Annotated in this window: 109 protein-coding genes, 1 tRNA gene, 3 pseudogenes and 1 other annotated feature (1 of these 114 running past the window's edge); of the genes and pseudogenes, 58 read left to right on the top strand and 55 right to left on the bottom strand. The window is 65.8% G+C overall.

Translation table 11 applies throughout. The annotated features are described in order from the left end of the window. The 3 genes from E0T84_RS14990 to E0T84_RS14980 all read left to right on the top strand — a co-directional run. Window positions 1-1,521: the 3' portion of a PE-PPE domain-containing protein gene (locus tag E0T84_RS14990; RefSeq protein WP_200806203.1), read on the top strand. Its footprint begins 534 nt before the window's first position; only the last 1,521 of its 2,055 coding nucleotides appear in the window; its start codon lies off the left edge, out of view; the stop codon is at window positions 1,519-1,521. Window positions 1,522-1,561: 40 nt separating this feature from the next. Next, a complete protein-coding gene (locus tag E0T84_RS14985) occupies window positions 1,562-2,323 on the top strand; it encodes an SDR family oxidoreductase (protein ID WP_070189156.1) in 762 nt (253 codons plus the stop codon). 97 nt (window positions 2,324-2,420) lie between these two features. Continuing rightward, window positions 2,421-3,002, top strand: a complete 582-nt coding sequence (locus tag E0T84_RS14980) for a DUF1707 domain-containing protein (protein WP_070189282.1) — start codon at window positions 2,421-2,423, stop codon at window positions 3,000-3,002. Between the two features lie 48 nt (window positions 3,003-3,050). On the opposite strand, the gene E0T84_RS14975 is transcribed toward E0T84_RS14980, so the two are convergent. The 8 genes from E0T84_RS14975 to E0T84_RS14940 all read right to left on the bottom strand — a co-directional run bounded on the left by E0T84_RS14975 (window position 3,051) and on the right by E0T84_RS14940 (window position 13,849). Then, the gene (locus E0T84_RS14975) at window positions 3,051-3,602 is read right to left on the bottom strand and encodes a hypothetical protein (protein WP_131823178.1); all 552 of its coding nucleotides are present in this window, start codon (window positions 3,600-3,602) and stop codon (window positions 3,051-3,053) included. Window positions 3,603-3,849: 247 nt separating this feature from the next. Further along, entirely contained in the window at window positions 3,850-5,595 is a 1,746-nt protein-coding gene (locus tag E0T84_RS14970) for a hypothetical protein (RefSeq protein ID WP_070189158.1), read from the bottom strand. 120 nt (window positions 5,596-5,715) lie between these two features. Beyond that, on the bottom strand, window positions 5,716-6,066 hold the full coding sequence (locus E0T84_RS32310) for a group II intron maturase-specific domain-containing protein (RefSeq protein ID WP_318263535.1): 351 nt from the start codon (window positions 6,064-6,066) through the stop codon (window positions 5,716-5,718). Window positions 6,067-6,175: 109 nt separating this feature from the next. Continuing rightward, a complete protein-coding gene (locus E0T84_RS14960; protein ID WP_070189159.1) occupies window positions 6,176-7,693 on the bottom strand; it encodes a hypothetical protein in 1,518 nt (505 codons plus the stop codon). Between the two features lie 713 nt (window positions 7,694-8,406). Then, on the bottom strand, window positions 8,407-9,666 hold the full coding sequence (locus E0T84_RS14955; protein ID WP_083284535.1) for a PE-PPE domain-containing protein: 1,260 nt from the start codon (window positions 9,664-9,666) through the stop codon (window positions 8,407-8,409). A 73-nt stretch (window positions 9,667-9,739) separates the two neighbouring features. Then, window positions 9,740-10,387 (bottom strand): hypothetical protein, encoded by a 648-nt coding sequence (locus E0T84_RS14950; RefSeq protein WP_131823179.1) that lies wholly within the window; start codon window positions 10,385-10,387, stop codon window positions 9,740-9,742. Window positions 10,388-10,485: 98 nt separating this feature from the next. Continuing rightward, window positions 10,486-12,474 (bottom strand): VWA domain-containing protein, encoded by a 1,989-nt coding sequence (locus E0T84_RS14945; RefSeq protein ID WP_070189162.1) that lies wholly within the window; start codon window positions 12,472-12,474, stop codon window positions 10,486-10,488. Next, complete coding sequence (locus tag E0T84_RS14940) at window positions 12,467-13,849, bottom strand: sigma 54-interacting transcriptional regulator (RefSeq protein ID WP_070189283.1); 1,383 nt, start codon at window positions 13,847-13,849, stop codon at window positions 12,467-12,469. Before E0T84_RS14940 ends, E0T84_RS14945 begins: the two co-directional genes overlap by 8 nt. Before the next feature lie 125 nt (window positions 13,850-13,974). Here E0T84_RS14940 and E0T84_RS14935 point away from each other — a divergent pair, with 125 nt between their 5' ends. The 3 genes from E0T84_RS14935 to E0T84_RS14925 all read left to right on the top strand — a co-directional run bounded on the left by E0T84_RS14935 (window position 13,975) and on the right by E0T84_RS14925 (window position 17,960). After that, window positions 13,975-15,834 (top strand): LpqN/LpqT family lipoprotein, encoded by a 1,860-nt coding sequence (locus E0T84_RS14935; protein ID WP_138744800.1) that lies wholly within the window; start codon window positions 13,975-13,977, stop codon window positions 15,832-15,834. A gap of 36 nt (window positions 15,835-15,870) precedes the next feature. Continuing rightward, on the top strand, window positions 15,871-16,884 hold the full coding sequence (locus E0T84_RS14930; protein ID WP_070189164.1) for an alpha/beta hydrolase: 1,014 nt from the start codon (window positions 15,871-15,873) through the stop codon (window positions 16,882-16,884). 215 nt (window positions 16,885-17,099) lie between these two features. Next, entirely contained in the window at window positions 17,100-17,960 is an 861-nt protein-coding gene (locus E0T84_RS14925) for a hypothetical protein (protein ID WP_070189165.1), read from the top strand. A gap of 145 nt (window positions 17,961-18,105) precedes the next feature. Here E0T84_RS14925 and purH read toward each other — a convergent pair whose 3' ends face one another. The 5 genes from purH to sfnG all read right to left on the bottom strand — a co-directional run bounded on the left by purH (window position 18,106) and on the right by sfnG (window position 24,034). Further along, window positions 18,106-19,674 (bottom strand): bifunctional phosphoribosylaminoimidazolecarboxamide formyltransferase/IMP cyclohydrolase, encoded by a 1,569-nt coding sequence (gene purH, locus E0T84_RS14920; protein ID WP_070189166.1) that lies wholly within the window; start codon window positions 19,672-19,674, stop codon window positions 18,106-18,108. Beyond that, window positions 19,671-20,300 carry a phosphoribosylglycinamide formyltransferase gene (gene purN / locus E0T84_RS14915; protein WP_070189167.1) on the bottom strand — a complete coding sequence of 210 codons (630 nt, stop codon included), beginning with the start codon at window positions 20,298-20,300 and terminating at the stop codon, window positions 19,671-19,673. The genes purH and purN overlap by 4 nt, the downstream gene beginning before the upstream one ends. 9 nt (window positions 20,301-20,309) lie before the next feature. Beyond that, window positions 20,310-21,821: a DUF6350 family protein gene (locus tag E0T84_RS14910; protein ID WP_070189168.1), complete on the bottom strand. Its 1,512-nt coding sequence runs from the start codon at window positions 21,819-21,821 to the stop codon at window positions 20,310-20,312. A 60-nt stretch (window positions 21,822-21,881) separates the two neighbouring features. After that, window positions 21,882-22,769 carry a DUF5336 domain-containing protein gene (locus E0T84_RS14905; protein ID WP_070189169.1) on the bottom strand — a complete coding sequence of 296 codons (888 nt, stop codon included), beginning with the start codon at window positions 22,767-22,769 and terminating at the stop codon, window positions 21,882-21,884. 134 nt (window positions 22,770-22,903) lie between these two features. After that, window positions 22,904-24,034 (bottom strand): dimethylsulfone monooxygenase SfnG, encoded by a 1,131-nt coding sequence (gene sfnG / locus E0T84_RS14900; protein WP_070189170.1) that lies wholly within the window; start codon window positions 24,032-24,034, stop codon window positions 22,904-22,906. Between the two features lie 141 nt (window positions 24,035-24,175). Between sfnG and E0T84_RS14895 the strand changes: the two genes are divergently transcribed. After that, window positions 24,176-25,024 carry an LLM class F420-dependent oxidoreductase gene (locus tag E0T84_RS14895; protein ID WP_070189171.1) on the top strand — a complete coding sequence of 283 codons (849 nt, stop codon included), beginning with the start codon at window positions 24,176-24,178 and terminating at the stop codon, window positions 25,022-25,024. Between the two features lie 51 nt (window positions 25,025-25,075). Here the strand turns inward: E0T84_RS14895 and E0T84_RS14890 are convergent, their stop codons facing one another. Then, entirely contained in the window at window positions 25,076-26,602 is a 1,527-nt protein-coding gene (locus E0T84_RS14890) for an acetyl-CoA acetyltransferase (RefSeq protein WP_070189172.1), read from the bottom strand. A gap of 78 nt (window positions 26,603-26,680) precedes the next feature. Between E0T84_RS14890 and E0T84_RS14885 the strand changes: the two are divergent. The 3 genes and pseudogenes from E0T84_RS14885 to E0T84_RS14875 all read left to right on the top strand — a co-directional run. Next, a pseudogene (locus E0T84_RS14885) lies at window positions 26,681-27,031 on the top strand (hypothetical protein); the annotation flags it as partial. 120 nt (window positions 27,032-27,151) lie between these two features. Beyond that, complete coding sequence (locus E0T84_RS14880) at window positions 27,152-27,766, top strand: TetR/AcrR family transcriptional regulator (RefSeq protein WP_070189284.1); 615 nt, start codon at window positions 27,152-27,154, stop codon at window positions 27,764-27,766. Between the two features lie 40 nt (window positions 27,767-27,806). After that, complete coding sequence (locus tag E0T84_RS14875) at window positions 27,807-29,675, top strand: S9 family peptidase (RefSeq protein ID WP_070189173.1); 1,869 nt, start codon at window positions 27,807-27,809, stop codon at window positions 29,673-29,675. Between the two features lie 70 nt (window positions 29,676-29,745). Here E0T84_RS14875 and sucD read toward each other — a convergent pair whose 3' ends face one another. Together sucD and sucC are read right to left on the bottom strand one after the other, a co-directional pair. Then, window positions 29,746-30,642 carry a succinate--CoA ligase subunit alpha gene (gene sucD / locus E0T84_RS14870; protein WP_070189174.1) on the bottom strand — a complete coding sequence of 299 codons (897 nt, stop codon included), beginning with the start codon at window positions 30,640-30,642 and terminating at the stop codon, window positions 29,746-29,748. 14 nt (window positions 30,643-30,656) lie between these two features. Continuing rightward, on the bottom strand, window positions 30,657-31,820 hold the full coding sequence (gene sucC / locus E0T84_RS14865; protein ID WP_070189175.1) for an ADP-forming succinate--CoA ligase subunit beta: 1,164 nt from the start codon (window positions 31,818-31,820) through the stop codon (window positions 30,657-30,659). A gap of 283 nt (window positions 31,821-32,103) precedes the next feature. On the opposite strand from sucC, the gene E0T84_RS14860 reads away from it, so the two are divergent. The 3 genes from E0T84_RS14860 to E0T84_RS14850 are packed head-to-tail and all read left to right on the top strand — an operon-like array spanning window position 32,104 to window position 34,804. After that, the gene (locus E0T84_RS14860; RefSeq protein WP_070189176.1) at window positions 32,104-33,171 is read left to right on the top strand and encodes a M23 family metallopeptidase; all 1,068 of its coding nucleotides are present in this window, start codon (window positions 32,104-32,106) and stop codon (window positions 33,169-33,171) included. Further along, the gene (locus E0T84_RS14855; protein ID WP_070189177.1) at window positions 33,172-33,855 is read left to right on the top strand and encodes a hypothetical protein; all 684 of its coding nucleotides are present in this window, start codon (window positions 33,172-33,174) and stop codon (window positions 33,853-33,855) included. A gap of 40 nt (window positions 33,856-33,895) precedes the next feature. Next, window positions 33,896-34,804: a hypothetical protein gene (locus E0T84_RS14850; protein WP_131823180.1), complete on the top strand. Its 909-nt coding sequence runs from the start codon at window positions 33,896-33,898 to the stop codon at window positions 34,802-34,804. 10 nt (window positions 34,805-34,814) lie between these two features. Here the strand turns inward: E0T84_RS14850 and pcrA are convergent, their stop codons facing one another. Further along, window positions 34,815-37,157 carry a DNA helicase PcrA gene (gene pcrA, locus E0T84_RS14845; protein ID WP_070189179.1) on the bottom strand — a complete coding sequence of 781 codons (2,343 nt, stop codon included), beginning with the start codon at window positions 37,155-37,157 and terminating at the stop codon, window positions 34,815-34,817. Here pcrA and E0T84_RS14840 point away from each other — a divergent pair. Beyond that, on the top strand, window positions 37,150-37,470 hold the full coding sequence (locus E0T84_RS14840) for a chorismate mutase (RefSeq protein ID WP_239252149.1): 321 nt from the start codon (window positions 37,150-37,152) through the stop codon (window positions 37,468-37,470). The two genes, pcrA and E0T84_RS14840, sit on opposite strands and share 8 nt — an antisense overlap. Window positions 37,471-37,472: 2 nt before the next feature. Here E0T84_RS14840 and E0T84_RS14835 read toward each other — a convergent pair whose 3' ends face one another. Further along, window positions 37,473-39,530: an acyltransferase family protein gene (locus tag E0T84_RS14835; protein WP_171055038.1), complete on the bottom strand. Its 2,058-nt coding sequence runs from the start codon at window positions 39,528-39,530 to the stop codon at window positions 37,473-37,475. 32 nt (window positions 39,531-39,562) lie between these two features. Continuing rightward, a complete protein-coding gene (locus E0T84_RS14830; RefSeq protein WP_138744798.1) occupies window positions 39,563-41,011 on the bottom strand; it encodes an NAD-dependent succinate-semialdehyde dehydrogenase in 1,449 nt (482 codons plus the stop codon). A 50-nt stretch (window positions 41,012-41,061) separates the two neighbouring features. Here E0T84_RS14830 and pgi point away from each other — a divergent pair, with 50 nt between their 5' ends. Next, window positions 41,062-42,720 carry a glucose-6-phosphate isomerase gene (gene pgi / locus E0T84_RS14825; protein WP_138744797.1) on the top strand — a complete coding sequence of 553 codons (1,659 nt, stop codon included), beginning with the start codon at window positions 41,062-41,064 and terminating at the stop codon, window positions 42,718-42,720. Here the strand turns inward: pgi and E0T84_RS32305 are convergent. The 5 genes and pseudogenes from E0T84_RS32305 to E0T84_RS32295 form a co-directional block, all read right to left on the bottom strand. Next, on the bottom strand, window positions 42,717-43,109 hold the full coding sequence (locus E0T84_RS32305; RefSeq protein ID WP_249383644.1) for a hypothetical protein: 393 nt from the start codon (window positions 43,107-43,109) through the stop codon (window positions 42,717-42,719). The two genes, pgi and E0T84_RS32305, sit on opposite strands and share 4 nt — an antisense overlap. A 192-nt stretch (window positions 43,110-43,301) precedes the next feature. Beyond that, window positions 43,302-44,051 (bottom strand): SDR family oxidoreductase, encoded by a 750-nt coding sequence (locus E0T84_RS14815; protein ID WP_003881816.1) that lies wholly within the window; start codon window positions 44,049-44,051, stop codon window positions 43,302-43,304. Between the two features lie 45 nt (window positions 44,052-44,096). Beyond that, a complete protein-coding gene (locus E0T84_RS14810) occupies window positions 44,097-45,344 on the bottom strand; it encodes a threonine/serine exporter ThrE family protein (RefSeq protein WP_138744796.1) in 1,248 nt (415 codons plus the stop codon). 245 nt (window positions 45,345-45,589) lie between these two features. Beyond that, on the bottom strand, window positions 45,590-46,063 hold the full coding sequence (locus E0T84_RS32300) for a zinc finger domain-containing protein (protein WP_239252154.1): 474 nt from the start codon (window positions 46,061-46,063) through the stop codon (window positions 45,590-45,592). A gap of 141 nt (window positions 46,064-46,204) precedes the next feature. After that, window positions 46,205-46,447, bottom strand: a pseudogene (locus E0T84_RS32295) (DNA-formamidopyrimidine glycosylase family protein); the annotation flags it as partial. A gap of 40 nt (window positions 46,448-46,487) precedes the next feature. On the opposite strand from E0T84_RS32295, the gene E0T84_RS14800 reads away from it, so the two are divergent. Continuing rightward, a complete protein-coding gene (locus E0T84_RS14800) occupies window positions 46,488-48,251 on the top strand; it encodes an FUSC family protein (RefSeq protein WP_083284537.1) in 1,764 nt (587 codons plus the stop codon). Here the strand turns inward: E0T84_RS14800 and E0T84_RS14795 are convergent. Together E0T84_RS14795 and cobF are read right to left on the bottom strand one after the other, a co-directional pair. Then, entirely contained in the window at window positions 48,222-48,605 is a 384-nt protein-coding gene (locus tag E0T84_RS14795; protein WP_070189186.1) for a phage holin family protein, read from the bottom strand. The two genes, E0T84_RS14800 and E0T84_RS14795, sit on opposite strands and share 30 nt — an antisense overlap. A 6-nt stretch (window positions 48,606-48,611) precedes the next feature. Further along, entirely contained in the window at window positions 48,612-49,382 is a 771-nt protein-coding gene (cobF, locus tag E0T84_RS14790; protein WP_070189187.1) for a precorrin-6A synthase (deacetylating), read from the bottom strand. A 124-nt stretch (window positions 49,383-49,506) separates the two neighbouring features. Between cobF and E0T84_RS14785 the strand changes: the two genes are divergently transcribed. Continuing rightward, window positions 49,507-50,787 carry a diiron oxygenase gene (locus E0T84_RS14785; RefSeq protein WP_070189188.1) on the top strand — a complete coding sequence of 427 codons (1,281 nt, stop codon included), beginning with the start codon at window positions 49,507-49,509 and terminating at the stop codon, window positions 50,785-50,787. On the opposite strand, the gene E0T84_RS14780 is transcribed toward E0T84_RS14785, so the two are convergent. Next, window positions 50,771-51,946, bottom strand: a complete 1,176-nt coding sequence (locus E0T84_RS14780; RefSeq protein WP_138744795.1) for an MFS transporter — start codon at window positions 51,944-51,946, stop codon at window positions 50,771-50,773. The two genes, E0T84_RS14785 and E0T84_RS14780, sit on opposite strands and share 17 nt — an antisense overlap. Window positions 51,947-52,007: 61 nt before the next feature. Between E0T84_RS14780 and E0T84_RS14775 the strand changes: the two genes are divergently transcribed. Next, entirely contained in the window at window positions 52,008-52,871 is an 864-nt protein-coding gene (locus tag E0T84_RS14775; protein WP_070189286.1) for an LLM class flavin-dependent oxidoreductase, read from the top strand. Between the two features lie 202 nt (window positions 52,872-53,073). Beyond that, window positions 53,074-54,309 (top strand): MFS transporter, encoded by a 1,236-nt coding sequence (locus E0T84_RS14770; protein ID WP_070189190.1) that lies wholly within the window; start codon window positions 53,074-53,076, stop codon window positions 54,307-54,309. On the opposite strand, the gene E0T84_RS14765 is transcribed toward E0T84_RS14770, so the two are convergent. Continuing rightward, window positions 54,283-54,687, bottom strand: a complete 405-nt coding sequence (locus E0T84_RS14765; protein ID WP_070189191.1) for a DUF5709 domain-containing protein — start codon at window positions 54,685-54,687, stop codon at window positions 54,283-54,285. The genes E0T84_RS14770 and E0T84_RS14765 overlap by 27 nt on opposite strands. Window positions 54,688-54,942: 255 nt before the next feature. Between E0T84_RS14765 and E0T84_RS14760 the strand changes: the two genes are divergently transcribed. The 5 genes from E0T84_RS14760 to rnhA all read left to right on the top strand — a co-directional run bounded on the left by E0T84_RS14760 (window position 54,943) and on the right by rnhA (window position 58,376). Beyond that, window positions 54,943-55,236 carry a hypothetical protein gene (locus E0T84_RS14760; protein ID WP_083284538.1) on the top strand — a complete coding sequence of 98 codons (294 nt, stop codon included), beginning with the start codon at window positions 54,943-54,945 and terminating at the stop codon, window positions 55,234-55,236. Between the two features lie 179 nt (window positions 55,237-55,415). Further along, entirely contained in the window at window positions 55,416-55,742 is a 327-nt protein-coding gene (locus E0T84_RS14755; protein ID WP_070189192.1) for a hypothetical protein, read from the top strand. A gap of 51 nt (window positions 55,743-55,793) precedes the next feature. Next, window positions 55,794-57,188 (top strand): acyl-CoA dehydrogenase family protein, encoded by a 1,395-nt coding sequence (locus E0T84_RS14750; protein WP_070189193.1) that lies wholly within the window; start codon window positions 55,794-55,796, stop codon window positions 57,186-57,188. 24 nt (window positions 57,189-57,212) lie between these two features. Continuing rightward, complete coding sequence (locus E0T84_RS14745) at window positions 57,213-57,851, top strand: glyoxalase (RefSeq protein ID WP_070189194.1); 639 nt, start codon at window positions 57,213-57,215, stop codon at window positions 57,849-57,851. A gap of 48 nt (window positions 57,852-57,899) precedes the next feature. Then, complete coding sequence (rnhA, locus tag E0T84_RS14740) at window positions 57,900-58,376, top strand: ribonuclease HI (protein ID WP_070189195.1); 477 nt, start codon at window positions 57,900-57,902, stop codon at window positions 58,374-58,376. Here rnhA and E0T84_RS14735 read toward each other — a convergent pair. Beyond that, complete coding sequence (locus E0T84_RS14735) at window positions 58,373-60,652, bottom strand: ATP-dependent DNA ligase (RefSeq protein WP_110765218.1); 2,280 nt, start codon at window positions 60,650-60,652, stop codon at window positions 58,373-58,375. The genes rnhA and E0T84_RS14735 overlap by 4 nt on opposite strands. 126 nt (window positions 60,653-60,778) lie before the next feature. On the opposite strand from E0T84_RS14735, the gene E0T84_RS14730 reads away from it, so the two are divergent. Together E0T84_RS14730 and E0T84_RS14725 are read left to right on the top strand one after the other, a co-directional pair. Continuing rightward, window positions 60,779-61,396, top strand: a complete 618-nt coding sequence (locus tag E0T84_RS14730; protein ID WP_083284543.1) for a cutinase family protein — start codon at window positions 60,779-60,781, stop codon at window positions 61,394-61,396. Window positions 61,397-61,419: 23 nt separating this feature from the next. Next, complete coding sequence (locus tag E0T84_RS14725; protein ID WP_070189196.1) at window positions 61,420-62,340, top strand: carbohydrate kinase; 921 nt, start codon at window positions 61,420-61,422, stop codon at window positions 62,338-62,340. Here the strand turns inward: E0T84_RS14725 and E0T84_RS14720 are convergent. Further along, window positions 62,331-63,758, bottom strand: a complete 1,428-nt coding sequence (locus E0T84_RS14720) for a PLP-dependent aminotransferase family protein (RefSeq protein WP_070189197.1) — start codon at window positions 63,756-63,758, stop codon at window positions 62,331-62,333. The genes E0T84_RS14725 and E0T84_RS14720 overlap by 10 nt on opposite strands. Window positions 63,759-63,837: 79 nt before the next feature. Between E0T84_RS14720 and E0T84_RS14715 the strand changes: the two genes are divergently transcribed. Together E0T84_RS14715 and E0T84_RS14710 are read left to right on the top strand one after the other, a co-directional pair. After that, entirely contained in the window at window positions 63,838-64,473 is a 636-nt protein-coding gene (locus E0T84_RS14715; protein ID WP_070189198.1) for a pyridoxamine 5'-phosphate oxidase family protein, read from the top strand. A gap of 60 nt (window positions 64,474-64,533) precedes the next feature. Continuing rightward, window positions 64,534-65,412: a Ku protein gene (locus E0T84_RS14710; RefSeq protein ID WP_070189199.1), complete on the top strand. Its 879-nt coding sequence runs from the start codon at window positions 64,534-64,536 to the stop codon at window positions 65,410-65,412. Between the two features lies 1 nt (window position 65,413). Here E0T84_RS14710 and E0T84_RS14705 read toward each other — a convergent pair whose 3' ends face one another. Then, window positions 65,414-65,725: a hypothetical protein gene (locus tag E0T84_RS14705; RefSeq protein ID WP_070189289.1), complete on the bottom strand. Its 312-nt coding sequence runs from the start codon at window positions 65,723-65,725 to the stop codon at window positions 65,414-65,416. 165 nt (window positions 65,726-65,890) lie between these two features. After that, window positions 65,891-66,367, bottom strand: coding sequence for a glucose-6-phosphate dehydrogenase (locus E0T84_RS14700; protein WP_070189200.1), 477 nt, complete (start codon window positions 66,365-66,367; stop codon window positions 65,891-65,893). 184 nt (window positions 66,368-66,551) lie between these two features. On the opposite strand from E0T84_RS14700, the gene E0T84_RS14695 reads away from it, so the two are divergent. From E0T84_RS14695 to E0T84_RS14675, 5 genes and pseudogenes are all read left to right on the top strand, one after another. Continuing rightward, entirely contained in the window at window positions 66,552-67,343 is a 792-nt protein-coding gene (locus E0T84_RS14695) for an SDR family oxidoreductase (RefSeq protein ID WP_070189290.1), read from the top strand. Between the two features lie 8 nt (window positions 67,344-67,351). Continuing rightward, window positions 67,352-68,431 (top strand): diacylglycerol kinase, encoded by a 1,080-nt coding sequence (locus E0T84_RS14690; protein WP_070189201.1) that lies wholly within the window; start codon window positions 67,352-67,354, stop codon window positions 68,429-68,431. Window positions 68,432-68,555: 124 nt separating this feature from the next. Then, window positions 68,556-68,780, top strand: a complete 225-nt coding sequence (locus tag E0T84_RS14685) for a hypothetical protein (RefSeq protein WP_070189202.1) — start codon at window positions 68,556-68,558, stop codon at window positions 68,778-68,780. 90 nt (window positions 68,781-68,870) lie between these two features. Beyond that, entirely contained in the window at window positions 68,871-70,097 is a 1,227-nt protein-coding gene (locus E0T84_RS14680) for an Nramp family divalent metal transporter (protein WP_138744794.1), read from the top strand. Beyond that, window positions 70,098-70,508 (top strand): annotated as a pseudogene (locus E0T84_RS14675) (gamma-glutamylcyclotransferase family protein); the annotation flags it as partial. 5 nt (window positions 70,509-70,513) lie between these two features. Here E0T84_RS14675 and E0T84_RS14670 read toward each other — a convergent pair. Further along, a complete protein-coding gene (locus tag E0T84_RS14670) occupies window positions 70,514-71,611 on the bottom strand; it encodes a glutamate--cysteine ligase (RefSeq protein WP_070189205.1) in 1,098 nt (365 codons plus the stop codon). 62 nt (window positions 71,612-71,673) lie between these two features. Between E0T84_RS14670 and E0T84_RS14665 the strand changes: the two genes are divergently transcribed. The 8 genes from E0T84_RS14665 to hchA all read left to right on the top strand — a co-directional run bounded on the left by E0T84_RS14665 (window position 71,674) and on the right by hchA (window position 78,857). Further along, window positions 71,674-72,489: an LLM class F420-dependent oxidoreductase gene (locus tag E0T84_RS14665; protein ID WP_171055036.1), complete on the top strand. Its 816-nt coding sequence runs from the start codon at window positions 71,674-71,676 to the stop codon at window positions 72,487-72,489. Window positions 72,490-72,532: 43 nt separating this feature from the next. Next, window positions 72,533-73,834: an NAD(P)/FAD-dependent oxidoreductase gene (locus E0T84_RS14660; RefSeq protein WP_070189207.1), complete on the top strand. Its 1,302-nt coding sequence runs from the start codon at window positions 72,533-72,535 to the stop codon at window positions 73,832-73,834. After that, on the top strand, window positions 73,828-74,574 hold the full coding sequence (locus tag E0T84_RS14655; RefSeq protein WP_070189208.1) for a DUF1365 domain-containing protein: 747 nt from the start codon (window positions 73,828-73,830) through the stop codon (window positions 74,572-74,574). The genes E0T84_RS14660 and E0T84_RS14655 overlap by 7 nt, the downstream gene beginning before the upstream one ends. After that, complete coding sequence (locus tag E0T84_RS14650; protein ID WP_070189209.1) at window positions 74,571-75,839, top strand: class I SAM-dependent methyltransferase; 1,269 nt, start codon at window positions 74,571-74,573, stop codon at window positions 75,837-75,839. The genes E0T84_RS14655 and E0T84_RS14650 overlap by 4 nt, the downstream gene beginning before the upstream one ends. Window positions 75,840-75,847: 8 nt before the next feature. Continuing rightward, on the top strand, window positions 75,848-76,615 hold the full coding sequence (locus tag E0T84_RS14645; protein ID WP_171055039.1) for a DUF1295 domain-containing protein: 768 nt from the start codon (window positions 75,848-75,850) through the stop codon (window positions 76,613-76,615). 2 nt (window positions 76,616-76,617) lie between these two features. Continuing rightward, window positions 76,618-77,199, top strand: a complete 582-nt coding sequence (locus tag E0T84_RS14640) for a sigma-70 family RNA polymerase sigma factor (protein WP_070189211.1) — start codon at window positions 76,618-76,620, stop codon at window positions 77,197-77,199. Further along, on the top strand, window positions 77,196-77,897 hold the full coding sequence (locus E0T84_RS14635; protein ID WP_070189212.1) for an anti-sigma factor: 702 nt from the start codon (window positions 77,196-77,198) through the stop codon (window positions 77,895-77,897). Before E0T84_RS14640 ends, E0T84_RS14635 begins: the two co-directional genes overlap by 4 nt. A 75-nt stretch (window positions 77,898-77,972) precedes the next feature. Then, a complete protein-coding gene (hchA, locus tag E0T84_RS14630) occupies window positions 77,973-78,857 on the top strand; it encodes a glyoxalase III HchA (protein WP_138744792.1) in 885 nt (294 codons plus the stop codon). 17 nt (window positions 78,858-78,874) lie between these two features. On the opposite strand, the gene E0T84_RS14625 is transcribed toward hchA, so the two are convergent. Genes E0T84_RS14625 through E0T84_RS14615 form a run of 3 tightly spaced genes read right to left on the bottom strand, consistent with a single transcriptional unit; the run spans window position 78,875 to window position 82,624 of the window. Continuing rightward, entirely contained in the window at window positions 78,875-79,294 is a 420-nt protein-coding gene (locus E0T84_RS14625) for a hypothetical protein (protein ID WP_138744791.1), read from the bottom strand. 1 nt (window position 79,295) lies between these two features. Beyond that, window positions 79,296-82,136, bottom strand: coding sequence for an RND family transporter (locus tag E0T84_RS14620; protein WP_371725936.1), 2,841 nt, complete (start codon window positions 82,134-82,136; stop codon window positions 79,296-79,298). Then, on the bottom strand, window positions 82,133-82,624 hold the full coding sequence (locus E0T84_RS14615) for an MmpS family transport accessory protein (protein ID WP_138744801.1): 492 nt from the start codon (window positions 82,622-82,624) through the stop codon (window positions 82,133-82,135). Before E0T84_RS14615 ends, E0T84_RS14620 begins: the two co-directional genes overlap by 4 nt. Window positions 82,625-82,781: 157 nt before the next feature. Between E0T84_RS14615 and E0T84_RS14610 the strand changes: the two genes are divergently transcribed. The 3 genes from E0T84_RS14610 (at window position 82,782) to E0T84_RS14600 (ending at window position 86,228) form a co-directional block, all read left to right on the top strand. Further along, window positions 82,782-83,252, top strand: a complete 471-nt coding sequence (locus tag E0T84_RS14610) for a MarR family winged helix-turn-helix transcriptional regulator (RefSeq protein ID WP_110765213.1) — start codon at window positions 82,782-82,784, stop codon at window positions 83,250-83,252. Window positions 83,253-83,380: 128 nt separating this feature from the next. After that, window positions 83,381-83,842, top strand: coding sequence for an SRPBCC family protein (locus E0T84_RS14605; RefSeq protein WP_070189294.1), 462 nt, complete (start codon window positions 83,381-83,383; stop codon window positions 83,840-83,842). A 229-nt stretch (window positions 83,843-84,071) separates the two neighbouring features. Then, entirely contained in the window at window positions 84,072-86,228 is a 2,157-nt protein-coding gene (locus E0T84_RS14600) for a hypothetical protein (RefSeq protein WP_138744789.1), read from the top strand. 755 nt (window positions 86,229-86,983) lie between these two features. On the opposite strand, the gene E0T84_RS14595 is transcribed toward E0T84_RS14600, so the two are convergent. The 3 genes from E0T84_RS14595 to E0T84_RS31835 form a co-directional block, all read right to left on the bottom strand. Further along, window positions 86,984-87,223, bottom strand: coding sequence for a hypothetical protein (locus E0T84_RS14595; RefSeq protein WP_138744788.1), 240 nt, complete (start codon window positions 87,221-87,223; stop codon window positions 86,984-86,986). Between the two features lie 32 nt (window positions 87,224-87,255). Continuing rightward, window positions 87,256-88,400 (bottom strand): IS3 family transposase gene (locus tag E0T84_RS14590; RefSeq protein ID WP_110765163.1). Its coding sequence is split into 2 segments (ribosomal slippage): window positions 87,256-88,133 and window positions 88,133-88,400, totalling 1,146 coding nucleotides; the frame shifts between segments, so codons are not numbered across the junction. 60 nt (window positions 88,401-88,460) lie between these two features. Beyond that, window positions 88,461-88,619: a hypothetical protein gene (locus E0T84_RS31835; RefSeq protein ID WP_171055035.1), complete on the bottom strand. Its 159-nt coding sequence runs from the start codon at window positions 88,617-88,619 to the stop codon at window positions 88,461-88,463. Between the two features lie 457 nt (window positions 88,620-89,076). Between E0T84_RS31835 and E0T84_RS14585 the strand changes: the two genes are divergently transcribed. From E0T84_RS14585 to E0T84_RS14565, 5 genes are all read left to right on the top strand, one after another. Beyond that, a protein-coding gene (locus tag E0T84_RS14585) for an IS3 family transposase (RefSeq protein WP_249383643.1) occupies window positions 89,077-90,278 on the top strand; the annotation gives its coding sequence in 2 pieces (ribosomal slippage) (window positions 89,077-89,308 and window positions 89,308-90,278; 1,203 coding nt in all). Then, window positions 89,307-89,435, top strand: a sequence feature (AL1L pseudoknot). Its footprint overlaps the gene before it by 129 nt. 511 nt (window positions 90,279-90,789) lie before the next feature. Beyond that, window positions 90,790-90,862 (top strand) — tRNA-Arg (locus E0T84_RS14575). Window positions 90,863-91,126: 264 nt separating this feature from the next. Continuing rightward, window positions 91,127-91,276, top strand: a complete 150-nt coding sequence (locus E0T84_RS31830) for a hypothetical protein (protein WP_171055034.1) — start codon at window positions 91,127-91,129, stop codon at window positions 91,274-91,276. Continuing rightward, window positions 91,260-91,517, top strand: coding sequence for a hypothetical protein (locus E0T84_RS14570; protein ID WP_131823182.1), 258 nt, complete (start codon window positions 91,260-91,262; stop codon window positions 91,515-91,517). Before E0T84_RS31830 ends, E0T84_RS14570 begins: the two co-directional genes overlap by 17 nt. Before the next feature lie 80 nt (window positions 91,518-91,597). Continuing rightward, on the top strand, window positions 91,598-92,350 hold the full coding sequence (locus E0T84_RS14565; protein ID WP_138744787.1) for a hypothetical protein: 753 nt from the start codon (window positions 91,598-91,600) through the stop codon (window positions 92,348-92,350). Between the two features lie 11 nt (window positions 92,351-92,361). Here the strand turns inward: E0T84_RS14565 and E0T84_RS14560 are convergent, their stop codons facing one another. Beyond that, complete coding sequence (locus tag E0T84_RS14560) at window positions 92,362-92,664, bottom strand: hypothetical protein (RefSeq protein ID WP_138744786.1); 303 nt, start codon at window positions 92,662-92,664, stop codon at window positions 92,362-92,364. A gap of 133 nt (window positions 92,665-92,797) precedes the next feature. Here E0T84_RS14560 and E0T84_RS14555 point away from each other — a divergent pair, with 133 nt between their 5' ends. Next, a complete protein-coding gene (locus tag E0T84_RS14555) occupies window positions 92,798-93,022 on the top strand; it encodes a hypothetical protein (RefSeq protein WP_138744785.1) in 225 nt (74 codons plus the stop codon). 14 nt (window positions 93,023-93,036) lie between these two features. Here the strand turns inward: E0T84_RS14555 and E0T84_RS14550 are convergent, their stop codons facing one another. After that, window positions 93,037-93,474 (bottom strand): rhodanese-like domain-containing protein, encoded by a 438-nt coding sequence (locus E0T84_RS14550; protein WP_138744784.1) that lies wholly within the window; start codon window positions 93,472-93,474, stop codon window positions 93,037-93,039. A 106-nt stretch (window positions 93,475-93,580) separates the two neighbouring features. Between E0T84_RS14550 and E0T84_RS14545 the strand changes: the two genes are divergently transcribed. From E0T84_RS14545 to E0T84_RS14520, 6 genes are all read left to right on the top strand, one after another. Further along, window positions 93,581-94,300 carry a DUF1326 domain-containing protein gene (locus E0T84_RS14545; RefSeq protein WP_138744783.1) on the top strand — a complete coding sequence of 240 codons (720 nt, stop codon included), beginning with the start codon at window positions 93,581-93,583 and terminating at the stop codon, window positions 94,298-94,300. Window positions 94,301-94,669: 369 nt separating this feature from the next. Further along, complete coding sequence (locus E0T84_RS14540; protein ID WP_070189223.1) at window positions 94,670-94,903, top strand: hypothetical protein; 234 nt, start codon at window positions 94,670-94,672, stop codon at window positions 94,901-94,903. Between the two features lie 114 nt (window positions 94,904-95,017). Then, the gene (locus E0T84_RS14535) at window positions 95,018-96,229 is read left to right on the top strand and encodes an acetyl-CoA acetyltransferase (RefSeq protein ID WP_138744782.1); all 1,212 of its coding nucleotides are present in this window, start codon (window positions 95,018-95,020) and stop codon (window positions 96,227-96,229) included. 2 nt (window positions 96,230-96,231) lie between these two features. Next, window positions 96,232-97,683, top strand: coding sequence for a carotenoid oxygenase family protein (locus tag E0T84_RS14530; RefSeq protein WP_138744781.1), 1,452 nt, complete (start codon window positions 96,232-96,234; stop codon window positions 97,681-97,683). Between the two features lie 34 nt (window positions 97,684-97,717). Further along, window positions 97,718-98,581: a helix-turn-helix domain-containing protein gene (locus E0T84_RS14525; protein ID WP_070189297.1), complete on the top strand. Its 864-nt coding sequence runs from the start codon at window positions 97,718-97,720 to the stop codon at window positions 98,579-98,581. Between the two features lie 320 nt (window positions 98,582-98,901). Then, window positions 98,902-99,351: an Hsp20/alpha crystallin family protein gene (locus tag E0T84_RS14520; protein WP_070189226.1), complete on the top strand. Its 450-nt coding sequence runs from the start codon at window positions 98,902-98,904 to the stop codon at window positions 99,349-99,351. On the opposite strand, the gene E0T84_RS14515 is transcribed toward E0T84_RS14520, so the two are convergent. Together E0T84_RS14515 and E0T84_RS14510 are read right to left on the bottom strand one after the other, a co-directional pair. After that, window positions 99,348-99,953 (bottom strand): GNAT family N-acetyltransferase, encoded by a 606-nt coding sequence (locus E0T84_RS14515; protein ID WP_070189227.1) that lies wholly within the window; start codon window positions 99,951-99,953, stop codon window positions 99,348-99,350. The two genes, E0T84_RS14520 and E0T84_RS14515, sit on opposite strands and share 4 nt — an antisense overlap. Beyond that, the gene (locus tag E0T84_RS14510; RefSeq protein ID WP_070189228.1) at window positions 99,950-100,387 is read right to left on the bottom strand and encodes a hypothetical protein; all 438 of its coding nucleotides are present in this window, start codon (window positions 100,385-100,387) and stop codon (window positions 99,950-99,952) included. Before E0T84_RS14510 ends, E0T84_RS14515 begins: the two co-directional genes overlap by 4 nt. Before the next feature lie 19 nt (window positions 100,388-100,406). Here E0T84_RS14510 and E0T84_RS14505 point away from each other — a divergent pair, with 19 nt between their 5' ends. Further along, window positions 100,407-100,859, top strand: coding sequence for a cupin domain-containing protein (locus E0T84_RS14505; protein WP_070189229.1), 453 nt, complete (start codon window positions 100,407-100,409; stop codon window positions 100,857-100,859). On the opposite strand, the gene E0T84_RS14500 is transcribed toward E0T84_RS14505, so the two are convergent. The 12 genes from E0T84_RS14500 to E0T84_RS14445 form a co-directional block, all read right to left on the bottom strand. Further along, window positions 100,834-101,607 carry a VOC family protein gene (locus E0T84_RS14500; RefSeq protein ID WP_070189230.1) on the bottom strand — a complete coding sequence of 258 codons (774 nt, stop codon included), beginning with the start codon at window positions 101,605-101,607 and terminating at the stop codon, window positions 100,834-100,836. The genes E0T84_RS14505 and E0T84_RS14500 overlap by 26 nt on opposite strands. A 137-nt stretch (window positions 101,608-101,744) precedes the next feature. Further along, window positions 101,745-102,779: an acyl-CoA dehydrogenase family protein gene (locus E0T84_RS14495; RefSeq protein WP_138744780.1), complete on the bottom strand. Its 1,035-nt coding sequence runs from the start codon at window positions 102,777-102,779 to the stop codon at window positions 101,745-101,747. Continuing rightward, a complete protein-coding gene (locus E0T84_RS14490) occupies window positions 102,779-103,942 on the bottom strand; it encodes an acyl-CoA dehydrogenase family protein (protein ID WP_138744779.1) in 1,164 nt (387 codons plus the stop codon). Before E0T84_RS14490 ends, E0T84_RS14495 begins: the two co-directional genes overlap by 1 nt. Next, complete coding sequence (locus tag E0T84_RS14485) at window positions 103,939-104,859, bottom strand: acyl-CoA dehydrogenase family protein (RefSeq protein ID WP_138744778.1); 921 nt, start codon at window positions 104,857-104,859, stop codon at window positions 103,939-103,941. The genes E0T84_RS14490 and E0T84_RS14485 overlap by 4 nt, the downstream gene beginning before the upstream one ends. Before the next feature lie 5 nt (window positions 104,860-104,864). Beyond that, complete coding sequence (locus E0T84_RS14480; RefSeq protein ID WP_070944799.1) at window positions 104,865-106,019, bottom strand: acyl-CoA dehydrogenase family protein; 1,155 nt, start codon at window positions 106,017-106,019, stop codon at window positions 104,865-104,867. Window positions 106,020-106,030: 11 nt separating this feature from the next. Beyond that, on the bottom strand, window positions 106,031-107,179 hold the full coding sequence (locus tag E0T84_RS14475) for a CaiB/BaiF CoA-transferase family protein (protein ID WP_070944798.1): 1,149 nt from the start codon (window positions 107,177-107,179) through the stop codon (window positions 106,031-106,033). Then, complete coding sequence (locus tag E0T84_RS14470) at window positions 107,176-108,096, bottom strand: SDR family NAD(P)-dependent oxidoreductase (protein WP_138744777.1); 921 nt, start codon at window positions 108,094-108,096, stop codon at window positions 107,176-107,178. Before E0T84_RS14470 ends, E0T84_RS14475 begins: the two co-directional genes overlap by 4 nt. Next, window positions 108,093-108,935, bottom strand: a complete 843-nt coding sequence (locus E0T84_RS14465) for a TauD/TfdA family dioxygenase (protein WP_138744776.1) — start codon at window positions 108,933-108,935, stop codon at window positions 108,093-108,095. Before E0T84_RS14465 ends, E0T84_RS14470 begins: the two co-directional genes overlap by 4 nt. Further along, a complete protein-coding gene (locus E0T84_RS14460; protein ID WP_138744775.1) occupies window positions 108,932-110,779 on the bottom strand; it encodes an NAD(P)/FAD-dependent oxidoreductase in 1,848 nt (615 codons plus the stop codon). Before E0T84_RS14460 ends, E0T84_RS14465 begins: the two co-directional genes overlap by 4 nt. After that, window positions 110,776-111,948 (bottom strand): LLM class flavin-dependent oxidoreductase, encoded by a 1,173-nt coding sequence (locus tag E0T84_RS14455; RefSeq protein ID WP_138744774.1) that lies wholly within the window; start codon window positions 111,946-111,948, stop codon window positions 110,776-110,778. The genes E0T84_RS14460 and E0T84_RS14455 overlap by 4 nt, the downstream gene beginning before the upstream one ends. A 65-nt stretch (window positions 111,949-112,013) precedes the next feature. Next, a complete protein-coding gene (locus E0T84_RS14450; protein WP_138744773.1) occupies window positions 112,014-113,429 on the bottom strand; it encodes an SRPBCC family protein in 1,416 nt (471 codons plus the stop codon). Next, window positions 113,429-114,274 carry an SDR family NAD(P)-dependent oxidoreductase gene (locus tag E0T84_RS14445; protein WP_138744772.1) on the bottom strand — a complete coding sequence of 282 codons (846 nt, stop codon included), beginning with the start codon at window positions 114,272-114,274 and terminating at the stop codon, window positions 113,429-113,431. The genes E0T84_RS14450 and E0T84_RS14445 overlap by 1 nt, the downstream gene beginning before the upstream one ends. A 153-nt stretch (window positions 114,275-114,427) precedes the next feature. On the opposite strand from E0T84_RS14445, the gene E0T84_RS14440 reads away from it, so the two are divergent. Beyond that, the coding region (locus E0T84_RS14440; RefSeq protein ID WP_171055033.1) for an SMP-30/gluconolactonase/LRE family protein at window positions 114,428-115,343 on the top strand (916 nt) is incomplete at its 3' end.

The raw sequence follows: 115,343 nt of genomic DNA, 5'->3' as shown, positions 1-115,343 counted from the left end.
ACGTCGCTGGCGTACCGGGACATGATCAACGCGGTGCAGTCGGACGACCCGAATTGGGGCGTCGGGGTCACCGGTCAGTGGTTGATCTTCGTCAACAACGTCAGCCGCCCTGGCGGTGGGTTATTCGCACTGGCAACACCTTTCACCAACCTCTTCGGCGTGGACCTCACAACGCCCGACGCAGGCAGCTACACCAACCCCGACAAGACCAAGGTCCTCAACACCTCGATCCTCGATATCACCTGGGCCTATAACCCACTGTCGGATGCACCCACTACACTCAATCCGCTGGCCTGGGCCAACGCCGCCGCGGCCGGGGTGTTTCTGACCTATCTTCTTCCAGACGAGGACAACAACATCGGCGACCATGTCTTGCCGAAGTTGATCGCCGGCATCGCCGATGGGGTGAAGGTAATGGTCGACCCCACCGGAGGCCAGGGGACTTCGCTCATTCCAGGCCTCGGCAAGTTGCTCGAAAGCCTCGGCATCCAGATTCTCGACTTCCCCGGCAACGCCACGTACATCACCTACGACTCGGGCAACCTCCCGCTACTCGAGCCGTTCCGGATGGCCCCGCACCTGCTGAACCTCGTTCCGGGCGTTGATATCCCGACTCCGTTGACCGACAGCGTCGAAGATGCGCTGCGCATGATGGTGAACATGGGCTACCAGGACGTCGACCCCACCACCCTGGAACGCAACTTCGACAAGGCCGGTGACCAGGCATACCTGTGGCACTCCCCGCTGACTCCGACGCAGCAGCTGGAAGCCGTTCAGACGGTGTTCAACGCGCTGGTCGACGGCATCCAGGACAACGCGCTCAACCCGGAGGCCTGGACGCCGGAACTTCCTGGCGCTGACTTCAAGCCGATCGTGCAGAACGCGGTGTCGATGGCCGTGTCCAAGGCGCTGAACGACGCTATCGACGCGATCCAGAAGAATGCCACCGACCCCATGTTCAACGCGGTCGAGCAGGGTCTGGCTCCCGTCACGCACGCACTCGATGACATCAACGCTCAGATGGAATCCGCCATCGACGACATGATGAAGGTCAACGGGTCTACAGCCAACAAGCAATCAACCAAGCAGGCCATCACCGCGGTCCCGTCAGACAACAGCCTGATGAAGACAGTAAGCCTCGAGGCACCCGACAGCGCCGCCACCGCAACTGAAGACGAAGACGCCGACGCGAAGGCCACGCCCGTCAAGGATGTCCTCAAAGGTCTTGGTGTGGACAAGGACTCGCTGCAGACCAAGGCGAAGGCGCGGACCAAGGCCCGCCACGCCGCCGACGCGAGCGACCCCATCAAGAAGTCGGTCAAGGAGACCGTCGCCAAGGTGCGCGGTGCCGTCGATGACGCAGCGAAGGACATCAAGGGCGCCGGCGACGATGCGGGGAAGAACGCCAAAGACGCCACCAGCGGTCTGAAGAAGGACGCGAAGAAAGCGAAGCCGGCGCAGACCAAGAAGGCCAAGAAGGCCAAGACCGAGAAGAAAGAGAAGTCCAAAGCAGCGGCGTAATCGCTGACAGCCCCGGTGACGCGTCGGTAGCGTGGCCAATATGCCACGCACAGTGCTCGTCACCGGGGCGACCGGCACTCTCGGCCATCATGTAGTTCCTGAGGCGACCGAGGCCGGCCACCATGTCAGGGCGTTGAGCCGTCGGGACCGGGTGGGCTACACGGGCGTGCATTGGCATCAGGCCGACTTGCTCAAGCCTGACTCTCTGGACGCCCCGCTCGACGGCGTCGACGTCGTCATCCACTGCGCCACCCAGGCCGCCGGCAGCAAGGACATCAAGGCGGCCCGGAACCTGATCGAGGCGGCGAGACGCAAGGGCGTCGGGCACCTCATCTACATCTCGATCGTCGGGATCGATGACATCCCGCTTCCTTATTACAAGACCAAGCTGCGCGTCGAGCAGTCGCTCGAAACGTCGGGCATCGGGTACACGATTCTGCGTGCCACGCAGTTCCACGAGCTAATCGAAAAGATGTTCTCGATCCAACGGTTCTCACCGGTTTTGTGGACTCTGCGCGACGTCCGATTCCAGCCGATCGACACGCGCGACGTGGCGACGCGGCTGGTCAATTTGATCGATTCAGAGCCGGCGAAACGGGTACCTGACATCGGCGGGCCCAGCGTCCACACTCACCCAGAATTGGGAAAGATGTATCTCGCAGCACACAACGGCGTGCGGCGCGTGGCCAGATTCACGATCCCCGGACGCATCGTCGCCGGTTACAGGTCAGGGGCCAACCTAACCCCGGAAAATGCGGTCGACGGCGTATCGTTCCAGGACTATTTGGGTAGCGGCCGATAGCCGGGTTGCGCCGAGAAGCATCGATTCTCGCAACCATGCCGACACAGTTTGGCCATCGGTCTTGCATGTGGCAGCGATCGTCGTAGGCTCGACATCGATGAGCACTTCAGCGCCGCAGGGCAGGTCGATGCGGGCTGCCGACACCGACCGTATCCAGGTGGCGCAGCTGCTCACCGATGCTGCCGCCGCGGGCCGGCTGCCGATGACCGAGTACGAGGACCGGCTAGCAAAGGCTTACGCGGCCGAGACGTACGACGATCTGGCGCGGCTGAGCCGCGACCTTCCCGGTGCGGTGAACTGTTCGGCCGGCCACTGTCGCCCGGCTCCCTCGACGCTGCTGCTGGCGATCATGAGCGGGTTCGAGCGCCGCGGCCGGTGGAACGTGCCGAAGAAATTGACGACGTTCGCACTCTTCGGCGGCGGGGTGGTCGACCTTCGCTACGCCGATTTCACCGCACCCGATGTCGACGTCCGCACCTATTCGATCTTCGGCGGGCAGACCATCCTGGTGCCACCCGAGGTGAATGTGGATGTTGACGGCGTCGGCGTGATGGGGAACTTCGATCAGAGCGTCGACGGCGACGGCACGGCCGGGGCTCCGCGTGTGCACATCCGCGGTTTCTCGCTCTGGGGCAGCGTCAGCGTCAAACGCAGGAAGCGCCGCAAGAAGACCGACTGAACGAAATGCGGGCGGGCCCGAAGGCCCGCCCGTCTGCGTCTCTTGAGGTCAGTGCTCGCAGCTTGTGGCGGCGACGCAGGTCATCGATTTGTTCGAGTTGGAAGGCTCGGCGCTCGACGCCTTGGCGGTGGGCCTGCCCGCGGCGATGGTCTTGGGCAGTGTGCCCGGCAGATCCTTCTCGTCGGGGAGGAACTTGTTACCCAGATACTGATTCGAGTACTTCTGCGTCTGGTTGTAGTAGTACTTGCCGGCGTTGACGTTCAGTTCGCCCTGAATGACCCCATTGGTGCCCTTGCTGGGATCGTCGTAGTTCGCCTTGCCGAAGTTGGTGTGGTAGACCTCGCCGAGCGGGCTGTCGTCGAGCGTCTTGTTGACCTCGGACGTCTGGTTGAAGACCTTGTCGCCGACGGCCTGAGTCGCCCGCACTCCCGGCGCCGGGTTGTCGAAGGCCGGCCGTCCCACCGCGTCGCCCGATGCGCTGGAGTCAGCGGACGCCAACCCCGTCGGCACGGCCACCGCCAACGCGCCGCCCGCGATGACACCCCCCACCAATGTCCGTGCCCGAACCGACCGCTCGGACATCTTCCGATGTTTTGCCATGCCCGCAACCTCTCGTGATTGGCGTTGTGCCACAGCTAAATTGGGCCTAACCGGCTGACATTGCCGCTGGCCCGCCAGCGAACCTAAGGCACTGTGAGCACCGGCGATAGGTGGTGGCGAGGTTGTTCATTTGCCGTTCGGCACATGCTCATGAGAATTCACAGCTCACTTGCAGGAGGGTTCCAAGTACATGAAAACGCAACGGCCCCCTCTGTTTTGGAGGGGGCCGTTGCGTCAGATCGGGCGGCTACTTGTCGCTCTTGTGCTTGTCAGCCTTCTTGGTCTTGTTGTCCTTCTTGTCCTTGTCCTTGTGACCGTTGCCTGTGTCACTGGAGCTGCTACTACTGGAGCTGGAGCTTCCGCCCGTCGAGCCAGCCGAGCTGCTGCTGGAACTGCCGCCCGTCGAGCTACTCGAGCTGCTGCTGGAACTGCCGCTGGAGGTGCTACCCGTGCCCGACGCGTCGGTACCGGTCCTGGCCGTGGACTGCCCGGCGGCTGAACTGCTCTGCCGGTTCGCATTCCGAGTGCTCGAGCCGCCAAACGCCTTCTTCAGATCCCGGGTGGCATTGTCGACGAACTTGTCGACGGGCGACTTCTTGACCTGAGTCGAGGACGATTCGTGCGTGGACGTGCTCGGCGTACCCCCGGTGGCGCCGGCGGCTGGCGTCCCGGCATCCGAGGCATCGTCGGCACCGGTGGTATCGGTGGAGCCAGCGGAATCCGTCGCCCCGGTAGCACCCTCGGATTCCTCGGAGTCCTCTTGAGTGGCAACCTTTTTGAGAGTGTCGGCGTTCGCGAGCTTCACACCCAGCTTCTCAGCCGCGAGATCAGCAATCCCGTCAGTCTTCTGCGCTTCGGAGGTCTGCTCCACGGCGGCCTCGACAGGCACGGCCTCGTCGGCCTTGACGTTGAGGTTGATCAGGTCTTTCAGGCTCGGCAATGCACTGGACGCCGATGCGAGTGTCGCGACGCTGCGCTTTGTCGACGCGATATCGGCGCCTTCCCCGCCTTCTCCGGCATCTTCAGGATCGGTCTCGGCGCCCGGCGCCTGCGCAGCGAGCACCCGGTCGACCACGTAGTTGATTACGCCGTCGATCCCCTGGTTGTACGACTTGCCGTCGTCCACCACCGGACCGCCGAAGAAGAAGATGCTCGTGGCAGCGGCCAGATCCGGACCCGCCAGCGGGACGCCCGCCGCGGCAAGGACTGCCAACTCCCCGACGATGGGAAGCCAGTTGTGCGACACGAGCTCCGCTGTTGCCAGCGCCTGCCCGACCGGGCCGTTGATGCCGCCGGTGAGCTCGGACGCGACAACCCGGAAAGTCTCCTCGATGCCGCCTTCGTAGAAGTAACTGGTGACGTTGTTGTACACAAATGCGGCGGCATCAGAGATCAGCGGCACATTGGTATCCATGACATCTTCGAGCGCCAGGTCACCCAGGTAGTACGCCAGGCCGACAAGTCCGTCGCGGTAGATCTCGCCCGAGATACCGTTACCCGACGCGTAGGTAGGCGGATTCTCCTCGTCCCCATTGACCTGGGTGAGGTTGCCATCTTCGTCCGCGACGTAGATGGCGGTGTCTCCGACCTGGGGATTGCCGTCTTCGTCCAGGTACGCGTAGAGCCGGTTACCCTTGGCGTCCAGCGCGGGCGAGTAAACCGGGTTTTCCTCTGTCCCGCCCGTCTGCACGTTGAGCTCGAACAGCCCGTAATTGTCGCCGCCGTAGTACGGGTCGTAGGAGCCGCCGATGTGGCCGCCGTAACCGTTTGTCCGGAAAAAGATGTCGGACATGAACTGCGGGTCGAGGTCCGCGAGCCCGAGCAGTTTCAACTCATTGACAGTTACGGCCCGCTTCTGCGGCGCGGCGGCCGAGGCCTCGCCGGCGACGATCGCGGTCGCGTCGCGGGGAACGAACAGCGCAGGGGTCCCGGCAACCAGCGCGCCGGCGCTGAGAAGTGCGACGCCAGTGGTGACGAGCGGACGAACTGCCATCTGGGTGGGACCCCTTAATCTCGAGCGTGAGCTGGGTCCCTGAGAACCCGTGCAGATACCTGCGCAGAACCTTAAAAGTCCTTGAGAAGGGTAATTCCCGGCCCACTTACCCGCAACCTCTTACCGCACGCAACGAGAGCCTGTGACGCTTCGCCGCGCCGCCTTTCCGGAGGCGAGTCGGACAGATGTTTTTGATGCAGAACGGGACATTTTCGTCAGGACCGGATCAGCTAAGTTCGGAAACCGTTGCTGCTGAGCCCACCGACCGCAACGTTGCGGGTCAGGGCAAGAGAAATTCGTTGCATGGCCACCCGCCACGCTGGTCGGGCACACTCGGATGTGCATCCGGGTCAGTTCGTCGCACGCAGCCCGTGCGGCCGCCGATATTCCATCCAAGTCCCGGAACTTCCGGGGTGTGTCCGCCAGGCGGAAATACCCCATCCAGCCCCGGACATATTGGTTCATCCGCATGGCGCGGTACTTCCAGAGGACTCACACCTCCTAGCGAATGCCCGTGCTGGGCGTACAACATCATCGCCCCTACCGGTGCGGTAGGGGCGATGAAGTGAGGTCGGGTTCGCTACTCGTCACCCCCGCCGTCTCCCGAGTCCTTGTCTCCGCCGGTTGCCTTGTCCACCGCGTCCTTCAGCTTGTTGAGGAACTTCTTGCCGTTGTAGTCGCCCTTCGGTTTGCCGTTCTCGAAGAGGATGGGCGGCGCGACCTTGTTGCCGGACTTGGGGTCCGTACTACCGGCATCCTGAGCATCGTCCTCCTCCTTGGCCGTAACCTCTTTGATCTTGGCCTTGGGTTTGGGCTTGAGGTCCAGATTCAGCTTCGGCGGGTCGAGCTCGGGCGCCTCGAACGTCGGCGCTTCAGGCAACTTGGGCGCCTCGAACGTCGGGGCCTCGATCTTGGGCAGCTCGAACTTCGGTGTCGTGACCTTCAGGGGTTCGGGCTTCGTTTCCTCTACTACCGGAGCGCCCTCGGTTCCGCCCTCGACGTTCTCGTCGACCGTGCCCAGGTCTTTCACCTCAACATCCTTGAGGAGTGTGGCCTCAGTGGGAGATTCCAACTTCTCCGACAGCTTCTCCCACGATGACTCCACGTCGAGCTTCGGCGTCGGCAGGCTCAGCAGCTTGTTGAAGTTCGGCAGCCCGGTAGAGGTGGGGGTGGTGGTTTCCGGCTCGGCGGTCTTGGCCAGCAGCACGGTGTCCTCGGAGATCGTGTCGAAAGTCTGAATCGGGTTACCGTCGAGGGGATTGAGGAAGTTCGGATCAGGCGTGGGCGTGCCCTGCGCAATGGCATCCACCACATAGGTGATCGCGGCAGTGATACCAGAATTCACGCCGTAACCGAAGAAGAATGAGTTGGTCAGGCCGTAGGCGTAGCCATCCTGCGGCAGGTTGTCGAGCAAGAGGTTGCCGACGAGTTGGGTTGCGCCGCCCTCGAAGAAGTCGTCCACGCGCCTGGTCAGATCCAGCCGACCGGTCGGGTCAACGCTGTCGATGGCTACGGCAACGGTACGGACGGCTTGATGCGCCAGCTCGGTGAAGCCGCCCTCGAAGAAGATGTTGTCGATATCGCCCAGGGGCAGGATGTTGTCGCTCAGGTAGTACGCCAGCCCGGTGAATCCGTCCTGACAGACCGCGCCGTCGGCGGTGCAGTTACCGGGATCGTCCTCCGTGACGATCCCGCCGTCCTCGTCGAGCTCGTAGACGGGCGCCCCCTGCAGGTTGTAGTACTGGGCGCCAGGCTCGAGATCGGCAGTCGTGGCACGGGTCCCATCTGCGTTGTAGAGCGGCGTACCGTTCGCGTCGACAAGGTCTCCCATGCCATCGTCGAATCCCGCGGCAGGTTTGGGGCTTTGGCCCGGGAACCAAAGGCCGCCATAACCCTGAGTAAACGACTGCCACGCACCTTGCAGCGACAGCGCGAGCAGATGGATCTGCTGCTGCGTCAACGTGTTGTGCGCTTCGACCGCAGCCGGAGAGGCAACGGCGACCGTTTTGTGCGGAACGAACAACGCCGGGGCCCCCGCAACGATCGCGCCGGCGCTGACGAGGGCGACGCCAGTGGTGACGAGCGGACGAACTGCCATACGCGTAGCCCCTTTTTTCTGAGCGTCAGCGGGTTCCGAAGACCCGTGCCGGCACCGGAGTACAACTTAGAAACTCCTGAGAATGCTAAGTCCGGCTATCGCCTCCCGCAACCTTTATCGACGCAGGACGTTATCCACTTTGCTGCCCTCGCGCAGGCAGTTGAACGAGGCCGTTCGGATGAATTTCTCAATTCAAATGAACTGCTCCAGGTCGGCCAATTTCAGCTACGCCCAACACGTCGCTGGCCATCGGCTTCCTGAGCCCAAATACGCGGGACACTGAGGCGACAGCTCGTGAAACCATCGCCAGATTGGTTGCTACAGCACACCTGAACCCAACCCCACCGAGGCATGCGCGCACCCCAGGCCAACCACATTGGAACTACACATAATCCAAGTTCACAACGGCGTGGCGCATCGCTGCCTCGCCACCCTTGTGCGGAGGATCCGCCCACAAATCCCCCGGCGCCCGGGCGCGGATCAGCGATTGCGCGCGGCGACGGCCATCACCGGTCCACTCCGCGAGTCTGACCCAACCATTGTTTGCGAAAATGAAACCGAGAATACTGCTTGCAATCGCAACCATTAAACGGTCCGACAGCACTCGGACAGGTCACGCCGCGTTAACCAAAGGTGAACAACACGTATCCGATAAGGTTCGACAAAAGGCCACGCCAGCAAATTTCGAATCTGGGAATCCGCTGAGCTCGCCCTCAGTCGCTGTCGGACGAATCGTCGGCGGCGTCCGGTGTATGCGTCGACGTCGTCGCGCCCGTGCCGCGCAGTTTCTTGACGAATGAACGCACACCGTCGACCACAGGCCCGCCCGCCCGTTGCGGACCCGAAGCTCGATCGCGCGCAAGCGTTTTCACGGAGAAATCCAGGCTCTTGCGCAACGACGGGCGCGGCGCCTGGACGCGCGCTCGCTCCGGCTGGCGCGGCGCCGCAGCCGCAGCCGCAGAGCCACCGTCGCGCAGGATGTCCGCACCCTCCTCGACCCCGCCGGTGAAGTCATGGACGAAGCGTTCGGTTTCCGTACGCGTCGGGATGAGCCGGGCCGGCTTGTACTCGTGCGGGTTGGCCAGCGGGTCGTTGTAGGGGTAGCCGTAATCGACGACTGCCCGCAGCGCGGGGGTGGCCGCGTCGGCCAGCAGGTTGCCCGGCTCCCCGAACGCCCGCAGCGGCGAGACCAGCGGCAGGTTCTCGGACTCGTAGCCGACGTAGGCGGTGTCGTCGACTTTGCTGATCCGCACGGTGCCGTCAGCCGTCTGCCGTACGACGGTGCCACCCGAATCCAGGGTCTCGTGGCACACGGCATCGCAATCACGGAAATTGCCCTGCGCGTCGATCGGGAAGTCCAGGCTGTCCTGATTCAGCCGACGGTCCAGGTACGCCATCAGCGAATTGGCCATCGCCGGCGCGTTCCACAAGTAGGCCGGGACGTTGGAGTTGATGTCGTACTCGTAAACCACGTTGATCACCGGCACGCCCGGGTCCGTCGGCGTCGGGATCGGATTGACACCGATCAGGGCGAAGAACGGCAGCCTCGTTCCGAATCCGCCGTTCGGGCTGGCCACGTTGTTGTCCAGGACATACAGCATGGGCTCGGTGACCACCGGATCGTGGGTCAGCTTGCCGTAGGTCAGCAGCAGGCTCGCATTGGCCGCGCCCCAGCCCGAGGACAGCACCACATTGTCGTCGTCATCGCTGTTACCCCGGATGGCCTGATAAATCCCGGACGGGCCGGTGAAGAAGTTCGCGACTACCGCCTCCTGCTGCCCCTGTCGGTACAGCCCGCCGTAGAAATCCGCGACGCCGTCGCCGCCGGGGTTCGTCGAGCTCGCACCGATGATGAGAGCCGACAGTTGCACCGCGGTCACCGGCTGCGTCGCCCCGAGGGCTGCCACCGTCGCCAACGCCGTCCCGCCCAGAAGAGTCGCCGGCAAAGCGCGTCCACCCCAGCGTCGTGTCATGGCGCCGCCTCTCAGCCCAGTTGGAATGAGCAGAAGCTACCCGACGGCAACCGGCAACGTCAGCAAATGCGGGCTAGCGAGGCATGGCGATACGCATCCCGGCCAGCATCACCTGAGCATCGGCCATATAAGTCCTGTTGTTGGGTGCGGTGCTCTGCGCGAGCGCCACCACGTTCCATACCTTCGACCCGAGCGGCACCATCACCGTCACCGCCGTCACGTATGCCGTGCTGCCACCGTCGGGGGTCAGGGCCGTGTAGTTCACCAGCAGCGCCGGGAATCCACAGATCTCGCTGGGAACCTGGGTGACGTTCTGCGCGCCGGCAGCCTGGAATCCCTTGACGGTCTCGTTCAGCAGATCCTGGGGCGGCCGGTCGCCATCGGTGGCATCCGCGGTCGACACCGACAGGGCCGGATTCGTCACGCCATCACTGAGCGACACATTGCGCAGGACCAATTTGACTGGCCCCTTTGCCAACTCGGGAACCGGAACCCAGCCCGCCGGCTGCGCGATGCGGACCCTCGGCTCACCCGGTGTCCCGGGCAGTTCGATCCAGGCATCCGAATGCAACTGCTCGCACGACTGGGCTTTGTACGCGGACGCGCCCTCCGAGCCCACCGATGGCTCAAAGCCGGCTTTCGCGGCGCCATCCGTCAACTGAGTGCATCCGGTGAGCAGCAGCCCGGCCGCCAACACCACCACACTGACAACGCGCTTCATCGCTCACAGAGACTACGCGAGCGCGCCTTGCGCGCTAATGCGACGCAGGGGTAGCTCCGCCGCGTTGCCAGCAACGTGTGCGCCGCACTCGACGCGAACTAGCGGCGCCGCGAGTGCAGATAATCGCCGACCACCGCGGCACCCAGGCCATCGAGATCAGGCACCACGACTCGGCCCTGCACCCGGCGGGCCACCTGGTCGATGAAGCGAGCGAGGCCGGGGTCGGAGCCCAGCCGGAAGATCGTCACCTGCGCGCCGAGCCGGGCCACCTCGTCGAAACCACGCACGGTGTGGGCGATGGTGCGCGGGTGTGGCGGGTAGTCGAAAAAGACAGACGACCCTTCGCCGTCACCGAAATCCTCCAGATGGGCGGTGGGCTCGCCGTCGGTCACCACGAGCACGACCGGCTGGGCATTGGGATGACGACGCAGATGCCGGGTCGCCAATGCCAGCGCGTGGTGCAGATTGGTGCCCTGCTCGTACACGCCTTCCAGGCCGGTCAGCTCGCCGGCGGTCACCGTGCGCGCATACCGGCCAAAGGCGATGATCTGCAACTCATCTGAGCGGAACCGCGTGCTCACCAGATGGTTGAGCGCCAGCGCCGTGCGCTTCATCGGCAGCCAGCGGTTCTCCATCACCATCGAAAACGACGTGTCCACCAGCAACGCGACACACGCCTGAGTGCGGGTTTCGGTCTCGGAAACCTCCACATCCTCGACCGCGAACCGGATCGGCCGCTCGGCAACCCCGGTCCCGGCCTGGCGCAGCACCGCGTTGGTCACCGTGCGGGTGACGTTCCACGGCTCGGTGTCGCCGAATTGCCAGGGCCGGGTCGCCCCGGTCAGCTCCCCGGCCGCGCCGGCCCGACGCGTGTCACGCTCGCCGTGACGACCCGAAAGCTGTTGTGCCACATCACGCAGCGCGGTCTGGCCGAGCTGACGCATCGCTTTAGGGGACAACCGCCATTGACCGTCGGAGCCACGGTCGATGAAACCCTGGTTCACCAGGGCCTTTTCGAGCTCGGACAGGGTGCGGGCGTCGATCGCGGCGTCGTCGCCGAGCTGGCGGGCCAGCGCTTCCAGGTCGACGTCATCCATCGATGCCCCGGAATAGCTCTGCGACAACGCGTCGGCGAGCTGCTCCAGCTCGCCGATGTCGGACAGCGCTTGGGCGCCCTCCCCCATACCCAGCGGATCGCCACCGGAGAACTGCTCCGAACCACTCCAATCCTCACCCGGGCGTGCGGCCTGCAGGTGGTCGTCGAGCCGGTTCAGCGCATTCATCAACGACGGCGAACCGAAAGCCTGCTGCGCCAACGAATCCAACTCGGCACGCTGCTCGGCCGACAGGCTGTTGCGGAACCGCTGCGCTGCGGCGGCCCGCTTGGCCAAGGAGTCCAGCAGCTCGTCGATGTTCTGCGGGCCCTCCGGGAAGAACTCGCCGTGTTTGTCCATGAAGTCTTGAAAATCCTGCGGGGTGTCCTCGCCGCGGGCGTGCTTGTCCAGCAGGTCGTTGAGGTCGTCGAGCATGTCGTTGACCCGCTGCCGGTCCTCGTCGGTGGCGTTCTCCAACGCCTCCTTCATGCCGGCGAAACGCTGATCCAACATCTCCCGGCCCAGCAGATCCTTGATCTGCTCGTACTTCTGCCGCGCCTCGGGGCTGCGCCAGTCGTAGTCGGCCAGTTCCTGAACCGCCTTGGCCGGTGACGGCGAGAGCGCCTCCATCTGCAGTTCGCCGAATCGCGCGTCGTCGTCGAGGGCGCGGGCCAGCTCCTTGCGTTCGGCCAGCACGGCCTCGTCGAGCAGCTTCTTGATCTCCTGCAACGTGCCGTCGAGATTGTGCCGCTGCAACAACTCCCGGCGCTTGCGGTTGGCCTCGGCAGCCAGCCGGTCGGTGCCGCGCATGCCTTCGGTGCCGCGACGCATCAACTCCGACAGCGCACGGCGCGGTGAGCTGCCCTCCATGACGCTCTGACCGATCTGCTCGAGCGCGTCGCGCAGATCGATCGGCGGTGCCAGCGGGTCGGGGCCTCCGGTGTACCGCGAATACCGCGAGGTGTGCCCGTGTCCCCGACCGGGATCAGCCATAGACCGTCTCGCCCTCCCCCGTCACCTTGTCCACCCGCTTGGCCAGATACAGCGCTTCCAAAGCCAATTCGATCGCCGCGGCACGCTCACCCACCGACACCGCATCCAACCGGGACGCGAGCGTGTCGACGACGGCGAGATCCGGCAGTGCGGCCAGGACGTCCTTGGCCGACACCCGCTCGCCCGTCGTCACCGGCGAACCCTCCTCGACCGCGGCCACCAGCGGGGCGACGTCGATGCCGCCCAGCAGCCGCTGCGCGGTGTCGGCGGTGGCACGTCGCAGCAGGTGCTCCAGCACCGCCTGCTCCCGACCTTCCTCGCCCGTCTCGAACTCCAATTTGCCGCGCAGCACGTCGATCACGGTGGCCAGGTCAACCACGCGAGCCACCGGGTCATCCTCACCCAGGATTGCCGAGCGGTGCCGTGCCGAGGCCGCCACCGTCTCGGCCGCGGCGATCGCGAACCGGGCCGACACACCCGACCGCTGGTCGATCGAACTCGATTCACGCAGATTGCGGGCGAATCGGGCCAACACACCGAGCAGGTAATCCGGAACCTCGGCGGCCAACTGGGCCTCCTGGCGGATCACCCCCACCTCGTCGTCGATCTCCAGCGGATAGTGCGTGCGGATCTCGGCGCCGAACCGGTCCTTGAGCGGGGTGATGATCCGGCCCCGGTTCGTGTAGTCCTCTGGGTTGGCGCTGGCCACCACCAGCACGTCCAGCGGCAGCCGCAGCGTGTAACCGCGGACCTGAATGTCGCGCTCCTCCATCACGTTGAGCATCGACACCTGGATCCGCTCGGCCAGATCAGGCAGCTCGTTGACAGCCACGATGCCGCGGTGCGCCCGTGGGATCAGCCCGTAGGCGATCGTTTCCGGGTCACCGAGGCTGCGGCCCTCGGCCACCTTGATCGGATCGATGTCGCCGACGAGGTCGGCCACGCTGGTGTCCGGGGTGGCCAGCTTCTCGGTGTACCGCTCACTACGGTGCCGCCACTCGATGGGCAGATCCTCACCGGAATCGGCGGCCCGGCGGATCGACTCCGGGGTGATCGGGCTGTACGGGTGCTCACCCAACTCGGACCCGGCGATCACCGGCGTCCACTCGTCGAGCAGCCCGGTCAACGCACGCAACAGGCGCGTCTTGCCCTGACCGCGCTCACCGAGCAGCACCACGTCGTGCCCGGCGATCAACGCCCGCTCCAGCTGCGGGATCACCGTGTCGTCAAATCCCAGGATGCCCGGCCACACGTCGCGACGGTCCGCGAGCGCGGCCAGCAGGTTCTCCCGGATTTCGGCTTTGACGCCCCGTTCACGATGGCCGGAGGCACGCAGCTCACCGACGGTACGGGGCACATCCTTGGGTTGGCTCACCACTCCAAGCTACGACTGAACCGGCCCGCGCACACCGCCACCCGTCAGAACTAGCACCCGGCACACGCGAGCCACTCCCCCGGCATAGTCGTTGTCCGAGCGTCGCGACCGGTAGTCTGCGCTCCATGCCGTTGGCTAGCGGTCAGGAATTCGCAGGGTTCACCATCGTGAAGTTGGTGGGCACTGGTGGCATGGGCGAGGTATATCTGGCGTCCCACCCGCGGTTGCCCCGTGAGGACGCGCTGAAAGTGCTGCCCATCAGCGTCAGCTCAGACAACGAATTCCGGCAGCGGTTCATCCGCGAGGCCGACATGGCCGCCACCCTCTGGCATCCGCACATCGTCGGCGTGCACGACCGCGGCGAGTTCGAGGGCCGGCTGTGGATCTCGATGGACTACGTCGACGGACACGACGCCGCCAAGCTGCTGCACGACCAGTACCCCAAGGGCATGCCGGCCGAAGACGTCATCGAGGTTGTCACCGCCGTCGGCGACGCACTGGACTACGCGCATCAGCGCAAGCTGCTGCACCGTGACGTCAAGCCCGCCAACATCCTGCTCACCAGCAAACAAGGTGCCAAGCGCCGCATCATGCTGACCGACTTCGGCATCGCGCGCCGCGCCGACGAGGTCAACGGACTCACCTCGACCAACATCACCGTGGGTTCGATGTCCTACACCGCGCCCGAGCAGCTGATGGGCCAGCCCCTCGACGGTCGCGCCGACCAGTACTCGCTGGCCGCCACCGCCTACCGGCTGTTCACCGGCACCCCACCGTTTGCCCACAGCAACCCGGCTGTGGTGATCAGCCACCACCTGAACTCACCGCCACCCAAGCTCGCCGACACGAAACCCGAACTGGCCGTGTTCGATTCGGTGATGGCCAAGGCGCTCTCGAAGGACGCCAAGGACCGGTACGACACCTGCCACGACTTCGCCGTCGCACTCGCCGAAGCAGCCACCGGCACCACGCCCGAGGTGCGCACCCCGGCACCGGCCCACGAGCCGGCTCCGCCGACCACTCCGCTGATCATCCCGAAGCCGGCGAACGCACCGGCCGCGCCTCCGCCGCCGTCGACCCCGCGGCCCGCGGCCCCGGCGGAGCCGCCGGTGTTCACCTCATCCTGGGCCGGCAACGAAATCTCCTCCCGCCAACCCGTTGCGGCGGGCAACCCCACCGGGATGCAGAACCTAGGTGGGCCGGCCGGGCCGGTCGGGCCGCCGCAGACCAACTTCGGGCCGCCCCCGCTGCCGCACAACCCGATCCCGAAGAAGCCGAACAACCGGCGCAACCTGCTCCTGGTGGCCGGCGTGATCGGCGCAGTGGTTCTGCTGGTCGGCGGCATCACGATGGCCGTGACCTCCGGGGGCGACAACGACACCGCGGGCGGCGGCGAGACCACCTCCGCGGTTGCCACGGACACGTCCGCCGCAGACACCTCGACCACGCCCAAGCCGCCAGGGCACGCTTTCACCATCGCCGACTACATCAAGCAGAGCGGCATCGTCGAAACACCGGTCCACCGCGGCGATCCGGGCGCACCGGTGTTCACCATGCCGACCCCGCCCGGATGGATCGACGCCGGTCCGCGGACCCCCGCCTGGGCGTATTCGGCGATCGTGAACGACCCGGTCAACCCGACCGAGCCGCCATCCGTCGTCTCTCTGATCTCCAAGCTGACCGGTGACGTCGACCCCGACAAGCTGCTCGAGTACGCCCCCAACGAGTTGCAGAACCTGGCCGACTACAAGCCGACCGGCGAAGTCACCCGCGGGAACATCAGCGGGTTCCCCACGGTGCACCTGGCCGGCACCTACGCCAAGGGCAACCAGCGTCGCGCGATCACCCAGACCACCGTCGTGATCCGGGCACCCGGCACCGCCTATGTGCTGCAGATCAACGCCGATGCCACCGAACGCGACAAGACGGCGTTGACCGACATCAACAAGGCGATCGAGGCCCAGGCCACCATCACCATGCCCTGAGTCAGGCAATTTCAGGTACCCAGTACCCTGAGTACCGTGAATTCGCTCGATTGGCGCAGCCGGCCAACCACCGTGCACTTCGGTCCCGCATCCCTGCAGTCCAGGGCACTCGGCTGGACCACCGCGATCTTCGTCCGCCCATTGCTGGGTCTGCTGACCCTGATCGGGCTGGGCATCAACCGCGTCGCTCCCGCGCTGCTGCAGCGCGCGCATCTCGACGTCATCGACCGGCCCCTGCGGGTCATCAAGCCGCTGCCCGGTACCGACGTGACGCCCGTGGCACTGCCCAACTGCCCGGCCGAATGGGTGGTCGCCCCCGAGGCCCGTGACTCCGATGTGGTGATCGTGTACCTGCACGGTTCGGCGTTGGTGACCCTCGGCCTGAACTCGCACCGCCGCTTCGTGTCGAAACTGTCCGCCAGCACCGGGGCGCGCGTGCTCAACGTCGGCTACCGACTGGCCCCACAGGCCGACATCGACGATGCCGTCGCCGACGGACTCGACGGCTACCGACTGGCATTGTCGCTCGGTTTCGAGCCCGGTCGGATTGTGCTGGCCGGTGATTCGGCCGGCGGACTCATGGCAGCCGGTACCGCACTGGCAGCGCGGGACGCCGGATTACCCGTTCCCGCCGGGCAGGTACTGCTCTCACCGTTGACCTCGTCCGACATGGACCTGAAATACCGTGCGCTGCAAGAACACAAAGACGTGATGTTCCCGTTCATGACGGTGAAATTCATCTACGACGTGTTCGCCACCGTCAACGGAACCCGGCCCGCACCGGTGATGCCACCCGAGGCAGACCTGCACGGCCTCGGCCCGTTTCTGCTCCAAGTCGGCACTCACGAGATGCTGCTCAACGACGCCTTCGCACTCGCCGACAAGCTCCACGCCAGTGGTGTTCCGGCGTGGGTTCAGGTGTGGGACAGGGCGATGCACATGTTCCAGCTGAGTTTCGACATCAACCCCGATGCGCGCCACGCGGTCGGCGAGATCACCTCGTTCATCGCATACGCGACCGCCGAGATCGAAGACGAGGTCAGTGCGTAGGAGTTAGTCGTCACCCGGGGGGTGTCGGCCTCACCCCTGCGCCGGTTTCTACCTGCGGGCTGTCGATCGCGAGGTGAAGCAACCGCCAGGTAGAAAACGGTGCGGACGGCGCAGCGTCAACAGTCGATCCACAGCATGCGGTTGATCCCCAACCTCAGCGAAAGCGTGGGTGGGCGTCGTCAACCCGTCAGCCGTGTTGTCGACCATCGGTGACCATGGACGCTCCATTCATCGGACCCGAGGCGATCGCGGCAGGAGTCCTCACCCGAGGGCAGCTGCGATGGCGTTACACCGCAGCACATCCACGCGTCTACCTGCCGAAGGACGCAGTTCGATCACTGGACGCCAACACCCTGGCTGCGTGGCTGTGGACTGGTCGTCGCGGGATCATCGCCGGTCGTGCAGCCGCAGCTCTGCACGGCGCGCAATGGGTCGATGACCACGCGCCCGTGGAATTGATCACCGAGCACGGCCGTCGGCGGCCCGGAGTCATCGTGCGCGAGGAACGCATCAAGGACGACGAGATTTGTCGCATGGGCGATTTCACCGTCACCACGCCCCTGCGCACAGCGCTCGACCTGGCCCGCTTTCTTCCCCGTGACGAGGCGGTCGCCCACCTCGACGCATTGGCCATCGCGACGGGTGTCGAATCCGAACAAGTACTCGAATTGGCGGCTCGCTATCGCGGGCTACGCGGAATCCGAAGTGCCCGAACAGCCCTCGACCTGATGGATCCCGGCGGACAATCACCGCGGGAGACCCGGTTGCGGCTACTCCTCATCGACGCAGGGTTCCGACGCCCGCGCACGCAGATCCGGGTGAGCGACGGATTCAACGAGGCCTTCATCGACATGGGCTATGACGACGTCAAGGTAGGCCTGGACTACGAAGGCAAGCACCATGCCACGGATCGACCGCGGTATGTGCATGACATCGGCCGCAGCGAACTCATCGAATGCGAAGGCTGGATCAACATCCGCGTCGTCGCTGAACACTCCAAGGCGTTCATCCTGCACCGGGTTCGCGAGGCATTCGCTCGGCGCGGCGCCTCACCGTTTTCCACCGCGGGGTCGTGATCGCAGGGTGGCGGCGGCCCACACGTAGAAAGCGCCGAAAACCTGGGACGCGGCTGCTCACCGCTTTCTACCCCAGGGTCGTCACACCTCGCGATCGACAACCCTCAGGTAGAAAACGGCGCAGCAGCACACGGCCCGGCGAAAACTAGTGCGCGAAATGCCTTGCACCCGTGAGGTACAACGTGATGCCCGCAGCCTCGGCGGCGGCCGTCACCTCGGCGTCACGCACCGATCCACCCGGGTGAACGATCGCCTTGACACCGGCATTGGTCAGCGTCTCCAGGCCGTCGGGGAATGGGAAGAACGCGTCGGAGGCGCCCACCGAGCCGGTCACGCGGTCACCCGCGCGCTGCACGGCCAGCCCGGCCGCGTCGACGCGATTCACCTGTCCCATACCGACACCCACGGTGGCGCCGTCCTTGGCGATCACGATCGCGTTGGACTTCACCGCACGGCAGGCCCGCCAGGCGAACACCAGATCGCTGAGCGTCTGCGGGTCAGCCGGGTCTCCGGTGGCCAGGGTCCAGTTGGCCGGATCGTCGCCCTCGGCATCCAGCGCATCGCGCTGCTGCAGCAGCATCCCGCCGCTGATCTGGCGCAACTCGATGCCACCGACCAGGGGCTCGGAGGCCACCAGGATGCGAATGTTCTTCTTGCGGGCCAGGATCTCGACTGCGCCGGCCTCATACGCGGGGGCGATGATGACCTCGGTGAAGATGTCGGCGACAGTCTCGGCCATCTCGACACTGACCTCGGTGTTGGAGGCGATGACGCCACCGAACGCGCTCAGCGGGTCACACTCGTGCGCCTTGCGGTGCGCGTCGGCTACCGATTCCGAGGAGATCGCGATGCCACACGGATTGGCGTGCTTGATGATCGCCACGCAGATCTCTTCGTGGTCGAACGCCGCCCGCCACGCCGCGTCGGCATCGGTGTAGTTGTTGTACGACATCTCCTTGCCGTGCAACTGCTCGGCCTGGGCCAGTCCGGGCCAGGCCGAGTCGTCGCGATACACCGCGGCCTGCTGGTGCGGATTCTCGCCGTAGCGCAACACCGCGCTGCGGTGCCAGGTCCCGCCGAACCACTGCGGCAAAGACGCGGGCACTGAATCGTCGGAGGGAGCCAGGGTCGAACCCATCCAGGACGCCACAGCGACGTCGTACTCGGCGGTGTGCCGGAATGCCAACGACGCCAACTTCTTCCGCTCGTCCAGGGTGAAGCCGCCGGCCCGGACCGCGGCCAGCACACCGTCATAACCCAGCGGATCCACCACCACGGCCACACTCGGATGGTTCTTGGCGGCCGCACGCACCATCGACGGCCCGCCGATGTCGATCTGCTCGACACACTCGTCCACCGACGCTCCGGACTCCACGGTCTCGGAGAACGGATACAGATTCACCACAACGAGTTCGAACGCCTCGACCTCGAGCTCGGCCAGCGCGGCGACGTGTTCGGGCTTGCGGGTATCGGCCAAGAGACCGGCATGCACCCGCGGGTGCAGGGTCTTGACCCGCCCGTCGAGCACCTCGGGGAACCCCGTCACATCTTCCACCGGGGTAACCGGAACACCTGCGGCAGCAATGGTTTTGGCGGTCGACCCGGTGGAGACGATGGCCACGCCCGCCTCGTGCAGGCCGCGGGCCAGATCGGCCAGGCCGGTCTTGTCGTAGACACTGATCAGCGCGCGCCGGATCGGTTTCTTCTCGCTCACCCTATGGTCGCCTTTCGTCCAGTCCAGGTCACGCCGCGGGTTGCCAGCGCGGCCAGCACATCCACCAGCAGTCGCCGTTCGACCACTTTGATGCGCTCATGCAATGTCTCTTCGGTGTCATCATCGAGCACCTCGACGGCCTGCTGGGCCAGAATCGGCCCGGTATCCATACCGGAGTCCACGAGGTGCACCGTGCAGCCCGTCACCCGCACGCCATACGCCAACGCCTCGGGCACCGCATGCGCCCCGGGGAACGCGGGCAGCAACGCCGGATGGGTGTTGACGACGCGGCCGGGGAAACGGGAAAGGAACTGGCCGCCCAGAATTTTCATGAACCCGGCCGAGACCACCAGGTCCGGCTCGTGTTCGGCGGTGGCTGCGGTGAGCGCGGCATCCCACGCTTCGCGATCGGGATGATCACCCAGCCGCACGGTGTAGGACGGCACGCCCGCGCTTGCCGCGATGTCCAGGGCGGCACAGTTGCGGTCGGTTCCGACCGCAACCACACGTGCCGGATAGTCGTCACCGTCCGCGGCCAGTAGCGAGGCGAGCAACGACCCTGTCCCCGAAGCCAGCACTACCAGCCGTGCCGGTGCGCTCGGGGGCACATGTAACGGTTGCTGCACGCGAGCAGCCTAGTCGCCCACGTTGCGGGGGTTGTCGCCGGTCACCGGGTCATCGGAGATGTCGTCGACGATGAAGTGGTCCTCGGGATCGTCGTCGAGGTCGTCGTGGCTCCGGGGGCGGGCCTCTTGGACGGTTTCCTGCATATCGTCGTATTCGACGTACCTGTCGACGTACTCGGCGGGCGCGGCTTCGGTGACCTCGGGCTCATCCGTCGCGGGCTCGTCGGCCGACCATGACACGAGCGGCTGGTCAGGTTCGAGCTCGGGCTCTGGATCCACGTCGACGTACTCGAGCTCGGCGTCCTCGGCTTCTTCTTCCTCCTCGGGTTCAGGTTCAGGTTGTGGCTCGGCAACCGGCTCGGGCGCCGCGACCGGCCGAGGTTTGCGCGTCAGGCCGCCGGACATAGCGACCGTCAGCCCGCCGATGCCTGCGAACCACAGGAAGACCGCCGGCGCGAACGTCGCCTGGTCCACCCCGACATCGCCGAAATTGCCCAGCCGCCCGCCACCTGCGTAGCCGAGCAGAGCCATCGTCAGCGCTGCCAGCACCGAGGCCACCAGCAACTTGCCGGTGGCAGGCCCGATCGGCAGCGGACGCCGCGCACACTGCTGGCCCAACGCGACCGCCGACGCCGCCCCCACGATCAGCAACGCCACCCAGATCGGCCCCAACGGCGGTGTGGGCACCGCGGCCAGCACCGGCACCGCGGGGATGTCACCGCCGAACACGGTGAATGAGCTGAAGGCAGCCAGCCCGACATGGGCACTGGATCCGACCGCGATCGCCGACGCGCCGACGATCACATTCGGGATGTAGAGGATCGACAACAAGGTCAGACTGAGCTGGCCGAACACGCTGTCGGTGATCGCGAACAGGTCGTGCATCGTCGACCAGTGCACCACCAGCGATACGGCCGTCACCACCCCGGAAAGCCCGAAAAGGGCCAGCACGCCGGCGATCGCAGCCCGCAACGCCTCGGGCAGCCAGGTCGGCAGCGGGGAGGCGGCCCGAGACGTGGTCAAAGCGCGTCGCCCGACCTTCGATCCCACGCCGATGAGCGCACCGATGGCATGCACGACCAGCACGCTGAAGAACGCGCGCAGGGCGCTGGGAGTCTGGAGTTCGCTGATCACCGAAGCGGCGTCATGGATGACGGCCAACAGGATGGCGGCGATCAGGATCGGGCCGCCCAGGGCTGAGCCGACCACCCATCGGGTGACGAGCCAGGAAGAATTGGGGGCGGTGGCCGCTGCCGTGGTGCGCGCGGTGCCCCAGATCATCGCCAGGACGGGCAGCAGGGGCATCACCCCGAGCTCACGCCCGCCGATCGACACCGGCACCTGATGCACGCCCAGCCACATGCTGGCGATCGCACCGAATGCGCCGGTCATGTCGCTGTTGGCGATCAGCAGCTGCAACAGCACAACCGCGGCGATGACCACCAGCGCGACAACCGACGGCCCGAACGCGACCCGGAGCAACTCACGTGCCTGGCGGGTGCCGACTGGCCGGTTACTCACTTGCTGGGCTGCTCCTCGCAATGATCGGCGCGTGCGCGGGAAGCGCACGCGCCGATCAGCTTACGACGACGCAGGGCCAGATTGCTGTGAAGGCGACTGCTGTGCCTGCTGCTCGGCCGGGAAGGCAGTGGTGGGCGCCGACGAACCCGACTGCTGTTGCTGCTGCGGCTGGCCGTAGGTGGGGTAGCCGGTCGGAGGGGTCGGCGGGCCGCTCGGCTGCTGGCCTTGCTGACCCTGCGCAGCCTGCTGGCCCTGCGGCGCCTGAACGGGAAAGCCACCGGTGTTCGGAGCGCCGGAGTAACCGCCGTACTGCGCCGGGTATCCGGGGCGCTGAGCCTGCTGGTAGGGCTGAGGCTGGTGCTGCTGACCGTAGTACTGCGACGGGCCTCCGTACTGGCCGTAGTGGGGCTGCTGATCGAACTGCGGCTTCGGCGCGGGCGGCGTGATGACGCCCGCCTCGAACAGGAGAGCGGTAATCGCGGCACCGGCCTGCACCAGAACCAGGACGAGGATGGCGTAGAAACCCCAGTCGAGCACGGCGCTCAACTCAATCGTGAAGTAGATCGCCGACAGCAAGGAGAACGTCGAGATGACCGCGGCGATTGCGGTCCAGTTCTTCTGCTTGGGCAGCAGCGAGACACCGGCCACCAGCCCGGCCAGCACCGCGGCGTCGATCGTCCAGCCCGTCAGGTCTCCGTTGGAGACGACCTGTCCACCACCGGCGAGTCCGCTCAAGTCCAGCAGCGGGCCGAACCTCAACAGGTAGACGAGCAGGCCGGCAACGGCCACGACGGCCAGCAGGATCTCGGGCAACTTGTTCTCGCCGGGTTCCGCACCGGCCGGAGCGGCGGGCACAGGAGCGGGGGCAGCCTTGGCGAACTGCTGAGTTGCGTCGAACTGCGAACCCGACTGCGGCGGGTATCCGGGATTACTGGGCGGGTAGGTCATGACCTCTCCTGTGCTATCGAGCTTCGCGACGTGTGTTCACGCAGGCATGAATACCGACCACGTGAGCGATTCGAGCTTCCACGCTAGCGCACCCAACCGGGTGCGGGACGCTCGTGTTTGATGTCGGGCAGGTCTCAAGCTGATACCAGCACAGGCGCGTCCGCGGAATCCGTTTCAGCGGACTCGATTTCGCGGACGAGCGGCAGCACCTTGGCGCCGAAGTACTCGATTTCCTCTTGGAAATGTAGGAACCCGCCCAGGATGAGGTCCACGCCACGTTTGCGGTATGCGGCAATGCGTTCGGCGATCTGTTCAGGCGTTCCGATCAGCTGTGTGCGGAAGCCGTCGTTGTACTGCACGAGGTCCTCGAAGCTGGAATCTGCCCACATGCCCTTCCGGTCCCCGGTGGAGTTACCTGCCTGTTGGACTGCACTGCGGAAGCCTTCGACGGCGGGCTTGTTGGCCTTGGCGACGATCTCGCGCAGGACTTCCTTTGCTTCTTTCTCTGTGTCGCGGGCGATGATGAAGCCGTTCAGCCCCACCTTCACCTCACGGCCGGCGCTGCGGGCGTGGTCGCGCACCTCGATGACCTGTTCGGTGATGCCGTCGAAGTCTTTGCCGTTGGAGAAGTACCAGTCCGCGTAGTTTCCGCCGTTGCGCCGGGCCGCCGTCGAGTTGCCGCCCTGGAACAGCTCGGGGTTGGGGCGTTCCGGCGTGTTGAGCGGCTTGGGCTTGAGGGTGAAGTCGTGGATCCGGTAGAAGTCGCCGCGGAAATCCACGTCGTCCTCGGTCCATATCTTGCGCAGCACCTGCAGGAACTCGGCGCTGCGCCGGTAGCGCTCGTCATGTTCGAGCCAGGGCTCGCCCAGGTGGGTGAACTCGTCTTTGAACCAGCCGGAGACGACGTTGACGGCGAAGCGGCCATTGCTGAGATGGTCGGCGGTGGCCCCGAGCTTGGCCAGCACCGCCGGCTGCCACAGGCCGGGATGGATCGCGGCGATGACTTTGAGCCGTTGGGTGGCCAGCAACAGTGCGAGGCTGAAACTCGTCGACTCGTGCTGATACTCGGCGCCGTAACTGGCCTCATAGCGAACCTGGCTCAGCGCGTACTCGAAGCCGTTGTTCTCGGCGGTCTGCGCGAGCTTCTTGTTGTACTCGTAGTTCCATTCGGTGCGCTGCTCGATGTCGCTGGTGACCAGGCCGCCGCTGACATTGGGCACCCAGTAGGCGAACTTGACGTGGTCGGCGATGCGTTCAGTCGTCATGTCGGAGATCCCAGCAAAGGTGTGGACGCTCGTCGCGGGTATCGCTCGCGGTGAAGTTTTCTTTCCCCTTTCCCCGTCCGGACACGCCCAACGAGACGGACCGTCTTGCTACTCGGACTGAAACACGTTCTAATTCTGGTCATGGACTATGGGCTTGTTCTCTTCACCAGTGACCGCGGCATCGCCCCGGCCAAGGCCGCCAAGCTGGCCGACGATCACGGCTTCACCACGTTCTACGTGCCCGAGCACACCCATATCCCGATCAAGCGCGAGGCCGCACACCCCACCACAGGTGACGAGTCACTGCCCGACGACCGCTACATGCGCACCCTCGATCCCTGGGTGTCGCTGGGCACCGCCTGCGCGGTCACCTCACGCGTGCGACTGTCGACGGCCGTCGCACTGCCCGTCGAGCACGACCCGATCACCCTGGCCAAGTCCATCGCAACCTTGGACCATCTGTCGGGCGGCAGGGTCAGCCTGGGCGTCGGATTCGGTTGGAACACCGACGAACTCGCCGACCACAACGTGCCCCCGGGCCGGCGCCGCACCATGCTGCGCGAGTACCTGGAAGCCATGCGAGCGCTGTGGACCGAGGAAGAAGCCTCCTACGAAGGCGAATTCGTGAACTTCGGGCCGTCGTGGGCCTGGCCCAAGCCCGTGCAGTCCCACATCCCCGTGTTGGTCGGCGCCGCCGGTACCGAGAAGAACTTCAAGTGGATCTCCAAGTCCGCTGACGGCTGGATCACCACGCCCCGCGACTTCGACATTGATGAGCCCGTCAAGCTGCTGCAGGACACCTGGGCCGCGGCCGGACGCGACGGTGCCCCCCAGATCGTCGCGCTGGACTTCAAGCCGGACCCCGACAAGCTCGCGCACTGGCGCGAACTGGGCGTCACCGAGGTGCTGTTCGGGCTGCCGGACAAGTCCGAGGCCGAGGTGTCGGCGTACGTCGAGCGCCTCGCCGGCAAGTTGGCGTCGCTGGTCTAGTTGTCGCTGGTCTAGTTCTGGTGCGCCTTGTGCGCCGTCTGCGTCGGTGCGCTATGCCAGCGTCGCGGTATTCCGCTTCTCGCCGGACTGCACCACGATCGACGCGCCCAAAGGCTCGCCGTCGGTGAGCAATTCCAGTAGCGCTTCGTCGGTCGTCGTGGCCAGGAAGCGGCTGCCGTCGGCATCCAGGCGCCCGATGATGATGCCGGTGCGCGGGGTCCAGTCGTATCGCACCGTGTAGGTCTCGATTGTGGCTGGGCCGTCGGCCTTTTCGGCGATCGCCACCCGCGCTTGGGTGTTGAACTCTTCCTGCAGGGCAGCGCTACCGTCAGCCAGCCAGTCGGCCGGCTCGGTGCTGTAGATGCCGACCGAGTACTTGCTGGCGATGCCGCCGTTGCCCCCGACGAGGGCGAATTGACCCGGTTTGTCCCGCATTTCGTTGACAGCCTCGGCGATACCGTGCATCGAGTAGTTGTTGCCGGGGCCGCCGAAGAAGGGCAGGCCCCCGGTGAGGGTCAGGCCGCGTTCGTCATCGGTGGCCAAGCCGGTGCCGTCACAGATGTTGAACACCGGGAACGGGAAGCAGCTGTACAGGTCGAACGCCGCGACGTCGTCGAGAGTGATGCCCGCGACCCGCAGCGCCTCGTTCACCGCGATCACGGCAGCCTCGCTGTAGCCGAGCTCAGCCCGCTCCAGCAGCTTGATCTCTTTCATGTCGGCATGGCCGCGCAGATACACCCACTTCTCCTCGGGTACACCGAGTTTCCGGGCGGACTCCACCGACATCAGCAATACCGCCGCGCCCTGGTTGACCTGATCGCGCGCCACCATCATGCGCGGGTACGGATCACAGATCATCCGGTTGCTCTCGGTGACCGTGGCCAGCTCCTCGGCCGAACGCTCCACCGGAGCCGACGAATACGGGTTCTTGGCTGCCACTTTGGAGAACGGCGCGAACAGCTCGGCCATCGCCTGCCGGTACTCCGCGACGGACAGTTTCTGCCGCGCCCGGCGGGCGTTCTCCAGCAGGCCGTATTGCACCGGAGCTCCGATCAGTCCGTGCTTGACCGTGTACTCGTCGAAGATGCCGTCATACCCGTAGCCGCGGTCCTCGAACTGACCGTCGATGGTCTCGGAGTGGTCCGGCTTGTCCTCGCGCTTGGAGAAGTGCCGCAGCGTGGAGGTGTTCTCCGAGCCGAACAGCAACACCGCCTGGGCCTCGCCGGCCGCGATGGCCGCAGAAAACTCGGTGACGAGGTGCTGAGGACTCTGACCGCCGATCACTTCGAGGATCGCGCGGGCCGGCTCGGCGCCGACGTTGCGCGCCACCGAACGCGGGTAGTTGTTGGAGATGCCCAGGGTCGCCGACTGCGGGCCGGAGATCTCGAACTGCCGGGTGCCCGCCACGGTGTCGATGGCCTGCGCCACGGCGGCAGTATCGGCGCCGGTGTCGCGCAGGGCCGCTTTTGCCGCCTCCGTGGCCAACTCGACCGAGGACATGCCGCGATATCCATCGAGGTCGATGCGTTCGGTGAACTGTCCGACGCCGACGATGACGGGGGTGCGCGGATCGACCATGACAATCTCCTTGACGGGTGTTAATTCGTGAGGCTAACCGATTGCCGTTTCGAGAGGGAAATCGGTGCGCATCCACCAATCCGCTATGTCGCCGACCGGCCCGACTATGCCCGCACGCTGGAGAACGCCTCCGGCCTGAACGCGACACTTCTGGCGATGACCACCCTGCACATGGCGCACTTCCGCGACCAATACCGCAACGAGCTGAGCCCGCGGGCATTGGCCTGGCTGTTCTTCAACATGGCCGTGGCCACCACGACGCGCTACATCGAAAGCGATGACCCGATCCAGCTCGACGAACTGCGCAGCGGACTGAAGTTCGCCTCGGCGGGCCTGCTGGCGGCCGGGCGGCAGCAGCCGCCTCAGATGAATACCGACCCGAGGCCGGCATTTGCCGGTTTCCACACCCTGGCAGTTGTCCCCGAGTAAGCACCGCCGTGGTGCAGAAAACGGCGGGTACGAACCGGGCACCTACCAGCACACCTTGACACCGCTGTCACTTAGTGACACATTGGTGCTGTCACTAAGTGACAGCTTCAGGAGGCAATGATGGGCGAGAAACAGGACCAGGCGCGTCTGGAGGTGTCACGACACGCCTGCAAATTGTTCTGGGAACGCGGCGTCGCCGGCACCAGCGGTGACGACATCGCCTCGGCAGCAGGGCTTTCCACTCGCACCATCTGGCGTTATTTCCGCGCCAAGGAAAGTTGCGTCGAACCGGTGCTGGCCAAATCCGCGGACCGGTTCATCGACATCCTCAACCGGTGGCCGCACGGGCTGTCATTGGCTGAACACCTTGCCGCCGACGGCATTTCACATCCGTTGACACCACAGGATGTCGAGGACGAGATCAGCGCGATGCGCATCGCCACCATGACTTCGTCCGAGCCCGCCCTGCGGACCTCGTATTTGATGGTGCACGACCGGATGGAGCAGGGCTTCATCCCGGTGATCGCCGACCGGTTGCACCTGCCTGCCGACGACCTCACCGTGCGCCTGTGCGCTGCGGCCGTCACCGGGGCGTTCCGCGTCGTCGACGAAGACGTCAGCCTGGCGGTGATCGTCGAGGGCAGGAAAGTCACCGAAGAACAAGCGCTCGCGCTCATCGACCGGGCGATCCGCGATGCCACCAACGGACGCCTCGGCGGACCCGTCACCTCCTGAACGGCCGAAAGAGCTTGCCCGCAAACCCGAAAGGATCGCAATGGCGCTACCCGAACTCATCTCGGTCGAGGACTTCTTCAGCCCACCCGAGCGCACAGCCGCCAAGATCTCGCCCGACGGAACCAAGATCGCCTACCTGGCGCCATGGAAGAACCGCCTCAACGTATGGATCCAGGACCTCGACGGCGATACGCCGCCACGCTGTGTCACCGCGGACGAAACCCGCAGCGTCTACATCTACCAATGGACCGACGATCCGCGCTGGCTGCTCTACATGCAGGACAACGGAGGTGACGAGAACTTCCACGTTTACCGCATCGACCTGGACAACCCCGGCACCGCGGCAGTGGATCTCACACCGTTTCCGGGCGCCAGGGCGAGTTTCGACCTCGCCAAGGGCCGACCCGGGAAAGCGATCGTGCAGACCAACAACCGCAATCCCGAGCTCGTCGACGCGTACGAACTCGACATCGCCACTGGAGAACTCACGCTGCTGGCGGAGAATCCGGGAAACGTCATCACCTGGCTGTGCGCCCCCAACGGGGAACTGTTCACCAATACGCTGACGACCGACGGTGACGTCGAGATTTCTCAATGGGATTCGGCCACAGCATCATTGCGTTGCATCAAGGCCTACGACGGCACCGACTACCCGCTGGGCATATTCCCGGTCGTCATCTCCCCGGACGGCACCGGCATCTGGCTCGGATCGAATGAGAGCAGCGACCGGACCCGACTGGTCCGCCTCGATGTGGCCACCGGGGAGGAGACCGAGGTGGACAGCCACCCGGTATTCGACCTCGGCAATCAGCTGGTGCTGCCGTCACCATTCATCCTCAGCGAGCGCACGGGGGAGCTGATCGGCGCCCGCTTCTACGGGGAGCGCCAGGTCATTCATGCCCTCGACCCGAATTTCGCTGCGGTACTGGAGAACCTGACCAAACTGTCCGACGGTGATCTCGGCGGTATCTCTTCCGACGACGGCGGGCAGCGGTGGGTCGTCAACTTCACCCACGACCGTGATCCATGGGCCACCTACCTGTACGACCACGCGACAGGCGAGAGCAGGCTGCTGTTCCGGCCGTACCCGAATCTGAATTCAGATTCATTGGCCCCGATGACGCCGGTGACCATCCCCTCCCGCGATGGGCTGGAGCTGCACTCGTATCTGACCCTGCCTGTCGGGGTCGAGCCGACCGACCTGCCGTTGGTGCTGCTGGTGCACGGTGGGCCCTGGTCACGGGATTGCTGGGGCTTTCAACCCGACGTTCAGATGCTGGCCAACCGTGGATATGCGGTGCTACAGGTCAACTTTCGTGGCTCGACCGGCTACGGCAAGGCCTTCACCAAAGCCGCGATCGGCGAATTCGCCGGCAAGATGCACGACGACCTGATCGACGCCGTGGACTGGGCCGTCAAGCAGGGTTACGCCCACCGCGACAAGGTGGCGATCTTCGGCGGGTCCTACGGCGGCTACGCCGCACTCGTCGGCGTCACATTCACGCCGGACGTCTTCGCCGCGGCCATCGACTATGTCGGCATCTCCAGCCTGGCCAACTTCATGCGGACATTGCCGAACGTGGGCCGGCGGTTCCTGGCCACCAACTGGCACCTGTACGTCGGGGACCACAACGACCCGGCGCAGGAGGCCGACATGTTGGCCCGCTCCCCCATCACGAAGGTCGACCAGATCCGCACGCCACTGCTTGTGGTCCAGGGCGCCAACGATTCTCGCGTGGTCCAAGCGGAATCCGACAACCTGGTCGAGGCCCTACGCAACCGCGGCGTCGAGGTCGAATACCTGGTCAAGGACGACGAGGGACACGGATTCCTCAACCCGGACAACCAGATTGACATGTATCACGCGGTCGAGCGGTTCCTCGCCGAACATCTGGGCGGTCGCCTCTAACTGCCGAACAGACGCAAATGCCCCCGACACGCCGAGCGTGCGGGGGCATTTGGGTCTGCTCGCGAAAGAACTAGCTCAGCAGCGCCCGGGCGAGAGCGGCGGTCTCGGACGGCGTCTTGCCGACCTTCACGCCGGCGGCCTCCAGAGCCTCCTTCTTGGCCGCGGCGGTGCCCGACGAGCCCGACACGATGGCGCCGGCGTGGCCCATGGTCTTGCCCTCCGGAGCGGTGAAGCCCGCGACGTAGCCGACGACCGGCTTGGTGACGTTGGCCTTGATGTAGTCGGCAGCACGCTCTTCGGCGTCGCCACCGATCTCACCGATCATCACGATGACCTTGGTCTCGGGGTCCTTCTCGAACGCCTCGATGGCGTCGATGTGGGTGGTGCCGATGACCGGGTCGCCGCCGATGCCGATGGCGGTGGAGAAGCCGAAATCGCGCAGCTCGTACATCATCTGGTAGGTCAGGGTGCCCGACTTCGACACCAGGCCGATCGGGCCCTTGCCGGTGATGTTGTTCGGCGTGATGCCGACCAGTGACTCACCGGGGGTGATGATGCCCGGGCAGTTGGGGCCGATGATCCGGGTCTTCTTGCCCTTCTCGACGTTGTAGGCCCACGCATAGGCGCTGTCCTGCACCGGGATCCCCTCGGTGATGACCACCAGCAGCGGGATCTCGGCGTCGATGGCCTCGATGATCGCGTCCTTGGAGAAGGCCGGCGGCACGAAGGCGATCGACACGTCGGCGCCGGTCTCCTTCATGGCCTCGGCCACCGATGCGAACACCGGCAGCTCGATGTCGTTGCCGTCCTTGTCCTTGTGCGCAACCTTGGTGCCGGCCTTGCGCGCGTTGACGCCACCGACGATCTGGGTGCCGGCCTTGAGCATCAGGGCGGTGTGCTTGGTGCCCTCACCGCCGGTGATGCCCTGGACGATGACCTTGGAATCCTTGTTCAGGAAGATAGACATTCTGGTTGGCTCCCTTACTTATTCGCCAGCTCGGCGGCCTTGTCGGCACCGGCGTCCATGGTGTCGGCCTGGATCACCAGCGGGTGGTTGGCCTCGGCCAGGATGCGACGGCCCTCTTCGACGTTGTTGCCGTCCAGGCGGACGACCAGCGGCTTGTTGGCCTCGTCACCGAGGATCTGCAGCGCCTGCACGATGCCGTTGGCCACCGCGTCACAAGCGGTGATGCCGCCGAACACGTTGACGAACACGCTCTTGACCTGGCTGTCGTTCAGGATGACGTCCAGACCCGCGGCCATCACGGATGCCGATGCGCCGCCGCCGATGTCGAGGAAGTTGGCCGGCTTCACGCCGCCGTGCTTCTCACCGGCGTAGGCGACCACGTCCAGCGTCGACATGACCAGACCGGCACCGTTACCGATGATGCCGACCGCGCCGTCGAGCTTGACGTAGTTGAGGTCGTTCTCCTTGGCCTTGAGCTCGAGGGGATCGGTGGCGTCCTTGTCCTCGAACTCGGCGTGGCCGGGCTGACGGAAGTCGGCGTTGGCATCGAGGGTGACCTTGCCGTCCAGCGCCAGGATCTGGTCGTCGGGCGTGCGCACCAGCGGGTTGACCTCAACCAGGGTGGCGTCCTCCTTGACGAACACCTCCCACAGCTTCTGGATGGTGACCGCGGCGGCGTCGAGCACCTCGGCGGGCAGGTGACCCTGCTCGGCGATCGACCGGGCGAAGGCAAGGTCGACACCCTTGACCGCGTCGACGGGCACCTTGGCCAGCCGCTCGGGCTTGGTGGCGGCGACTTCCTCGATCTCCACGCCGCCCTCAACCGAGCACATGGCGAGGTAGGTGCGGTTGGCGCGATCGAGCAAGAAGGAGATGTAGTACTCCTCGGCGATGTCGCTCGCTTCGGCCACCAGCAACTTTTTGACGACGTGGCCCTTGATGTCGAGACCGAGGATGTTCTGGGCGTGGGTCAGGGCGTCCTCAGGGGTGGCCGCGTACTTCACACCGCCGGCCTTGCCGCGGCCGCCGACCTTCACCTGCGCCTTGATCATCACAGGCTTGCCGATTTCGGTGGCGATCGCCTTGGCGTCCTCTGCCGAGTCGGTCACCCGGCCCGGAGTCGTGGGGACGTTGTGCTTGGCGAACAGCTCTTTCGCCTGATATTCGAAGAGATCCATGTGCTTCCTAGATAGGCGTTGTCTGTCTGCTTGGCTTCTAGCGCGCTTCGAAGCTGCCCGGTCCGCTGTACCTGTGACGGGCCCGCAGGCACTTTATCCACGACTCAGTGATGGCTTAGCATCACCTCCGGCTCATGTGGTAGATCTCACCGCCCGCTCGAGGTGATACGGATCACATTCCTACCCGGAATAGACCCATAAGTTGCCACCATCATTGGGATTTGGTTAACGTGCCTCTGGTCCAGATAACGTTCAGGTCACGACGAAGAAGGATTCTCGAGTCTTGCCGCAGCATCGTTCGTCCGCAGCTCCGCGAGGGGTGCCGACGGACGCGCGCCGCCGCCGACAGCGCCTTTCCCCTGATGAGCTGAGCGCCGCCGAGGTCACAGACGTCATCCCCTTCAGCGCTTTCGAGGAGTTCGACGAGCGCTCTGAGGATCACCAATCCGGCGTTATCTATGCCCCGGAACTCGACGATCTAAACGACACCGACGACTTGGTGCCCGTCCGCCTTGCCGTGCCGTCCCGCTTCCGCCCGGATGCCGACGGCGAGCGCAGCTCCCGATACGCGTACCGCGACAGCCACACCGATGTGAGCGACGGCGTCGCCGCGACCGACGTGATCAACATGTCCGGCCGCCGCGGTGCCCACCGCAGGGAACACGCCGGCGCCGTCAAGAGCCGCCTGATGATCGCCGCCATGGCCGCGGGCGCCACCGCCGCCGGCGCCTACTCCTTCGGGAACCCCACCGAGACCCAGGCTGACGACACGATCCTGGCCTCCGAGGGCACCCGGGTCGACGGCGCCTCCGTCACCGGCTCTGTGGACGGCATGCAGATCGTCTCGGTGTCCTCGACCACCGACACCGCGGTGCATGCCGAGGAGATCACCAAGGCCGCCGCCTTCGCCCAGGAGCGCGCCGAACGTGAGGCCCGCCTGTCGCGCCCCTTGTTCGTGATGCCCACCAAGGGCTACGTGTTCACCTCGAACTACGGCTACCGCTGGGGTGTCCTGCATGCCGGCATCGACCTGGCGAGCCCGATCGGTACCCCGATCGTGGCGGTCTCCGACGGCGTCGTGATCGCCGCGGGCCCGACCGCCGGTTACGGCGCCTGGGTCAAGCTGCGCCACGCCGACGGCACCGTCACGCTGTATGGCCACATCAACACCTGGCTCGTCAGCGAGGGCGACCGGGTGATGGCCGGCGACCAGATCGCCACCGTCGGCAACCGGGGCTACTCCACCGGCCCCCACCTGCATTTCGAGGTTCTGCAGAACGGCACCAGCCGCATCGATCCGGTGCCGTGGCTGAACAAGAGAGGTCTCAGCGTCGGCAGCTATGTTGGCTGAGTGAGCGACGACCGTCAGTCAGCAGCCGATCACCCCGACGAAGACGACGACCGCACCCGCATCATCCGGCGCCAGCCGCAGGACCCGGTTTTCAAACCTGTGCCGGTCGCCGACGAACCGCACACCAGCATCATCCGGCGCCATCCCACGGGGGCTATCCCCACCGCAGCCGGCGCAGAACCTCAGACCAGCCTGATCTCGGGCACCATCGGCAGCGACGCGCAGACCGGCCTTGTCAGCCCCACGAACGACGACGCCAGCACGTCCTACGTGCCGCGGGCCCGGCCGGTGGCCATCCCACGTACCTCGGTGAGCATCAATCCGCGTACGGCGATCGTGGCGGCCACTTTCGCGATCCTCAGCGGTTGGGCCACCGGCGTCATCGCCACCGACCTGATCGCGGGCTGGTGGCGCACCGACCGATTGTTCTGTGTGGCCGTCGGTTTCCTGGCGGCGATCTCGGCTGCAGCAACCATCGGAGGGCTCATCGCATTGTTGCTACGACGACGGATGGGCCGGCTGCTGGTCGTCGTCGGCGCGGTCATCGGGCTACTGATCTTCGCCAGTTTGTTCATCGCCGGGGCGAGACTGCATCCCATCGTCTACGCCATGCCGGTGCTTCCGGTTGCCGCCATCGTGTTCACGATGTTGCCCTCGACCCGCCGCTGGAGCTCGAGCCGATAGGCGCCCGGCGAGGCCGGTGATCCGCTGTTAAGTTGGCGTGGTGCGTCCAACTGAGCTGACCACGATTGTCCTTGCCTATATAAGTGGCCTCTTGGGGATCGTCGCGACGCTGCGGGCGCTGATCATGGCCTGGTATGCCATCGGCTTCGGGTTCGGTATCGATCCGCTGTTGTTCTGTCACTCGATCCTCAACCTGGTCGCGCTGGGCCTCGTAACAATCGCTTTGTTCGGTGGTGCAGCACTGCTGGGCCGCAGTGACCGTCGCGGCCGCAGACTGGTGATCGGCGGCAGCGTCGCGGTGATCGTGTTGTCTCTGATCGAGCTCGCGGCATGGGCCAATCCAGACTTCCCGGTGTGGTCGTCGCCGGGCACCCTCGGTGTGCATCGTTGGGTGTGGTTCGCCCTGTCGATCGTGACGCTTGTGGTAATCCTGGCGGCCGGCGGCCGATCACGCGGCGCTGCAAGCGATCCCGATATCCCCGCGTCCCGTCCGGACCGTTCCCTCGGTCCGCTCATCGCAGCACTGGCTGTCGCGATGGCTGGTTATCACCTCTGGCGGGCGAAGGAGCAGTTCGATCACAGCCTGCTCTATATCACCGACTTGACGGACCTGCTGCCGACTACGCCTAATGCGACATGGACGTTGGCCATGCTCGAACCCGTGATTGCCTCGGCGATCGCGGCAGTCACGCTGATTCTCGGCGCACTCCTGACCGCAGTCGGATTCGCCGCGGGCCGGTACGTCGTGATCGCCGGCTGCACAATCACGGTGGCGCAGGGCATCTTTGGTTGGTTTGACCTGGATCGGCTTTTCTACGAGGTCGGGGCCGCCGAGCTGACGACGGTTTTCGCGTCCCGTTCGGCATCGGTGGTGGTACTCACACTCACGGTGCCCGTGGTCACCGCAGTGCTGGCGGCAGTCACACCGGCACGCGCCGCCAGAACTTGACCGGCAATCCTCAGAGCTTTTGCACCGGTGCGTGATTGTGCATCAGCTTGACGCGCCCGGCACTGCCGAAGTCGATCAAAGACATCGCGGATTCACCCACACCCGAGACCTCTTCGACGCGGCCCAGCCCGTACTTGTCATGGGTGACCCGATCGCCGGGCTCCAGTGTGATGATCGGGCGGTTGCGCGCGGGCGCCGGCCGGGACGGTGACGGCCGCGGGGTGCCGTAGCGGCCGGCGTTTCCGACCGGCGCACTCAGCGATGACGACGGCTGCTCGATGCGCCGCCAGTTGATCAAGTCTTCCGGAATCTCGCGCAGGAACCGCGATTCCGGGTTCAGCATGGGCTGCCCCCACGACGAGCGCACCTTGGCCCGCGACAGATACAGCCGCCTACGGGCACGGGTGATGCCGACGTAGGCCAGCCGGCGCTCCTCCGAGAGCTCGTTGGGATCGCCCAGTGCCCGCATGTGCGGGAACATGCCGTCTTCCCAGCCGGTGACGAACACCGCCGGGAACTCCAGCCCCTTGGCGGTGTGCAGCGTCATCATCGTCACCACGCCGGCCCCGTCCTCGGGGATCTCGTCGGCGTCGGCCACCAGCGACACCCGCTCCAGGAACTGGGCCAGCACCCCGGTGTCGGGGATGTCCTCATCGACCGGCTCGCCCTCGCCTTGCTCGGACAGTGCCCGGGCGTTGGCCAGGTCAGTGCTGAATTCGTGTGCGACGCTGACCAATTCGTTGAGGTTGTCGAGCCGGGCCAGATCTTGCGGGTCACTGGAGGCTTCCAGCTCACGGCGGTAACCCGTACGCTCCAGCACGGCCTCGACCAGATCCCCCAGCTCGTCATCGAGCTTGGCCCGCAACTGGTCCAGCATCTCCACGAAGCTCGCGATGGCCTTCTCCGAGCGGGTGTTGAGCATCGGCACCCGGCCCTCGGCGGCGGCCTGCAACGCATCGTTGAAGTTCGACCCGGTGTTCTCGGCGTACACCGCGACACAGGCCTCGGCCCGGTCCCCGATGCCGCGGCGCGGGGTGTTGAGGATGCGACGCATGCTCACCGCGTCCCCCGGATTGTCCAGCACCCGCAGGTAGGCCACGATGTCGCGGATCTCGCGGCGCTCGTAAAAGCGAACTCCGCCTACCACTTTGTAGGGGATGCCGGCACGGATGAAGACTTCCTCCAGCGCACGCGAGGAGTTGTTGGTGCGGTAGAAGACCGCCACGTCACCGTATTTCAGGCCCTCGCTGTCGGCGAGGGCGTCGATCTCCTCGGCCACGAAACGGGCCTCGTCGTGCTCGTTGTCGGCCACGTAGCCGACGATCAGTTCGCCCTCACCCTCCTCGGTCCACAGCCGTTTCTCGCGGCGGCCGGTGTTGCGGGAGATCACCGAGTTGGCCGCATTCAGGATGGTCTGGGTGGAGCGGTAGTTCTGTTCCAGCAGGATCGTCGTCGCGTCAGGATAGTCGCGCTCGAAGTCCTCGATGTTGCGGATCGTCGCTCCGCGGAACGCGTAGATCGACTGGTCCGCGTCACCCACCACACACAGCTCGGACGGGCCCACCCCGTCCTTCTCGTCGAGGTGATGGCCCACCAACTCCCGCACGAGCACATACTGCGCGTGGTTGGTGTCCTGGTATTCGTCGACCAGGACGTGGCGGAACCGGCGGCGGTAGTACTGGGCGATCTGCGGGAACGCCTGCAGGATCCCGACCGTCTCCCCGATCAGGTCATCGAAGTCCAGCGCGTTGGCCGCCCGCAGCCGCCGCTGGTATTCGCCGTAGACCTGGGCGATGATGCCGGCCATCTCCTCGGCGGCTTCCGAGGCCTCGGCCGCGGCCTGCTCCGGGCCGATCAGCTCGTTCTTCAGGTTGGAGATGCCGTTGGCCAGCAGCCGCGGCGAGTACCGCTTGGTGTCCAACCCCATGTCCTTGCCGATCATCATCAGCAGGCGACGGGAATCGTCGGAGTCGTAGATCGAGAAGTTGGAGTTCAGCCCCGGCAGCAGCGAGGCCTGGTTACGCAGGATCCGCACACAGGTCGAGTGGAACGTGGACACCCACATGTTCCGGGCCCGCGGGCCGACCAGCCCCACCACCCTCTCCCGCATCTCGGCGGCAGCCTTGTTGGTGAACGTGATCGCCAGGATCTGGCCCACCCCGACGTCGCGGGCGGCCAGCAGGTAGGCGATCCGCCGGGTCAACACGGCCGTCTTGCCCGAACCCGCACCCGCGACGATCAGCAACGGCGACCCTTCATGCAGCACCGCTTGGCGCTGCTGCGGGTTCAAGCCGTCAAGAAGTTCGTCAACGTCTGCATCGGCCGGCGGTGCCATGGGAGAAGTAGTGGTCATCTTGCGTTCAAACTTACCGCTGAGGGGGGACAGTTTTGCGCTGGCACGAGCCGACTGGGACTATCAGCGTGTGCCTGAGATCGATGACCTGCGTCGGGAGATCGACGAACTCGACGCCACCATCCTCGCCGCAGTCCAGCGCCGCGCCGAGGTCTCCAAGCTGATCGGCAAAGCCCGGATGGCCTCGGGCGGCACCCGCCTGGTGCACAGCCGCGAAATGCAGGTCATCGAGCGCTACAGCGTGCTGGGCCCCGAGGGCAAAGACCTCGCCATTCTGTTGCTGCAACTCGGCCGTGGCCGGTTGGGCCACTAGGTCTATCGGCCCGCGGGTTTCGCGGGCATCTTCAGCGAGTCCAGCAGCCACGGAGTCAGCCACTGCACCGCCTCCGATGTCGGATGTACGCCGTCGCTGCGCATCCTGACCCCGTTGATCTTCGCGGTGTACTTGCCGTCGGGGTTGAGCTTGGCATTGAAATCGAGCACCGACACATTCGGCCGCTGCCCGGCCACCGACCGCAGCATGGTGTTCCAGGTCTGCACCCGGCCGGGCTGGTCCTCCGGATACAGCGTGCCGTCCGGGCGCTCGCCGCGCCGGCTGTACGGCGCCGTGGTCACGACCACCCGCGCGCCGGTCGAGCTGAGGATGTCCAAGGCGCGCTGTAGCTCACCCTTGAGATAGGCGTCGTAGGCGTCGTTGCCGATGTGCGTCCAGCGCCCGCGCCAGGTGCGGTCGACGACCTCCCAGCGCCCGATCATCAACAACACGGTCTCGGGCCGGTCATGTGCGATCCGCTGCGCCCAACGCGCCGGCCAGGAATCGCACTCCGGCTTCTGGTTCAGCGTCTCCCCGGCCGAGCGGTACGGGCCGCCGCGCGCGATACCGCAGCCGATCGTCGTGTAGTCGTTGAAGTGAAATCCCGGGGTGGCGGGCAGGTACCGCATCAACGTCCAGGCCACCGAGTCACCGAACACCGCGATCGACCGCGTGCCGGGCGGCAGCGCCTGCGGCGGCCCCACCAGGACGGGCCGTTCCGCGCCGACATCCTGTTCGGACGCGGCGGCGGCCATCACATCCGGACCCGCGGGACGGATCGGGGCCCCGACCGGGACGACGGTCATCGTCACCACCGCCGCGGTGGCCACCGTCGCCGCGGCCAACCGCAGCATCGGCACGTGCTGCGGGCGCCAGTGCCGGACCGGCTGCTCGATCGCCCACCACGACACCCACGACACCGCGATGGTCACCGCGCACCGCAGCGCCAGCAGCGACCAGCCCTCAAGGCCGGTGCGTTCGCCGTTGAGGATCTGGAAGATCGGCCAATGCCACAGGTAGACGCCGTAGGAGATGACGCCGAGGGTGACGAGCGGATACCAGGCCAGGATCCGCGCCACGTAGCCGTCCTGATCCAGGGCGACCGGTGCGACGACGAGCACCGCACCCAAGGCCACCACGATCAGTAGCCCGTGGCGGAACTCGTCGGCACTGCCGGTGGCCAAGTGCGCGGCCGCCGCCAGCACGGCCACCCCGATCACCGGCAGCACCCAGGCGATCCAGCGCCGCCACCGGGCCCGGATCAGCGTGCCCGACATCGTCAGCGCCGACCAGTCCCGCACCAGCAGCGCCGCGGCCGCCGCACCCACCAACAGGGCCTGGGCCCGAGTGTCGGTGCCGAAGTACACGCGGTTGAGTTGGGTGGCATCGCCGGACATCCAGATCGACGCCACCGCCGATCCGACCACTCCGAGCACCGCCAACCCGAACACCACGGCGCGGGTCGCATCGGGCGAGCGGCGGCGTACCAGCAGCACAGTGCCCAGCACCAGCAGTGGCCAGATGACGTAATACTGCTCTTCGACCGCCAGTGACCACGTGTGCTGTAAGGGCGACGGCGGACTGCCCTGACTGAAATAGTCGGTGTCCGCGGCGACGAAGACCCAGTTCGCCATCCAGAAGAACGCCGCGACGGCATCCTCCCGAAGCGAGGACACCGCGTCCGACGAGAACAAGGGGCGGGCGATCACCACGGCCAAGGTCATCAGCACCATCGCGGGCAGCAGACGCTTGGCCCGGCGGATCCAGAACGCCTTGAGGTCGATGCGCTCCGTGCGCCGGTACTCGTCGAGCAGCAGCGAGGTGATCAGGAACCCGCTCAGCACGAAGAAGACGTCGACGCCGATGAAGCCACCGGCCACACCCGGGACTCCGCCGTGGCCGGCCAACACCAGGGCCACGGCGATGGCCCGGATGCCGTCGAGTGCGGGGATGTCGCGCCGGATGGAGGCACGCCGACGCCGGCTGGCAGCACGCACTGGCGCCGCGGTCACGTCATGCCCTCCCGTCTTGGCGTCTGAGCCCCAGAGTTTAGGGGGCATCGGGCGCCGAGCCGGGAAGGCGCGACCGAGCGTTAGCGGGTTAGCGCAATATATTTCGTGTCGAGGTACTCCTCGATGCCCTCGATGCCGCCCTCACGACCGAAACCGGACTCCTTGATGCCGCCGAACGGCGCGGCCGCATCCGAGATGACACCGCGATTGATGCCGACCATGCCGGACTGGATGCCCTCGGCCACCCGCAGCGCGCGGTCCAGGGACTGCGTGTAAACGTAAGCAGCCAAACCGTATTCGGTGTCGTTGGCGGCGGCCACGCCCTCGTCTTCGGTGTCGAAGCCGGTGATCGGGGCGACCGGGCCGAAGATCTCCTCTTTGAGGATGCGGGAATCGGCAGGCACATCGGCCAGCACCGTGGCCGGGTAGAAGTTGCCCGGCCCGCCCGGAGCGACGCCGCCGACCGCAACCGTTGCACCGCGAGACACCGCATCGGAGACCAACTCGGTGACGGTGGAGACCTGTTTGGAATTGATCAGTGGGCCCAACGTGGACGCTGGGTCGATGCCCTTGCCGAGGGTGAACTCGCTCATCCGTTTGACGAGCTTCTCGGTGAACTCCTCACGCACCGAGTTGGCCACGTGGAACCGGTTGGCGGCCGTGCAGGCCTCGCCACCGTTGCGCATCTTGGCCAGGATCGCCCCGTCGACCGCGGCATCCACATCGGCGTCGTCGAACACGATGAACGGCGCGTTGCCACCCAGCTCCATCGATGTGCGCAGCAGCTTGTCCGCGGACTGTTTCACCAGGGCCCTGCCCACGCCCGTCGAGCCGGTGAAGGTCAGCTTGCGCAAGCGGCCGTCGTCGACCAGCGCGCTGGTCACCGCACCCGGGTTGCTGGTGGGCAGCACCGAGAGCACACCCTTGGGCAGGCCGGCCTCATCCATCAGCTTGGCCAGCAGCAGCATGGTCAGCGGGGTTTCCTGCGCCGGTTTGACGATCATGGTGCAACCCGCGGCGAATGCCGGGCCCATCTTGCGAGTGCCCATGGCCAGCGGGAAGTTCCACGGCGTGATGGCGTAGCACGGGCCGACGGCCTGTTTGGTGACGAGGATGCGGCCGGTGCCTGCCGGTGCCGGTGTGAAGCGGCCGGCGATGCGCACCGCCTCCTCGGAGAACCAGCGGAAGAACTCGGCGCCGTAGGCAACCTCGCCCTTGCTCTCGGCGAGCACCTTGCCCATTTCCAGGGTCATCAGTGCGGCGATGTCGTCGGCTCGTTCGGTGATCGCCTCGAACACCGAACGCAGGATCTCGCCGCGTTTACGCGGTGCGGTCGCGGCCCACTCGGCCTGAACGGCGCAGGCGGCGTCCAATGCGGCGACAGCGTCGGCGGCGGTCGCGTCGGCCACCGTGGCCAACACCTGATCGTCGCTGGGATCCAGCACATTGAACGTCGACGCGGCCTGACGTTCCTCACCACCGATCCACAGACCCGTGGGCACGGATGAAATCAAGTCTTCAATGGCCATACATCCATCATGTACACCTTCGCTCCCGAACCCGCATTAAGGTCGACAGAATGAGTGCTGACATCACCGCAACTCCCGCATGGCAGGCATTGTCGAAGCACTACGACGAGATCGGTGACCTCCATCTGACCGAGCTGTTCGCCGAGGACCCGAACCGTGGCACCGAGCTCGTGCTGACCGTCGGCGATCTCTACATCGATTACAGCAAGCATCGGATCACCCGGCGCACCCTGGAGCTGCTGACGGATCTGGCCCGCACCGCCGGCCTCGAGGCCCGCCGCGATGCGATGTTCGCCGGCGAGCACATCAACACCTCCGAGGACCGCGCCGTACTGCACACCGCGCTGCGGTTGCCCGCCGACGCGGCCCTGACCGTCGACGGCCAGAACGTGGTCGCAGACGTGCACGCTGTTCTGGATCGGATGGGTGATTTCACCGACCGGCTGCGTAGCGGCGAATGGTCCGGCGCCACCGGCGAGCGCATCAAGACCGTGGTGAACATCGGCATCGGTGGTTCGGACCTGGGCCCGGTGATGGTGTATGACGCATTGCGTCACTACGCCGACGCCGGTGTCAGCGCCCGCTTCGTCTCCAACGTCGATCCGGCCGATCTGGTCGCGACGCTGGCGGATTTGGACCCGGCCACAACGCTTTTCATCGTTGCCTCCAAGACGTTCTCCACCCTTGAGACGCTCACCAACGCCACGGCAGCGCGCCGCTGGCTGGTCGACGCACTCGGCGAGGACGCGGTGGCCAAGCACTTTGTGGCGGTGTCCACCAACGCGAAGCTGGTGCAGGATTTCGGCATCGACACCGACAACATGTTCGGCTTCTGGGACTGGGTGGGTGGCCGGTACTCGGTGGATTCGGCGATCGGCCTGTCGGTGATGGCCGTGATCGGCCGTGAGCGTTTCGCCGAGTTCCTGTCCGGTTTTCATCTGGTCGACGAGCACTTCCGCACCGCACCGCTGGCCGCGAACGCTCCGGCGCTGCTGGGGCTGATCGGACTGTGGTACTCGAATTTCTTTGGCGCACAATCACGTGCGGTGCTGCCCTACTCCAACGACCTGTCCCGGTTCGCGGCGTACCTGCAGCAGCTGACCATGGAGTCCAATGGAAAGTCGGTGCGGGCGGACGGTTCTGCGGTGAGCACCGATACCGGAGAGATCTTCTGGGGCGAGCCGGGCACCAACGGCCAGCATGCGTTCTACCAATTGCTGCACCAGGGCACCCGGTTGGTTCCCGCCGACTTCATCGGCTTCTCCGAACCCACCGACGATCTGCCGACAGCCGACGGCACGGGCAGCATGCACGACTTGCTGATGAGCAACTTCTTCGCCCAAACCCAGGTGCTGGCTTTCGGAAGAGATGCAGCGGCCATTGCCCGGGATCTTCCAGTAGGGACGCCGGAGTCAGTGGTCCCACACAAGGTGATGCCCGGAAACCGACCGACGACGTCAATCCTGGCAACCAGGTTGACGCCGTCGGTCGTGGGTCAGCTCATCGCCCTCTACGAACACCAGGTGTTCAGCGAGGGAGTTGTGTGGGGCATCGACTCCTTCGATCAATGGGGCGTCGAGCTGGGTAAGACCCAGGCAAAGGCACTGCTGCCGGTGATCACGGAGCCGCAATCACCGAGCAGGCAGTCGGATTCATCTACGGATGCGCTGGTGCGCCGGTACCGCGTCGAACGCGGACGTTCGGCTTAGGGCATCCCCGGGACCGTCGCACATCCCACATTCGGGATACAGCCACTGGCCCCGCCAGGACCGGCCGTGCCGCTAGGTCCATACGGGATACCGCCGGTAGCGCCACCCGGTCCCGCGGTCCCGCCCGGACCACCCGGGATCTCGCCCGTGGCACCACCCGGGCCCGCTGCGCCTCCGGGGCCGTACGGGATCGCGCCGCTGGCGCCACCGGGGCCTGCGGTCCCGCCCGGACCACCGGGGATCTGGCCACTGGCGCCGCCCGGACCGGCCGTACCGATGTCAGCACAGGGTGTGCCGTCGGCATTGGTGCACGGAGGCGGCGGAGGGGGATCGGCCACGGCCACTGGAGCCAACGCGACAGCCCCAGCCGCAGCACCTGCAAAGAACATCGAGGCAATCAGTCTTGAGGTCATGAAGGTGGGCTACCCAGATCTCCCCGATGTTGAAACCCTCGCCACGTAGTCGGGCGGGTGCTTGGCTACGGCTGCGACGTCGCCGACTGTGCGCTGACGGCTCGCGCTACTCGCACATTTACGCCAGGTACGCAGCGTCAACACCCAAGGGGCCGAGCAGTGGGCCGGCTAGGCGAAGCGCTTGGTGTACTTGGGGGGCAGCAACCGCATCACCTGGGTCAGTGGCGCCCACGGCCAGCGAGGCACGACAGCCCGCCCCTTCTCTTTCTCGATGGCCTCGACCATCGCGCGCACACCGGTCTCGTTGTCGACCATCAGCATCGTGGTCGCCGACTTGGCCGTCATCTCCGACTCGATGTAGCCCGGCTCGATGACAGTCACCCGGATCGGGCCTTTGTCGTACTCCGCGCGCAGCGACTCACCGAGTGAGGTCATGCCGGCCTTGGAGGCGCAGTAGGCCGCCTTGCCGCCGGGCACACCGGTATTGCCCAGCACCGACGAGATCAGCACCAGATGACCGCTGCCGGATTTCTTGAACATCTCCAGCGCCGTCTCGATCTGCACCAGCCCGGCGATCAGATTGGTTTCGATGGTGGCCTTGTTCGCCCACGGCTTGCCCTCGCCGAGCGGCCAGCCCTTGCCGATACCCGCATTGACGATGACGCGATCGATGCCGCCCAACTCCTCGGACAGCTCACCGAACACCCGCGGTACGGCCTCATGGTCATTGACGTCCAGCGCGGCGACCGCCACCTTGATGTAAGGGTGCCGATCGGCCAGCTCGGCCTTGAGCTCGTCGAGACGCTCGGTGCGGCGTGCACACAGCGCCAGGTCCCGGCCCTTGGCCGCGAATTGCCGGGCCATGCCCGCGCCCAGTCCAGAGCTGGCACCGGTGATGAGGATCTTCTGACGGGTCATCGCTGCAGGATAACCGAGTTAGACAACTGTCAAGAACCGGGCATCTCAATCGACGAATTCCACGTCGTCGCCCCGGCGCCGAAAGACGTTCCAGATCGCGAAGCCGGTGGTGAATCCCAGTGCGATCGACATCATCGACACCAACATCACCGTGATGGCGCCGGTCCCCTGCCCCGCGGCCATGTCGGCAATGCCGATCATGCCGACCGAACTGGGCACGAGCAACCAGAAGCCCGGGGCCAGCACGACCTGCGCGGCCGGCATATTCGGCAGCCGACTCAGCGCCAGCGCGCAGATCATCAGAATGAGTCCGCCGCCGAAACCACTGGTGTAACCACCGAACACCGCGGCGGTCAGCGCCTGCGCGCCGTATGCGATGAACAGCACCAGCGTGAGCCACGGCATGAATCCCGGCGGCGGACCGAAGTGTAGGGCGATCCCGACGGCGTAGACGGCAACACCGAGCCATGGTGCCCACCCGCCCAGGGTGTTGACCTGGGTGTCGACCAGTTCCGACCAGGACAGCCCGAGCAGTTGCACCGCGATCACGATGCCGAGGGCGAGTTGAGCGAGCCGGGTGAATCCGGCCATCAGCCGCGCCGATCCGGACACCACCTCCCCGGTGGAGGATTCGATGACCGCCAAGGTGATCGCCACGCCGGGCAGGAACAGGGTCAGCGGGGCGATGAGCACGCGAAGGCTGTCGTGCCCCATGTGCAGCAACCGGCCGAGGCTGAACGCGATATAGGTGACGGCGAAGGCGCTCAACACCGGAAGCAGATGCCGCAGCGCCGTATTGCCGCGGGTGACCAGCTCCATTATCCCCACCAGCAGACCGAACCCGGCCGCGACGACCAGCGACACCAGAGTCGGCTGCAAGATCAACGCGTATGCCGCGCTTTGCAACCCGTAGCCGAGCACCTCGACCCAGCCGGGGTAGCGACGCGGCAGCGAGTGGATGCGGTCGAGCTCGGCCAGCCCGTCCGCTGGATCGACCTGTCCCCGCTCCGCGCGGGTGACGAGTTCGCCCAGCGGGAAAGTCTGGTCGTAGCGCAGCGGGCTGTCGCGGCGCACAACCCTGGTCTGATGCCGGTCGCCCGCCTGGACGAAATTGGGGAGCACCAGCAGGGGGCAGTCGATCTGTTTCTTATCGGCGAAGCGCTCCAGTGTGTGCCGCACGACCGGGATGGGATAGTCGGCGCCCAGCATGGCCGTACCGAGCCGGGCGATGAAATCGATGCTCAGCGCGGAGTCGGTGGAGTCCTCGTGAGTGGGATTGTCACTGCGTGGCATCGTCGCCCCTTGAGGGTCGCACCAGGATCAGCACCAGGACGATGGCCATGGCGGTTCCGGGCAATCTTGTCAGCGCCTCACATCCCGCGCAATGCATACCGGATTATTTACCACAACGAAAGTCAAAAGCCCTGTTGTTCAGCGGAAACGACCTCGCAATGCGAAAGGGCGTGCTAGAACTTCGCATATCTACTGCGACTCTGAGCAAAGCGGTGCGCCCGGTGACGACTCACGCCTGACGGCCGCTACTTGAGCAGCCTCGACATCCGCCGGTCGGCCAGCACCTTGCCCCCGGTCTGACACGTCGGGCAATACTGAAACGACTTGTCGGCGAAGGAGACCTCGCGCACGGTGTCCCCGCACACCGGGCACGGCAAACCCGTGCGGGCATGCACGCGCAGTCCAGAGCGCTTCTCCCCCTTGAGCGTTGCCGCCTGCTGGCCCACCGACCGTTCGACCGCATCGGTGAGCACCGAGATCATCGCGTCGTGCAATGCGCCGAGTTGGGCCTCGGAGAGCTTGTCGGCGCTCGCGAACGGCGACAGCTTCGCCACGTGCAGTATCTCGTCGCTGTAGGCGTTGCCGATCCCGGCGATCACTTTCTGGTCGGTGATGACGTTCTTGATCCGACCCGAGTTGCCGGACAAGACCGCGGCCAACGCCGCCGAATCCAGTGACAGTGCGTCCGGCCCCAGCGAGGCGATCTGCGGGACCGCCAGCGGGTCGGCCACAACCCAGACCGCGAGGCGCTTCTGCGTCCCTGCCTCGGTGAGGTCGAAGCCGACGCCCTCCCCCAGGAGCACGCGTAGCGCGATCGGGCCCTTCCCCGACGGTTTGAGCGGTGTCGGCGACAGCTTGTCCGACCAGCGCAGCCAGCCGGCCCGAGACAGATGTGTGATCAGGTGCCACGGGCCGACTTCGAGACCCAGGTACTTGCCCCAGCGGTTCGCGCCGGTCACGGTCTGGCCGTGCAACGCCGTCGTCGGCGGATCGAAGGTCTTGAGCACCGACAACGCCGACACGTCGACCCGGGTGACTTCCCGGCCGGTCGCATGTCGGCGGAGATGGTCGGCCAGCGCCTCGACTTCGGGCAGTTCAGGCATGGGTCCAGTGTGTCAGCGAAACGCCGAGCATGCTGTAGACATGTCCGACCGGCCTGCTCCCCGAGCGACCAATCCGATACGGAACATCTTCGTGGTCAACAGCGTGCCGCGGCGGTGGCCGTTCGCGCTGCGCGCGGGAATCTGCATGGCCGTGCCCGTTCTGGTGGGCTGGCTGGCCGGCGACACCACGGCCGGATTGATCGCCACCATCGGCGGCTTCACCTCGCTGTACGGCAGTGGTCGGCCCTACCTGAATCGCGGCGTTTACCTCGGGCTGGTCGCGGTATGTTTCGCGGCCGCGGTGGCGCTCGGCGACTGGGCGTCGTCAGCGCCGTGGCTCGGGGTGCTCACCGTAACCGCGATCGCCGTGGCCGCCACCCTGGTCTGCCACGCACTGACCATCGGGCCGCCCGGGGCCTACATGGTGGTGCTGGCTTGCGCGGCCGGCACCGGAACCCCGGCGACACTGCATCTCGGCCCGGGCCATCACGCCGCATTGGTGCTGGCCGGTGGCGCGTTCGCCTGGCTGGTGCACATGTCCGGGGCTCTGATCCGGCCCCGCGGACCGGAGAAGGCTGCGGTGGCTGCGGCTGCCTCCGCCGTCGCGGCCTACATCGAGAACATCGGAGGCGGGCCCGACGCGGAGGCGACCGCACGGCACAAGGCGGCGCTGCTACTGCACACCGCGTGGGTCACCCTGGTCACCTATCAGCCGGTCCAACCCAAGCCTGACCAGGCGCTGTATCGGCTGCGGGTGGTCAACCGCCGGCTGCACGTGCTGTTCGCCGAAGCGATGCGCGCCGCCGATTCCGGTGAGCCGCCGGCTTACGACGGGGCGGCCCTGGCTCGTCACCTGGCCACCGTGCCGGCCGATGCGGTCACCGATGAGCATGGCGCCGAAGGGATTCCGCTCGGCCGTCCCAGCGCTTCGCGACTACTGCTCCGGGCGCTGACCCCGGGCTCGGTGTCCCTGCAGCTGGCAGCGCGCGTCGGGATCGCGGTCGCGATCTCGGGTGTCATCGCCGTGCTGATCTCGCAGGCCCTGACGATGACGCATGCGTACTGGGCGATGGCCGCGGCGGTGCTGATGCTGCATCAAGGTTTCGACTGGCAGCGCACCGTGGTCCGAGGCGTGGAACGCACGCTGGGCACCTGGCTCGGCCTCGGCGTGGCCGGTACCATTCTCGCCCTCCACCCGCAGGGCCTGTGGCTGGCGCTGGTGATCGGAACGTTGCAGTTCATCATCGAGATGTACGTGGTGCGCAACTACACGCTCGCCGTCGTGTTCATCACCCCCGCGGCGCTCACCATTGCCTCGGGCGGTCAACGCGTCGACGATCTCGGTGAACTGCTGCTCACCCGCGGCAGCGACACCCTGATCGGCTGCGCGGTGGCGCTGGCCGTCTACTGGGCCACCCAGCGTCTCCGCCACCCGACCGGCCTGCGCACTGCGATCAATGCCACGCTCGACGCGGTGACCGCCACCCTGCCGCACCTGGCCGCCGACGACGCCACCTCCCCCGCGGCCCGTACCGATCGGCGCGATCTGCAGTTGCGCGCCATGGAACTGCTGCCGGCCTATGACGCGGGTATCGGTGGATCGGCCGCGCAACGTCTTGGGGCCGAACGCATGTGGCCGGCCGTCGTCTCCACTGAGCAGCTGGCATACCGCACGTTGGTGGCCTGCTGGGGCGCCGAGCGTGATCGCGACACAGAGTCGGGAGCCGAGGCCGCCGCAGACACCGCAGTGGCGCTCGGCGAACAGGCGCGCGCCCTACGCGAGGGCCTTGACGAACGACAGTAGCCAGCTGACCAACGACAGCACGATGGCCGCCCAGATGGCCGTCCACCAGAACTGGTCGATGTGCAGACCCCAACCCGTGGTGTTGTCAGTGATCCACGACGTGATCCACAGCATCAGTGCGTTGATCACGATGTGGATCAGGCCGAGCGTGAGGATGTACAGCGGGATGGACAGGATCTGCACGATCGGCTTGACGAACGCGTTGACCAGACCGAAGATCACCGCGACGACGAAGATGATGCCGACCCGGGCGATGGTCGAATCACCTCCGATGAAGTAGATCCCCGGCACGACGAGAGTGACCACCCAGAGCGCGAATCCGGTTACCGCGGCGCGCAGGAGAAATGAGCTCATGGCGGTCTAGTCTGCCGAGCGCAGGAGGTACGTGTCCATGATCCAGCCGTGGCGAGCTCTCGCTTCGGTACGCGCAGCAACGATTTCGTCGCCGATATCGCCGACCGTTCCCGCATAGAGCAACTCATCAGGCGTACCCAGATACGCACCCCACCAGATCCGGGTCTGCGGCGGGCACTGCTGGAATGAGCAGTCCGCGTCGAGCATCACCACGGCGCTTCCGGTAAACCCGTGCTCGCGCAACTGCCGGCCGGTGGTGATCAGCACCGGTTCGCCGACGTCGTTGAGTGGGATGCGGTGCCGTGCGGTCAGCACCTGGACCGCGGTGATGCCGGGGATGACGTCGTAGTCGAAGTCCACGTACTCGGAGACTTTGTCCAGGATCCGCAGGGTGCTGTCGTAGAGCGACGGATCCCCCCAGGCCAGAAAGGCCCCGACGCCGTCGGGCCCGAGTTCGGTCTCGATGGCGGCCGCCCAGATCCGGGCCCGCTCGGCATGCCAGTCCGCGACGACCTGGCGGTAGCCAGATACGTCGCCGGCCGCGGCTCGCGGTGGGTCGACCAATTCGACGAATCGGTAGCCGGGTTTTCCCGGTTCGGTGCGGATGAAGCGATCGCAGATCAGTTTGCGTACCGCGACCAGATCGTCTGCCGCACCGCGACGCGGACCCTTGTCCATCGCGAAGAACACCTGCGTGTCGTTGAGCGCGGCAATGGCCTGAGCCGTGACGAAGTCCGGATCACCGGCCCCGATTCCGATGACATGGATGCGACGCACCGTCGAAGGTTAACCGACCCGAAACCGGGTACCCGAAGTACCCGATACCCGGGGTATTGACATCACGCATTGTCGATACCTAACGTCGAAGTGAGAGGGACCACAAACGAAGGGAACGTCAACGGTGACAACTTCGGTCAGACCCGGCGGAGGCTCGGCCAACGCTGCGCGGCGGGACGCATTCTCCGAACGCCTGCTCAAGGGTTCGGTTCGCAAGTCCTACGCGCCGGTGGTGGACATCGACTGGCAGGCGCCGATCGATCCGGACAAGTTCTTCCTGCCGCCAAGGATCGTGTCCCTGTACGGAACGCCGTTGTGGGACAACATGTCCCGCGAGCAGCAGATCGAGCTTTCGCGCGAAGAGCTGGCCAACACGCTCTCGGCGGGTATCTGGTTCGAGAACATCCTCAACCAGGCGCTGCTGCGCAAGATGATGCATCAGGACCCCACCTCGAACTCCACGCACTACGAGCTCACCGAACTCGGCGACGAGACCCGCCACATGGTGATGTTCGGCAAGGCCATCGACAAGATCGGCGCCAAACCGGTGCGGCCGCGGCTGTACCAGCGCATGATCATCAACACGCTGCCGTTCTTCTTCCGCGGCTCGGTGCTGTGGGTGGCCGCACTCATCGGTGAGGAAATCTTCGACTCACTGCAGCGGCAGATGATGGACGACCCCGAATTGCAGCCGATGGTGCAACGCCTCATGCGCATTCACGTCACCGAGGAGGCCCGTCACATCCAGTTCGCCCGCGACGGTTTGCGCCAGCGCACCCCTTCGATGCGCTGGTACAACCGGGCCTGGGTGGCCAACCTCAACGGTGTCGGCGGGTACTTCTTCCGCTATCTGTTCACCAACAAGGTGCAGTACGCACGCGTCGGCCTGAATGCGCGCGCCGCCCGCCGGGTGGCCCGGGCCAGCGCCCACCGTCGCGAGGTGCAGATCTCCGGATTCGCGCCGCTGGCGGCCTTCCTCGAAGAGGTCGGGCTGATGGGACGCATCGGACGCCGCATGTGGCGGCGCTCCGGGTTCCTCCCCGCCAAGGCACCGCAGGCACTGGCTACGTCAGCCGATTCGACCCCCGGCTCCGAGGGGAGTGTGACCGAAGAGGTGTACGACGGGTTCGCCATCCTCGACACCGGTGACGGCGATCGCCGCGTGCATGTGCGGCTGGCCGGGCATCTGGATCCGATCGACGGCAAGTACCACTGGCGGGGAACGATTCTCGATGCGCCGAGCACCGTGGCCGCAGGTCCGGTCCGGCTGACCATCGGCGCTCGCACCGTCGACGCCCGCATCACCGAGCGCACATCGCAGGGCACGCACTCGGTCTCCGGGATCGGTGAACCCCCGTTCGAGTTGGACGGCGCCGAGGGCTCCGAGGTCAGCGCGGCCGGGTGACGACGGAGCGGCCGAGCAATACGACCGCGAACACCGCCCCGCCGATGCCCGAGATCAGCAGCGGTAATTGGCCGGGCTGACCTGGAACCGCAGTCCATGCCAGCCCGGCCCAAACCCCCGCGCCCAGCACGGCAAACCCGCTGAGCCCCTGGAAGACTCCTTGTGCGCTGCCTTGCAGGTCGGCGCCCACCAACGAGGACACCCAGGCCTTACCGACCCCGTCAGTGCATCCCGTGAAGAGGCCGTAGGACCCGATCAGCAACCAGGCCAACAGCGGATCGGTGGTCAGCCCCAGACCCGCGTAACCGATTGCGAAGAACACCAGGCCGATACCGAACACCGGCAGCCGGCCGATCCGGTCGGCCAGCAGCCCGGCCGGAAAACTGGAGATGGCGTACACCGCGTTGTAGGTGACGTAGGCCAGGATCACCTCGACCACCGAGAAGCCGATTTCATTGAGCCGCAACAACAACAGCGCGTCAGGGAAGTTCACCAGACCGAACGCCACCAGCACGGCCGTCACCCGCCAGTACCGCCCAGGCAGGTCGCGCATCCGGGCGAAGACCGGCTGGCGCTCGTTGACCGGCCGGGTGCGCCGTTTCTCGGCCACCAGGAACACCAGAAGCACGCTGAGGACCGCGGGCACCACCGCCACCCACAACAGCGGTGCGATCTGGTGGTCGAGCAGTTCGTAGCCCGCCAAACCCAGAAGTGGACCGATCACGGCACCGAAAGTGTCCATGGCACGGTGGAATCCGAAGACACGGCCGCGGGCGGCATCGTCGACGTCGGCGACCAGCAGGGCGTCACGGGGCGCGCCGCGGATGCCCTTGCCGAGCCGGTCCACCACGCGGCCGGCGAGCACGCCGGACCACGCACTGGCCGCTGCGACCATCACCTTGCCCAGGGCCGCCATGCCATAGCCCGTGGCGATCAGGGGCCGCTTGGTGAACCGATCACCGAGCGGGCCTGCCGCCAGCTTGGTCATCGCCGCTGCTCCTTCGGCGGCGCCCTCGACCGCGCCGACCACCGCCGGCGGGGCCCCGAGCACGGTCGTCAGATAGATCGGCAGCAGCGGATAGAGAAGTTCGCTCGCGGTGTCCTGCAAGAAGGACACCGCCGACAACACCCGGACGTTCGGGGTCAGCCAGGCGGGCATGCGGTCATCATGCCCGCCCGATCGGCCCCGCAGAACTAGAACACGTTCTAGTGTGTACGGCATGCGGTTCACCTACGCCGAAGCCATGACCGATCCCACCTACTACATTCCGCTGGCCCAGGCGGCCGAGGCGGCCGGCTATCACGCCATGACCATCGCCGACAGCGTTGCCTATCCCTTCGAATCCGATTCGAAGTACCCGTACACCCCTGACGGCAACCGGGAGTTCCTGGACGGCAAGCCATTCGTCGAGGCCTTTGTGTTGGCCTCGGCCCTGTGTGCGGCCACCACCACGCTCAAGTTCAACTTCTTCGTCCTCAAGCTGCCGATCCGCCCGCCCGCCCTGGTGGCCAAGCAGGTGGGGTCGCTCAATGCCCTGTTCGACAACCGACTGGGCCTCGGCGTGGGCACCAGCCCCTGGCCCGAAGACTACGAGTTGATGGGGGTGCCGTTCGCGCGACGCGGCAAGCGCATGGACGAGTGCATCGACATCATCCGCGGCCTGACCTCCGGTGACTACTTCGAGTACCACGGCGAGTTCTACGACATCCCCAAGACCAAGATGACCCCGGCACCGTCGGAGCCGGTGTCGATCTTGGTCGGCGGGCACGCCGAGGCCGCCCTGCGCCGCGCGGCCCGCAACGACGGCTGGATGCACGGCGGCGGGACCGACGACCTCGACGAGCTGTTGAAGCGGCTCAACCAGATTCGTGAGGACGAAGGTCGCACCGGGCCGATTGAGGTCCACGTCATCTCGGCCGACGCGTACACGCCCGACGGCATCAAGCGGCTCGAGGACAAAGGTGTCACCGATGTGATCGTCGGCTTCCGCCTGCCCTACATCAAGGGTGACGACCCCGAGCCGCTGGACCGCAAGATCCGGCACCTGGAGAAATTCGCCGAGAACGTCATCGCCAAGGTCTAGCGGGTTTTCTTTGCGCCGGATGTTGCGCGGTTTTCCACACCCGGGTCGCACCGAGCGCCCGCTCAGCAGCCCACGTGTGAAATGCGGCGGGCACCGAACGATGAATTTGAGGGAACACTCGCCGCGCCGTTAGCGTTGCACCCGCCGTTCTCGCCAACGCTGTCCGAGAGCTCCAATCCGTACCCCCTCGGAAAGCCTGAGAATGACGACATCCCTCGAACGTCCGACCCGAACGGATGGCCCGCCGCCGCGCGCCGTTGTCGCACCTGATCCCACGGTGCGCATGCTCGCGGTGTTCGCCCTGGCCCTCGGCGGCTTCGGTATCGGCACCACCGAGTTCGTCGCGATGGGATTGCTGCCCGATATCGCAGCGGGTTTCGGCATCAGCGAGCCCACCGCCGGTCATGTCATCTCCGCGTATGCGCTGGGCGTGGTGGTCGGGGCGCCGGTCATCGCCGCGCTGACCGCCCGCTGGCCGCGCAAGGCCCTGCTGCTCACCCTGATGACGGTTTTCACCCTCGGCAACCTGGCCAGCATGCTGGCACCGACCTACCCGACCCTGGTGATCGCCCGGTTCGTCGCGGGCCTGCCGCACGGCGCGTTCTTCGGGATCGCCGCGTTGGCCGCCGCCCATCTGATGGGCCCACAGAACCGGGCCAAGGCCGTGGCGTACGTGCTGTGCGGCCTCACCATCGCGACCGTCCTGGGTGTGCCGCTGGCCTCCTGGCTGGGCCAAGCCCTCGGTTGGCGCAGCGCATTCGGCCTCGTGGTCGGCGTCGGCCTGGTCACGTTGGCGGCTCAGTGGCGGTGGCTGCCCGAGCATCTGCGGTCCATGCACGTCACCAGTCCGCTCACCGAACTCGGTGCGCTGCGCCGGCCTCAGGTGTGGCTGGCGGTGCTGGTGGGCATGATCGGCTTCGGCGGCATGTTCGCGGTGTACACCTACATCAGCACCACGATGACCGATGTGACCGGCCTGCCTCGCGCGATGGTTCCCGTTGCGCTGATGGTGTTCGGCCTCGGCATGGTTGTCGGCAACCTGATCGGCGGCCGGCTGGCCGACACCTCGGTGACCCGCGCGCTGTACCTGTCCTTGGGTTCCCTGGCGGTGCTGCTGGCAGCGTTCTCGCTGGGGTCCCACAGCCCCTGGACCGCGCTGCCGCTGCTGTTCGGCGTCGGTGCGGCCGGCTCGGCCGTCGGTCCGGCGCTGCAGACCCGGTTGATGGACGTCGCCCACGATGCCCAGACGCTGGCCGCCGCGCTCAACCACTCCGCACTCAACATCGGTAACGCCACGGGCGCCTGGGTGGGCGGCCTGGTGATCGCGGCCGGCCTCGGTTACACCGCACCGGCGGCGGCCGGTGCACTCCTGGCCATCGGCGGGCTGTTGGTGTTCACCGTGTCGGTGGCGTCAGAACGTCAGACCGCCATCCGGTGACGACGGCGGGATGATGTGGACCGCGGCTTCCTCGGCGGAGGCCGCACCACCGTCGATGCCGACGTCGGTGCCGAGCAGTTCTGCCTCTTCGTCGGCGCCAAATCCCGCGTCGGGGGCCACCAACCGCCCCGAACGCAGGTCCCCGACCTCATCGTCGCCGGCTTGCTCGTCGGGATGGTCGGAATCATCGAGCTGCATCGCGGGGTCAGGTTCTTCTTCGGCCAACAGCTCGTCGAGGGTCTCGTGGTCCCGAGGCTCCCGCCAGCGATCCGGCGGCGAGTACCCCTCGTCGAGCAAGTCGTCGACACCCCGATCCATCAGGGTGTCCTCCTGAGTCAACTGGTCGTCGTCATCGACGCTGTACCCGTCAGTACTCATGGTTCAACGATGGCACAGATCCGTCACGGTGACCGCTGATGATTTCTTTACCCGCCCGAGCCGACGTCGGGCCCGGGCACCGAGATCGGAAGAACCGCCTTGCCGCCGCTCATCTTGCGGCACCCCCAACCTGAGAAATTCCGCAATTTCAGCTGAGAATTCTGGAATTTTCGAACCCTTTCGCCAATTAAACGTAATAGGTGGCAACCGGAAGTAGTGGGACTTCCGGTGCGGCCTGCAACGGAGGGTTGGGAAATGAAGTCATATACCATCGCCACATTAGCCGCAGGCGCGTTGGCCGCCGGCACTTACCTCGGGGGCGTCGCCGCTGCCGCCCCGACCGAGCAATCCGCTGAGCAAACCGTAAAGAGCCTTCAGACCAGCGGATACCATGTGATCGTCAACCGCACGGGTGCCGCGCCACTGGCCAACTGCACCGTGCTCGGGGTACGCCAGGGACAGACATACGCCACCGACGATTCCAGGGGCGGAAGTTCGATCAATACCACCGTCATTTCAAAGACGGCATATATTGACGTCGCCTGCTGAGTGAGGAATAAAACAGGCAGTGCAATTGTTTGAGCCACCAAACCGCATCTAGCGGTTTGGCGCAATTACACGTCCGCAATCGGCCGCACAATTGTGCGGCCGATTGTTGTTGCGGCTGGAGTCGCGGAGCGTTTCTGCCTCGGCGTCACTTGTCGGTCGGTCGGCGTACCGTACCGAACATGAGTTCGATATTGGTATCCGATAGGGATCTCGAGCGGACGATCGTGGGTGAAGCCCTCGATCACCTCAATGCCGCCTGCAAAGAAATCGATGCGCTGTCGGTGCACGCCCTCACACGCTCGGAGCTCCACGAGGTTTTGAGCCGGCTCGACGCCGGTGAGAAACGGTTGGCGACGGCGCAACAACGGCTGCTCGGCCGGATGGTGGCCACCGAGACCGCATCACCGCCGCGGTTTGATCCGGCCGCTGTCCTGGCCCGAAGGCTTCGGATCTCGCCTGCCGAAGCGCGACAACGAATCGCGGCGGCTGGGCAGGCGTCCGACTGAAGGCATGGCCGCAACGTTCGGCCGGCGGCGCAGTGGGGTACCCCCTCCGCTGTGGCATTCGACATCACGCCCACAGCGGCACAACATGAGTTGGCCCGAAGGGCACACGAGTTCGCCGAGCAGGTCATCCGACCGGTCGCCGCCGAGTATGACCAGCGCCAGGAGTTCCCCTGGCCGGTGCTCGAAGAGGCGGCGGCCCAGGGCTTCTACAGTCCGCTGTTCTATCGCGACCTGATCGGTGACCCCACGGGCCTGTCTCTGCCGATGTTCATGGAGGAACTGTTCTGGGGCTGTGCCGGTATCGGCTTGGCCATCGTCATGCCGGCATTGGCCCTGTCGGCGATCGGCCAGGCCGCCTCACCAGAACAGATGCTGCAGTGGGCACCAGAGTGTTTCGGCACCCCGGGCGACCTCAAATTGGCGGCCCTGGCGATCTCCGAACCCGAGGGCGGCAGCGACGTACGGAACCTTCGCACGTATGCCACCCGGAGCGGGCCGGAGCCAGATGCGGACTGGATCATCGACGGCCACAAGATGTGGATCGGCAACGGCGGCATCGCCAACGTGCACGTGGTCAACGCGGTCGTCGACAAAGACCTCGGCCACAAGGGACAAGCCCTGTTCGTGGTGGAGGGCGGCACTGCGGGCCTGGAAATGGTGCGGAAACTCGACAAGCTCGGCTGCCGTGCCTCGCACACCGCCGAGCTCAAGTTCAACGGCGTCCGGGTACCGGCCGGCAATCTGCTCGGCGGCCAGGAGAAGCTCGAGTACAAGTTGGCGCGGGCACGCGAAGCCGTTGAGGGCGGGCAGCATTCGGCCTCTGCCACCCTGGGCACCTTTGAACAGACCCGGCCGATGGTCGCCGCACAGGCACTCGGAATTGCCAGGGCCGCACTGGAATACGCCACCGAGTACGCGAACCGCCGCGTCGCGTTCGGCAGCCCGATCATCGACAACCAGGGCGTGGCGTTTCCGCTCGCTGACCTGGCCACCCAGATCGACGCCGCCCGGCTGCTCACCTGGAGAGCCTCGTGGATGGCCGCCAGCGGCGTTCCGTTCGCGCGTGGCGAGGGTTCGATGTCGAAGCTGGCCGCCAGTGAGGTTGCGGTCAGAACCACCGAGCGGGCCATCCAGACGATGGGCGGCTGGGGTTACATAACCGACCACCCCGTCGAGAAGTGGTACCGGGACGCCAAGCTGTACACGATCTTTGAGGGCACCAGCGAGATCCAGCGGATCGTCATCGCGCACGCGCTCGGCGCCGCCGACGGAAAGCCTCCGCTACACGTGGACCTGGAGCCATCCGGTGGGCCGTTGAACCGGTGGTTCGGTCGCGGCACCCCACTGCGCACCCGTGCGGCCAACACGGCACTGTCCGCCAAGGACCGGGTGCCCGATCCGGTCATGCGACTGGCGATGAAGGTGCTACGACCGCCCCGCAAGTAAGCCGGCCAGCTAGATTCGACGTCCATGACCGTCACCGTCGACGTGCTCGACGTCGCCGACCCACCGGACGCCTGGGTGCGAGCCGGGTTCAGTGTTGATCCCGACGCGGTCTGCCGGGTGGGCGGCGTTCGCATCCGGCTGGTCGGAAACGATCGCGGCACCAGCATCGTCGGGTGGTCATTGCGCGGTCTGCCACCGCAGGGATCGTTCGACGACGTCGACGGCGTCCCGACATTGCGGTCAACCACAGACATCGCACACGCGGGCACACACCCGAATGGTGTCAGCGCAATCGACCACGTCGTGCTGTTGTCCCCCGACCTCGGCCGCACCGTCTCATCGCTGGGTGCCATCGGCGTGGAGCCGCGCCGGGAGCGGGACGCCGAACTCGGTGGCCGGCCGATGCGCCAGGTCTTCTTCCGGCTCGGGGAGGTGATCCTCGAGGTCGTCGGATCGCCCGCGACCGCGTCTGACGGTCCGTCGAAGCTGTGGGGAATCACCTACGTCGTCGACGACATCGACGCAACCGCCGCCTTCTTCGGCAAGCACACCGCCCCGATCAAAGACGCCGTCCAGCCGGGGCGACGGATCACCACGGTCCGGAACAGGGACTTCGGAATGTCGGTCCGCACGGCCGTGATCTCGGCGACTCCCCGCCGTTGACGTGTGTCGGGGCGCAGACCAACCGACTCCGTTGCCTATCCTCAGCGCATGACCGACGCCGGACTCCTCAGCGACGACGTCGTCGTGATCCACACCGACGGTGGCTGCCGGCCCAACCCGGGCCCCGGCGGATGGGGCGCGGTGCTGCGCCACCGTGAGCGCGTGCGCGAGATGTATGGCGGCGACCCCGGCACCACGAGCAACAACCGGATGGAGCTGACAGCGCCCATCATGGCGCTCGAGGCACTCACCCGACCGGTGGTGGTGCACCTGCACACCGACAGCACCTACGTGCGCAACGGCATCACCAAGTGGGTGCTCGGCTGGGAACGCAACGGCTGGCTGACGGCCGCAAAACAGCCGGTGAAAAACGTCGACCTGTGGCAGCGGCTGCAGGCCGCGTGCGCGCAACATCAGGTCGAATGGTTCTGGGTGAAGGGCCACTCAGGTATTGCCGACAACGAGCTCGCCGACGAGCTGGCGACCAAGGGCCTACGGGAAGCCGTCGACGGTTCGCTCATCTAGTGCCCTGATTCCCACACCACTTCATCCGGCACCTTGTCGGGCCGCAGTCCCCGCCAGCTGGGCTGGCGCAGCCGGTGGTCCGAGGTGCGCTCGCTGTAGCGCACCTCCCCTACCAATTCGGGCCGCACGAACGTGACGCCTTTGGCATCGAGCTTGGGCAGGGGTTCCTCGAACGGCGATTCCTCGGTGTGCAGGGGTTTCAGCATGCTCTTGAGCTTGCTCAGTTCTTTCTCGGTGAACCCGGTGCCAACCCGCCCGGCGAATTGCAGACCGTCGGGGCCCGGTACCCCGAGCACCAGCGCACCGATTCCGCTGCTACGCCCGCCCTCACCTTGGCGCCAACCGCCGATCACCACTTCCTGGGTGTTCCAGATCTTGTCTTTGATCCAGGACGCCGAGCGCCGGCCCGGCTGATAGGTCGAATCCCGCTTCTTGGCAACCACACCCTCGAATCGGTTCTCACGTGCATGCTCCATGGCCTCGGGTCCGTCGCCGGTCAACGGCTCGGGCACAATCAGTCCACCACCGACCGCCAACGCGTCCAACAACTTTCGCCGGTCGGAGTACTTGGCGCGCAGCAGGGACCGGCCGTCGAGCCACAGGATGTCGAACGCCCAGAACTCGACCCGGGTCGAGCGGGCCCGGTTCTGCATCTCGCCGAAACTGGGCACCCCATGGTCATCGAGTGCCACCGCCTCGCCGTCCAGGACCACGTGATGATCGGCGAGATCGGCTGCCAGCGCCTGAAACTGGGGATACTCGGCGGTCACGTCGCGACCGCGACGCGACCGCAGTTGCAGTCGGCCGTGATCGGCCTCGACCAGCACCCGATAGCCGTCCCACTTGCCCTCGAACGCCCATTGCGTCGCCTTGAGTTTCTCGACCGAACCCTCGGTGGCCAGCATGGGTGCGAAGTCCTTGGGATCGGGGGTGGTGGACTGCTGGTCCTTCATTCGGTGCGCCAGCCAGTTCTTACCTTCGGTTTGAATCAGCGCGTACCGGCCCTGGATCTTCTCGCCATGCAAGGTGACGATGACTTCCCCGCCCTCGTCGGGCCCGTCGGGTGAGTTGTCGTTGAACTTCTCGGTCTCGTAGGTACCGGTGTCCCACACGATGACCTTGCCGCCGCCGTACTCGCCTTTCGGGATCTCGCCGTGGAACGTCAGGTATTCCATCGGGTGGTCCTCGGTGTGCACGGCAAGCCGGTTCTCCGAGGTGGTCTCCGGCAGATTCTTCGGCACCGCCCAGCTCACCAGCACTCCGTCGCGCTCCAGCCGGAAGTCGTAATGCAAGCGCCGGGCGTGATGTTCCTGGATCACGAACTTGTCGTTGTCGCCCGTCCGCGGTGACATTTTGGGCACCGGTTCCGGTGTTTTCGCGGCGTCGCGCATGGTGCGGTAGGTGGTGAGCTTGTCAGCCACGGGGGCATCGTAATCCAGTTCGGACAGCAGGTCGCCGTCATCGGAAACCCGTTGCAGCACTTCATCGAACCGCAAATGGCGCAGGTCGGGATCGCCGATCTCGTCCCAGGTGCGGGGCACCGCGACGGTCGGGTGCTCGCGCCCCCGCAGCGAGTACGGGGCGATCGTGGTCTTGGCGGCGTTGTTCTGACTCCAGTCCAGGAACACCTTGCCGGCGCGCACGCTGCGGGTCATGGTGGCGGTGACCAGTTTTGGCATCGCCTGTTCCAGCTGTACGGCCACCCGCTTGGCCAGGACCGAGGCGCCCCGGGAACTGATCGGCTCAGCCAGCGGCACATACAGATGCAGGCCCTTGCTGCCGCTGGTGAGCGGAAACGTCGTCAGACCGATATCCCCCATCAGCTCGCGCACCGCTTGGGCCACCTCGCACAACTGCGGCATCGTGACGCCCTCACCAGGATCGAGGTCGAACACGATGCGGGTGGCCGGCCCCTGACCGCCGCCGGAATCGAACCGCCATTGCGGCACATGCACTTCGAGCGCCGCTTGCTGCGCGATCCAGGCCAGGCCCTCGCGGGTGTTGACGATCGGGTAAGTCGTGGTGCCCGACTTGTGCGCAATGGTGCCGCGTTCAAGCCAACCCGGCGCCGATGACGCCAACTGCTTCTCGAAGAACGACGCCTCCGCGACCCCGTTCGGCCAACGCTTTCGGGTCACCGGGCGCCCGGCGATGTGCGGCAGCATCACCTCGGCAATGCTCAGGTAATAGTCGAAAACCTCGGCTTTGGTGGTGCCGGTGGCCGGATAGAGCACTTTGTCCGGATTCGTCAGCCGAACCCGCTCATAGCGCTCCATCACGCCCGCCATGAGGCCAACGTATACCCAACATCCGAGACACAGACTCCGTCCCCATGTCAGCATGGCCCGATGGCACTGAATCCCATGGCCAGTTTGCTCCTCCGCTGGGTCGCGGTCATGTTGATGCCCGCAGCGCTCGTTTTCTGCGGTCCGGCGCCTGCCGCGTCAGCCGATCCCTGCTCGGACGTCGAGGTGGTGTTCGCCCGCGGCACCGGTGAGCCGCCCGGGATCGGCCGGGTGGGCCAGGCTCTGGTCGACCAGCTCGGCCCGCGGATCGCACCGCGCAGCCTCGGCGTGTATGCGGTCAACTATCCGGCCGGGATCAATTTCCTGACGACTGCAGACGGGGCCAACGATGCCGCCGGGCACATCGCCTGGCTGGCCGATCAATGCCCCGGCACCCGGGTGGTGCTCGGTGGTTTCTCGCAAGGCGCGGCTGCGGTTTCCATGCTGGCGGGCGTACCTCCGATCGGTGACCGGATCGGCACCATCGGCTCAGCTCCCGCGCTGCCGCCCAACAGTGCCGACCGGGTCGCCGCCGTCGCGGTGTTCGGCAACCCCGGCAATCGGTTCGGCACGCCGTTGTCGGGGGCCGGGCAATTCGCCGGTCGGGCCATCGACCTGTGCAGCCCCGGTGATCCGATCTGCGTGCAGGGTGGGCGTCTCCGCGCCGCGCACAGCGCCTACGAACTCCCGCCGTATCCCGACCAGGCGGCGGGTTTCATCGCCGGACGGGTCTAGCCAGACCCACCTACCATGGAGCCATGAGCCGGGCCCTGGTTATCGGCGAGGCGCTGATCGACGTCGTCGAGAGTGACGGCGCGGTCATCGGCGAGTACGTGGGCGGCAGCCCGCTCAACGTCGCCGTCGGGCTGAGCCGGCTGGGCCGCGGTGTCGACTTTCTCACCCACATCGCCGAGGACGATCACGGCAAGCGCATCATCAAGTACGTGGAAGATTCTGGGGTGCAACTGGTTTCGGGCAGCACGACGGCCAGCCGAACACCAACCGCTCTGGCGGTCCTGGACGCGGCGGGCTCTGCCAACTACACCTTCGACATCGACTGGCAGCTCACCGGCACCCCCGAGGTGGCCACCCCGCAACTGGTCCACACCGGCTCGATCGCCACGGTTCTGGAGCCGGGATGTCGGGCTACTGCGGCGCTGCTGGACGCCTACCGCATGTCGGCGACCATCAGCTTCGATCCGAATGTGCGGCCGGACGTGATCCAGGACGGCGACATCGCCCGCGGCCGCATCGACCGACTCGTCGAACGCGCCGACATCGTCAAAGCATCCGAAGCAGATATTCGCTGGCTGGCCCCACGCCACTCCCCCGAACAGATCGCGCGGGCCTGGCTGGAATCCGGTCCGTCCGTGGTCACGGTGACCTCCGGCGAGCAGGGCGCTTTCGCGGTGTGCCGAGCCGGATCGGTGTCGGTTCCGGCGCAGCCGGTGCATGTGGTGGACACCGTCGGCGCCGGTGACGCCTTCATGACGGGCCTGCTCGACGCGTTGTGGTCATTGGGATTGCTCGGTGCCGACCGCCGCCGTGACCTGGCCCGGATAAGTGCCGGGGACCTCGAAGGCGTCTTGAGGTGCGCCGCGTTGACCGCGGCGTTGACGGTGGCCCGGCCGGGCGCCGACCTGCCTGACCGCGCAACGCGAGACGGCGCTCAGAGCTGACCGATCGCGCTCACGATGCGCTCGGCAACCGCGTCAGCCTGCGTCTCGGGCAGCCGGGCGTATCCACACACCAGGCCTCGGGCGCCGGGCGGACCGGCAAAGTAGGTGGACAGCGGCGATGCGGTGACTCCCTGCTCGCCGAGCAGCGCGGTGACCGCGAGGTCGTCGCTCTCGTCGGGTAGCCGCACCACCACGTGCAGCCCGGCCTCGACCCCCTCCAGCTGGAGTCCCCTGCGCCGCCGGCCGAGCGCGCCGACGAGTGCGGACCGCCGCGCCGAGTACGTGCGCGCCGCCCTGGCAAGGTGACGGGTCATCGCACCCGAATCGATGAACCGCGCCAACGCCAGAGTGGTTACCCCACAGATGGATTCACCGCTGCGCCCCAGCGCATCGGCGACGTCATCGCGCAGCCCCGGCGGGGGCAGCAGCCAGGCCACCCGCAGCGCGGGCGTGAGGATCTTGGACACGGTCCCGATGTACGCCACGCAATCGCGGCCGTCGTCGATCCCGCGCAACGCGGGCAGCGCGGAAACGTCATAGCGGAACTCGCCGTCATAGTCGTCCTCGATCAGCAGGGCGCCGGTCTTGACCGCCCACTGGACCAGCCGGGCACGGCGGCCCACCGGCAACCGCGCGCCGAGCGGATACTGATGCGCCGGAGTGCAATACACGGCCGCATCGGAATCCCGCAGCGATCCAGGATCCAGCCCGTCGCCGTCGACCACCACCGCACGTGTTCGGGCGCCGGACATTTCGAACGTACGCCGGGCTTCGTCATAACCCGGTTCCTCGAACGCCACATCGCGCCCGTTCAGTCCGGCCGCCGCGGAGAGCGTGCGCAGCGCAGCGGCCACGCCGGGCACGATGATCAGATCGTCCGCGTCGGTGACGATCCCGCGGGTGCGACGCAAATGACTCGCCAGGGCCGCGCGGAGTTCAGCATGGCCCTGTGGTCCAGCGGCGGCGGCAGGCACGGGTGCGGCCGCGGCCGTCCGCCAGGCCCGCCGCCAGTCGGTCGTGGAGATCAGGCTGGGATCAGGGTGGCCGGGCGTGAGATCCCAGACGGGTGGTGACGGTCTCGGAGCCGCCGGCACCGAGGTCGTGAGGCCGCTCGAGCTGACGTGGGAGGCCGCGCCTGCGTGGGCTGCGGCATCGGCACCGGCCGCGACCCGGGTGCCCGACCCGGGGCGGGCGGTGGCGTAGCCGGCCGCGGCCAGTTCGTCGTAGGCGTCGACCACCGACGAGCGAGCCACTGCGAGTTCGGTGGCCAGGCTGCGGGTCGACGGCAGCGCGTCGCCGGGACGCAGCCCGCCCAGCCTGATCTGCTCGATGACGGCCGCAGCGATGCGTTGGCGCAGCGGCGCCCCGTCAGCGGGCAGCTGCCAGACCAGGTGCAGCTCGGGTGCATGGCGTGCCATGTCGCCACAATAGTGGTCTGCACACTATTGCCAGTTCTGGATCTTTCGACCATGCCGGTATGTCCGCAGAATGCGTCGTGTGAAGCAGATCAGGAGAGAACGCGAGCGCGCCCGCACCGACCGGCCCGACCTGGATGCGGTGCTCGACGCCGCGGCCGTAGGCACACTGGCGACAGTGTTGGATGGACAACCGTGGGTCGTACCGATGCTCTACGCCCGCGACCATGACCGGATCATCCTGCACGGGTCGACCGGTGCGGGCGCACTGCGGCATGTCGCAGCCGGAGCGCCGGCCGCGTTCTGTGTGACGCTGCTGGACGGAATCGTGGTGGCGGATACGCTTTTCGACTCCTCAGCCAACTACCGGTCGGCCGTCGTGCGCGGCCACCTGACCGTCATCGATCCGTCTGACGCGGCATACGCACTGGATCTGATGAGCGACGCGCTGATTCCCGGCCGCAGCTCTGAGGTGCGGCCCAGCACCACGAAGGAGCTCTCGGCGACACTCGCGATGGCCCTGCCGATCACCCCCGACGGCTGGACGGTCAAGGTGCGCGTCGGGCCGCCATCCCCGCCCGACGAGGCAGCCGACTCCGGCGGATGGGCCGGCGTAGTGCCGTTACGGACCGTGGCCGGCGATCCGATTCCCGCACCGTGGGTCAGTGTGGACGTCGACACTCCCGAGTCGGTTGGCCGCCTCGTCAAGGGCACCTGACGCGGCGCACCGATCCGGCGGTTCTTCGCACTCGCGGCCAGATCAAGCCATACTGGGCAAATGCGATCCATCTGGAAGGGTTCGATCGCCTTCGGCCTGGTGAACGTACCGGTCAAGGTCTACAGCGCGACCGAGGACCACGACATCAAGTTCCATCAGGTCCACGCCAAGGACAACGGGCGCATCCGCTACAAGCGAGTCTGCGAAGTATGCGGCGAGGTCGTCGAGTTCCGCGACATCAACAAGGCGTTCGAGTCCGACGACGGACAGATGGTGGTGATCACCGACGAGGACATCGCGACCCTGCCGGAGGAACGCAGTCGCGAGATCGAGGTGGTCGAGTTCATCCCGGCCGATCAGCTCGACCCGCTGATGTACGACAAGAGCTATTTCCTGGAGCCCGATTCCAAGTCGTCGAAGTCCTATGTGCTGCTGGCCAAGACCCTCGCCGAGACCGAACGGGTCGCGATCGTGCACTTCTCGCTTCGCAACAAGACGCGGCTGGCCGCGCTGCGGGTCAAGGACTTCAGCAAGCGCAACGTCATGATGATCCACACGCTGCTGTGGCCCGACGAGATCCGCGACCCCGACTTCCCGGTGCTGGACAAGGAAGTCGACATCAAACCGGCCGAGTTGAAGATGGCAGGTCAGGTTGTCGAGTCGATGACCGACGATTTCAAACCGGACCAGTTCCGCGACGACTACCAGGAACAGCTACGCGAGCTGGTTCAAGCCAAACTTGAAGGCGGAGAAGCCTTCTCGGTCGAGGAACAGCCGACCGAGCTCGACGAGACCGAGGATGTGTCGGACTTGCTGGCCAAACTCGAGGCCAGCGTGAAGGCACGTGGCGGTTCGGCGAAAGCTCCTGCCAAGAAGACACCTGCGAAGAAGGCCCCTGCCAAGAAAGCGGCGGCGAAGAAGGCCTCCGCCAAGAAGTAGCTCAGCGGCGGCAGTCCAGATCCACGTAGACCGTTGTGTACTGCAGATTCTGTCCGGGGTTGAACGACGTGATGCTTGCCGCACCGACAGGTATCTGCGGTGCGGTGACCGTACGGCCTTGCCGGACGGCACTCACCGTGCAGTCGTCCATCGCCTTGGTGCCCACTTTGCTCAATATCACCCGGTAACCCTGGCTTTCGAGTTCGCTGATGGTCTCACTCGCCGACGCGTCGGTCGGTGCGGCGCCGGCCGGCGCAGCCAACGCAGTCCCGAGCCCACACAATCCGACAGCGGCGGCACACGTGCTTGTCAACTTCGGCTTCACTGGATTCAGCCCATCCCTTCGGTTTCGGTGATGTGGGCTAAACCTAGGACGGTGAATTCCGTTGTCGGACAATCTCATACCGAATGCACACCGGTTAACACACAGTGAATACCGCCGCAACACGGCGTTAACATAAGCCCGCCGGAACCGTGGTCAGGCAGGCACGTCGACGCGCAGAGCCTCGTGCTCGTCGAGGATGCGGCGCAGCGCCGCGTCCATCGGGTGGGCCGATTCGAGGTCATGGCTGCAGCGGCGGTCCACCGCGACCACCACGCCAGGACGCAGCGGCGTGTGCTCGATCTGATCGACGAACGCGTCGAACATCGTGCGCGGGGTGGCCAGATAGTACAGGCCGTGACGAGCATCGACGAACCGGGCGCCGTACATCAGCCCGCATTGGGTGATGACGAACAACTCCGCGGCCGGGTGCGCGCGGCCGGGGTGGCCCAACTCCTCTTCACCCCATACCGAGGCCGCCAGACGGGCCTGAGCCAACCGGTCCTGCAGGTCATCGGTGCAGGCGAGCAAGCGGTGGATGAGGGTGCCGGCCGTCGACGGGTAACGGTCGACGGCCGGGCGGAAATACTCCGCGAAAGCATCGCCGAAGAAGTCGTATCGCTGCTGGGTCATGACGACTCCCCACCTTGAGCTGACAACTCGATTGTGCTCCCGCCACCAGGGCTGCGGTGGCGATTTGGGCGACGCACCATGTCGGCGCAGTGATCCACAGACCAACTAGAACGTGTTTCAGAAACGCCCCACGAGCGTCGGCTCACCCTGCTAGCGTGGCGCCGAGCGAGCGAACGGAGTGCATGTGATTCTGGATAGATTCCGACTGGACGACAAGGTTGCGGTTGTCACCGGAGCGGGCCGCGGACTGGGCGCAGCCACCGCCCTGGCATTCGCGGAAGCCGGTGCCGACGTGGTCATCGCGGCCCGCACCCAGGCCCAACTCGACGCGGTCGCCGAGCAGATCGCGGCAGTGGGACGCAAGGCTCACGTCGTCGCCGCCGATCTGGCCCATCCCGAGGCCACCGCGGAACTCGCGGCCGCTGCCGTCGATGCGTTCGGGAAACTAGACATCGTCGTCAACAACGTCGGTGGCACCATGCCCGCACCGCTCCTGAACACGTCCACCAAGGACCTGCGCGACGCGTTCACGTTCAATGTGTCCACCGCGCACGCGCTGACGTGTGCGGCGGTACCGCTGATGCTCGAGCACTCCGGCGGCGGCAGCATCATCAACATCACCTCCACCGTGGGCCGCCTGGCCGGACGCGGGTTCGCCGCCTACGGCACCGCCAAGGCCGCCCTCGCGCATTACACCCGGCTGTCCGCACTCGACCTGAGCCCGCGCATCCGCGTCAACGCGATCGCGCCGGGCTCGATTCTGACCTCAGCCCTCGACATCGTCGCCTCCAACGAGGCGCTGCGCGACCCGATGGAGAAGGCCACCCCGCTGCGCCGCCTCGGCGACCCCGCCGACATCGCCGCCGCCGCGGTGTACCTGTCCTCCCCCGCGGGCAGCTACCTGACCGGCAAGGTGCTCGAAGTGGACGGCGGCCTCAACATGCCCAATCTCGATCTGCCCATCCCTGACCTCTGAGGAGAACAATGACCATTCGGGTAGCCGCGGTCGGTACCGGTAACGTCGGCAAGCACGCCCTGGCGCAGCTCGTCACCAATCCGGACTACGAACTGACCGGTGTGTGGGTGTCCTCGTCGGCCAAGGCCGGCAAGGACGCCGGAGAGCTTGCCGGCCTTGATGTTTCGACCGGCATCCTGGCAACCACCGACCTTGACGCGATCTTGGCCGCCGAGCCGGACTGCGTGGTCTACACCGCGCTCGCCGACAACCGGCTGCCCGAGGCGCTCGAGGATTACCGGCGCATCCTGGCCGCCGGCGTCAACGTAGTGGCCAGCTCGGCGGTGTTCCTGCAGTACCCGTGGCAGGTGCTACCGGCCGAGCTGATCGAGCCGATCGCCACTGCCGCCGAAGAGGGATCTTCGTCACTGTTTGTCAATGGCATCGATCCCGGTTTCGCGAATGACCTTCTGCCGCTTGCCCTTGCCGGCACGTGTCAGCAGATCCAGCAGATCCGCTGCATGGAGATCGTCGACTACGCGACCTACGACAGCGCAGCGGTGATGTTCGACGTCATGGGCTTCGGCAAGCCGATCGACGAGACCCCGATGCTGCTGCAACCGGGTGTGCTGAGCCTGGCGTGGGGTTCGGTGGTGCGTCAGATGGCCGCCGGGCTCGGTATCGAACTCGATGAGGTCACCGAGGAACACACCCGGGTGCCCGCTCCGGAAGACTTCGAGATTGCGGCCGGGCACATCCCCGCCGGCACGACCGCAGCGCTGCGGTTCGAAGTGCGAGGTATGCGCGACGGCAAGGCCGCGGTGGTGCTTGAGCACGTCACGCGGCTGCGCGACGACCTGTGCCCGGACTGGCCGCAGCCCGCGCAGGAGGGCGGCTCCTACCGGGTGGTGGTGACCGGCGAGCCGTCCTACACCCTGGACCTGTGCCTGAGCAGCCCTAACGGCGACCACAACCATGCCGGTCTGGTGGCGACGGCGGCGCGGGTGGTCAATGCCATCCCGGCGGTGGTGGACGCCAAGCCGGGCATCCGGACCACACTCGATCTGCCGTTGATCACCGGCCGTGGTCTGTACGTCGCTGCCGGATAGGTCCTCGGCGGAACGAGCTGCGATGAGGTTTCGCCTCATCCCCTGGGATGACGAGTTTTTCGTCCTCTGACCAGCGCTGACAGTAGCGTTTGGACGTAGACTTACTCCACGATCGGAGTAGGTCATGAGCAACACGGTTCGGTGCCTGGCCGCAGGGCTGGCGGTGGCCTGCTCGGCGATTCTGACGGCCCCGGCCGGCGCGGCCGCGCCGAACTGCACCAACACGTCGCCCAACACCACCCAGTGCCAGACCAATGGCAGCACTGCGATCGTGACCTCCCCACCGGCGATGAACAACTACGGGCCCTGGTACGGACCGGTCTTCGGGTTCGGAGGCGTCGGCTGGTGACGGTCATGTTCGACCCGCGCCTGACGATCACCACAAGGTTTCGGGTACCCTAACTTTTCTATTCGCACACCCGGATAGAAAGCAGGGGCATTGTTACAGGACACCAAGACGCGCGTGACGCCGAGCTGGCTGCTGCTCGGCCCGGCGTTCGTCGCCGCGATCGCCTATGTCGATCCCGGCAACGTCGCCGCCAACGTGAGCGCAGGAGCCCAGTTCGGCTACCTTCTGGTCTGGGTCATCGTGGTGGCCAACGCCATGGCGGGCCTGGTGCAGTATCTATCGGCCAAACTCGGATTGGTCACCGGACGATCGCTGCCCGAGGTCGTTGCCGACCACACCCGCACCCCGACACGGATCGTCTACTGGATACAGGCCGAATTGGTGGCCGTAGCAACGGATCTCGCGGAAGTTGTGGGCGGGGCCATCGCGTTGCACCTGCTGTTCGACCTGCCGCTGCTGGTCGGTGGCGTCATCACCGGCGTGGTGTCGCTGCTGCTGCTGAGCGTGCAGAACCGGCGGGGGCAAGGGGTATTCGAGCGGGTCATCACCGGGCTGCTGATGATCATCGCCATCGGGTTTCTGACCAGCCTGTTCGTCAACACACCCCCGCCGGCCGCGGTCGCCACGGGACTGATCCCGCGCTTCCAAGGCGCCGAAAGCCTGCTGCTGGCCACCGCGATGCTCGGGGCCACCGTGATGCCACATGCGGTCTACCTGCATTCCGGTCTGGCCCGCGATCGCCACGGTCATCTCCAACCCGGCGCCGTCCGGCGACGCCTGCTGCGGATCACCCGCTACGACGTCGGCCTGGCGATGCTGCTGGCCGGCGCGGTGAACTTGGCCATGCTGCTGGTCGCGGCCACCAACCTGCAGGGACGCGACAACACCGACTCCATCGAGGGCGCCCACGCCGCGGTGCGCGACACCCTGGGCCCCACGGTTGCCCTACTGTTCGCCATCGGATTGCTGGCCTCCGGCCTGGCGTCGACCTCCGTCGGCGCGTATGCGGGCGCGATGATCATGCAGGGATTGCTGCGTCGCTCCTACCCGTTGCTGCTGCGGCGGATGGTCACCCTGATCCCAGCGCTGGTCATCCTGGCCATCGGCGTGGACCCCAGTCGCGCCCTGGTCCTGTCCCAGGTGGTGTTGTCCTTCGGCATACCGCTGGCACTGATCCCGCTGGTGCGGTTGACCAGCAAAGCGAACCTGATGGCCGAGGACGTCAACCACCGGGTCACCACCGCACTGGGCTGGGGAGTTGCCGGGTTGATTAGTGTGCTCAACGTGGTACTGATCTACCTGACCGTCGCGAGCTGAATGCTGCACCCGTACTTCGCCTACGGCTCGAATCTGTGCGTGGCACAGATGGCCCGGCGCTGTCCCGGGGCGGTCGATCCCCGACCGGCCCGCCTCGACGGCCACAATTGGCTGATCAACCAGCGCGGTGTGGCCACGATTGAACCTTTCGACATGACCGCGGTGCACGGTGTGTTGTGGCATGTCACCGACCACGATCTGGCCGCACTCGACAGCGCCGAGGGAGTCCCGGTGCGCTATCGCCGGGACCGGCTGACCGTGCACACGGACGGCGGCGCCGCACCGGCCTGGGTCTACATCGACCATCGCGTCGAGCCGGGTCCACCGCGGCCGGGCTATCTCGAACGCATCCTCGCCGGTGCGGTGCACCACGAACTTCCGCACACCTGGGTCGACTTCCTGCGCCGCTGGGCGGTTTAGTCACTGGTCACAGCTGACGCCAATTCGCGGATCACATCGGCGATTTCGTTGCGTCGGCGCCAGGCCCGTCGCTGCCGCATCGCGCCGTTACCCTCGGCGGCGATCCGTGCGATCTCACCGCGCACCATCTCGTACTCGCCCAACACCTCCAGCGCGGGCCGTACCGTCTCCAGATATCGGTCCAAGAGTTCGCGCACTGGGACTGTCGACTGGTCTCCCAGCAGGTAGATGCCGTCGCCTTCGAGCCCGTCGCGGGCGGCCTTCCAGTGCGCCGCCCGGACCGCGTAATCCGCCAGGACCGGAACGGATTCGCCCTCGGCGCGCAGCTGCAGCGCGGTCATCACCCCGGCCCGGATCAAGGTGGCGAGCAGCACCGTCTCGGCCACCGTCGCGGGTACGTCGGAGACCCTCACCTCCACGGTCGGGAAATTCGCCGACGGACGCACATCCCAATAGATCATGCCGTCGTCCAGGGCGGCCCCGGCCCGTTGCAGCATGTCGATGGTGGCCTCGTAGTCCGCGGCCGAATCGAAGTGCGGCGGCGGACCCGAGCTCGGCCAGCGCGACCACAGCACACTGCGGAAGCTGGCGTAGCCGCTGTCGGTGTTGCGATAGATCGCCGAGTTGGCGGTCAGCGCCAACAACACATGCAGCCAGGGCCGCAGCCAGTTGCTGACATAGATGGCATGCGGCCGGCTCGGTACCGCGACGTGGACGTGGCAGCCGCAGATGCCCTGCTCGTGGGCGACCATGCCGAAGCGGTGGGCGATCCTGCGGTAACGCGCGGTCGGTGTCACCGGGAATTTGTGCGGCACGGTCGGCGGCAGCCCGACCGCCAACAGCTGTGCCCCGTTGGCCGCGGCAGCCTCCGTGGCGATACGGCGCAACCTGGTCAGTTCGCGCCGTAGCGCACTGCTGGTGCCCATCACATCCGTGGTGGTTTCGACCTGACAGCTGGTCAGCTCCAGTTGCAGGTCTACGCCGTGCTCGGCGGCACACGCCGCGACCTGTTTGTTCCGGGCGATCGGCTCGCCGCTCTGCGGGTCGATGAGCAGGAACTCTTCCTCCACGCCCACCGTCGGATGACTTGTCACGGCTCAGAATTGCCCGCCGCCGACGCCCCCAAACCTGCGGGCGCCATGCCTAAGATCGGGTGATGCCCAACGATTTCCGTTTTGGTGTCAGCCTGCGCGCCACCGGATCCCAATCGCAGATCGCCGACGTGGCACGCCGGGCCGAAGACCTCGGCTTCGACGTCCTCAACGTTCCCGACCATCTCGGTGCACCGGCCCCGTTTCCCACCCTGACAGCGGTGGCCGCGGCCACCAGCACACTGCGCGTCGGGACGTTCGTGCTCAATGCCGCCTTCTACAAGCCGGCACTGCTGGCCCGCGACGCCACCGCGCTGTGGGATCTGTCCGAGGGACGCTTCGACCTCGGCCTGGGCGCCGGCTACGTGCGCGAGGAGTTCGAAGCAGCCGAACTTCCGTTCCCCAGCGCGCGCGAGCGCGTCGACTATCTACGCCACACCACCGAGTACCTGAACGAGCACACGCCCGACATTCCTATCCTCATCGCGGGCAACGGCGACCGGCTGCTGACGGTGGCCGCTCAGACGGCCGACATCGTCGGCCTCACCGGCGGCGACCACGTCGACGGCGACCCACTGGCCGAGCGGATCTCGTTCCTGCGCAAGGCCGCCGGCGACAGGTTCGGCGACTTGGAACTCAATATCGCCATCACGGCGATGCCCGCCCCCGGCACCGAGATGCCGACTCTGAATGTGCCGCGCCATTTCCTGCCGGGGCTCAGCGACGACGAGCTGCTCCGCCACCCCGGTGTGCTGTCCGGATCGGTCAGCGCCATGGCCGACCGAATCCGCGGCCTGCGCGCACAGTACGGGATCACCTACATCATCGTGCAGATCGCCCACGCCGAGGCGTTCGGGAAGGTGATCGCCGAACTCCGGTAGAAGTCCTTCCCATCCGGGCCGTGCCCGGCTCCGAATACCGGGTGTGGAGCACACTCATCCTGGCGAGCGCGCCGTTGCGGTGATCGGTAGCGGTGTTGCCGGCCTGACGGCTGCCTATGTCCTGTCCGCGCGTGACCGTGTCACCCTGCTGGAAGCCGACAGCCGCTTCGGCGGCCACGCCCATACCCAGCAGGTCATAGAAGACGGCCGCACCATTGCGCTCGACACGGCCTTTTTGGTGCACAACGACCGTACCTATCCGACGCTGTGCCGGCTGTTCGACGAACTGGGGATCCGTACGCAGGAGACCGACATGTCGATGTCGGTACGGGATGAAGGAACCGGCCTGGAGTACGCGGGCGCGCGGGGATTGGGCGGGTTGTTCCCTTCCTTGTCCAACCTGACGCGGGCACGCTACCTGCTCATGCTCGCCGAGATCACTCGATTCCACCGGCTGGCAACCCAATTGCTGCGGCGGCCGGCAACACAAGGCGAGGTGACCTTGGACGCGTTCCTCCACCGGCACGGGTTTTCCCGGTATTTCACCGAACGATTCATGACTCCGCTGGTCGCCGCGGTGTGGTCCTGCCCGCCCGGTGAAGCGCTGCGCTACCCGGCGCGGTATCTGTTCGTCTTCCTGCAGCACCACGGCATGCTTTCGGTGTTCGGCTCGCCGAGTTGGCGCACGGTGGTCGGCGGGTCGGCCAACTACGTCGAGGCCATCGTGTCCGGGCTACCCGAGGCGGTCACCGGCGCGCACGTACGGTCCGTGCGGCGGTGCGCCGAGGGCGTTCTGGTCACCGTCGACGGACACCCTCCCCGGAGGTTCGATGCCGCGGTCATCGCCACCCATCCCAATCAGGCGCTGATGATGCTGGACCACCCGACCGAGGCCGAACGGAGCATCCTCGGGGCCATCCCCTACAGCGTCAACCAGGCGCAGTTGCACACCGACGAGTCGGTACTCCCACGCCTGCCGAGAGCGCGCGCTTCCTGGAATTATCTGATCGACCCGATTGATCACGCCGTCACCGTCACCTATGACATCACCAGGCTGATGAGGCTCGGCGGCACTCGGCGCTATCTGGTGACCCTCGGCGGCGCCCACCGCGTGGACCCGTCGAAGGTCCTGGCCGAGATGGTCTATGACCATCCGGTCTACACCTCCGAATCGGTTGCCGCGCAGCAGCTTCTACCTGCGCTCAGCGATGACCGCGTCGTGTTCGCCGGCGCTTACCACGGCTGGGGCTTCCATGAGGACGGCGCCGCCTCGGGACTGCGGGCCGCCGAGCGCCTGGGTGCCCGATGGGCCGAAGGCACGGTTGCGGAGCCGGCGGCATGCTGAGCCCCGCTCTGTACCGCACTGAAATTACCCATGTCCGGCTCGCACCCGTGCGTCATCGCTTCAGTTACCGCGGCTACAGCTGGTTTGTCGATCTCGACCGGATGCCGCGATTGCCGCGTTGGCTCATACCTTTCGCCCGATTCGAGGCCGCAGACCACTTCGCGGGTAAACCGAAAGACTCGCTGCGCCAACGTGTCGACACGTTTCTGTCGACGCACGATGTGGATCTCCGCGGGGGCAGGGTGACCGCGTTGCTACAGGCGCGAGTGCTCGGATACGTATTCAACCCGCTGAGCCTGTACTGGTGCCACGATGCCGCAGGCACGCTGCGCTGTGTGATCGCCGAGGTTCACAACACCTATGGCCAACGGCACGCCTATCTGCTGCCCGCCGGACAACCTGCATGCGTGTCCAAGCGCTTGTACGTCTCGCCCTTCAATGACGTCGACGGGCACTACCGCGTCCGCGCACCACAGCCTGATGAACATCTTGATGTGACCATTTCCCTGCACCGCCAAGGGCATCCGGCGTTTGTCGCCACCCTGCGGGGCGAGCGCATGGTGGCGAACGCGCGGCAGTTGCTCCGCCTGCAATTCGTCGCACCGCTGGCCCCGCTGGCCGGGGCCCTCGCAATCCGGGTCGAGGGAATCAAGTTGTGGCTGCGTCGGGTCCCGCTGGTGCCCCGACCCACCGATGAAGCCGTTGAGTTCGTCACCGAGCACCGAGGAAGGGCACTGTGAGCACTCGGACCGGGACCTATCCCGCCATCGACCCGACCCGCTGGCCCGACGTGGCCCATCCACCGCGCGGACCGGTGGCCGCGATCTCCGGCGCGGTGGCCAACCAACTACTGCGACGGGCCGCCGCGACATTGCCGGTACGGCTGGCGTTTCCCGACGGAACCGTGATCGGGGCGGCTGATCCGACCTTGCCCACCATGGTCATCGAACGGCCGGGGGCCGTGGCTCGGCGGATCGGCTGTCACGGCCTGATCGGGTTCGGCGAATCGTATATGGCCGGTGAGTGGCACTCCACCGACCTCGTCGGGTTGCTCACCGAGTTCGGCAGGTCGATGGGCGACCTGGTTCCCGCTGCGCTGCAACGCTTTCGTACTGTGACGCTGCCCCGATCACCGCGGTCCGCCCGCAACAACCCGGCGCAGTCCCGGCGCAACATCGCGGCGCACTACGACCTCTCCAATGAGCTGTTCTCGGAGTTTCTCGACGAGACGATGACGTACTCCAGCGCGCTGTTCCCTGAACTTCCGGGCACGGCAGCCGGCCTGGCCGACGCCCAGCGCCGCAAGATCGACCGACTGCTCGACACGGCAGGCGTGGGGCCGGGCAGCCGCGTCCTGGAGATCGGCACCGGCTGGGGTGAGCTCTGCATCCGCGCCGCACAGCGTGGGGCGCGCGTCCGCTCGATCACCCTGTCGGCCGAACAACAACGGCTGGCCCGGCAACGGGTGGCGGCGGCCGGCCTGTCAGACCGGGTCGGTATCGACCTGCTCGATTACCGCGACGCCGACGGCTGCTACGACGCAGTCCTGTCGGTCGAGATGATCGAAGCCGTCGGATATCGCTTCTGGCCCACCTATTTTCGAACACTCGACCGGCTCGTCACTCCTGGAGGCCGGGTCGCGATCCAGGCCATCACCATGCCGCACGATCGCATGATGGCCTCACGCGGCACACACACCTGGATCCAGAAGTACATCTTCCCCGGCGGTCTGTTGCCGTCGACCGAGGCGATCATCGGACTGACCGAGCGCGGAACCCGGCTGCGCACCGTCGATGTGATGTCGCTGCGGCCGCACTACGCCGAGACCTTGCGGCTGTGGCGAGAACAGTTCGTCTCGCGCCGTGACACGGTGGCAGCGCTCGGTTTCGACGATGTATTCGCCCGCATGTGGGAGCTGTACCTGGCGTACTCCGAAGCCGGGTTCGCCTCCGGCTATCTCGACGTCTACCAGTGGACATTCGCACCGATCGGAGGGCACCGGTGAACATGCTGATCGTTACCGCGGTGTCGCTGGCCGCACTCGCCGTGGTGCACGGGTTGACGTTCCTCATCGGCCGAGGCCTTGGGCGGTACAACGTCGTCGACGTGGCCTGGGGCATCGGGTTCATCGCGGTCGCCGCCGTCAGCGCAGTTCTCGGTGCCGGCGATCTCTTCCGACGCATCCTGCTGTTGGTGCTCATCACCGTCTGGGCGGGCCGGCTGTCCTGGCACATGGTGCTCAAGTCCGCGGGCAAGGGCGAGGATCCACGCTACGAGGAGCTCTTGGGCGGCGACTATTCGGCCGCTCACGTGCTGCGCAAGGTGTTTGTCATCCAGGGGGCGGCAACCTGGTTTGTCGCACTGCCGGTGCAGCTGTCGTCGACGTTGGGGCCGACTCCGAGCGTGCTGCGACCGGTCCTGATCGCGGGCGTGCTGATCTGGGTGGTCGGGCTGGTGTTCGAGGCGGTCGGAGACCATCAGCTGCGCCGGTTCAAATCCGACCCGGCCCACCGGGGAGTGATCATGGATCGCGGGTTGTGGGCCTGGACCCGCCATCCCAACTATTTCGGCGACAGCTGCGTCTGGTGGGGGCTGTGGTTGGTGACCATCTGCGGCTGGCTGTCGCTCGCGACGGTGCTGTCCCCGGTCTTGATGACGTACTTCCTGGTGTACGCGACCGGCGCCCGATTGGCCGAGAAGCATATGGGGGGCCGGCCGGGGTTCGAGGAATACCGTTCGCGCACTGCGTTTTTCATACCGATGCCACCGAGATCTGGATAAACATGACGGCGCACGCCCCGGTCGCTAGGCTGCTGTGGGTGACCGCCGAACTCGACGCGTTGCTGCGGCGGGTGGCCCGACGCGATGTCGACGCCTTCGCCGAACTGTACGACCATACGCGGTCGCGGGTGTTTGGCCTGGTCACCCGGGTTCTTCGGGACCCGGGATACAGCGAGGAAACCACCCAGGAGATCTACCTGCAGGTGTGGCGCACGGCCGACAGCTACGACCCGACCGCAGGATCTCCGATGGCGTGGCTGATGACACTGGCCCACCGGCGAGCGGTGGACCGGGTCCGTGCCGAGCAAGCTGCCGGCCAACGTGAGTCCCGTTATGGGATGACCAGCATGGAACCGGCCGCCGACTACGTCGCGGACTCGGTGATCACCCAGGACGAACAGCGCAGGGTCGCCGACTGTCTGTCCTCGCTCACCGATGCCCAGCGGGAATGCATCCACCTCGCCTACTACGACGGTCTGACCTACAGCCAGGTGTCGCAGCGGCTGGCGGCCAATCTGGCCACCATCAAGTCCCGTATGCGTGATGCTCTCCGCGGACTGCGCAATTGTCTGGGGGCGGCATGACCGATCCGGTTGACTCCGAACTGCTCGAGCTGGCCACCCCGTATGCGCTGCACGCCGTGTCCGACGGCGAGCGCGCCGACATCGAACAGCGCCTGGCCGCTGCTTCTCCCGAGGTCGCGGCCCAGTTCTCCGCCGAGGTGCGCGACGTGCAGGAAACCATGGCACGGGTGGCCGGTGCCACAGCCTTGGAGCCACCGGCAGGTCTACGTGATCAACTACTGGCAGCGGTCTCGGTGCGCGAGCTGCGGCCGGCACCACGCTGGCGTAACGCGGCGCTGGCGGCTGCAGCAGCCGTCGTCATCGCCCTGGCCGGCGTTGGCATCGGCTTCGCACTGCGGCCCAGCCCCCAGACCACGACGGCCGAGCAGATCTTCGCCGCCCCCGACGTCCGGACCGTGTCCGGGTCGATTCCCACCGGCGGTACCGCGACTGTCGTCTTTTCCCGCGAACGCAACGCCGGGGTGTTGGTGATGAATGGCGTCACGCCCCCGGAAACCGGCACGGTTTATCAAATGTGGCTGCTACGTGGGGACGAGGCCGAATCGGCAGGCACCATGGATTCGGCAGCCGTCGCGCCGTCGACCACCGCGGTGCTCCCCGACCTCGGCGACGCGTCGGCACTGGCGTTCACCGTCGAGCCTGGCAGTGGTTCGACGACGCCGACCACACCTGTCTTCGCCGAGCTGCCGCTGCGGTGACACGCGTGAGGTCGCTGAACGCCGGGTATTACTGACCTCACCGCACCGAGTCGGGAATAGGAAGTGGTGAAAACCATGTCACAAGCAGCAGACGACCTCAGCAAGGCACCCACACCGGATCAGGCCGAGGACAACGCGTACTTCCCGTCGCCCTACTCGTTGAGTCAGTACACCTCGGCCAAAACCGACTTCGCCGGCGTCGAACACGCAGGTGCCTACACCGAGGGCCGGTGGAAGGTACTGATGATCGCTACCGAAGAGCGATATGTCTTGTGCCAGAACGGAAAGATGTTCTCCACCGGCAACCATCCGGTGGAGATGCTGCTGCCGCTGCACCATCTGATGCAAACCGGGTTCGACGTCGACGTCGCGACCATCTCCGGGTACCCGGCGAAGCTGGAACTGTGGGCCATGCCCCACGAAGACCAGGCCGTTCTGGCGACCTACGAGACCCTCAGGCCCAAACTCAAAGAACCTCTCAAGCTCACCGAGGTCGTCGCGGACCTCAAGGCGGCCTCCGACTATCTGGCGGTCTTCATTCCCGGCGGCCATGGCGCCGTCGTCGGATTGCCGGGCAGCGAAGCGGTAGGTCAGACCCTGGACTGGGCACTGGATCACGGCCGGTTCATCATCACCCTGTGCCACGGACCGGCCGCCCTGCTGGCCGCGAGCATCGGCAGGGACCAGTCGCCGTTGGCCGGATACTCGGTGTGTGTGTTCCCCGACTCGCTCGACGAGGGACCCAACATCGACATCGGTTACCTGCCCGGGCGCCTGCAGTGGCTGGTCGCCGACCTACTCGTCAAGCAAGGACTCACAATCGTCAACGACGAGATGGCCGGCACCGTGCACCAAGACCGCCGTCTGCTCACCGGCGACAGCCCGCTGGCCTCCGACGCGCTGGGCAAACTGGCCGTCAACTGCATGCTCGACGCGCTCGGGCGGGAGCACGATGCCTGACCGATCGGCCGGCTCGATCACGGGAGCCTCCGCTTCAGGCGCGCACTCCTGAGGATCTGCAACGCCATGTTGGTAGAGGTGATCATCGGAAAGACGCCGAGGAACGTGCGCTCTGACGGAGTGCGTCCGTGCAATTGTTCGAGGCTGCCGAAGACATAAAAGCATCCGATGCAGAACAGCGTGGCCGGAACGGCGAGTGCCAGGATGCTGCCGCGGTCGGCGAGCACCTGTCGGGCCAGGGCCAGTTCGTCTTCCGTGAGCGCTTCGCGTTTCCGGACCTTGCGCAACGTGGCCGACAGGGTGCCGATGGCGAGCTTCGAGGTGACGTGGGCGTGGCCCCTCATCCTCCTCGTGAACACGAAAGCCACGACGGCGAACACCCAGATCAGCGCGAAGAAGACGATCGACAGGATGCCGTACAGAGTCGACGTCGTCATGTCACGCCTCCACGCGCTGGTGCTGGGGCAGCGGCTGCCGCAGCGGCCGCTGCCGGATGAATGTAGGCCACCAGAACCACGGACCCAGGAAGCGCAACAGGCACGGCACCACGAACGACCGAACCACCAGCGTGTCGAGCAGCAGGCCGATACACACCGTCGAGCCCACCTGGCCGATGGTGCGCAGATCGCTGATCAACATCGCCAACATGGTGAACGCGAACACCAGACCGGCAGAGGTCACCACGCCGCCGGTGCTGCCGAGGGCACGGATCAGCCCGGTGTTCAGGCCCGCACCCGACTCCTCCTTGACCCGGGAGATCAGCAGCAGGTTGTAGTCCGAGCCGACCGCGACCAGGATGATGAAGGTCAGCGGCAACACCAGCCAGTGCAGGTGCAGCCCGATCAGGTGCTGCCACACCAGGATTGACAGTCCGAACGCGCCTGCATACGAGAACGCCACCGTGCCCGGAATCACCATGGCCGCGACCAGGCTCCGGGTCAGGTACAGCATGATCAGGAAGATCAGGACGAACGCGGCGATCGCCACGATGAGCAGATCCGAGGCCGCATAGGCCTTGATGTCCTTGTTGTTCGAGCCCGCGCCGCCGATGTAGATCTTCGAACCGGCCAGCGAGGTCTCCTTGAGCGCAGCCTTGATCGCGCCGGGGAACTGGTCGACGTGGTCGATCCCTTCGGGCCCCATGGCGTTTCCCTCATGGGTGACGATGAAGCGGGCGGCCTTGCCGTCCGGCGACATCATCAGCTCCATGCCGGTCTTGACGTCCTCGTTGTCGAAGGCCTCCCTGGGGATGTAGAAGAAGTCGTCACTGCGGGATTGGTCGAAGTCGTTGCCCACGTTGATCAGGTCGTAGTACGTCTGGTCGGTCTGGGTGGACTGCAGATGCGCCGGGCCGTAGTTGTTGGTGATGACGCCCAGCAGCGAGCGGCTGTCGGCCATCATGCGTTCCAACTGCGAGATCATCTGCGGCAGCAGCCGGTCGATGGCCTCGAACGAGGTTACGGCGTCGGCGATCTGGGCATCGAGACTGTCGATGCCGTCGAGCGAGTCGAACAGCGATCGCATTGCCCAGCACGCGGGGATGTCGAAACAGTGCGGTTCCCAATAGAAGTAGTTCTTCAACGGCCGCAGGAAGTCGTCGAGGTTGGAGATGCCGGCGTTCATGTCGTCGGTCACCTGTTTGAGGTTCTCCAAGGTCAGGACCGTGGAATGCAGTTCGTCGGCCATCTGCTGGGTCAGCCCGATCACCTTCTGCAGCACCTCGACCGAACGCGCCTGGATCTCGGCCTGCTTGTCGGTGTTCTCGTTCTGCTGCTCGTTGAACGGCAACTGCTGGCCGCTGCCGCTGCCCTGGGTGGTGAACAGGTAGGGAATCGTGGCGTGCTCCAGCGGCCGGCCCAGCGGCCTGGTGATGCTCTGCACCATGGCGACACCGGGGAGCCGGATCAGGCTCTTGGCGACACGGTCCAGCGAGATGAAGTCGGCCGAGTTGCGCATGTCGTGGTCGCTCTCGACCATCAGCATCTCGCTGAACAGTTTGCTTTGCGAGAAGTGCCGATCAGAGGCCTCGAAGCCGAGATTGGCTGCACCATCGGCAGGTTGGTAAGCGCGATCGTCGTAGCTGACCTTGAAGGTGGGTACGAAGATCGCGCCGATCATCACGACGGCGGCACTTGCGACGAAGACAGGTTTGGGCCACCGCACCACGCTTGTCGCGATCCGGCGGTACAGATGCCCCTTGGCCATCCGCTTCGGGTCGAACAGCCCGAACAGGCTGCCCAACGTGAGCAGCGCCGGCGCGAGAGTGAGGGCCGCAGCGATGGTGAACAGCATGCTGATGGCGACCGCCGGTCCCATCGTGTGGAAGTAGTCCAGCCGAGCCAGGCTCAGGCAGTAACAGGCGCCGGCGATGGTCAGTCCGGAGCCGATGATGATGGGGGCGACACTGCGATAGGCGGTGTAGAACGCGTCTTCGCGACTCTCGCCGTCCTGCCTGGCCTCCTGGTAGCGGCCCAGCAGGAAGATGCCGTAGTCAGTTCCGGCCCCGAGCGTCAATGCCACCACGATGTTCACCGCGAACGACGACAGCGGGATGACGCCCAAGTGCCCGAGGGTCGCGATAACGCCCTTGGCGACAAGCATTTCGATCAAGACGCTGACGAGAGGAACCAGCAGGTTGGCGACCGAGCGGTAGACCACCAGCAGCATGATCACGATCAGGATGATCGTGAGGATTGTGATGTTGTTGAGGCTGGAATTGGCGATCGTCAGGGTGTCCGATGCCAGCGGCGCCGCGCCGCTCACGTAGACCTTGAGCCCGGGCGGCGGCGTGTCGTCGGCGATGATGTCGCGCACCGCGTTCACCGACTCGTTCGCCTGGAGTTGCCCGATGTTGCCGGCCAACCGCAACAGTACGAAAGTTGCCTTGCCGTCCACGCTTTGGGCACCAGCCGCGGTGATGGGCTTGCCCCACAGATCCATCACGTACTGCACGTGCTCGGGGTCGTGCTTGAGCCGGTTCATCAGGTCGTCGTAGTACCGGTGATCGCCATCGTCGAGGGGCCGGTCGGCCTCGAACACCAGCATGGTCAGGCTGGTCGAGGTGGACTCCTGGAACTTCTCCCCGATGCGCAGCATCGCGACCTGGGACGGGGCGTAACTCGGGATCATCGAGCCCGCCAATTGTTCGGCGACGTGCTCGACCTGCGGGACGAACGTGTTGGTGGTGACGGCCAGCAGCGCCCAGAACACGATGATCGGCACGGCGAGGACGCGCACGGATCGCGCGACGAAGGGCCGGTTCGCCCGGTGGCTGCTCACGCGGACTTCACCCGGCACGTGACGTCGGCTTCGGAGTGAGTGGATGACTGTTCGTCGCGCACAACGCCATTGACCAACATCCGGCAGCCCACCTCACCGCCGTTGACCTGCGCCGACATGCTGCCGGACACGACAGTGAGCGTTGTCGTCTCGGTGTGTGTCCACGGCAGCTCGGTGAGATCCACCCGGTGCGGATGTCCGTCGATGTCGACGTAGCTCACGAGCCCACCATTGCCGATGGTTCCGAACAGCTCATACGTGAGCTGTTTGGGAGTGAACTGTTCAGGAGCCTGCGCGGCGAGCACCGTCGGCACCGGTCCCGGCTCTGACAGCTGATGCACCTTCCAGACCCCGAGCCCGCCCACACCGACGGCGATAACCGTCACCAGCGGGAGCCATCCCTTCTCCAGGACGGTCAGGCTGCGCGGTTTGCGTCCCACCCTGCGGAGTTCTCGACCACGTGCGTTCGTGGGTTGCTCCCCGATCATGACGGACATATATATCGCACATAGGAACCATTCCTCAAGGCACCCACCACCCATCCCTCACATTCACAGCAGTCTGACAGGCAGATTCCGGCGCTTCTGCGAAACCTGCGGCGCGCATGGTTGGTAGTTTATTTCCTGTTAGTGATATAAATGGACCGTGGCCAGCACACCCACCGACAGCAGCGTGGAAGCGGTTTCGGCGATGCTCGTGGCGAGCGCCGACCTGATGTGGCGCCATCTCGCCGACCGCAAGGGGTTGAGCGCGAGCGCGACGCTGGTTCTGGTACGCCTCAACCGGGAGGGCCCGATGCGGATCACCGCCCTCGCCGAGGCAGAGGGCGCGAGCCAGTCGGGCATGACACAACTGGTGCAACGCCTGGAAAGCCAAGGGCTGCTGGAGCGTTGCAGCGATCCCGACGACGGCCGGGCATGCTTGGTGAAGGTCAGCGAGGGCGGCCGGCAACTGTGGGAGGAACGTGCGGTTGTCCGCAAGCAACGCATCTCCGAGTTGCTGGCCGGATTGCCGGAAGAGGACCAGACGACGCTGTGGCTGGCCGCGCAGGTCTCGGCCCGACTGGTCGATCAGATGCGCGAGATCGCCGACTCCCCCGACGTCACCGGCGGCTAGGGTGATGCCCGAGACCTGCACCCGTCGACAATCACACCGGCGACCATCGCTGCGAACCCCGGGAAACACGTAGTCCCGGCCGCCACCGGTGTTACGTTGACGCCGACCCGGGAGGCGCACAGATGTCCATGGAAGGCTCGGTAACCGTGCGGATGTCCGCACCGGCGGACCGTATCTGGGAACTCATCTCCGACGTACGCAACACCGGGAAGTTCTCGCCGGAGGTGATGGAGGCCGAATGGCTGGGCGGTGCGACCGGCCCTGCACTCGGCGCCCGGTTCCGCGGACACGTCAAGCGCAACGAGATCGGGCCCGTCTATTGGACGACCTGCGAGGTGACCGCCTGCGAGCCCGGGCGTGAGTTCGGCTTCGCGGTGCTCGTCGGCGACCGGTCGGTCAACAATTGGCATTACCGGCTGGAACCCGCCGGGGCCGACACCGATGTCACCGAATCCTTCCGGATGACCCCAGGAGCGTTCACCACAGTCTTCTCACTCCTTGGCGGGCAACTCCGCACCCGCCGCAATATTCGCGACATGCGCAAGACGCTGGAACGCATCAAGGCGGTCGTCGAGAGCTCAGGGCAGTAGCGGTCCGCGCCCGACGTGGGCGCCGTGGCCGCACCTGTGCGCGAGCTGTGTATCGATGAGAATCCGGCCAGACGTGCCGGGCGGCTATGGTGACGCCGGCTGGAATTTAGTTATGCTTATTTTTGCTTAGGCATACATACGGGCGTCGTTCATCGACGCCCGAACATCTGGAAATCACGCGGTCGGGAGCGATGTGACCAGGTCACTGGTCGTCATCAAGGAGGTCGACATGACTGCACTCATCCCCCCACCCGTGGACCTGAGGTCCCTGCAACCCGCCGAGCCACTACCGCCGCGCCGCAGATTCATCCCCCGGTCACGCCGAGGCAAGGCCGCCATTGCCGCTGGATTGGTCGTGCTGCTCGTCGCCGGACTGCTCGGTGCGACGTACAAGGCCTCACCGGGCGGCACCTTGTGGGGAGTCCAGAAGGCGATCTTCCCCGACCACGCGCAAGACGTTGCCCTGACCGCCGTCGTCAACGACCTGAAGAAGGCACAGGACATCCTCGGGAGCGGGCAGCAGCCCACACCGGATCAGCTGACCGACGCCCGCACCGCACTCAACCACGCCAAACAAGGCCTGGACCACGTGTCGCCGTCACCTGAGCGAACCAGTTTGCAGAATCTCTATCTCCAACTGACACAACAACTTCTGCAGTACACGCCCGATTCAGTGCTCCGGCTCGCACCGTTGCCCGTCCCGCCTCCGGCGCCACCGGCCGCCGACCCTCAGCAGCCGGACGCTGTGGCACTGACCAGCGCAGCCGCGCCCACTTGGGGATACGGCGCTCCCGACGACTACATCCCGGCGCCGGCCGGCATTCCGGAATCCCCGATAGCCGATTGGCCGCAGCCCATCGACCCGCCGGTGACGCCCAACCTGAACAACCTGGGCTACTACGACCCGTCTTGGGGCCGGCTCTACGGCTACAACCCCGGCGGTTGGTACAACTACGACCTCGGCGGCTACAACCGGTACGGCTTCGATTTCCTCGGCTTCGACCGGTGGGGTTACGACCGCTGGGGTTACGACCGCTGGGGTTATGACCGCTGGGGGTACAACTGGGCCGGGTACAACTGGGCCGGCTACGACCGCCACGGTTGGGACCGCAATGGCTGGAACGAATGGGGCCAGCGCCGCAACCACCCGGGTGACCCACGCAGACGGGACTGGTACGACCGCCACCACCCGTACCGGCTGTACTACCAGTGGAAGTTCCACGTACACAATCCGGTATACCGCCGCGCACAGTGGGATCGGGCCCACGGGTTCAACCCGGATCGGTACCGGGACTGGAACCGGCACCGAGATTGGCACAATCCGCGCAGCCGCGATTGGGCACCGCCCGCCCCAAACCGCGGCATCAAGGTGGATATTCACCTCTCGTCCCCGGTGGTGAACCTGAATGCCTCACTGACGCAATTCATCTCCGACAAAAAGGTGAAACGTGTCTCCGGGCCGCTGATGAAGGATCTCGCGGACAAATCCGCCCGTGACTTCACCAAAGAACTCACCCGTCCGGTCACCATCCTCACCGGGCCGCCTCAGCTCTCGACGCTCAAGGACAAGCCCGACACACTCAAGACCAGAAACGAAACATCCATTGCACCACCGGCATTGACCGCACCGGCGCCGGCTACGCCGCCGTCGAAGGTGAAACCCGGATTCACCGCGCCCAAACTGGACCCGGCACCCGCCTACACACCACCCGACGCCGACAAGCCGCGGGAAAATCGGTTGCCGAAACCGGACAACGTCACGCCGGGATTGGAACCCGACAGGTCCCCCGGGCCGATGCCCGGCGACCCGAAAAAGGACGCACCTGACCGCGCCGGGGCTCCGCCGTCCGAGCTGAGACCGGATCACCCTGCGGTGACGCCACCGGCCGATCCGAAACCGGCGAGTCCGCCCAGCCCCGAGGTGACACCGCCCCGCGAGGACTCGACACCACGCCGGGACAACCCTGTTCGTGAGGCACCGGTGCAGGAAGCACCGGCACGGGAAGCGCCCGCGCAGGAGGCGCCGGCCCGCCGGGAACCGGCGCAACAGCGCCCCGAACCGCAAGCACCGCGGCAGAAGCCCGCTCCGGAACCGCCGGCGCAAACACCTGCCCCGGCACCTGAGGCCCCGGTGCGTCAGGCTCCGGCTTGGCAGCGACCCGAACGGCAGGCACCGCCGCAACGCGAGGCGCCGGTCCGACAGGCTCCGGTTTGGCAACAACCCGAACGGCAGGCACCGCCACAACGTGAGGCCCCGGTTCGCCAGAAGCCTGAGCGGCAGGCCCCGCCACAACGCGAGGCTCCGCGATCTGATTCGGGCCCCCGTCAGGCGTCCGAACGGCCAAAGACAAAGGGACCCAAGTGTTCGTCATTCCCGATGTGCTGAACGCCCTCGTCGAGGCCACCGTGACGTTCACCGCGTAGCCTCGACCGCTTCCGGCAGGCGGGTTACCTCCCGGCCGGTAACACACGCCCAGGAACCTCCTCGGCGGGCGCCCCGATGCCACCGGTTGGCGCTTGGCCAACTACCATGAAGCGTCCCTATGGGTTTTCGACACCTATTTCGATAGGTCCCGCCCCGGGGACTTGTAGAAACTCTGACGCTGCTGATCAGCTGTAGTGCTGCCTGCGGCCCCAGAACGCGATTGTGTCGATCCCGGAACGCGTGCTCCAGCAAGATGACCGTAGTGTCAGCGCCGCGATAGGCCGATACCAGCCGAGCTGAATCGGCAGACTACGACAGCGCTAGCGTGCCGGTCGATCATCGAGGTGCTGATGCGGTTCTCGGTAGTTACCGAGCAAATTTCCGTTCGGCCTGCAGCGAACATGGCCGCGGTATCAGTTTGGTAGCGATACTGCCGGCCGGGCATCCACTACCGGCGTGATATCCGCAGCGAACATGCTGTCATACACGCCGGCGTCTCCGGTATCGCCGCCTCATTGAAGAAGTTCGATCAGGTCTCACACGGCCTGTGCGCCGTCGGCGGTCGGCCGATCCAGGTGCGGACGTTGTGCAGTCGTCGGTGCAAGATACAACCGTAACCATCGTTGAGGTCAATGAGCTGCCTTGGGCCGAAGACAAACTCGCTTCGGAACACCGCCCTGAGCTTGACCCGCGGCTTTGGCAAACCGACCCAGGTGTCAGTTCACCGCGCCGAACGCGGCAATGTCTCCCAGTGCGTCCTCGGCACGACCGCCCAACTCCGCGTCGTCGATCAGCGCTTCCAGTCGACGAACGGTCTCAGGGCTCACCGCGCGGTGAATCCTGCCGACGTGGCCCATACACGTCACCGCCAGTGCCCTGACCTCGGGGTCGACGTCGGAAGAAGAAAGCTGGCAGAGCAGGAGGACCTCGTGGCGAGTCCCCGTTACTGAGTCCACCCGGTTTCAGAGTCGGGTTTGTTGATCCGGATTCAGTTGATCTGGCAGGCCATCGGGGTGTGGGTGTGCCTGCATGCCGCAGCGTACTCGGCCGGGGTCATGTAGCCCAGGGCTGAGTGGCGGTGGCGGTGGTTGTGGTCGTGCTTGAAGTCGCCGATGACCACTCGGGCTTCGAGCAGGGTGTTCCAGTGGTTGCGGTTGAGGCACTCCTTGCGTAGTCGGTTGTTGAACGATTCGATGTGGCCGTTGTTCCACGGCGTGCCCGGCGGGATGTAGACCATGCCGACCCTGTTTTCGCAGAACTGTTGCAGCGCTTGGGAAATGAACTCTGGTCCGTTGTCCATCCGCAGCACTTTCGGCGGCCCGACGGCCGCCGCGAACACGGCTTCGAGTTCGTCGACGAGCCGGTCGGCGGTGATCGAGCGTTCCACCACATTCAGCAGCGAAACGCGGGTGTGTTCGTCGATCATCGACGCGATCTTGATCGCCTTGCCGTCGACGGTGGAGTCGTACTGGAAATCGATCGCCCACACCACATTCGGTGCATCCGCGACGATCGGCGGGATCGAGGACACCCCGGCCCGCTTGCGCGGGCTGTGCACCCGCACCTGCAGGCCCTCTTCGCGCCACAGCCGGTGGATCCTCTTCTTGTTGACCTCACGACGCTCGTCGTAGCGCAACGCCGCCCACGCACGGCGGAACCCATGGCAGGGATGTTTGGTGGCATAGGCGCGCAGCCAGGCCCTCATGCCGGCGTCAGGATCCTCTGGGGTCTGAGCCAGCGGGAGCCGGCGGTAGGTGGAGCGGGCCAGCCCAACGGCCTTGCACGCCAACCGCTCCGACATGCCCAAAACGTCCTTGAGCATGTCCACAGCGCGGCGCTTGGCAGCTGGGCTCAGAATTTTCCCTTGGCGACCTCCCGCAGCGCGTCCTTTTCCAACTCGGCCTCGGCCAACAGCTTCTTGAGGCGCGCGTTCTGCTCGCGCAGCTCCTTGAGCTCCTTGGCGGCGTCGGTGTCCATCCCGCCGTAGGTGCGGCGCCAGTTGTAGAGCGTGGCCGGCGACACCTCCAGCTCGGCGGCGATCTCCTCACCGGTCTTACCCTCGGCAGCGAGCTCATCGGCGCGGCGCAGCTTGCGCACGATGTCCTCCGCGGAATGCCGCTTGCGACCAGCCATGTGTTTCATCGTCCCTTCCGGCCCGACCTCGGGGCCACAGGACTCTAAAACAAGCCGGACTCATTCAAGGGGAACACGCCACTCGACCGCGGTGCGATCCGGATCGTTATAAGTCAACGCCAACAGCGCCCGGGTGGCTGCTGTGATATCAGGGCCACGCAGATCCGAGATCATGGCCGCCCGCCAGTCCGGCAATTCCTGCTGTTCCTGATCCGCCATCTGGCCGCCCCCTTCGCTATCGGACTCAAGTATGGGGGCGAACCACGATCGGGCGTGCCCCAAGTGGTCTCCACTGCTGTCGAGCGGCAGAACGGTCCAACTGCTGCCGAGGGAATCGAAGTACTCACTGAACCACTCTCCATGCGGTCGGTGGAGGCAAGTTACTACGACGAAATCGCCGCATTGGCTTGCACCGCGGGGCTTCTGAACCAATGATCGTGGCGTGTTCCCCATGAATGAGTCCAACTGATCTCTACCCGTGTTGTTGGTCCACGGTCATGCGAGTCGAGGGCAGAGTTCTTGAATGCGGCAGCAGCGCGGCTGGGGTGGTGGGTCAGCGTCTCTACCCGGTATCTGAATCGCCCCGGTGAGTCCGGAGACTTCATCTCTTGTGAAGGATGGAGTTAGGGCAGGTTCGAGGAAGTATCCGGCTGAGCTGCGTGAGCGTGCGGTGCGGATGGTCGCTGAGGTGCGCGATCAATATTCGTCGGAGTGGGCGGCGATCGAGTCGGTGGCGACCAAGCTGGGTATCGGTACCCCGCAGACCTTGTTGACGTGGGTGCGCCGGGACCAGATCGACTCCGGCACTCGCCCCGGGGTGACCAGCGACATGGCTGAAGAGCTGCGCAAGCTGCGCGCGGAGAATCGAGAACTCAAGCGGGCCAATGATATTCTGAAATCGGCATCGACTTTCTTCGCGGCGGAGCTCGACCGCCGCAATCGGTGATCCTCGACTACATCGACACCCACAAACAGGAGTACGGCGTCGAGCCGATCTGCCGTGTGCTGTCCGCGCATGGTTGCAAGATCGCGCCGTCCACCTACTACGACGCCTGCGCCCGGCGCAGCCAGCCGTCCAAGCGGCAGGTGCGCGACGAGGAGCTCAAAGTCGAGATCGCCCGGGTGCACCGGCAGAACTATGCGGTCTACGGGGCACGCAAGGTGTGGCTGCAATGCCGCCGCGAGGGCATCGAGGTGGCTCGCTGCACCGTCGAGCGACTGATGGGCGAACTCGGCCTGCACGGTGCTCGCCGTGGGAAGGTCAAGCGCACCACGATCGCCGATCCGCAAGCGGTCCGGCCCGATGACCTGGTCGGTCGCCGTTTCTGTCCAAATGCACCAAATATGTTGTGGGTGGCGGACTTTACCTATGTGTCGACGTGGTCAGGATGGGTTTATGTAGCGTTCGTGATCGGCGCCTACGCCCGGCGGATCGTCGGCTGGCGCACCGCGACCACCATGACCGCCCAGTTGGTGCTCGATGCGATCGAGCACGCCATCTGGACTCGTCAACGCGAGGGTGTCGAGGATCTGTCCGGGCTGAACCACCACAACGACCGCGGCAGCCAGTTCACCTCCCTCACGTTCACCGATCGACTCCTCGAGGCCGGCATCGACGCCTCGATCGGGGCCACCGGAAACTCCTACGACAACGCCCTGGCCGAGACCATCGACGGGCTCTACAAGACCGAACTGATCAAGCCATTCGGGCCGTGGCGCACCGTTGACCAGGTCGAAGTCGCCACCCTGGAATGGGTGAACTGGTTCAATCACCGCCGCCTCTACGAGTACTGCGGGGACATGCCACCGGCCGAGTGCGAGGCGTTGTACTACCGTCACCACCGAACTCAGCACACCGCAGAGTTCTCAACCCCGTAAGTCTCCGGACACGCCGGGGCGATTCAAACGGCGGCTTTGGGAACGCCGTAGGCGGGGCCAAACGCGTGACGACCTCAAGAAGAGCTACAACCGCACCGAACACCTCCGCCAACACACCAAAACCGAGAACGGCGACAGCGTCTACGACCGCTGCTACGGCTGGCGCGAAGACGCCGAATCCCTCAATAACACCCTCGATCGCACCCTCTACGGTGGCCGCATCACCGCACACTCCGCCACGCGCCAGCACAGCGTCATGATCAGATTTGCCTTGGGCCGCAACGCGATCGCCTCATACATCCATCAGCGACATCAACAGCCCGCAACCGCCTGAGCGCCGCAGCGGGAGCAGCTCTGCCCTCCGGGCAGTCACATCTATCTCACCCAGCGCACCAGCCTCGTCAACCGCATCGGCACCACGCCGTGACGCCCCGATTCCGCCAAATCCACGTCCGCCCATTAGCATGAGGCGTCCCTATGGGTTTTAGACACCTATTTCGATAGGTCCCCCGCCCCCGTAGCTCAGGGGATAGAGCACGGCTCTCCTAAAGCCGGTGTCGCAGGTTCGAATCCTGCCGGGGGCACTCTTTTGTACGCCTGACGTCGGGTAATGCTTGCCGTATCGCCTCCGGTTGAGCCCTGACAATCGTTCGGCCGATCCCCGGCACTCCCTTCCCTTCCTCAGCTCACCGCGCGGTCGTGCGGCGGCTGCACCATCGGCGTAGGCTGGTCACGGCTGCCCAATTAGGGTACTGCCCAAATTGGGCAGTTGACGGTCAACCCCATGCGGGTAACATGGCGTTTGTCGATGGCTAGTTATGTCGCGCCATGCCGATCCGGAGGAGGAGGTGGCAGGACTGCAGCAACTGACTTCACCGCAGTGGCCCTTCGACGCGGAGCTCGGCAAGTACCACGGTTTGGCCGTCATCGCCGACGGACAGCACCGGATGCGTTCGGCATCGCACAAGGAGGATGCTTTCCATGTCTCATTTCGTTAGCGAAGTCGAGGTCGACCCTCGCCGGCGCATCTCGCTGGGCAAGGCGGGCAATCCCAATCACAAGCGATACAGAATCGAGGAGGACGAGATGGGCGTGCTTACGTTGACGCCCGTGATCAGCGTCCCCGTGACCGCTATTGCCGAGCGTCTCCGCCGAGCGGTGGAATTGGCCGATTCCGGCCAGCTTCGGCCACGTCCCGCAAGTTCCAGATTGCGCGGTGGCAAGGCGAAGAAGGCCTAGAAACGCAATCGATTACATCGCCGGCATCCCGTGCAGCGTGACCCGGAAGTCGATCGATTGACACATCGGGGGGCTCTGCGATGACCCGTGACATCACCGACCACGCCGGCAAAAGTGGGCCTGGCCGAAGGCAACTGGCGCGATCTGGGCGGGTATACAGACGCAGCGCGGTCGCCTTCATCGATGCCCTGGGAGCCAAGGCGTTCGGAGACGACGAGCGATTCATGAATGCGCTGGCATTCATGGTCGAAGTCCAGGAACGGGTCTCCGAGATGACCACCGCTCCGAGACCCGTTCGCACTACCTACTTTTCGGACAACATCGGCGCTTCGGTCGATGTACAGGGTCTCGACGCGGACGGACAGAAGAACGCCCTGTGTCGACTGTTGCGAGTGACGGCGGGTATCCAGTTCTACTATCTGGCAGAGTTCGGGGTCCTGTGCCGCGGCGCGGTAACGCTCGGCAACTGCTTTCACAGCGAAAACATGATCTATGGACCGGCGCTGATTGAGGCGTATCTTCTTGAGCGGCCGGCAGATACTCCACGCATAGTGCTCACGCCACCGGTCGTGGACATCGTCGGCGACAGCGTTATCCCACTGAATCCTCCTGAACCGTTGAACGATCCACCGAGCAACACATACGCGGAGCTACGCTCAATCGATTTCCTCCGCGCCGAGATGCCGGGTGGAGCATCGCGTGCCCGCCACATCCAGCGTCTCGAATCAACGATCGCCGCTGCGCTGGCGTCGATCCCGCCGGAGATGCCGTTTCGCAAGAAGTGGGAGTGGACGGCGGAGAAACTCGATGCACACAAGCTTTACGACCGTTGAGCGCTCACGCTTCAGTAGTCGTGGACGAAGTCAAGAACGTCAACATCGACTTCGGTGTCGACCGTCGTGGGATCGATGTCACCTGCAACCCGCCAGTACACCCAAAAGCTGGGGTCGCCTTCTTCGATGAGAGTTCGACGCACCCTGCTCGTCACACCTGGAATGCGAACGTCTTGCGCTGATTCCCAAGCCGAGACGGTGTCGAATTCGATGCTGTCCAACACTTCAGCCGCCCGAAGCAACAACGCATGTCGCGATCTGGGCTGCTCTAGCTGCGTCCAGGCTTCGACTGCTGGATCGGTGAAGCGCATCACATCACCAAAGTACCCCTCTGCCCAGAAAGGGCAGAGGGGTAGCTTTCCTCGGTGGTCTTACGTGCCGACTATCGCCAAGGTAGCCGCGGCCGCGTCTCCCTGATCTTGAGTTCCTAAGGGGTGTCAAGCCGCTTTGGAACTCAAACGTCGGGTGGGTGCCACATTCGTCACGGCATTGCCGACCTTGTTCGCATTGTTCATCGCAGCGCTCGTCGGGCTGACGACCGATGCCAACGTCCACAACGGCTACTGGTGGCTACACGCGATCATCATGTGGGCGGCCTTTGCCGCCGTGGCGTCGCTTGCGCGGATCGTGTGGATCCTGCGCCGTCTGCTCACCCTGTCCTCGGACGGATAACTGCACAGTCCGACTCAGTTGCCGACGAGCGGACGACCACTGGCCTGCCAGGCTTTCATTCCACCGTCGAGTTCGACCACGTCGGTGTAGCCCATCGACTTCAGCGTTGTCGCGGCCGTTGCGCTCATGGGTCCGGTGCGGCAGTAGATCGCAATCATGGCATCGCGATCTGGGGGCAACCGATCGGATTGCTCGACGATCCGATCGAATGGAATCGACAGATCCGTACCCGGGATGTCGCCTTGGTACGGCACGTGCACGTTGATCGTCAGTGTCTCGGATTTTCCGATGGTGGTGGCGAATTCGTCGACGCCGACCAGTCGATGATCGGCGACGTCCACCACGCCGGATCCGGTGGGAGCAGCCGCCGGCGGACCGGTCGATGCAGCGCAGGAGGCCAGGGACGTCGAGACGATTGCGGTCAATGCCGCGTCGCGCATCCGAGTGAACATGGCGCCAATCATACCCCTAGGGGGTACTTGCACACCCGAGTTCGACGATGTTACGGTCGCTGCGTCACATACCCCCTGGGGGTATTCAACGGAAGGAGCGGGATCGATGACGACTTCGTCGACACAGGTCGATTGGCATTTGCGCGGAGAATGGTTCGACGTGTGCAGCTGCAAGTTGCCTTGCCCGTGCAGCTTCGCCCAGGAGCCCACGCACGGAGATTGCTTGTTCACCTTGGTGTGGCACGTTCGCGAAGGGCATTTCGGCGACACCGATTTGGCGGGTCTCAGCGTGATCGCGCTCGGTGAGTTCGCCGGCAACATGTGGATCGGCGACCCGAACGCCACCATGAAGCTGATGTTCTACATCGATGAAAAGGGCAACGCCGCTCAGCGCGATGCACTCGAGCGCATCTTCACGGGCAAGGAAGGCGGCTGGCCGGCAGAATTCGGCAGCCTGATCGAGGAGATGCGCGGCATCGAATACGCCCCGGTCAGCTTCGAGGCCGCCGATGACCTTGCCTACTGGCGCGCCGAGATTCCCGGCAAGGTCGATTTGTTGGTGGAGGCACTGACCGGTCCGACGGCTGACCCGAACCGCCGGGTGACCACGATCAATGCGCCGGGCGCCGAGGTCGGACCGGGCCAGGTTGCCACGTGGGGCGTGGTCAAGGAGGACCACGCCGTGGGCTTCGACTGGTCACATGAGCACAGTGGCGGTTCGAGCAAGCACTTCCCGTTCGACTGGCGCCCCGGGACAGAGACGGCGGATTCCGGTGACGCGAATGGGCAAGCGCAGCTTTCGTCGTCCTGCACATGCGGCTGCTGAATCGGTCACCGAAGCCGGGCGGAGACCTGAGGCCTCCGCCCGGCCCCGACCTGAGACCCATACCCCTTCTGCCGTTCGACCCCTGAGTGGAGACCCCTGAAGCGGGCAAAACTCGCCCAGCCCGCCGGCCACACCACGCGACCCAGCTGTCACACCGCCCGACTGGCAACACTCCGAAGAGCCCGCTGACATCACCATTTCACTTGGCAAATAAATTCAATAGCCTGACCGGGAAGAGCTTCGCGAGAGCAAATCCGCTGTACGGCGACGTCCCAGGCGATTCCCAGGAACATGATGAGATGCACTAATGTTATCTACAGACGGGGGTCTTGAGCTCGTACACAGCTAACAAACCCGGAGGCAGGAAAGATGCGTTCGAAACTGAAGAAGGTGGCGGCAATCGGGCTGGGCACGCTGGCGGTGCCGGTCGGCGTGGCAGTCGCGGCAGCCGCTCCGGCGTCGGCGGGTCCCGAGATCTGTGCGACTGGGCCGTACGGCTACGTCAGCGCCTGTGTCGAAGGTCCCGGGTGGGGCCGGTGGCACAACGGCCCGCGGTGGCACGGCCGCGGACACGGCCACGGCCACGGTGGCTGGGACGACTGATCCCGCTTTAACCACGGGTAACGCCGTGGCGGGAATCCAACTTGGATTTCTGCCACGGCGTTATTTGTTTCAACCGGCTCTAGTCACTCTCTTAGTTGTAGTAGCGTCGCCGCCATGGAGGATGTCTGGATTCTGGGCGGCTACCAGAGCGACTTCGCCCGCAACCTCACTCGTGAGCATGTCGACTTCGCCGGGCTCACGCGCGAGGTCGTCGACCAGACCTTGGACAGCGCCAGGATCGAGCCCGGGAGCATCGGCGTCATCCACGTCGCGAACGCTTTCGGTGCACTGTTCACCGGCCAGGCCCACCTGGGCGCCATGCCGGCCACCGTCCATCCCGGCCTCTGGGGCATACCCTCCTCCCGCCACGAGGCCGCATGCGCATCGGGCAGTATCGCCGTTCTCGGAGCCATCGCTGACCTGCGCTCGGGCGCTTACCACAGCGCCCTCGTCGTCGGCGTGGAACTGGAGAAGACGGTGCCCGGCGACACCGCCGCGGCCCACCTCGGCGCCGCGGCCTGGATCGGCCATGAAGCCGAGGAAGCCAAGTTCGCCTGGCCATCGCTGTTCTCCCAGGTGGCCGATGCCTACGACCAGCGCTACGGCCTGGACGCCGAGCATCTACGGGCCATCGCCGCATTGAACTACCGCAACGCCCGATCCAACCCCAACGCGCAGACTCGCGACTGGACGGTACCCACTCCGATTGCGGACGACGACTCCACCAATCCGGTGGTGGAAGGTCGGCTGCGCCGCTTGGACTGCAGCCAGATGACCGACGGCGGAGCCGGGCTGGTGCTGGTCAGCAACGCCTATCTCCGTTCGCACCCGACCGCGCGCCCGATCGCCCGCATCGGCGGCTGGGGTCACACCACAGTCGGCCTCGGACTACGCCAAAAGCTCGACCACAGCGCTGCGGATCCGTACCTGCTGCCGCACGTCCGCCAAGCCGTTCTGGATTGCTTCGGCCGCGCCGAGGTGAGTCTGGAGGATCTCGACGGGTTCGAGGTCCACGACTGCTTCACCCCCAGCGAGTACCTGGCCATCGACCACATCGGGCTGACCGGCCCCGGAGAATCGTGGAAGGCCATCGAGAACAGCGAGATCGAGATCGGCGGGCGACTGCCTATCAACCCCAGCGGCGGGCTGATAGGCGGCGGCCACCCGGTCGGCGCGTCCGGGGTGCGGATGCTGCTCGACGCCGCCAAGCAGGTCAGTGCCTCCGCCGGCCCCTACCAGGTGGAGGATGCAAAGACCTTCGGCACCTTGAACTTTGGCGGCAGCACCGCAACCACCGTCAGCTTCGTCGTGACGAGCAAGGAATAGACATGCACACCGAGATCGTGACCAAGTTCCTGTCCACGCTGCCCGAGGATGACGCCCACCCCTACCGGACCGGGGCCTGGCGGCCGCAGACCACCGAATTCGACGCCGACGATCTGGCAGTCGTCGACGGCGAAGTTCCGTCCGACATCGACGGCGTGTACCTACGCAACACCGAGAACCCGCTGCATCCGGCGTTTCAGACCTATCACCCATTCGACGGGGACGGGATGCTGCACATCGTGGGGTTCCGGGAGGGAAAAGCCTTCTACCGCAACAGGTTCATCCGCACCGATGGCTTCCTGGCCGAAAACGAGGCCGGCGGCCCGCTGTGGCCCGGTATCGCCGAGCCCGTCGAACTGGCCAAGCGGGACCGCGGCTGGGGTGCCCGCACGCTGATGAAAGACGCCTCCAGCACGGACGTGACGGTGCACCGCGGGGTCGCGCTCACCAGCTTCTACCAGTGCGGCGACCTGTACCGCGTCGATCCCTACACCGGCGACAACCTCGGCAAGGAGGACTGGGGCGGGGCCTTCCCTGCCGAATGGGGCGTATCGGCACATCCCAAGGCCGATCACGCCACCGGCGAACTGCTGTTCTTCAACTACGGCAAGGAAGCGCCGTACATGCACTACGGCGTCGTGGACGCCGACAACCGACTGGTGCACTACGTCGACGTCGAACTGCCCGGGCCCCGGCTACCGCACGACATGGCGTTCACCGAGAACTACGTGATTCTCAACGACTTTCCGTTGTTCTGGGATGCCGAGTTCCTCAAGAAGAACGTGCACCTGCCGAAGCTGCACCGCGACATACCGTCCCGCTTCGCAGTGCTCCCCCGCCGAGGAACCGCCGGCGACGTCAAATGGTTCGAAGCCGACACCACTTACGTGCTGCACTTCACCAACGCCTACGAAGACGGCGACGAGATCGTGCTCGACGGGTTTTTCCAGGGCCATGCCGCACCGGCCTTGGCGCTGGACAAGATGCAGACCAGGCTGCACCGCTGGCGGTTCAACCTCGCCACGGGCAAGACCCGCGAAGAGCAATTATCCGACAGCATCACCGAATTCGGCATGATCAACCCCGGCTACGCCGGGCGCGACTACCGCTACGCCTATGCCGCCACCGGCAAGCCCGGCTGGTTCCTGTTCGACGGGCTGGTCCGCCACGACCTGCACACCGGATCGGAACAGCGCTACGCCTTCGATGACGGTGTGTACGGCAGCGAGACCGCGATGGCGCCTCGTGTGGGCAGCCGCAGCGAGGACGACGGCTACCTGGTCACCATCACCACAGACATGAACGACGACGCGTCCTACTGCCTGGTGTTCGAGGCCGCCAGGGTCGCCGACGGGCCGGTGTGCAAACTGGCTCTGCCGGAACGAGTTTCCAGCGGAACCCACTCCACCTGGGCGCCAGGTGACGAGCTGCGCCGATGGCTGGTGCGTGACTGACCTCCCGGCCGGAGACACCAACGCCGTCGGACAGATGCTGGGTCTCGTCGGCGACGAGTGGACGCTGCTGGTGATGCAACAGGCCTTGTTGGGCGCCACCCGCTACGGGCAGTTCACGGCGCGGCTGCCCATCTCAAATTCGGTGCTGACCCGCCGCCTGCGCTCCCTCACCAAAGAAGATCTGCTGCAACGTCACCGGTATCAGCGGCGGCCGCCCCGCGACGAATACCTCGTCACGCCGCGCGGACGAGCGCTGTGGCCGGTGCTGGTGTCCATCTGGGCGTGGGAACGCCACTGGGTGCCCGAACACCGCGAGCCCTTGCCCGCCATGCACCACCTGAGCTGCGGTGCGGATTTCTCGCCAGTGCTCTGTTGCGGCGGATGCGGAGACCCGACGGCGGCCGGCGACGTGACTGCCGCCTGGGGGCCGAGCGGAGGCTGGTCACGGTCGCTGCCCACGGTGACGACCCGGCGCCGCTCGGTCGACGATCGGCGCGACTCCCCGTCCGGCCTGTTCCCTCAGTCCATGAGCGTGCTGGGCAACCGCTGGGCATTCGCGATCCTGGTCGCTGCGTTCACCGGCACCTCCAGGTTCGCGGAGTTTCAGCGGGCGCTCGCCGCCCCGCCGGGATCGATCGCTGACCGCCTGAAGACGTTCCGGGACAACGGGATTCTGACCGCCGATGCCGAGGACCCGCAGTACCGGCTGACACCGAAGGGCGCGGCATTCCTACCCGTGTTGGTGACGGCGCTGGCCTGGGCACAGCGGGCGTTCCCCGCTCCCGAAGGCCCGGCGGTGCTCCTCACGCACACCGGCCACGGGCACGCTTTCTCGCCTGTTCTGAAGTGTGATCGATGCGGCGCGGAGCTCACCGGAACCACGGTGTCGGCAGCCTGACCGGCTCGGACGTCGCGGTTGCTACGCACCCCTGTTCTGTACCGCGGCCGTCGCTCCGGCAGCGTCGGCGGGCCCCGCTCCACGCTCGATGGGATCCGCCGCTCGGGGCGGCGTTGAACCCTGCGCATATTTCACGGTCCGGGGTTGTGCTGTTACGAGCGCCGCCACCGTAGCCACGAGGCTGACATGCACAAACCGCCGCAAAATCACTTCAAAAATTTCTGGCACTCCCCCATGTCGAGTGCTAATATCGGCGGTGCACAGTGATTGGCTGCCTGCCAGGGTGGCGGGCTCTGAGATCGTACGGGAGGTGAATTGCTGTGCTTCGTTTTGATCCGTTCAGCGACCTTGATGTTCTGACCAGGAGTTTGCTGTCAGGTGATTCCGGGTCGACACGCACACCCAGGTTCATGCCGATGGACCTCTGCAAAATCGGTGACCACTACGTCTTGACGGCCGACCTACCCGGGGTGGATCCGGGGTCGGTGGACGTCAATGTCGACAACGGAACGCTGACCATCTCAGCGCATCGAACCGCCCGTTCGGAGGAATCCGCGCAGTGGCTCACCAATGAGCGGTTCTTCGGCAATTTCCGGCGTCAGTTGTCGCTCGGCGACGGAATCGATTCGTCGGCGATCTCGGCCACGTACGAGAACGGTGTCCTCACCGTCACGATCCCGATGGCCGAACGTGCCAGGCCCCGCAAGATCGAAGTGGCGCATGGCGCCGACCGCAAGTCGATCGAAACCACCACTGTCGATGCGGACTAGGTGATCCCGCCGCGGCGGTCCAGCCTGAACTTCAGGTTGGACCGCACCGCGGGCCACTCGATGTCCAGAATCGAGTAGACGACAGTGTCACGACGTGACCCGTCGGCCAACAGTTGATGGCTGCGCAGGACACCGTCGAGCTTGGCACCGAGCCGCTCGATCGCCGTGCGGCTGGCGAAATTGAAGAAGTGCGTCCGGAATTCCACTGCAACGCAATTCAACTCATCGAAAGCGTGGCCCAGCATCAACAGCTTGGTTTCGGCATTCACGCCGGTGCGCCGGGCATCGGCGACATACCAGGTGTGCCCGATCTCCAGTCGGCGGTTGGGCGCGTCGACGTTGAGATAACTGGTGGAGCCCACCAACCTGCCGTCGAGGGTGCGCACGGCGAAGCTGACGCCGTCGTCGGCCTTGCGCAGCTCGAGCAGGTGGCGCACCCACTCGGCTGCGGCCCCGGGCCGCGGTGGCGCGGTGTACCAGAACGACGCCAACTCACCGTCGGAAGCAGCAGCGTCGATCTCCGGGACGTGTCCGGTCGTCAATGGTTCCAACCTCACCCAACGCTGCCCGGTCAGCTCCACGGGCGACACGAATGCGCTCATCTTTGCCCCAACGTCGACACCAGAGACCACACGGAGCACAGGGCGGCCAGCACCGCCATCGCGCCACCGAGATAGAGCCCGTACCCCGCGGCCACCGGTCCCTGGACGTTGAGCGTGTAGTACCACACCGTCAACGCCACCAGGGCGAGCGAAATCGTCAGTCCCGCAGCCGAAGCCCAGCGCTGCGACAGGCCACGCCCGGCCATGGCACCGGCCACGATGAGCCCGGCGCCGAGCAGGACGATCAGCTGCCCGGCACCGAATCCGTGTGGCAGCACGATGCTGCCCACCGCGCCCCCGATCGCGTTGGCCCGGCCGCCGCCATTGGCACTGGTGGTCAGCCATGGCAACCAGGCCACCACCACGAGGACAGCGGCACACAGGGCTACCAGCCACCCCGGGGCCACGCGCCAACCTGGACGCAGACGAACCATAGCGACGAGACTATCGGGTGTGACCGAATTACCCGACTGGGCCAGACAGCTCGATCTAGCGCCTCATCCCGAGGGCGGCTGGTATCGCGAGACGTGGCGGAGCGAACTGACGGTAAGCCAGACCTCGCTGCCGTCGGGCTACTCGGGGCCGCGCAGCGCCGGGACCGCGATCCTATTTCTGCTGATGCCCGGCCAACAGTCCGCCTGGCATACGGTCCGCAGCGCCGAGCTGTGGTTCCACCATCGGGGCAGCCCGCTGGTGCTGGAGATCGGTGCGGACAAAGACACCGCGACAGGCCTTCTGCTGGGTCCGGACATCGCCGCCGGGCAGCACCCGCAACTGCTGGTGCCGCCCGGCTACTGGCAACGCGCCAAGCCGCGTGACGACGAGCCCGCCCTGGTCAGCTGTGTGGTGGTGCCGGGCTTCGACTTCGCCGACTTCGCGCTCAGCCCTGCAACGACGACAGATTGAATCCGGCCCCGGTCGGGTCTGCCACAGCGGCCAGCCGTCCGTAGGGGGTGTCCTCGGCCGGCCGGACCACCGAGCCGCCATTGGCGACGATGAGCTCGATCGTCTTGTCCACGTCCTCGGCACCGAAGAAGGTGGTCCACGCCGACGGAGCCCCCTCGGGAATGAACGCCGATCCATCCATCACCCCGACGAGCGCCTCACCGTCGAAGTTGGCAGTGCTGTAGCGGAATTCATCGGAATCCGACACGACTTCGGTGTTCCAGCCGAACACCGCCCGGTAGAAGTCCAGCGCCTTCGCGTAGTCACTGGTGGTCAGCTGGTGATACACCGGTGCGCCGGCCTCGTTGAAAACCGCGAAACCGTCATGCCCGCCCGGCTGCCAGATGCCGAAGAACCCATTTGCGGTATCGGTCATCATTGCCATCCGCCCCTTGGCCGGAATGTCCATCACGCCACCGCAGTTGCTTCCGCCGGCCGCTATGGTGGCCGCCACCGTGGCGTCCGCGTCAGCGGTGTGCAGGTAGGTGGTCCACGCATCGGGCGCGTTCCACTGCGGGTCGTTGCGCATCAGGCCGGCGACCACCTGGCCGTCGACCGAGGCGGTGACGTAACCGCCGTACTCGGGGCCGCCGGTCTCGTACGTCCAGCCGAACACGGCACCGTAGAACCGCTGGGCGCGCTCCAGGTCGGACGTGGCCAGGTCGATCCAGGTGGGGGCGCCCAGCGGGGCGCTCTGACGGGTAACCACGATTATTGCTCCTTCACCGAATGGACAGTCGCTAAGTCTGACCACCCCCGTGCGGAAAACTCATCGCACCCCGCCGAGCAGACGCAAACTCGCACTGTTTGGGCCTGAAAAGTGCGAGTTTGTGTCTGCTCGCGGGGCTAGTGGTAGCGCTGCGCGACCTCGGCGCGGTGTTCGGCGGGCGAGCCGTAGAGCGAACGGTTGAGCGCGGCCCGCTTGAGATAGACGTGCACGCCGCTCTCCCAGGTGTAGCCGATGCCGCCATGCAACTGCATGGCCTTGCCGGCCACCTCCACGGCCGCCTCGGTGACATAGGCCTTGGCCATCGAAACCGCGCGTGGTCCAGGTGTCGCGACGGCCGCGTTCACGAGCTGTCGGGCCACCGAGATCCGCACCAGCATGTCGGCGCAGGCGTGCTTCACCGCCTGGAACGAGCCGATCGGACGGTCGAACTGTCGGCGAACCCCGGTGTAGGACACCGTGGTGTCGAGCATGGCCTGCGCGACGCCAAGGCTGTCACACGCGACGGCAAGCGCGCCACGCTCGGTGAGCGCACGCAGGCACGCCTCGGCGTCGCCGTCGAACCGCCACACCGCATGCTCATCGACTTCCACGCCTTCGGCCGTCACGGTGGCCAGCCTGCGGGTCTCGTCGAGCACCGGCTGGTCGGCGACCGTCAGCCCGGACGCCTGGGCAGCCACGTCGACCAGCACCGCGACCCCGTCGGCGTCACGCGCGGGGATCAGCAACCGCTCGGCGCCGGCCGCATCCGGTACAAAAGATGCCTGCCCGTGTACCCGCCAGCCAAGCCGGGTGATGGCCAGATCGAAGGGCGCCGCTTCGCCTTCCCCTGGCAGTGCCACTGCGGCGCGGGTGTCCCCGGCAACCACGGCCCACGCGAGAGCGTCCCGGGACTCGTTGGGCTGCAATGCGTTCAACGCGCCGATCGCCAGCACCGCACCGCCCAGGTAGCCGGTGGAGGCAGCGGCTCGACCCAACTCCTCACAGATGACTGCAACCTCGGCGAACGTCGCGCCGGCGCCGCCGGTCGTCTCGGGGGCGTCCAGTCCGACCCATCCCGCCGAGACCAGCAGCGGCCAGTCGATGCTGTCTTTGGCCAGCAGATCGGCTGCCACCGAACGAAGTTCGTCGTGTAGTTCGGAAAATTCGCTCATCACACCGCACTCGGCTCTCGGGGCAGGCCCAGACCGCGCTCACCGATGATGGTGCGCTGGATCTCGCTGGCTCCGCCGGGGATGGTCCATTCCCACGATCCGATGAAATCGAGCATCCAGGCCCCCGACTCCCAGCCGCTGGACGCCGGTTTGGCCAGCACGGTATGGGCGGCCAGCCCTCCGAGCTCGGCACCGAATCCGGTCATCCGCTGCAACAACTCGCTGTAGTAGAGCTTCACGATCGAGGCATCGGCGGGGCCGGCGCGCCCTGCCTCGGTGCGTTCCACCAGATCCCGGCACAGCCCGCGCAGTCCGGTCAGTTCAGTTTCGAACCGCGCCAATTGGTCTGCCACCACGGGGTCGTCGAGGGGCGCAGCTTCGAGTAGCCACCTGAAGCCCGCATTGCCCAACCGCTCCGACAATTCCAGCATGGTCATGCCACGTTCGGCACCGAGCGTCGCCTGAGCCACCTGCCAACCCTTGTTGAGCGGGCCGATCAGGTTGGCCGCGGGCACCGCGACGTCGTTGAGGAAGATCTCGCAGAAATGCGAGTCCCCCACCGCGTTTCGGATCGGCCGCACATCGATGCCGGGTGTGGTCATGTCCATCAGGAAGTACGAGATCCCGTGCCGTTTGGGCGCGTCCGGATCGGTGCGGGCCAGCAACAGACACCAGTCGGCGTGCAGAGCGCCACTGGCCCACAGCTTCTGGCCGTTGACGATGAAGTTGTCCCCCTCGGCGCGGGCGGTGGTGCGCAGGGCAGCCAGATCCGATCCGGCCTCCGGCTCGGAGAATCCCTGGACCCAGATCTCTCCGTCGAGGATGGCGGGCAGGTGGCGTCTGCGTTGCTCGTCTGTGCCCGCGGCAAGCAGCGTCGAAGCCGCGTGGTGGATACCGACGAAGGCCAGCACCAGCCGCGGCGCGTCGTGCGCAGCCAACTCCTGGTACAGCACGATCTGCTGGGGCACCGACATACCGCCACCCCATTCGGCGGGCCAGTGCGGGACCGCGTATCCGGCGGTGTGCAACTCGGCGAACCAGGATTTCTGGAACGACACGAATTCGTCGTCGCCGACGCCGGTCTGGTTGGCGCGCCAGTCTTTCGGGACGTGCGCCGCACACCAGTCCCTTACGGTGGCCCGGAATTCCTCGAGCTCGCTCACGAGAACAACCCGGTGAGTCCGCGCCGGCCCAGCCGGGCAGTCAGCGTGTCGCGCGTTGTGGACACCCCGAAGGGCAAGCGGCGCAACGGCTGGCTGTAGCGCGACAGCCAGGACAGCGTGGTCTCATCGCAGAAGCCGACGGCGCCGTGCAACTGATGGCACACCCGAAAGACCACCTCGGCGGCTTCGATCGCGGCCAGCCGCAGAGCCAGCGCATCGTTGATCGCTTCGTCGGCCGGGTGGGTACCGAGGCTCCACAGCGCGTGTTTGGCCAGCATGTCGACCCCACTGCGTTCCACCTCGGCGTCGGTCAGCTGGAACTGCACCCCCTGGAAGGACGACAGCGTCTGGCCGAACTGCTTGCGCAGGCTGACGTGCGCGACGGTCAGATCGATGGCCCGGTCCAGCATGCCGAGCAAGGTCCACGACGGCAGTGTCAGGGCCAGCGCCACGTCATCCAGGCCTGAACTGTCCGCAGCGGACAGCTCCAGTGCGGTGGCGAACGACGGACCCGGCGCGCCGGTCTTGGTCACCGTACTGCGGTTGCCACCCAATGTGACGGTGGCCCAACGGTCGTCCAGGCCCTGCAGCGCTGCTTCCGGAGCATCGGCGTCGATGACGACCAGCCCGTCGACATCCAAATCCGCCGGGCGCGCCAATCGCTCGGCAACCGGATACGGCAGGGCCCAGTAGCCGGCACTGCGGCACACAGCCGCGGCGGCCTCCAATGAGTCCGCGTCGCCGCGTGGTTCGAGCTCGAACACGCCGAGGCCGTCCAGCACCGGCATGACCAGCCCAGTGCGGGTATCCGGTTTGGCGTCGGCCTGGGCCAACAACTGATCTCCACCGGCGGCTTCGAACGCCTTCAGGGCCTCGCGGCCATACTCTTGCGCGTCATCGCTGAGATCCAGAATCATTTGCGTCACGCCTTTCCGGCCAGCATGGTCCGAGACAGCAGGATGCGCTGCATCTCGATGCTGCCCGAGGACACCGTGGACGCCTGTGAGTACCGCCAGTGGTCCTCGACCTCGGCGCGGAAGTACTCGGCTTTCCTGCTGCCGCCCCTGGGGAGCGCCGCGGCAATCTCCATCAGCACCTCGGCGCTCTCCTGGTCCAGCCGCGTCACCGCGATCCGATATGCCGCGGAGTCACCGGGATTCACCCGCCCGGTGGCTTGCATCGAAACCACCCGGTAGGCCATCAGCCGGGCCCGGCGGCAGTGCGTGAGCATCCGCGTCCACCGGCCGCGGAGTTCAGCGGGCAGGTGCTCCCACTTGTCGCCGAGCACCTCGGGAGCCGCTTGCAGCAGCCGCTCACAGCGGGCGTAACGGGCGATGCCGACACGCTCGAAGGACACCACGTCCTGCACGATCGACCATCCCTGATCGACCGTTCCCAGCACATCGGCCTCGGTGACCTTGAGGTCGTCGAAGAACACCTCGTTGAGATGATGCGGCCCCATCATGGTGCGGATCGGGCGCACCGTGATCCCTGGAGAATCCATCGGCACCAGGAAGATGGTCATGCCCTGCTGCTTCTTCTCCCCTTTGGAGGTGCGGGCCAGCAAGAAGATCCACTGCGCCATGGTGGCGTACGAGGTCCAGATCTTCTGACCGTTGACCCGCCAGCCGTCGTCCTCTCGACGGGCGGACGTCCGCAGTGAGGCCAGGTCCGAACCCGCCTCGGGCTCGGAAAAGCCTTGGCACCAGATCACTTCACCGTTGGCGATCGGGGGCAGGTGCTTGCGCTGCTGCTCTTCGGTGCCGTGCCGCATGATGATCGGGCCCACCCAGTTGACCCCCATGTACTGGGCGCCGCGCGGCTCGTGGTGCGCCCACATCTCCTCGCGCACCACGGTCTGCTCCCATACCGACGCGTCGCCGCCCCCGAACTCCTTCGGCCACGACATGCACAGCAGGTGCCGCTGTGCCAGCGTCCGGCAGAACTGCTGGGCCACCGCCAGGTCCGCAGGGTCATCGGTGAATGCGCCGAGGAAGTCGGCGGGCACCTCGTCGGCGATCAGCGCACGCAGCTCACCGCGGAGCGTGTCGGCCGCCTCACCAAAATCGAAATCCACTCCTGGCCTTTCTATTCCGCCCTGGCGGCGTCCAGCTCGGCAAGCACCTCGGCGGTGTCAGCCCCGAGCTCCGGCGCATATCCGGCGATGTGGCCCGGGGTTCGGGAGAACCAGGTCGGCACACCCGGCATCCGCACCCGGCCGTGCGGGGTGTCGACGGTCTCGAACAACCCGACCGCGTTGAGGTGCTCGTTCTCGAACAACTCATCCGGCGTGAGCATAGGCGCCGCCGGGATCTCCAGTTCCGCGAACAGATCCAGCCACTCCGCGGTGGTGCGTTCCTTGAGGGTTTGGGCCACCAGCCCATACACGGTGTCGATCTGGTGGGCCCGCTGTTCGAGGGTCGCGTACTCGGAACTGTTCCAGGTGGGCTGCACGCGATCGATGAAAGCGTTCCAGTGCTTGTCGTTGTAGACAAGGGCGGCGATGTGGCCGTCCTTGGTCTCGTACGGCCTGCGGTTGGGCGTGACCGCCCGCGGATACACCGCCGGGCTCAGCGGTGGGTCGAACATGGCGCCATTGGCATGCTCGACGAGCATGAAGGAGGCCATGGTCTCGAACATGCTGACCTCGACCTCCTGGCCTTCACCGGTGCGTTCCCGGTGGAACAACGCCATCGTCGTGGCGTACAGCGCGGTCAGGCCGGCCACCTTGTCGGCCATGATGGTGCCGACGTAGGAGGCCTCACCGGTCAATTGCTGTTGCACGGCAGGCAATCCGCACTCTGCCTGGATGGTGTCGTCGTAGGCCGGGCGGTCGGCGTCCGGACCGCGCCGGCCGTAGCCATAGCAGTTGGTGTAGACGATGCCCGGATTGATCGCCGCCACATCGTCGTAGCCGAAGCCGAGCTTGCTGATGGCCTTCGCGCGCATCGAGTGGATGAACACGTCGGCATCGGCGATCAGGGCCCGCAGGTCCGCCTTGCCCTGCTCGGATCGCAGGTCCAGCACCACACTGCGCTTGCCGCGGTTGACATTGACGAACACCCCGCTCATCCCGGGCGCCGGGCCCACCGAGATATAGCGGGTGTTGTCGCCTGCCGGAGTCTCGACCTTGATGACGTCGGCACCCATGTCCGCCATGATCTGAGTGCAGTACGGCCCCATCACCATCGCCGTGAGATCGACGACCCGAACTCCCTGCAGTGGACCGGCTCTCATGAACTGACCCCCTCTGCCGCTCGCCCGAAGCTGTAGCGGATGTGATCGGCGTGTCCATCGGGAACCACCGGGAAGGTCACCGGATCGCTGACGTCGCGGATCGCGCCGATCTGCTCCCCGACTTCCTCGATGGTCCACGCCGGCTGGTACACCCCCGGCGACTCCGCGACGAGGGCACGAGCCAGCCGCCCGGCGATCGCCACGAAGTATTCGCCCGTGACCGAACAGGATTCATGCGCAAGCCAGCCCACAGCCGGGGCCACAAGCTCGGCGCCCATCGGCGGGTACGCCGAGGTGTCCAGGCCCTCGGCCATCCGGGTCACCGCGCCCGGCACGATCGCATTGCACAACACGCCCTCGGCGGCGCCCTCCAGTGCCACCACGTTGCACAGCCCGAGGATCCCGGCCTTGGCCGCCGCGTAGTTCGCCACCTCATGATTGCCGTAGAGTCCGCCGATCGAGGAGGTCAACACCACACGCCCGTACCCAGCGGCGCACATGAGCGGAAATGCCGACCGCACGACATGAAATGCGCCGCGCAGGTGAACATCGAGCACAGCGTCGAAATCGTCGTAGCTCATCTCCTTGAGCGATGCACGCCGCACCGTGCCGGCGTTGTGGATCAAGATGTCGACACGGCCGAAGCGCTCGACGGCGGCGTCGATGATGGTCTGACCGCCTTCTGCCGTCGCCACCGAATCGGTGACGGCGACGGCTTCGCCACCGGCTGAGACGATTTCGTCCACCACCTGCTGCGCCGGGGCGGTGTCGGTGCCATCTCCCGTGAGACTGCCCCCGGGGTCGTTGACGACAACCTTCGCGCCCCGCGACGCCAACAACAGGGCGTACTCGCGGCCCAGCCCCCGGCCGGCGCCGGTGATGACGACGACACGATCGTCGAATCTGAGAGTGCTCAAGCGAAGGGCTCCTCGCCCTCGAGCTTGGTGCGCTGCAACAGCCGGCCGGACATCGGGTCATAGGGCGTGGCCCGGTGCATGGTTCCGGTGTTGTCCCAGATCACCAGGTCACCGACTGTCCACTTGTGCGGGTAGGTGAACTCCGGCTGGGTGGCCCAATCCCGCAGCCGCACCAGCAGTTCGGCGCTCTTGCGGAAGTCGATCGGGCCGTCGGCATCGACGATGTGGCGAGCGGTGGCACCGAGCACGAGCGACTTGCGGCCGGACTGATGGGTCCACACCAACGGCAGTTCTCGATCGCCGATGGCCATCATGCGGCGCAGAGCCTTGGCGCTGGGTTCCGGGTCGTAGTAGAACATCGTGTTCCACGCCGAATGCATGGCCCGCAGGCCCTCGATCTCAGCCTTGTCCTCGTCGGACAGGTCCTCATAGGCGGCGTAGGTATTGCAGAACTCGGTGTCACCCTCCTCCGGGTTACCCAACGCCACGCTCTGCAGCAGCGAGGCCAGGATCGGAACCTCGTTCATCGTCCCGTCGATGTGCCAGTACAGCGAACCCTTGAGATAGTCGGCCTGCTTGTTCACCTCGGTGTCGAGGGAGACCTTGTACAGCTTCTCGCCTTGGTGCTCGGGAGCGAACGTGCCCAGGGTCTCGGTGAACGCGATCTGCTCGTTGTCAGTGAACCCGATCTGGGGAAACACCAGCACCCCGCGCTGCTCGAGCAGTTCGCGGACCCGCTCGGCATGCTCGCCCGAGAGCAGCGCGGCCTTGTCAGCCCGGATCTCGGTTCCGATGCGCGGCTTGATATCCCGCGTGTCGAGTGCGGTGGTGGTGGTCATGAGGTGAGCTCTAGTCCGTCAAGGTCACCTTTGGCCCGCCATTCCGCGATCAACTCGTCGAAGGCGTAGAACCCGGGCGAGTAGAAATCGCCGAGGAACGCCCCATTGCGTTCCTGGCCGCCGCGGCCCTCGTTGTTGTAGTAGCCAGGCGTGCACGACAGTTCGAACGCGGAGTTGTCGATCGCCAGCTCGCGAACCGTCGAGACCCAAGTGTTCTGGCCTACTTGGCTTGGCTCGACAGTGGTGGCGCCCCGGTTCTGCGCCTCGGCGATGATGTAGGCGATGTGCTCGGCCTGTTGTTCGAACATCGCCGTGGTGTTGGCCGAGACGCCGCCCTGGATGAAGCCCATGAAGAACTGGTTGGGGAATCCACGGCTGGTCATGCCGTGCAGTGTCTTGTAGTCGTTCTGCCAATAGTCGAACAGCGACAGCCCGTCACGGCCCACGATGCGCTCGATCGCGAACCGGCGGCTGATCTCGGTGGAGATCTCGAATCCGCTGGCGAAGATCACGCAGTCGACCTCGTATTCGACCCCGTCGGCGACGATTCCCTTCTCGGTGAGCCGTTCCACGCCCTTGGATGCCGACACGTCGACGAGGGTCACGTTGGGACGGTTGAACGTTTCCAGATAGTGCTCACTGGACGTCGGCCGCTTGCACATGAAGCGGTAATACGGCTTCAGCGCCTCGGCCGTCTCGGGATCCTCGACGATCTCGGCGACCAGGCGGCGCAGCCGCTCCATGATCTTGAAGTCTTCCTCTTCCCGGAAGGCCATGATCTGCTCGATGGTGACTTCGGCCGGGTTCTCACTGGCTGCGATCCGCGCGGTCAGATTGCGCCCCAGCTCGGTCCAGAAGTCACACACCAAATCTGGTTCACCGAACACCACCCCGACGAACGGCGACCAGTTGTGGAAGTTGCGCTTGCGTTCTTTCTGCCAACCGGGTTGCAGGGACGCCGCCCACGCCTGATCGGTGGGCGGGTTGGTACGCGCGTCGACCGATGACGGGGTCCGTTGGAAGACGAACAACTCCTTGGCGTCGCGACCGAGGTGCGGCACCAGCTGGATGCCAGTCGCGCCGGTGCCGACCAGCGCCACGCGTTTGTCGGCCAGCTTGTCCAAGCCGCCGTCGGCGTCTCCACCCGTGTAGTCGTAATCCCAACGCGCGGAGTGGAACACGTGTCCCGTGAAGTCCTTGATCCCGGGAATCCCGGGCAGCTTCGGACGGTTGTAGGAGCCTTGCGCCATCACCACGAACCGGGCCAGGATCTCGTCGCCGCGGTCGGTCCTGATCTGCCAACGCTGCGTCGAGTCGTCCCAGAGCAGTTCGCGCACCTGCGTGGAGAACAGGGCGCCGTCATACAGGCCGAAATGCTTGCCGATGTTGCGGCAGTGCTGGAAGATCTCGGCGCCGTCGGCGAACTTCTTGCTCGGCATGAAGTCGAGCTCTTCGAGCAGCGGGATGTAGCAGTAGGCGTCGTTGTCGCACTGGATTCCCGGGAATCGGTTCCAATACCAAACCCCGCCGAAGTCACCGGCCATCTCGACGACCCGGATGCCCTCGACGCCGGCCTTCTTCAGGTACGCGCCCGCCAGCAGGCCGGCAAAGCCACCACCGAGGATGACGACGTCGGCGTCCTCCACGATCGGATCCCGTTCGGTCGCCGTGGTGTACGGGTCAACCTCGTAGAAGTCGGCGAATTCGCCTTCCAGTTCCAGGTACTGGTCGGCACCCTCGGGCCGTAGCCGCTTGGCCCGCTCGGCGACGTACTTCTCCCGGATCGCGTCGATGTCGATGTCGTTCGGGGTGTCGGTGGGGCCGCAGGTCTCGGGCTGGGTCATGCGTTGGCCTTCTCCGGTAGCGCGGCCGGGTGCAGGGGGGCGGGCATGTCGTGCACCGCCGGCAGCACCTCGGCGGCGAACAGCTTGGTGGATTCCATCGCCTTCTCGTACGGCATGGTGCCGAACTGCGGGACGATGGTGACCTCGCAGAACGAGCAGGCCTCCTGCGCGGCCTTGAGCTTCTCGAACACCGTCTCGGGCGTGCCGATCAGCAGGTTCGACGCGTGGTATCCGGGCGGGCCGCCCTTCTTCTGGTTGCCGACCTCCGATGCCAGCACCGCGGTGGCGCTGGCCTCGCGGGCTGCATAGGCCTCGTACCCCTTGACACCCTTGAAGTTGGACGCGTCGGCAAAGCCGTAGTGCACGTTGACATCCCGGTTCGCGGTCCAGATCCACTCCGCTGTGTCTTGGGCCTGGGCTTCCGTTGGCACGCAGTACATGAACATCACGTTCTTGGGCTGACAGGGCCCCAGGCCCTCTTCGGCGCGGAAGGTGTTCACCTTGCGCACCTCTTCGCCGGCATCGGTGATGGGCTTGTTGCCGACGAACAGTGGCACCATGCCGCGCCGAGACAGGATCTCCAGTGACTCGGCGGTCGAGGACGAGCTGTAGATCCGGTCGAACAGGTCGGTGCTGATCGGCTCGGGACGCAGCGACATCTCCGGGAAGCTGAAGATCTTGCCCTCGTAGGAGAATCGCTCACCGGAGAAGGCCAGCTTGAGGATGTCCAGCGTCTCGTTGAAGCGGTCGCGGCTCTCCTCCCGCGGCACACCGACCGCCGCGAACTCGCCCTTCGACACCCCGCGGCCCAGGCCGATCGTGGTGTAGCGGCCGTTGGAAACGATGTCGAGGTAGGCGATCTGGGTGGCCAACCGAATCGGGTTCCACCACGGCACCACCGCCACGAATGTGCCCAGACTGACCCGCTCTGTGCGTCCGGCGAAGTAGGTCAGGGCCTGAATGGGGTTGGGCGTCATGCCATATGGCGTGCCATGGTGCTCGGGAAACCAGATCCCGTCGAAGCCGAGCGGCTCGGCGAGGTCGCCGAGGGCCAGCGCGGCCTGCACACACTTGTAGTCCGGTGTGGCCGGCGGGGTGCTGAAGTCGCCGGCGAGCACACGCTCCCAGTCGTGGGAGTTCTGCGCTCCCGTACCCAGATTGACCTTCATGTTCGCTCCTTATTGGGCGATTTGTGGAGTTTCAGCCGTGTCCGGCACGGCTGAGACTCCACAAATCACTGGATGTCGGTGGGCTCTCCGGTGCCCATGTACTTGGAAAGTTGGTAGTGCAGATTGACCGTGCTGCGTTCGCGGTACGGGTTCGGCAGAGTTCCCGGGAAACCTGCAGACTTCATCCCCTGTTGCACCGCCGCCATGTTCGAGAAGTCCTGTGGCAGCACCGACAGCCAGTTCGGTGAATCCTTCGGGGTGTAGGCCCACTCGGTCTGAGGCTCTTCACCTTTCGGGTACAGCTCGAAGACGGCGACCTCGAAGATGCACTTGTCCGGGTTGTAGCCAGGGTCGGGCCGCGCGGCGTAGCACAGCGCGCTGGTCAGGCCCTGCCCCACTTGGAAGTTCGGGAAGATCTGCCAAGCCGTACCGCTCTGGCCGAGGATGTCGGGCGGGATGGTCGGCCAGGTCACGCCGCGCGCCTCGTCATCGCGGCGGGCCGAGGCCAGCCAGTACTGCAAGACCTCGTCGGCGGGCGTGCCCTCGGGCAGTTCGTCGACCAGTCGCTTCGCGGCGTTCACGAGAGTCTGCGTCGTCGTCGCGTTGGTCTCTTCCATGGTGTAGACCTGCATCTCGGCGGTGGAGATGCGCGGATCACCGGTGCCCAGGCGGATTTTGGACTTGGTCTCGTCCATACCTTTCGGCGCGTCGTAACCGATGTTGCTGTGCTTGCCCTGCGCCTTGGCCCAGCCCTTGAACTCGCCGAATTGGTTGAACTCGGGGTGCGTGGTGAACACGTGGTAGGTCTCGTTGAAGGCCTCCATCGCGACCTTCCAGTTGCAGTCGAAGTACAACCACTTGCGCCACTTGTAGCGCATGTTCTCCAACCCGAACGGGTCGAGGATCTTGGCCGCCGGATACAGGTAGTCGACCAGTGGCTCGCAGTGCGGGTCCATGTTGATGAACAGCCATCCGCCCCAGGTGTCCACCTGCACGGGCGCGAGGTGCGTGTTGCTCGCAGTGAGTTTGCCCTGCCAGTCGTCCTGCTCCCGGATGTGGGTGCAGGCTCCGTCGAGGCCGTAGGTCCAGCCGTGGAACCCGCAGACGAAGGATTTCCGGGCCCGGCCGGTCGCGTTCTTGGCTCCCTCGGGGTTGTCGATGAGCTTGCGGCCGCGGTGCATGCAGACGTTGTGGTGCGCGGCAAAGGTATTTGTGCCCGTGCGAACCACGATGATCGAGTCGTCGAGGATGTCGTACGTCAGGTAGCTACCGACCTCGGGGATCTCCTCGACCCGACCGACCTGCTGCCACACCTTGCGCCACAACAGATCCCGTTCAGCGCGTGCGTAATCCGCCGAGATGTAGGCCTCGACCGGGATGGTCGTCGGCTCAGAGAGGTCCTCGGCGATGACTCCGGTCGAGTCGTCCGGTTCGGCGTCGAGCTCCATCGCGGCGTCGAGATCGGATTCGGTGTGGGCCATTAGATCCTCCTGATGGCTTCGCGGAAGTCGTCGTCCTTGAGGAACAGCGAGGTGTTGTCGGCGCCGAGATGGGTCCAGCGCAGGTTGAGCCCGCCGTCGACCAGGATGGTCTGGCCGGTGATGTAGCTCGACAGATCCGAGAGCAGGAACAGGATGGCACCGGCCTGTTCCTCTGGGGTTCCGCGCCGGCCCATGGCGATTGCCCGCTGGTCACGTTCGAGGTCGGCGTCGACATAGGTTGCCGACGCGGCGGTTTCGGTGACGCCCGGGGCAACGGCGTTGACCCGAATTCCTTCTGCGGCAAGCTCTGCGGCCATGGTTCGGGTGGCCGCCACGATCGCGGCCTTGGCGGTGCCGTACGCGACGTGATACGGCGCGGTGTTCATCCCGCTGATCGAGGACACCGAAACGATCGAACCCGGGGTCCCCTGGCTGCGGATTTCTGCAGCCACCGCCTGGCTCATGAAGAACATGGTTTCCAGGTTCGCGGTGAACAACTCGCGCCAGTCGGAGCGGGAGACCCGGGTGGCCGGCATCCAGGTCGAAGGCGCCGCGCCGCCGGCGACATTCACCAGTCCGTACAACGTCCCTTCGGCGCGATGCGCCGCGTCCAGCACCGTGGCGATGCCCTCATCGGTCGAGGCGTCGGCGGCCACCGTCACCACGTTCAGTCCCTTTTCGGCCAGCGGCGCAACGTGCGTGTCGAGGTTGTCCTGCGATCGACTCACCGCCACCACCGTGGCCCCGGCCTCGGCCGCGATCCGCGTGACGGTCGTGCCGATGCCGCCACCACCGGCGCCCGACACCACCACAACCCGGCCGTCCAAGCTCAGGGAACTGTCCATTCGCAACCCAATCGGCCTAATTGTCCGGACAACAAATCACGATCTTCATATTGGAGAACACTATTCCGCAGCAGTTATTCAGGCGTCAAGGGTCGATCTGAGCTTCCGCGCACCTATTGTCTGGACTACGGCAAGTTGCTAACGTCCGAGGTCATGAGCGCCCTATCGGCAAATCCCGGCATCGCCAATGCGCGGTCTACCGCAAACCCGTCCGTGGCCGAGAACTGGACGCTGCAGCAGGTCACGGGACCCAGTCGGCTGTTCGGCGCGAACGGCCTGCGGACCGGCCCGGACGGCCGGATCTACGTCGCACAGGTCACCGGCAGCCAGATCAGCGCGCTCTACCTCGGCACCGGGCAGCTGGAAACCGTCAGCGCCAAGGGCGGCGAGATCATCGCCCCCGACGACGTCGCGTTCGATCCGGACGGCAACCTGTATGCCACCGAGGTGATGGACGGCCGGGTCAGCATGCGTGCGGCCGACGGCACCACCCGCGTCCTGCAGGACGACATCCCCTCGGCCAACGGCATCACCTTCCATCAAGGCCGGTTGTTCGTCGGCGAATGCCGCGAAGGTGGACGGTTGATGGAGTTCGACCTGGCCGGCGGCGCCCCGCGCATCCTGCTGGAGGACGTGCCCTCACCCAACGCCATGGAGGTCGGCCCCGACGGACTGCTGTATTTCCCGGTGATGGGCGCCAACGAAATCTGGCGTATCGATCCCGACGGGGGCGAGCCTCAAGTGGTGGCCGGCGGGCTCGGGGTACCGGACTCTGTCAAATTCGACGCCGACGGCTACATCGTCTCCACCCAGGTCGCCAGCGGCCAGGTACTACGCATCGACCCACGTAACGGCGAGCAGACACTGCTGGCTCAGCTGACCCCCGGCCTGGACAACTGCACGTTCGCCGACGGCCGGTTGTTCGTCTCGAACTTCACCGGCGAGATCACCGAGATCTCCTCTGGCGGCGCCCATGCCGTGCTGCCGGGCGGGTTGAACTGGCCACTGGATCTGACGGTCGGCCCCGACGGCGATCTCTATGTCGCCGACGGCACCTACTTCTACCGGG

This window comes from Mycobacterium sp. DBP42, from assembly GCF_005924235.1.
GTDB classification, from domain to species: domain Bacteria; phylum Actinomycetota; class Actinomycetes; order Mycobacteriales; family Mycobacteriaceae; genus Mycobacterium; species Mycobacterium syngnathidarum.
The sequence above is the reverse complement of the archived record's forward strand: the minus strand, read 5'-3'. Positions and strand labels throughout refer to the sequence as shown.

Bases quoted from the DNA above. Each gene is read 5' to 3' on its own strand.
- E0T84_RS14730 (WP_083284543.1), top strand. From the start codon at position 60,779: ATGCCCGCAGCGCTCGTTTTCTGCGGTCCGGCGCCTGCCGCGTCAGCC.
- E0T84_RS14635 (WP_070189212.1), top strand. From the start codon at position 77,196: ATGACCGATCCGGTTGACTCCGAACTGCTCGAGCTGGCCACCCCGTAT.
- E0T84_RS14540 (WP_070189223.1), top strand. From the start codon at position 94,670: ATGCGTTCGAAACTGAAGAAGGTGGCGGCAATCGGGCTGGGCACGCTG.
- E0T84_RS14770 (WP_070189190.1), top strand. From the start codon at position 53,074: ATGACGACATCCCTCGAACGTCCGACCCGAACGGATGGCCCGCCGCCG.
- E0T84_RS14665 (WP_171055036.1), top strand. From the start codon at position 71,674: ATGCCCAACGATTTCCGTTTTGGTGTCAGCCTGCGCGCCACCGGATCC.
- pgi (WP_138744797.1), top strand. From the start codon at position 41,062: ATGAGTGCTGACATCACCGCAACTCCCGCATGGCAGGCATTGTCGAAG.
- E0T84_RS14640 (WP_070189211.1), top strand. From the start codon at position 76,618: ATGACGGCGCACGCCCCGGTCGCTAGGCTGCTGTGGGTGACCGCCGAA.
- E0T84_RS14615 (WP_138744801.1), bottom strand. From the start codon at position 82,624: ATGATCGGGGAGCAACCCACGAACGCACGTGGTCGAGAACTCCGCAGG.
- E0T84_RS14880 (WP_070189284.1), top strand. From the start codon at position 27,152: ATGGGCGAGAAACAGGACCAGGCGCGTCTGGAGGTGTCACGACACGCC.
- E0T84_RS14725 (WP_070189196.1), top strand. From the start codon at position 61,420: ATGAGCCGGGCCCTGGTTATCGGCGAGGCGCTGATCGACGTCGTCGAG.
- E0T84_RS14685 (WP_070189202.1), top strand. From the start codon at position 68,556: ATGAGCAACACGGTTCGGTGCCTGGCCGCAGGGCTGGCGGTGGCCTGC.
- E0T84_RS14765 (WP_070189191.1), bottom strand. From the start codon at position 54,687: ATGAGTACTGACGGGTACAGCGTCGATGACGACGACCAGTTGACTCAG.
- E0T84_RS32305 (WP_249383644.1), bottom strand. From the start codon at position 43,109: ATGTTCTTTGCAGGTGCTGCGGCTGGGGCTGTCGCGTTGGCTCCAGTG.
- E0T84_RS14690 (WP_070189201.1), top strand. From the start codon at position 67,352: ATGACCATTCGGGTAGCCGCGGTCGGTACCGGTAACGTCGGCAAGCAC.
- hchA (WP_138744792.1), top strand. From the start codon at position 77,973: ATGTCACAAGCAGCAGACGACCTCAGCAAGGCACCCACACCGGATCAG.
- E0T84_RS14780 (WP_138744795.1), bottom strand. From the start codon at position 51,946: ATGCCCGCCTGGCTGACCCCGAACGTCCGGGTGTTGTCGGCGGTGTCC.
- E0T84_RS14810 (WP_138744796.1), bottom strand. From the start codon at position 45,344: ATGCCACGCAGTGACAATCCCACTCACGAGGACTCCACCGACTCCGCG.
- E0T84_RS14455 (WP_138744774.1), bottom strand. From the start codon at position 111,948: ATGAAGGTCAATCTGGGTACGGGAGCGCAGAACTCCCACGACTGGGAG.
- E0T84_RS14975 (WP_131823178.1), bottom strand. From the start codon at position 3,602: ATGGCAAAACATCGGAAGATGTCCGAGCGGTCGGTTCGGGCACGGACA.
- E0T84_RS14830 (WP_138744798.1), bottom strand. From the start codon at position 41,011: ATGGCCATTGAAGACTTGATTTCATCCGTGCCCACGGGTCTGTGGATC.
- E0T84_RS32310 (WP_318263535.1), bottom strand. From the start codon at position 6,066: ATGCGGATGAACCAATATGTCCGGGGCTGGATGGGGTATTTCCGCCTG.
- E0T84_RS14935 (WP_138744800.1), top strand. From the start codon at position 13,975: ATGCCGTTGGCTAGCGGTCAGGAATTCGCAGGGTTCACCATCGTGAAG.
- E0T84_RS14565 (WP_138744787.1), top strand. From the start codon at position 91,598: ATGACCCGTGACATCACCGACCACGCCGGCAAAAGTGGGCCTGGCCGA.
- sfnG (WP_070189170.1), bottom strand. From the start codon at position 24,034: ATGACGACTGAACGCATCGCCGACCACGTCAAGTTCGCCTACTGGGTG.
- pcrA (WP_070189179.1), bottom strand. From the start codon at position 37,157: ATGACCACTACTTCTCCCATGGCACCGCCGGCCGATGCAGACGTTGAC.
- E0T84_RS14960 (WP_070189159.1), bottom strand. From the start codon at position 7,693: ATGGCAGTTCGTCCGCTCGTCACCACTGGCGTCGCCCTCGTCAGCGCC.
- E0T84_RS14605 (WP_070189294.1), top strand. From the start codon at position 83,381: ATGGAAGGCTCGGTAACCGTGCGGATGTCCGCACCGGCGGACCGTATC.
- E0T84_RS14815 (WP_003881816.1), bottom strand. From the start codon at position 44,051: ATGACCCGTCAGAAGATCCTCATCACCGGTGCCAGCTCTGGACTGGGC.
- E0T84_RS14545 (WP_138744783.1), top strand. From the start codon at position 93,581: ATGACGACTTCGTCGACACAGGTCGATTGGCATTTGCGCGGAGAATGG.
- E0T84_RS14535 (WP_138744782.1), top strand. From the start codon at position 95,018: ATGGAGGATGTCTGGATTCTGGGCGGCTACCAGAGCGACTTCGCCCGC.
- E0T84_RS14600 (WP_138744789.1), top strand. From the start codon at position 84,072: ATGACTGCACTCATCCCCCCACCCGTGGACCTGAGGTCCCTGCAACCC.
- sucC (WP_070189175.1), bottom strand. From the start codon at position 31,820: ATGGATCTCTTCGAATATCAGGCGAAAGAGCTGTTCGCCAAGCACAAC.
- E0T84_RS14925 (WP_070189165.1), top strand. From the start codon at position 17,100: ATGGACGCTCCATTCATCGGACCCGAGGCGATCGCGGCAGGAGTCCTC.
- sucD (WP_070189174.1), bottom strand. From the start codon at position 30,642: ATGTCTATCTTCCTGAACAAGGATTCCAAGGTCATCGTCCAGGGCATC.
- E0T84_RS14895 (WP_070189171.1), top strand. From the start codon at position 24,176: ATGGACTATGGGCTTGTTCTCTTCACCAGTGACCGCGGCATCGCCCCG.
- E0T84_RS14625 (WP_138744791.1), bottom strand. From the start codon at position 79,294: ATGACGACGTCGACTCTGTACGGCATCCTGTCGATCGTCTTCTTCGCG.
- E0T84_RS14735 (WP_110765218.1), bottom strand. From the start codon at position 60,652: ATGGAGCGCTATGAGCGGGTTCGGCTGACGAATCCGGACAAAGTGCTC.
- E0T84_RS14890 (WP_070189172.1), bottom strand. From the start codon at position 26,602: ATGGTCGATCCGCGCACCCCCGTCATCGTCGGCGTCGGACAGTTCACC.
- E0T84_RS14445 (WP_138744772.1), bottom strand. From the start codon at position 114,274: ATGGACAGTTCCCTGAGCTTGGACGGCCGGGTTGTGGTGGTGTCGGGC.
- E0T84_RS14450 (WP_138744773.1), bottom strand. From the start codon at position 113,429: ATGGCCCACACCGAATCCGATCTCGACGCCGCGATGGAGCTCGACGCC.
- E0T84_RS14760 (WP_083284538.1), top strand. From the start codon at position 54,943: ATGAAGTCATATACCATCGCCACATTAGCCGCAGGCGCGTTGGCCGCC.
- E0T84_RS31835 (WP_171055035.1), bottom strand. From the start codon at position 88,619: ATGGCGGATCAGGAACAGCAGGAATTGCCGGACTGGCGGGCGGCCATG.
- E0T84_RS14510 (WP_070189228.1), bottom strand. From the start codon at position 100,387: ATGGTTCGTCTGCGTCCAGGTTGGCGCGTGGCCCCGGGGTGGCTGGTA.
- E0T84_RS14710 (WP_070189199.1), top strand. From the start codon at position 64,534: ATGCGATCCATCTGGAAGGGTTCGATCGCCTTCGGCCTGGTGAACGTA.
- E0T84_RS14980 (WP_070189282.1), top strand. From the start codon at position 2,421: ATGAGCACTTCAGCGCCGCAGGGCAGGTCGATGCGGGCTGCCGACACC.
- E0T84_RS14495 (WP_138744780.1), bottom strand. From the start codon at position 102,779: ATGAGCGAATTTTCCGAACTACACGACGAACTTCGTTCGGTGGCAGCC.
- E0T84_RS14945 (WP_070189162.1), bottom strand. From the start codon at position 12,474: ATGGCTGATCCCGGTCGGGGACACGGGCACACCTCGCGGTATTCGCGG.
- E0T84_RS14875 (WP_070189173.1), top strand. From the start codon at position 27,807: ATGGCGCTACCCGAACTCATCTCGGTCGAGGACTTCTTCAGCCCACCC.
- E0T84_RS14570 (WP_131823182.1), top strand. From the start codon at position 91,260: ATGTCTCATTTCGTTAGCGAAGTCGAGGTCGACCCTCGCCGGCGCATC.
- E0T84_RS14460 (WP_138744775.1), bottom strand. From the start codon at position 110,779: ATGACCCAGCCCGAGACCTGCGGCCCCACCGACACCCCGAACGACATC.
- E0T84_RS14755 (WP_070189192.1), top strand. From the start codon at position 55,416: ATGAGTTCGATATTGGTATCCGATAGGGATCTCGAGCGGACGATCGTG.
- E0T84_RS14985 (WP_070189156.1), top strand. From the start codon at position 1,562: ATGCCACGCACAGTGCTCGTCACCGGGGCGACCGGCACTCTCGGCCAT.
- E0T84_RS14530 (WP_138744781.1), top strand. From the start codon at position 96,232: ATGCACACCGAGATCGTGACCAAGTTCCTGTCCACGCTGCCCGAGGAT.
- E0T84_RS14550 (WP_138744784.1), bottom strand. From the start codon at position 93,474: ATGTTCACTCGGATGCGCGACGCGGCATTGACCGCAATCGTCTCGACG.
- E0T84_RS14655 (WP_070189208.1), top strand. From the start codon at position 73,828: ATGCTGAGCCCCGCTCTGTACCGCACTGAAATTACCCATGTCCGGCTC.
- E0T84_RS14905 (WP_070189169.1), bottom strand. From the start codon at position 22,769: ATGACCTACCCGCCCAGTAATCCCGGATACCCGCCGCAGTCGGGTTCG.
- E0T84_RS14745 (WP_070189194.1), top strand. From the start codon at position 57,213: ATGACCGTCACCGTCGACGTGCTCGACGTCGCCGACCCACCGGACGCC.
- rnhA (WP_070189195.1), top strand. From the start codon at position 57,900: ATGACCGACGCCGGACTCCTCAGCGACGACGTCGTCGTGATCCACACC.
- E0T84_RS14970 (WP_070189158.1), bottom strand. From the start codon at position 5,595: ATGGCAGTTCGTCCGCTCGTCACCACTGGCGTCGCACTTCTCAGCGCC.
- E0T84_RS14465 (WP_138744776.1), bottom strand. From the start codon at position 108,935: ATGACCACCACCACCGCACTCGACACGCGGGATATCAAGCCGCGCATC.
- E0T84_RS14800 (WP_083284537.1), top strand. From the start codon at position 46,488: ATGTCCGACCGGCCTGCTCCCCGAGCGACCAATCCGATACGGAACATC.
- E0T84_RS14525 (WP_070189297.1), top strand. From the start codon at position 97,718: ATGCTGGGTCTCGTCGGCGACGAGTGGACGCTGCTGGTGATGCAACAG.
- E0T84_RS14720 (WP_070189197.1), bottom strand. From the start codon at position 63,758: ATGGCACGCCATGCACCCGAGCTGCACCTGGTCTGGCAGCTGCCCGCT.
- E0T84_RS14485 (WP_138744778.1), bottom strand. From the start codon at position 104,859: ATGATTCTGGATCTCAGCGATGACGCGCAAGAGTATGGCCGCGAGGCC.
- E0T84_RS14700 (WP_070189200.1), bottom strand. From the start codon at position 66,367: ATGACCCAGCAGCGATACGACTTCTTCGGCGATGCTTTCGCGGAGTAT.
- E0T84_RS14775 (WP_070189286.1), top strand. From the start codon at position 52,008: ATGCGGTTCACCTACGCCGAAGCCATGACCGATCCCACCTACTACATT.
- E0T84_RS14515 (WP_070189227.1), bottom strand. From the start codon at position 99,953: ATGAGCGCATTCGTGTCGCCCGTGGAGCTGACCGGGCAGCGTTGGGTG.
- E0T84_RS14835 (WP_171055038.1), bottom strand. From the start codon at position 39,530: ATGCCCCCTAAACTCTGGGGCTCAGACGCCAAGACGGGAGGGCATGAC.
- E0T84_RS14950 (WP_131823179.1), bottom strand. From the start codon at position 10,387: ATGAAGCGCGTTGTCAGTGTGGTGGTGTTGGCGGCCGGGCTGCTGCTC.
- E0T84_RS14795 (WP_070189186.1), bottom strand. From the start codon at position 48,605: ATGAGCTCATTTCTCCTGCGCGCCGCGGTAACCGGATTCGCGCTCTGG.
- E0T84_RS14955 (WP_083284535.1), bottom strand. From the start codon at position 9,666: ATGACACGACGCTGGGGTGGACGCGCTTTGCCGGCGACTCTTCTGGGC.
- E0T84_RS14475 (WP_070944798.1), bottom strand. From the start codon at position 107,179: ATGAGAGCCGGTCCACTGCAGGGAGTTCGGGTCGTCGATCTCACGGCG.